The organism is Lentzea sp. NPDC020367 (assembly GCF_044387305.1).
GTDB lineage: Bacteria > Actinomycetota > Actinomycetes > Mycobacteriales > Pseudonocardiaceae > Lentzea.
Genome location: NZ_JBIRVV010000004.1, coordinates 171,291 through 283,706, shown reverse-complemented (window position 1 = coordinate 283,706; position 112,416 = coordinate 171,291). Strand labels below are relative to the sequence as shown.

The window sequence follows — 112,416 nt, the reverse complement described above, 5'->3', positions numbered from 1 at the left end:
GTCGCCATGGAGCAGCAGGTGTCCACCGCGCGGACGAAGTACCAGTCGTTGTCCGCGCCGCAGAAGCAGACACTGGCCAGCACCGGTCCCAAGGTCACCGTGAACGCGCCCGCGGGTGCGGCCGGCGTCGCGCTCACCTTCGCGCTGGGCGAGCAGGGCAAGCCGTACGTGTTCGGTTCGAACGGACCCAACTCGTGGGACTGCTCGTCGCTGATGCAGGCCGCCTACCGCGCAGCGGGGGTGTCCATTCCGCGCGTCACCTACGACCAGGCGAAGGTCGGCCGCGGCGTGGGTCGCGGCGAGGTCGCGCCCGGCGACCTCATCATCTACTACGCAGGTCAGTCGCATGTGGCCATGGCCGTGGACGGCACCCGCGCCGTGCACGCGTCCACCGAGGGCGTGCCGGTGAAGATCGCGAACATCGACTCGATCGGACCCATTTCGGTGATTCGCCGGGTTGTCGGGTGACGCTTCTCTCCCACCCCGCGATAAACCCACGTGGACCACTGTGAGAGCGTGCCTCCAGGTGAACTGCTGAGGACCTGGTGCTAGACGAAGGCAAGGTCATTCCGTAACCTGTCCGAGACCTTCGGCCCAGCAGTTAACCCACTCGGGGCACACGCCAAGGTTGTCGCCTTACGCGGAGTAGTTCTCGCGGGCGACTGCCAGGAAAAAGGAGGACCCGCGACGTGGTGTCGCAACCCTCACGCCGCATCGTGCGTGGAGCACTCGTGGCGACGGCAGCTGTCGTCGCAGCAGCACTCCCCACGGCTCCGGCCACCGCACAGCCCAACGCCGCGGACGCGCTCAAGAAGTACAACGAGCTGTCCGAGCAGGCGTCCAAGCTCAACCAGGACCACCTCAAGGCCCAGGACGACCTGAAGGCCAAGCAGGGTGAGCTGGACAAGGCCAAGGGCGACCTGGCCGAGGCTCAGAAGGCCGAGGAAGCACTCCGCGGTCAGGTGGACCTCCTCACCGAGGCCACCAACTCGGGCGCGAACTTCAGCCAGATCTCCGCGCTGCTGGTGAGCGACTCGCAGCAGGACTTCCTCAACCGCATGTCGGCCATCAACATCCTCGCGGCCGACAACGCGGACGCGCTGCAGAAGCTGACCGACGCCGTGAGCAAGGCGGACGCGGCGACGAAGTCGGCCAACGAGGCGACCGAGACGTCGAAGAAGCTCCTCGCCGAGATGGACCAGAAGAAGGCTGATCTCGACAAGCAGCTCGGCGAGGCGCAGACCCAGTACCGGTCGCTCAGCTCCTCGGTGAAGAACCAGCTGGCCGCGTCCGGCGACATGTCGAACATCAACGTGCCGGCGGGCACGGCGGGCCGAGCGCTGCAGTTCGCGCTCGACCAGCGCGGCGAGCCCTACGTCTACGGCTCCAACGGCCCGGACTCGTGGGACTGCTCGTCGCTGATCCAGAAGGCGTACGCCTCGGCGGGCGTGTCGATCGGTCGCACCAGCTACGCGCAGGCGGCCGCCGGTCGCTCGGTCAGCCGTAGCGAGGTCAAGGCCGGCGACATCATCGTCTACTACTCGAGCCAGTCCCACGTGGCGATGGCGGTGGACGGCATTCGCGCCGTGCACGCCTCGACCGAGGGTGTGCCGGTGAAGATCGCCGACATCGACTCGATCGGCCCGATCTCGGTCATCCGCCGCATCGAGGGCTGACGTTCCAGTTCTTGTCGAACGCCCCTTGCCCCTCCGGGCAGGGGGCGTTTTTCACTCCCTCGGGTGCACGTGCCGGACTGACCCGGCGGGAACGGCGCGCCCTGACTAGGTTCCGCTTCGGGCGCCGCCGAATCGGGCGGCCGTCGTCGTCCGAAGTGGAGTTTTGAGTGGACACCTTGCAAGCCGGGCAGGAAATCACCCGCGGCCAGCAGTTGACGAGCGTCAACGGGTACATGCTGACCCTGCAGTCCGACGGGAACCTCGTGCTCTCGGAGAACACCGGCACGGTGTGGGCCAGCGGCACCGACGGCAAGGGCGCGGTGCGGGCCACCCTGCAGGACGACGGCAACTTCGTGCTCTACACGAGCGACGAGAACGCCGTGTGGTCCACCGGCACCCAGGGCAACGAGGGCTCGCGCCTGGTCCTGCAGGACGACAGGAACCTGGTCGTGTTCGCCGCCGACGGCAGCGCGAAGTGGGCCAGCAACACCAACACCGACTCGCCGCAGCCCACCCCCGAGGCGGCCGCTCCGGCTCCAGCCCCGGTCGAGGAGGCCCCGGCCGCGCCCGCCGCTCCGGCCGTGCAGACCTACACCGTCGAGGGTGGCGACTCGCTGTGGGCGATCGCCGAGCGCTTCTACGGCGACGGCAACCGCTACGGCGAGATCGCGTCCGCCAACGGGATCTCGAACCCGGACCTCATCCACCCCGGTCAGGTGCTGACCATTCCCTGATCCCGGGGCTGTTCACGAAACGGGCCGGATCCCCTCATCCCCGAGGAGGTCCGGCCCGTTTCGCACGTCAGGCGTGATCCACGCTGATTCCACCTGACCGAGAATTCCGCTCAGCCGGTCTGCTCCTGGCGCGCGATGGCGAAGGCCGGGTTGCCCTCGTCGTCCTGGCGCACGTCGAGGACCTTGTCCTCCAGGTACTGGGCTGCGGCCGGCTCCAGGATGACCTTGGCCCCGGCGGGCGCGGCCACCACCTCGTCCCCGTCGACGGGCTGGCTCAGCGACAGCTCCAGGGCGGCCTGACTGTTCTGTTCGGCGGCCAGGGCAAAGCGCAGGCCGGTGTCGTCGGTGGTGCCTTCGGACTGCGAGGTCAGCTCGTTGATGACCTCGGCAGCCATCGGCGTCACTTCGAGCATGTCGGCCCCTAACATCGGAAACAAGAAACTCGTTCCGTGTTCCCGGCCTGGTCCGTTCTCAATCACCGATTGACGAAGTCCCAGGTCAGCGGGCCGCAGCGGGCGTTGCCGCCCGGCTGACGGGCGTGCCGGACCGACACCCACCTCGTTCGCGGCCCGGCCACGGGACCAACGCGCTCAGGCTCGCGCGAGGGCTCTCGCCCGGCCCACCAACCCCGTCACGCGACGCGGTGCGCCTGCCGTGACACCTCGTTGCGCACGTGCCCGCAGGCCGAGCACACCCGCGGCACCGGCACGAGCTCGGCGACCAGCTTCCACGAGTCGGCGAACGACGGCACCTCCTGCCCAGGCGTGAGCAGGCTGTCGAGCACCTCCTGGCGGCGCCGCCCCTTCTCGCGGCTGCGCTCCACCGGGTCGCGCCGATGGGCCAGGGCACGCGACTCCGCCCGTGCGCGCTCGCCGTCCGACGTGAGGCCGGTGGCGCGGCGTGGGGCGTGCAGGGCGGCGTTGCGGCGGTTCACCCGGTACCACTCGCCGAGCGAGACGCCGGACAGCGGCGGCTTGGCGAGGCCCGCGCCGTCCGCCGTCCAGGTGCGCAGGCGGGCGCGCAGGAACTCGTGGGCCACCTGGGCCCGCGAACGAGGGCGGCCCTGGCGGGTGCCGTCCGGCTTCTTGTCGATGGCCACGAGCAGGGCGTCGACGCACCAGCCCGCCGTGAACCACGGTTCGAGCAGGCGCCGGACCCAGCGGCGGTCGGCGTCCGGCCACGAGGCACGCACGCACAGGGACTCGACGGCGACGTCCACGTCCGCGTCGGTGGACGGAACCACGCGGCCTGGCCAGCGACGGGCTTCGATCTGCATCGGAAACTGACCTCCTCCAGCAAGCCTTGCGAACACCTGTTCGACAGGATGCCACGGGGGTCTGACAAAAAATGAACCTCCACCGCCTGACCAGGCAAAACTCACCCGTTCAGCAGAGCCCGACCGGGGTGGCGGCGTGGTCGCCGGGCACCGCCCGATCCCAGCGCTAACCTGCGCGAATGACCCACCATGAGCCCCACGACGAGGTCACCGGCGACCGGATGAACTGGCTGCGCGCGGGAGTCCTCGGCGCCAACGACGGCATCGTCTCGACCGCCAGCCTCGTGGTCGGCGTCGCCGGTGCCACCACGGACCGCGCCCAGATCCTCGTCGCGGGCCTCGCCGGCCTCTTCGCGGGCGCGATGTCCATGGCCAGCGGCGAGTACGTGTCCGTCAGCAGCCAGCGCGACGCCGAACGCGCCCTCCTCGCCCAGGAACGCGCGGAGCTGCGGGACATGCCGGAGCAGGAGCTCCAAGAGCTCACGGAGATCTACGAGGGCAAAGGCCTCGACGCGGAGACCGCCGAAGAGGTCGCCAAGCAGCTCACCAAGCACGACGCCCTGGCCGCCCACGCCGAGGCCGAGCTGCACATCGACCCGGACGAGCTGACGAACCCGTGGGGCGCCGCCATCGCGAGCTTCATCTCGTTCACCATCGGGGCGCTGCTCCCCCTCGCCGCGATCGCGTTCACGAGCACCACCCTGCGCGTGCCGGTCACGATCGTCGCCGCGATCCTCGCCCTGGCCCTCACCGGCTTCGTCAGCGCCAGGCTCAGCGGCGCGGACAAGCGGCGGGCGATCGTCCGCAACGTCGTGGGCGGCCTGATCGCCATGGGCGTCACCTATGCGATCGGTTCGCTGGTCGGCCAAAGCATTGGTTGACCCCGAACTGGGTATTGCGGTGGGCATGAGCGAAGAACGTGGCGCGTACATCCAGGAGAGCGGCGCCGAGGGCCTCGACGAGGACAACCTCGGCCACGACCCGTTGGAGACCGAGCCGGAGGAAGGCTGGGCCGAGTCCAACAGGTACGGGACGACCGAGTACGAGCAGGCGCACCCACGACCGCTTGATGAACGCCTCAAAGAAGAACGCAGCGATGTCGGCGAGACGGGTGCATGATCGAACCATGAGCCTCGGCCTCCCGGACAAGATCACAGCGCTGCTGTTCGACCTCGACGGCGTGCTCACGAGCACCGCCGTGCTGCACCGGCAGGCGTGGCGGCAGACGTTCGAAGCCATGGGTCAGCCGTTCAGCGAGCAGGACTACCTCGCGTACGTGGACGGAAAGCCGCGCTACGACGGTGTCCGCAGCTTTCTGACCTCGCGCGGCCTCACGCCGTCGGAGGACGAGATCCGCCGCATCGGCGACCAGAAGAACGACCTCGTCAACGAGATCATCGACAAGGAGGGCATCACGCCGTACCCCGCGTCGGTCAACTACCTCAAGGCCGCGCGCGAGGCCGGCCTGCCCATCGGCGTCGTCACCTCCTCGGCCAACGCCATGCGCGTGCTGAAGTCCGGCAACCTGCTCGACTACGTCGACGCGCTGGTGGACGGCAACGTGATCACCGCGTCGAACCTGCGCGGCAAACCGGCGCCGGACTCGTTCGTCGAGGGCGCCAGAAGACTGAAGACGGCACCGGAGAACGCCGCGGTGTTCGAGGACGCGCTCGCGGGCGTGCAGGCGGGACACGACGGCGGCTTCGGGTACGTCGTGGGCGTCGACCGCGGCCACCAGCGCGACGCGCTGAAGTCGCACGGCGCGGACGTGGTCGTCGACGAGCTCGACGAGCTGCTCTCATGAGCTACGCGGTCGAACCGTGGCAGCTGCGCTGGCAGGGCCTGTCGGTGGACGACCTGCACCAGACCGAGTCGACGTTCGCGCTGGCCAACGGCCACATCGGGCTGCGCGGCACGCTCGACGAGGGCGAGCCGCGCGGTCTGCCCGGCACGTACCTCAACGGCTTCTACGAAGAGCACCAGCTGCCGTACGGCGAGGGTGGCTACGGCTACCCGGAGGCGGGCCAGACCGTCGTCAACGTCACCGACGGCAAGATCATCCGGCTGCTGGTCGAGGACGAGCCGCTGGATATGCGCTACGGCAACGCGATCGAGCACGAACGCACGCTCGACTTCCGCACCGGCACGTTGCGCCGCCGCACGGTCTGGGAATCGCCGACGGGCAGGCGTGTGACCGTGCGCAGCGAACGGCTCGTGTCGTTCACACAGCGCGCGGTCGTCGCCATCCGCTACGAGGTCGAGCCGATGGACGCCCTGCAGCTCGTGGTGCAGTCCGACCTGCTCGCGAACGAACCGGTCGCGAGCCGCAGCAACGATCCCCGCGTCGCCGCCGCGCTGGACGCTCCGCTGGTCAACGACTTCAAGATGGCGGAGAAGACGCGGGCCGTGCTGTGCCACCGCACCAAGGTGTCCGGTCTGCGGATGGCCGCCGCGATGGACCACGAGGTCGAGGTCGACGGCGTGGACGTGCACACCGAGATCCGCGCGGAGGACGACCTGGCCCGGTTCACCGCAGCCGTCGACGTGCCTGCGGGCGGGTGCCTGAAGCTGACCAAGTACCTGGCCTACGGCTGGTCGGGGCAGCGGTCGACGCCGGCGTTGCGGGCGCAGGTCGAGGCGGCGTTGGCGGGCGCGTGCCAGACCGGCTGGGACGGGCTCGTCCAGGAGCAGAAGGCGTTCCTGGACGACTTCTGGGAGGTCGCCGACATCGAGATCGACGGCGACGACCAGTTGCAGCAGGCGATCAGGTTCGCGCTGTTCCACATCCTGCAGGCCGGGGCGCGCGGCGAGTCCCGTGCCATCCCGGGAAAAGGCCTCACCGGACCGGGCTACGACGGCCACGCGTTCTGGGACACCGAGATGTTCGTGCTCCCGGTGCTCACCTACACGCTGCCCGACGCCGCCCGCGACGCGCTGCGCTGGCGGCACGCCACTTTGGACAAAGCCCGCGACCGCGCGAAGGTGTTGGGGCTCAAGGGAGCCGCGTTCCCGTGGCGTTCGATCAACGGCGCCGAGTGCAGTGCGTACTGGCCGGCGGGCACGGCCGCGTTCCACGTCTCCGGCGACGTCGCCTACGCCACCCAGCAGTACCTGAACGCCACCGGTGACGAGGACTTCGACCGCGACCAAGCCACCGAGATCCTCGTGGAGACCGCACGGCTGTGGTCCTCGTTGGGCCATCACGACCGGCACGACGGGTTCCGCATCGACGGCGTGACGGGCCCGGACGAGTACTCGGCGATCGTCGACAACAACGTCTACACGAACCTGATCGCCCAGCAGAACCTGCGGGCGGCCGCCGATGCCGCCGAACGGAATCCCTGTGACGCGACGGAAGAAGAGATCGCGGCCTGGCGCAGGGCCGCGGACGCGATGGCGATCCCGTACGACGAGATGCTCGAAGTGCATCCGCAGGCGGACAACTTCACCAAGCACGCCGAGTGGGACTTCGAGAACACCCCGGAGGAGAAGTACCCGCTGCTGCTGCACTTCCCGTACTTCGACCTGTACCGCCGCCAGGTGGTGAAGCAGGCGGACCTGGTGCTCGCGATGCACGTCCGTGGCGACGTGTTCACCGACGAGGAGAAGGCCCGCAACTTCGCCTACTACGAGGCCCGCACGGTGCGCGACTCGTCGTTGTCGGCGGGCACGCAGGCGGTGCTGGCGGCCGAGGTCGGGCACCTCGGGCTGGCGTTCGACTACCTGGTCGAGGCGGCGTTCACCGATCTGCACGACCTGCACAGCAACGTCACCAACGGCCTGCACATGGCGTCGCTGGCGGGTGCGTGGACGGCGCTGGTGGCCGGGTTCGGCGGCATGCGCGACCACGGCGGCGAGCTCACGTTCGCGCCGCGGATGCCGGACCAGCTGACCCGCTTCTCGTTCCGGATGTCCTTCCAGGGCACGAGAATCTCCGTGGACGTGTGCGCGGGCGAGGCCACCTATCGGATCGTGGACGGCACATCGCTGACCACGAAGCACCACGGTGAGCCGATCACGATCACGGCGGACGCTCCGGTGACCATGCCGATCCCGAAGGCTCCCGACCTCGAGCGACCTCCGTCGCCGTTCGGCCGGGAGCCTCGTCGGCATCAGGGCTGATCGGCTCGGGCGACTGCCGGATCCGGCCAGCCTCGCGAGAGGGGGAGCCGACCGGATCGGAGCGCGTCGCGCTGCTGGGTCACCCAGTGCTCGATCTGATCCGCGGATTCCGCGACGGGCCGGTCCGTGGTGTCGACCACGTGGGTGGACCACCGCTGATCGTCGGCGGTCCACCCGCTCCACCGGTGCCAGGCCATCCGGGGCCAGCCGCCGTCGATGACGGCCTCGGGCAGGTGCCGGGGATTCCTGGCGTGCTCGCGGTGCCAGGCGGCCCAGCCGAGGAAGGCGTCGACCGCCGGAGCGTCCCACCGGCCCGCGTCGCGCGTGGTGAGTCTGCTCCGCCTGACCTCGTCGGACACGTCGACCAGGCACACCGCGATTCCCTCCAGCAGCGGGGCGCTGGGAGCGGCCAGCACCTCTCCCAGCGGGGATTGCCCGGTGAGCAGGAGGTCGACCCCGCGGTCCTGGTACTCCAGCGCGCGACGCACCCACATCTCGGTCTCGCGGTGGCGCCAGTGGCGATCGGCGCTGTCGGGTACGCCGACCTCGTCGAAGTCGTGCACGGCGAGCCGCTCCAGCCGGTCGCCCGCGGAGAAGGCGAGCGTGGTCTTGCCCGAACAGCTGGAGCCGGTCAGCTTGAGCAGCATCGCACCAGGGTGGCAGGCCGGGAGTGGTGTCCTCGAAAGGTTTTCCCGGCCTGCGAGACCGCGCCCCTAGCCCAGCCGGGAGACCTGGTAATGCGCGATCAGGTCTCCCTTCACCAGCACGCTCAGGTTGACGGTGATGGTCGGCCGGTCGACGAACGAGAAATCGACGGCCAAATAGCCGAGAACCAGATCGTCGGCCAGCCGGCGCGTTTCCAGAATCTTGTACTCGGCCTTCAGACCGATGGGCTGGGAATCGTAGTAGGCGGCCACTGCCCGCCGTCCGACTCCGTAGGGGTGCAGCCCCTGGAAAATGGCGTCCTCGGTGAAGTTCGACGCCACGCGCTCGGGATCGTGCGCGTCCACGGCGTCCTTCCACCGGTCCATGACGTCTTCGAGGACCATGTCAGTGCCCCGCACTCTGGCCGCCGTCGACGTGCAGGATCTCGCCCGTCACGAAGCCGGCCTGTTCGAGGAACGTGATCGCGTCGACGACGTCGGAGATCTCGCCGATCCGGCCGACGGGGTGCAGTCCGGCCAGGGCCTCGTGGGTCTCCGGGGCGTGCATCGGCGTCTTGATGATGCCGAGCGCGACGGTGTTGAACCGGATGTTCCTGGTCGCGTACTCGACGGCGAGGGACTTGGTGACGGCGTTCAGACCGCCCTTGGTCAGCGACGCGAGGGCGGACGGCACCGCCGACAGCGCGTGGTCGACCAGGGTCGTGGACACGTTCACGACGTGGCCGCCGTTGTCGTCCATGGCCGCGACCGCGCTGCGCGTGATGTCGAAGAACCCGACGAGGTTGGTGCCGGTGACGGCCGCGAAGTCCTCGTCGGTGTACTCGGTGAACGGCTTGGCGACGAAGATGCCGGCGTTGTTCACGAGCGAGTCGACCCGGCCGAACCGCGCCAGCGTCTCCTTGACGACCCGCGCGCCCTCACCGGGCTTGCTGAGGTCGGCGCGGATCGCGAGCACCTCGGGGTCGTTCGAGTCCTCGATGGAACGCGAGACCGCGACAACCGAATAGCCGAGCTTGCGATAGGCCGGAACGAGTGCCGCGCCAATTCCCTGCGACGCTCCCGTGACGATTGCCACCCTGCTGGTCATTTTCCTGCTCGCTTTCGAAGGAGGAGTAGCGGTTCTGACAGCCACAACCACGCGCTCCCGCTCCGAATTTCGCGGAATTGCGACCCGTTTCCTCCCTCGTGCGAGGCTCAGCCTCTCAACGCACGGTAGGGGTCGTCCGAGGGCAGCCAGGCGCGGTCCAGACCGAGGTCACCGACGTCCCGCACGATCGCGTCGGCGGCGGCGATGACGTCCGCGCGTTCCTCGTCCTCGCGGCGCACCAACGACCAGGTCCACACGACCTCGGGATCGACGACGGGCCGTTGCACGAGATCCGGCGGCAACGGCGTTGTCTGCCCCTTCGGCGAGTTGAGCACCGGCGTCGTGCACACCCGCACGTGGTCGAAGAACGCCGGCCCGGTGATGGCGCCGTTGTGGATGCGCCGGACGACGCAGCCGGTGTCCCGCGCGAACTCCTCGGCGTAGTCGTTCCAGGACTGCCACGACGTCACGTCGTCGTCCACCAGCACCGCGATGTCCTTGGCCTGCACCGGACTCGTGTCCGTGCCCACCGCCACCGCGTAGAGCCGATCCGCGCCGAGCAGGTGTGCTTTCAGCCCGAGCTGCGCCGCCTCGGACTTGCGGATCCAGCACACGGCGAGGTCGAGGCTGCCGTCCGCCACCCGTGCCGCCTGCTGGTGCGACGGCACAACCCAGGCGTCCACGTAGAGCTGCGCGACCCCGGCCGTGCGGGCGGTCAGGTCCGGCGGCAGCCAGTTCACGTACCCGATCCGCACCGGCCGCGACCCGGACAGCTGCCGTGCGTGCCGTTGCAGCTCATCGGCCCGTTCGAGCAACGCCCGCACCTCGGGAACCAGCGCGGCACCGGCGGACGTCAGCGCGACGGTACGGCGATCGCGGGCGAACAGCGGCACGCCGAGGTCCCGTTCGAGCGCCTTGATCTGCTGCGACAACGAGGGCCCGGCGATCAGCAGGCGCGCCGCCGCCCGACCGAAGTGCAGTTCGTCGGCGACCGCGAGGAAGTACCGGAGTTGACGCAGTTCCACCACGCCATCCTAGGAGGCTCAGGCTCTCACGCAGGAGAAAGCCGGTCGTGGCGCCCGCAGCCGCACGGTCGCACGATGAGGGCATGAGAGAGTTCATCGTCGAGATCACCACCACGATCCCGGACGGCACACCCCAGTCCGAAGTGGACTCACGCCGCGCGGCCGAAGCGGTGCGGGCCAAGGAGCTCACGACGAGCGGCAACCTCGTCCGGTTGTGGCGGCCTGTCGGCGAGATGCGCAGCATCGGCCTGTGGCGGGCAGTTGACGAGGCCGACCTCCACGCTCATGTGCTCGGCACGCTGCCGTTGAGCCCGTGGATGACGTTCAACGTCACGGCCGTGCAGCCTCACCCGAACGACCCCGGCCGTCTGTGAGCGCCCGGCAGGCCGCCGCGGCGCTGGCGGCGGCCATGGGCATCGGACGGTTCGTCTACACGCCGATCCTGCCGCTGATGACCGCGCAGGCAGGCCTGTCGGCTGCTTCGGCCGCGTCGCTGGCCACCGCCAACTACCTGGGCTACTTCGTCGGTGCGCTCGCCACGATCGTGCGGGCGCCGTCGCGGCTGGTGAACCGAGTCGCGCTCGTGCTGCTCGTGGCCACCCTCGCCGGGATGCCGCTGACGCACGGCATGGCCGCGTGGTTCGTGCTGCGGCTGCTGGCCGGGGTGGCTAGTGCGGTGGTGTTCGTGGCGGCGATGAACGCCCGGCCTGGGTGGGGCATGAGCGGGGTCGGGGCGGGGATCGCGCTGTCCGGGTTGCTGGTGCTGGTCTGGGGGCAGTGGCAGGCCGCGTGGTGGGCGGCGGCGGTGGCGGCGGGCCTGCTGGCCGTCGTGGGGTGGGGGCTGGAGCCTGCCGGGGATGTGGTTGTGCGGCGGGATGGCGGCCGGGGTGCGGCCGCGCTGCCGGGCAGCGATGTGGCCGGGCAACGGGCAAGTAGTCTGGGTGACGCCGACAGGTCAGGCTGCGATGTGGCCGGGCAACGGACGCGTGGCCGGGCCGGCGATGTGACCGGGCAGGAGCCGGGAACCTCGAGCTCCGCCGCGAAGCGGCTCACCCGTTCCTCCCGCCGCGCCTTCGCCACCCTCTTCGCCGCCTACACCCTCGAAGGCGTCGGCTACATCATCGCCGGCACGTTCCTGGTCGCCGCCATCAGCGGCCCGCTCGGCAGCACCTCGTGGATCCTGGTCGGCGTCTCCGCCGCCCTCTCCCCCGTCCTGATGGCCCGGCTCGGCAACGGCCGCCCGGCGCTGGTCGCCGCGCTCGCAGTCCAGGCCGTGGGCATCGCGCTCCCGGCCATGACCGGCACCACCGCCGCCGCCCTGGTCGCGGTCGTCCTGTTCGGCGGCACGTTCATCGGCATCGCCGCCACCGCCCTCAAGCTCGGCGCCGACCTCGGCTTCCCGAGAGCCGCCGCCACCCTCACGGCCGGCTACTCGGCGGGCCAGATCATCGGCCCGCTGATCGCCACCCCGTTGCTGCACAACGGCTACCACCAGGCGTTGCTGCTGGCGGCCGCGGTCGTCGCGCTGGCCGCGATCACAGCTCTAGCACCACCTTCACGTCACCGGGACGCGACTCGAACGCCTCGGCGAAAGACTCCAGCGGCACCCGCCGGGTGATCATCGACGACAGCCACGCGTCGTCCGCGCGGTCCAGCACGGCCGCGGCCTCGCGGTAGTGCCGCACGTTCGAGTTGACCGTCCCGAACACGATTCCGTTGCGCAGCACCAGATCCCGGTTGATCTGCCCGATGTCGGCCGGGATCACCTCGGTGGACGGCACGCCGGTCAGGCACACCAGGTCCCGCCCGAGCAGCCGCGCCACCAGCGACGGCGCCCCGGTCGCCTCGATCACCACCGGGCAGTCGGGCAACGTCCGGTGGTACGTGGCGCCGAGCGACTCGACCAGCGAGGGCTTCGGGCCGTCGACGGCCAGGTCGAACACGTGCACGTCGAGGCCGCGCTGCACCCCGATCAACGCCGCCAGCAGCCCGATCGGGCCCGCCCCCGTCACCAGGACGCTCTCGAACGGGAACGGCGCCAGCCGGTCCAGCCGCTCCCACGCCTTCACGACCACCGACGCGGGTTCGACCAGAACACCCGTCGAGGAACTGACACCAACGGCATAAGCGGCAGGCACTGTCCACAAAGTCGAGCCGTAGCCGTCGAGGCCCGTGATCCCGCGCTCCGTGTACTGCCCGTTCCGGCACATGTCGAACTCCCCGCGCGCACAAGCGACGCACGGCACCGGATCCGGACGACGCACCACCCCGGCGACCAGCGAGCCCGGCGCGAACCCGGGCCCGCTGACCACGCGGCCCAGCGACTCGTGCCCGATCACGAGAGTTCCGCCGACGCCGAACTCGCCGCGCACGATCTCGCGGTCCGTCCCGCAGATGCCGATGGCCACGCCCTCGACCAGCAGGTCCTCCGGTCCCGGCTCCGGGTCGGGCAGTTCGGTCAGGGACAGGGACCCGGCCCGTGCAAGATCAACCGTCAGTGCGCGCATGAAGACCATTCTTGACATATCAACAGCGACGCGCTGGTATGAGAGCGCTCTCACCGCCGCTGAAAAAGGTCACTGCCTGTCTCAGTGAGGAGATAGTCGATGCGCAAGCTCCTGCTGCTCGCGACATCGGCCCTACTAGGGCTGACAACGATGTCCGCACCTGCTGTCCAAGCCGCTCCACCGAACCTGCTCCCCCTCACCGTCACGAACAACTCGGGCCGCGGTGACGCGACCCACCTGTACGTGTTCGGCGAGATGGGCGGCCGGCTCGGGTACGTCAACGCGAACGGCCAGTTCACGGCCTGGTCCGGCGGCGGAATCCCGCCGACCCCGGCACCGGACGTCTCGATCCCCGGCCCCGGGAACGGCGCCAGCCGGACCCTGCAGATCCCGCTCAACCTCGCCGGCGGCCGGCTCTACATGTCCTTCCGGGACAAGCTGAAGTTCTCCCTCGTTCCCAACGGCCTGGTGCAGCCGGCGCCGTGGGCCGCGGGTGACCCGAACCGCGACATCCTGTTCGACTGGAGCGAGTTCACCTACAACGGCGGCGGGTTGTGGTTGAACAGCTCGCAGGTGGACATGTTCTCGGTCCCCCACGCGGTCGAGGCGACCTCGCAGAGCGGCGTCACCAAGAAGACCGGCCAGCTGGTCTCCAACGGGCGCAACCGCATCTTCGACCAGCACCAGCAGCTCGGCGGCGACTGGTCCCGGCTCGTCTACACCCGCTCGGACGGCACGCGGCTGCGCGTGCTGAACCCGAGCAAGGGCCTCGACGCGGGCGTGTTCTCCGGCTCGTACTTCGCGAACTACGTCAGCAGCGCCTGGTCGACGTACCAGAACACGCCGCTGACCGTCGTGCCGTACCAGAACGAGCCGAACCGCAAGTTCACCGGCCGCGTCAGCGGCGGGAACCTCAACTTCACCAACACGGCGGGCCAGCAGGTCGCGTCGTTCCAGCAGCCGTCCACCCGGGACGTCTTCAACTGCGACGGCCGGCTCGCGGCACCGAACAACGACATCGGTGCGATCTCGCGCTCGCTGTGCGCCGGGCTCAACCGCTCGACGTTCGGCTTCATCCACACCCAGCCGACCTACAACGCGGCCGACTTCTACACCCGCGCGACCACGAACCACTTCTCGAAGATCGTGCACCAGAACATGGTGGACGGGAAGGCCTACGGGTTCGCGTTCGATGACGTCGGCGCGTTCGAGTCACTTGTTCACGAACCGAACCCGCGTTCAGCGAAAATCACGCTGACCGGATTCTAGACCGAAGCAATCTTGCTTTTGATCGACTTTCACTCCACTGTGTGAGACGCCGTCGCCGCGGCTCTCACACAGTGGAGTCGTTGTGTGCGTACGGGTCCTGCTGGTCGAAGACGACGAGCGAATCCGGCAGGCTTTGAGCCTTGCCTTGTCCGACGAGGGATTCACCGTTGACGAGGCAGGTTCGGGCGAAGAGGCGTTACCGCGTTTGGAGACGGAATCGTTCGATGTGACGCTGGTCGACCTCACGTTGCCCGGCATGGACGGCCTGGAGGTCGTGCGGGCGCTGCGCTCGCGCGGTGACCTGCCGATAATCGTGGTGACCGCGCGAACGGACGCCCGTGACGTGATCGCCGGGCTGGAGGCGGGGGCGGACGACTACGTCACGAAACCGTTGATGGCCGGAGTTCTCGCCGCGCGCATCCGCGCGTTGTTGCGCAGGCGCGGGCCGGGCCGCGAAGCCGTTCGGATCGGGGAACTGGAAATCCGTCCGCAGGAAGGGCTCGTGCACCGAGCGGGGGAACGCGTTCATCTCACCAGGACGGAATTCCGGCTGTTGCTGGAACTCGCTGGTGCGAGCGGCCGAATCGTCACCAGGGAACAGCTGCTGCAAAAGGTTTGGGGATATGACTACTTCGGTGACACCCGGCTGCTCGACGTGCACATAAGGAGACTTCGCCGCAAGATCGAGGCCAACCCGGACGATCCGGAACTGGTGCTCACGGTGCGCGGCACCGGCTATCGGATCCGCTCGTGAGGCTCACGCTCCGCTGCCGGGTCACGCTCTCGTTCGGTTTCGGCCTGCTGGTCGTCACGAGCGTGCTGGCGTTCGGAACCTGGAACCTCGCCTCCGGCTACATGCTGCGGCAACGGGAGGCGAGCGCGACCAGGCAGGCCGAGGTCAACGTGCGGCTGGTCGAGCGGTCGCTGGCCTCGCCGGGCCTCGACGAACTGCTGACCGGCCTCACGACCGGGCCCGACTCGTCGATCCTGGTGATGAGCCCGGAGGGCCTGGTGACGGCGGGCCGCAAGGTCGAGCCGTCGCAGCTACCCGCCGGACTGGTGGAGCACCCGCCGGGCAAGGAGCGGATCACCGTGGACGGGCTGCCGATGCTCGCCGTCGCACGGCCGGTGGCGGGCAACGCCGTCTACGTCGAACTGTTCGGGTTGCAGCAGCTCAACCGGACGTTCGCGTTCCTGAGCGCGGTGCTGATCGCGGGCACGATCGGGTCGGCGCTGCTCGGGGCGGCGCTGGGCTCGTGGGCGTCGAAGCGGGCGCTGAAACCGTTGACGGAGCTGAACTCCGCCGCGGGCCGGATCGCGGGCGGTGACCTGCACGCCCGGCTGCCCGACCAGGATGACCCGGATCTCGCGGCGCTGGCGGCGAAGTTCAACTCGACGGCGCAGGCGCTGGAGCAGAGAGCCCTGCGGGACGCCCGGTTCGCGTCGGACGTCTCGCACGAGCTGCGGTCGCCGTTGACGACGATGGTGAACGCGGGCGCGGTGCTGCGCCGGCGTCGCGAGCACCTGCCCGGCACGGCGGGAACAGCACTCGAACTGCTGACCTCGGAGGTCGACAGGTTCGCGCGGATGGTCGTGGACCTGCTCGAGATCTCGCGGGCGGACCAGACCGACGACCCCGCGCCGGAGGAGATCGCACTGGACGCGTTGGTGCGCAACGTGATCGCGACCCGCGCGCCCGTGCCCCTGGACCTGGAACCCGCCATCGTGCTGGGTGACCGGCGCAGGCTTGACCGGGTGCTGACCAACCTGCTGGACAACGCCGAGCGGCACGCCGGGGGCGCGGTGCTGGTGTCCGTGCGGACCGGTGGTTCCTCCGCGCGGCTGGTGGTGGAGGACGCCGGGCCCGGTGTGCCGGAGGGGTTGCGGGAGGAGATCTTCGAACGGTTCGCGCGCGGGGTGATGGCGGGCAGCCGGGGCGACGACACGGGCAGCGGGCTGGGGCTGGCGCTGGTCCGCGACCACGTGCACCGGCTGGGCGGCCGGGTCTGGGTGGAGGACCGTGCGCCGTGCGGCTCCCGGTTCGTCGTCGAGATGGTCTTACGGAGTTCTGACGGCTAGTCGCTCGAGCACGCCGGGGCGTCACGGGAGTCCTACGGTCGGTGCATGCGAGTACTGATCACCGGCGGGGCCGGGTTCATCGGGTCGCACGTCGCGGACGAGCTGACCTCCCAGGGCCACGAATGCGTGGTGCTCGACGCGTTGCTGCCCGAGGCGCACAGCGCTGTTCCTCTGCTGGACCACGAACTTGTCATCGGCGACGTGACCTCCCCCGACGTGCTGCGGCCGTTGCTGTCCACTGTGGACGCGGTGTGCCACCAGGCGGCGATGGTCGGGCACGGCGTGGATCCGTTCGACGCGCCCTCTTACGCGCGCCACAACGACCTGGGCACGGCGGTGCTGCTGGCCGAGATGTACCGGGCCGGGGTGTCGCGGCTGGTGCTGGCGTCGTCGATGGTCGTCTACGGAGAGGGGCGCTATCGGTGCCTCTCGCACGGGATCGTGCGGGCCGAACGGACTGCCGCCGACGTCGAACGAGGTGTGTACGAGCCGCGGTGCTTCTGCGGCGACTTCGTGGTCTCCGAACTGGTGCCCGAGGACGCTCCGCTGGAGCCCCGCAGCACCTACGCGGCCACGAAGCTGGCGCAGGAGCACCTGGCGGTGGCGTGGGCCCGGCAGACCGGCGGGAGCGTGTGGGCGTTGCGGTACCACAACGTCTACGGCCCGCGGATGCCGCGCGACACCCCGTACGCCGGGGTCGCGTCGATCTTCCGGTCGGCGCTGCAGAACGGCGTCGCGCCTCGGGTGATGGAGGACGGGCGGCAACGGCGCGACTTCGTGCACGTCACGGACGTCGCGCGGGCCAACGTCCTGGCCCTGTCGTCGCCGCGTCCGGGCTTCGAGGCGGTGAACGTCTGCTCCGGCACCCCGCACACCATCGGCGACCTGGCGTTCGCGCTGGCCGACGCGTGCGACGGGCCGACGCCCGAGATCGTGGGCGGGGCGCGGCCGGGCGACGTCCGGCACGTGGTCGCGTCACCCGCGAAGGCGTTGGACGTGCTGGGTTTCGAGGCTCAGGTCGGGTTCGAGGAGGGCGTGCGGGAGTTCGCGTTCGCCTCGCAGCGGGAGTCCGTCACCAGTTCGTGAGGACGAGGTGGTTCACCGCCAGGGCCGTGACGGCCTGGGCGGTGAGCCACCTCTTCTGGTTGTCCAGCTTCGCGGTGCCGGCCATCAGCCACACCGCGAACGGCAGCCAGATCCGTTCGGTCTCGGCCTTGCTCAGCCCGGACAGATCGGCGGCCAGGATCGCCACGCCGGCCGCGAGGACCCATTTGTCCTTGCGCAGTCCCTTGACGCCTGCCGGGCCGATGACCAGCGCGAGTGCCGCGAGGTTCGCCCACACCCAGTACCAGTACGGCCTGACGTCGCCGATGCCCTGGTAGTAGCGGAGTTTCACGAGCTCGTAGCCGTCGAGCCACCAGAACCCGCTGAGCGCGAACGCCCCCACGACCGCGAGCACGCCCGCGGCAGCCCAGCCGATCCGGCGGAGGGGAAGTCCTTCGCCGCGCCGCCAGACGGCGGCGAGCGCGAGCGGTGCCAGCAACACCAGGCCGTAGGACAGGAACAGGCACCAGCCCAGCACGATGCCGCCCAGCACGGGCCACCGGGTGAGCAGGTAGAGGCCGACGGCCGCGACGCCCATGAACATGCCGTCCGCCGACGCGCCGATCCACACCGCGCCCGGGAACAGCACCAGGAACGGCAGCACGGCGTTGTTGTTGATGGCCTTGGGAATCGCGACCACGGCGAGCGACCCGACGAGGACGCAGAAGATCGAGGCCGCCGCCCCTCCCCCGAGCCCGACGCGGTCGAGCCCCACGAACGTGAGCAGCGCGCCCGGCGGGTGTCCGGAGACGTGCGTGGTCCACGAGTCGGGCTGGAAGTCGGGGATGCGCGCGGCGAACCCGCGCAGCATGGCCGGGACGTCGGTGATGCCGGGAACCTCGTGCAGGTACTCGTCCTCGGTCGTCAGCCTGGTGACGAACCGGCCCCAGCCGTCGATCATCGCCAGCGCGAACGTGAACGCCACCGAGGCGGCGTAGGCGATCGGCAGCGCGAACCTGTGCTCGGCGAGCTCAGGCCCCTTGGCGACGACGAGGAACGCGATCAGGACCGCGATCGGCGTGCCGAAGCCGATGTGCGGCTCCCAGTTCCCGAAGATCGGTGCCGCCGAGGCGTAGAGGAGGTTCGGGTCGAGGGCGTTGACGACGACCCCGGTGACGATGGCGGCAACGACGAGCAGTCCTGCGATGACTAGACGCACCGCGCCCAACCTAGGGGGTGCCAGCGGTTCTCGCGGGCCTCGCAAGACAATCGTAAGAACTCTTTCGTGCGTCACAATTCCGTAAGCACCACAACACTTTCCGATGGTCCAGGGTGGACACATGGATGTCGTGTTGCCCTGCCTGGACGAGGCCGCCGCACTGCCCGCGGTCCTCGCCTCCCTTCCTACCGGATACCGCGCGATCGTCGTGGACAACGGTTCTGTGGACGGCTCTCCCTCGGTGGCCGCCGCTCATGGCGCACTGGTCGTGCACGAACCCAAGCGCGGCTACGGCGCCGCCGTGCACACCGGTCTGCTCGCGGCCACCTCTGGCCTGGTGGCGTTCGCCGACGCGGACGGTTCCCTGGACCTGGCCGAACTGCCCGCGATGGCCGCTCTGCTGGCCGACGCCGACCTCGTCGTCGGCCGGCGAAGGCCCGTGCAGCCGGGCGTCTGGCCGTGGCACGCGCGAGCGGGCAACGCCGTGATCGCGTCCCTGTTGCGGCGCAGGGGTTTGGACGTCCACGACATCGCGCCCCTGCGGGTGTGCCGGCGCGAAGCCTTGCTGGCGCTGGACCTTCAGGACCGCGCCTTCGGCTACCCGCTGGAACTCCTGGTGCGCGCGGCCGAGGCGGGCTGGCGGGTGCTCGAGGTCGACGTCTCCTACGGCCCGCGAGCGGCCGGCACGCGCTCGAAGGTGTCGGGTTCGGTGCGCGGCACGATGCGCGCGGCGCGGGACATGGCGGGGGTGCTGCGATGAGGTTCTGCCTGCTGATCATGGCCAAGTCGCCGATCCCCGGCCAGGTGAAGACCCGGCTGTGCCCGCCGCTGACCCCCGAGGAGGCCGCCGACATCGCGGCCGCCGCGCTGCTCGACACGGTGGAGGCCGCGCTGAACACACCCGGCGCCGTGCCGGTGGTCGCGCTGGCCGGAGTGGTGCGGCGCGAGGACGTGCGGGACGCGCTGGCGGAGTGCGTGGTGATCCCGCAGCGCGGCCAGACCTTCGCCGACCGCCTGGTGCACGCGCACGCCGACGTGGCGCGGTTCGGGATGCCGGTGCTGCAGATCGGGATGGACACGCCGCAGGTGACGCCGTCGCTGCTGGAGTCGTGCGCGGAGTTCGACGAGGCCGCGCTCGGGTTCGCGCTGGACGGCGGCTGGTGGGCGCTCGGCCTGCGGGACCCGCTGCGGGCCGACGTGCTCCGCGACGTGCCGATGTCCCGCGCGGACACCGGGGCGCGGACGCTGGAGGCGTTGCACGGCCTGAAGGTGCGCAACCTGCCGGTCCTGTCCGATGTGGACACGATGGCCGACGCGCGTGCCGTGGCGGCGCTGGCACCGCACACCCGGTTCGCCGCGACGCTGACCGAACTGGCGGCGGTGGCGCGATGATGTTCGACCAGGCCCTCCAGGGACGCCCGAGCTGGCTCGATCTCACCGGCACCGCCCCGCGCGAGCTGAGCGTCGCCCGCTGGCAGGCGGACGCGGACGGTGGCGACTCCGTCCTCCTCGACGCCTGCACCGGCCCCACCCTCGACGTCGGCTGCGGCCCAGGCCGTCTCGTGGCGGCCCTGCTGGCCCGTCAAGTCCAGGCGCTCGGCGTCGACGTGTCACCGGAGGCGATCCGGCGCACCACCGAACGCGGCGGCATCGCGATCCGCCGCGACGTGTTCGACCTGATGCCCGGTGAGGGTCGCTGGCAGCACGTGTTGCTCGCCGACGGCAACATCGGCATCGGCGGCGACCCGGCCGCGTTGCTCCGCCGCGTCCACCAGCTGCTCAAGCCCAGCGGAACCGTGGTCGTGGAGGTCGAGCAGCCGGGCTCCGGGCTGACCATCGGCCAGGCTCGGGTGCGGACGGAAGGCACCAGGGGCGACTGGTTCCCGTGGGCCTGGAGTGACGCGGAGTCCCTGACCGCCGACGGGTTCTTCCTGCTGTGGCAGGTCGAACGCGCCGGGCGCTGGTTCGCGTGCTGGGAGCGGTTGTGAAGACCCCGGCCTTCAAATCCCCCGCACACCACACCGGGGTGACCAGCCGGGTCGGCACGTGGCTCGGCATCACGTTCGGGCTGTGCTTCGTCACCGGCCTGCTGAGTCACGGCGTGCAGCACGACTGGGTGTGGCCGACCCGGCCGGTCGACCTCTACCGCGTCACCCAGGGGGTGCACGTGATCTCCGGGGTGGCGTCGGTTCCGTTGCTGCTGGCCAAGTTGTGGAGCGTCTACCCGAAGCTGTTCGAACGGCCGCTGGTCAAGAACGTGCCGCACGCCCTGGAGCGCGGCTCGATCTTCGTGCTGATCGCGGCGTCGTTCTTCGAGCTGGTCACCGGGCTGTTCAACGCGGCGCAGAACTACCCGTGGTCGTTCTACTTCCCCACCGCCCACTACGCGGTGGCGTGGATCGTGATCGGCGCGCTGCTCGTGCACATCGCGGTGAAGATCCCGGTCATCCGGCGCACCCTCGAACCCAAGTCGGACGAGCGAACCATTTTGTCCCGCAGGGCTTTCCTGCGCACGACCGCGTTGACCACAGGTGTCGCGGTCGTCGCGACCGCGGGCGTCACGGTGCCCTGGCTGCGCAAGGTCTCGGTGCTGGCCTGGCGATCGGATGGCGACCTGCCGGTGAACCGGACCGCGCAGGCCGCGAAAATCGTTGTGCCGCAGGACTGGCGGCTCAAAGCCGGAACGAAGAGCTACTCGCTCGAGGAACTGCAAGCGCTGCCGCAGACCACCGTCGACCTGCCGATCGCGTGCGTCGAGGGCTGGAGCCAGAACGCGACCTGGACCGGCGTCCGCGTCTCCGAGCTCGTCAGCGGCGGCGACGTGCGGGTCGAGTCGCTGGAGAAGGACGGGCTGTACCGGGCGACGACGCTGCCCGAGGCGTTCGCCCAGGACCCGCTGACGTTGCTGGCGCTTCAGCTCAACGGCGAGGAACTCAGCCCGGACCACGGCTATCCGTGCCGGCTCATCGCCCCGAACCGGCCGGGAGTGCTGCAGACGAAGTGGGTCACGTCGCTGGAGGTCGAGAAGTGAGCGCCACGACCGGGATGAGGTTCGCGCTGGGCGCGGTAGGCGTGGGGCTGGGCGCGTGGGGCGCTTGGCTCCTGCTCCCCCAGATCACCGTCGAGCTGCTGTTCTGGCTGGGCGGAGGCGTTGTCCTGCACGACTTCCTGATCGCCCCGCTCGTCGGCGCCTCCGGGCTCGTGATCAAACGCCCGTCCATCGGCATCGGCCTGACGGTGTCCGGAGTCATCACGCTGATCGCGATCCCGTTGCTGTGGCGCGAGTACAGCGGTCCGGTCAACCCTGGCCTGCACGACCGCGACTACCCCACCGGAGTCGCGGTCGCGCTGGGCGTGACCTGGGCCGCCGTGGCCCTATACGAGGTCGCGGCGCACCTTCAGAAGCGTCGCCGCGCCCACGAAGAACACGACGTACCCGACGAGGAACAACGCCGCGGTGGTGCCGCTGAGATCGGTCAGCACACCGGGAGCGCCCGATCCGCCGACGGCACCGGCGAGGTTGCCGGCCGAACCACCGGGCAGCACCTCGGTCAGCGACTCGACCGGGCCGAGCAGGGAACCCACGCCCCGCAACAGGTTCTCCGTCACGATCGCCCACATCAGCCCGAGCCCGACAGCCAGCGCGGGTCCCTTGGTGACGACGCCGAGGAACACCCCGAACCCCGTCCACATGGCGGCGATCAGCAGTGACGCGCCCAAAGCCTTGAACACGCCGAGTCCCGGCAGGCTCCAGTCCCAGCCTTCCAGCGACGCGACCGTGATGGACGCGCCGAGGTTCACGACGAACGTCAGCGCCACCAGCAGCACCACGATGATCCCCAACGCCCCCAGCGTGCCGGCCATCGCCGAGACCCGGCGCGGGCCGGCGGTCAGCGTCGTCTTCCAGGTGCCCCAGCCATATCCGCTGCCGACCGCGAGCGCCGCCAGCACCAGGATGATCGCCCCGCCGAACATGGGCAGGCCGCGCACCACGGCCGCGCCCACGTTCTCCGGCTGCATCGCGCTGATCAGCTGCTGTTGCGAGAGGTCACGCGTGTTGGTGCCGCCGTTCAGAGCGAGGTAGTTGAACACGTAGCCGAACGTCAGCGTCATCACCAGCCAGACACCGATCAGCACCCAGGTCGCCGGCCACTTCCACAGTCGCAGCAGTTCCGCCTTCACGCTGCCCATCACGCCGCTCCCGTCATCTCGAAGAAGACCTCTTCCAGGGTCCGGCGCAGTGGCCGGACCTCCTGCACGTCCACGTCGGCGTGCACCAGCGTGCGCACCAGGGAACCCGCGTCCGTCTCGCGCACGTGCAACACGTCGCCGTGCAACGTGCTGCCCTCGATCAGCACGTGCGCCTTCTCGATCGGGTCGGCGCGGATCAGCAGCACGGTGTCGCCGCGCAACTGGTCGACCGTGCTCTCCGCGACCAGCCGTCCCTGGGAGATCACCCCGACCCGGTCGCAGATCTCCTCGACCTCGCCGAGCAGGTGGCTCGACAGCAGCACGGTCTGACCCTGCGCCGCCAACGCCCGCACCAGGTCGCGCATGTCGGCCATGCCCGCGGGGTCGAGGCCGTTGGTCGGCTCGTCGAGGATCAGCAGTTCCGGCTGACCGAGCAGGGCCGCGGCGACGCCGAGCCGTTGCTTCATGCCGAGCGAGTACCGGCGGAACTTCTCGTCGGCGGCACCGACGAGGTCGACCTGTTCGAGCGCCGCTTCCACGTGGGTCTTGCCGACGCCCCGGCGGGCCGCGTGCACGCGCAGGTTGTCGCGGCCGGACAGGTAGGGGTAGAAGCCGGGTCCCTCGATCAGCGACCCGACCTTGAGCAACGCCTTGGGGGTGCCGGGTGCCTCACCGAGCACCGTCGCGGTGCCGCTGGTGGGCTTCACCAGCCCCAGCAGCATGCGGATCGTGGTCGTCTTGCCCGCGCCGTTGGGACCGAGGAACCCGTAGACCTCGCCCCGCCGCACGGACAGACTGACCTCGTCCACCACGGCGCGGTCGCCGTAGCGCTTCGTCAGCTTCTCCGTCGTCACGATCATGCCGACAATCGTGTTCCCGCGAGAGCCTTGGGGCGTCCGCTCCGGAGCGTCATGAAGATACGCACATCTGCGTACGTCGCCGGTCGTATGGTCGGATCATGCGCATCAAATGGCAGGACATCGCGCTGACCGTGGCGCTGCTGTTCTTCGGACTCGGCGGGACGCGGTTCGCCGCACGTCTCCAAGGCGCGGAGTCACTCGACGTCCTCGCCTACGTGCTCATCACGCTGGCCGCCGCCGGCCTGCTGTTCCGCTCGGTCCGTCCGCTGTGGACGGTCGGCGTCACGACCGTCACCATCGCCGTCTACCTGGCGCAGGGCTACCCGTTCGGCCCGATCCTGATGAGCGGCGTCGCGGCGATGTACGCGGTGGCCGTGTACGCGCGCATCGAACTCGCCGCCGCGTCCGCGCTGGTCTACGCGCTGGCGATCCTGCCGTGGTGGAACGACTCGATCACCTCGTGGATCACCTGGTCGGCGGGCTGGATCCTGCTGCCGGTCGCGGCCGGCGTGTTGATGAGGCTGCGCAGGAAGTCCGCTGTGGACGTTCGCGAGCGTGCCGTCATCTCCGAACGGCTGCGGCTCGCCCAGGAGGTCCACGACGTCGTCGGCCACGGCCTGAGCGTGATCGCCATGCAGGCGGGCGTCGCGCTCTACGTGCTGGACAAGGACCCGGCGAAGGCACGCGCCTCGCTGGAGGCCATCCGCGACACGTCGAAGGAGGCGCTCGACGGCCTGCGGTCCGAACTGGACACTCTGCGCGGCTCGGCCCCGCTGACGCCGACGATCACCCTCGCCGACATCCCGGCACTGGCCGCACGGATGCGCGAGGCGGGGCTGGAGGTGTCGGTGGAGGTGGCCGACGTCGAACTGCCGGACACCTACCAACTGGCCGTCTACCGAATCGTGCAGGAGTCGCTGACCAACGTCCTGCGCCACTCCTCCCCCGGCGTCACCGCGTCCGTACGCGTCTACGTCGTGCGCGGCGAGCTCGTCGTGCACGTGACCGACACCGGCACGCCCAGCGCGTTCACCGAGGGCCACGGCATCACCGGCATGCGTTCACGGGCCGAAGCGCTGGGCGGCACGCTCGAGGTCAGCGGATCGCAGGGCTTCGCGGTGATCGCCCGGATACCGTTTCCCGCATGATTCGCGTGGTGGTGGCCGACGACCAGCCGCTGGTCCGGATGGGACTGCGGACGTTGATCGAGACCGAGGACGGCGTCCAGTTCGCCGGAGAGGCCGCCGACGGCCGCGAGGCGTTGTCGCTGATCCAGTCCACCAAACCGGACGTGGTGTTCCTCGACATCCGCATGCCGGTGATGGACGGCCTGGAGGTGCTGCGCCGCGTCTCAGCCAACCCCGAACTGGCTGACGTGCGGATCGTCATGCTCACGACGTTCGACCTCGACGAGTACGTGTTCGAGGCGCTGCGGACCGGCGCGTCCGGGTTTCTGGTGAAGGACTCCGACCCGACCGATCTGCTGCGCGCCGTGCACGTGGTGGCCGACGGCGGTTCGCTGCTCTCGCCGTCCGTCACGCGCCGCGTGATCGACCGGTTCGCGTCCGGCGCGTCGGCAAGGCCCGTGCCGCACCTGGACAAGCTGACCGAACGCGAGCGGGAGATCATGCGACACGTGGCGTCCGGCGCGTCCAACGACGAGATCGCCGCCGTGCTGGTGATCTCGCCCGCGACGGTGCGCACGCACGTGTCGCGGGCGATGGTGAAGCTGGGCGCACGCGATCGCGCCCAGCTCGTCGTGTTCGCCGTTCAGTCAGGCCTCACCTGACCTGCAGATCGACTCCCGAGGTCTCCTGACCCTCCTGGACGTGGACGAGGTCCGGGTGGGTCTGGATCTCGTCCTCGAAGTTGCCGTGGAACAGCATCCGCACGTCCTGCGTGGCGTAGCCCTTCATCGAGTACTCGTACGAGCTGTTGCGCGATGCCGACGGCCCGGCGTAGTCACCGGTCACGGAGTTCACCGCGAGCACCGTCGTGTACTCGAACGGCCTGGTGGCGTTCACCAGCTTCCCGCTGATCCTGCCGGGCTTCTTCAGCCGTGCGTCGGCGGTGGCGGTGCCACCCGGCGTGACCTGGACCGGCGTCGCGCTGAAGCGGTCCGCCGCCCCGCCCGACCACTGCCAGGCGTGGTCGCCGTACTCCGACGGGAACTGCACCTTCCACGCGTACGGGCCGAGACCGCTGATCTCGTACCGGCCCTCGGTGTAGGTGCACTTCACGTTGCGGCCCTGGGAAACGTAGTAGTGGGACGGCGTCACCGACGGGCACAGGCCCGACACCGCGGCACCGGACGCGTCGTCGACGACGGAGCCGCTGATGGTGCCCGCGCCGTCGAACTTCACCTGCACGGCCGTGGTCTGGCCGCTGACGAACTCGAACCACTTGGCCTGATCCACGTCGCCCGTGCCGCCGTTCTCCCCCACCCACTGGCTGCCGTGCGAGGCAGAGGCGCGCGGGTAGACGAAGAACCGCTCCCGGCCAGGCCAGTAGCCGTTCACCCGGAGCTTGCCGGTGCCGTCGTAGCCGCAGTGGCTCTGGTTCCAGTCGACGACGTTGCGCCGGTCGGGGTACACGGAGATGTAGCAGCCGTCGACCGGAGCACCCGTGGCAGCGTCGGTGAAGGTCAGCTCGAAAACGGCCTCGCGCTGCAACGTGCCGGTGGCGACCGCGGTCTCGTCCGTCTTGACCTCCACGTCCTCGATCGTCTCGTAGAGGTAGCCGGTCGGCTGCTGGATCAGGAAGCGCCACTTGCCGGTGAGCAGGTTCTCGTACCGCGCCTTCCCCTCGGCGTCGGTCCTCACGGTGTACCCGGCGCCGAGTTCCACCGGCAGCGACGCGTCGACGGCCACGTTCGGCATCGGCTCACCGGTTGCCCGGTCGCGGATGGTGACCTCGGCACTGCCCATCGGCCGGGCGAACTGCTCGACGACGAACTCCTGGTCGGCCTGGACGGTGAACGCGGTGCCGCCGTCGTACCAGTGGTCCGTCGAGTACGGGTAGTAGAAGCGGAGCTTGTGCTGACCTGAGCGCACGTGCGCGAAGCGGAACCCACCGTTCACGTCGGTGCTCGCGCGTTCCTGGTCGTTGCCCCAGTGATCGGTCAGCACGACACCGACGTTCGCGATCGGCTCACCGGGCTTGCGCAGGTACGTGCCGCGCACCGAGCCGTACGTGAACGGCTTCATCGCGATCGACACGGAACCCGGTGCGGTCACCGGTTCGCTCAGGTGCTCCTCGTGCTCACTGGCGTGAGCGAAGATCCGGTACTGCCGGCCTGCCGTGAGCGGGATGTCGAACTTGCCGGCGTCGTTGGTGAAGCCGTCGCGCACCCATCCCCCGTCGGGCGTTTTCGCGATGACCTGGATCCCCTTCATCGGCAGCCCGGTCGCGGCGGACGTGACCGTTCCGTCGATCCCGGTCGGACTCGCCGAGGCCGGCGTGCCTGAGACGAGCAGGCTGAAGACGGCCGCCAGCGCGGCCACAGTTCTGAACATCGTTCCCCCTAGAACGGACGGCTCCCCCTGAGCCGTCCGTTCGACCATAGGGTGTAGAGGTCAGGCCTGGGAAGCGTCGAAAGCCTGCTTCAGGCCCTGCGCGATCTCCGGCGGGATCGAGTCGTAGGCGCGCGGCGGCTGCGGGTCGTACTCGATGCCGACCTGCACGGCCTGCGCGACCATCTCGCCGAACTCGGCCTCGACCAGCCGCAACGCCATGTCGATGCCCGCCGACACGCCGGCGCCGCTGACGACCTTGCCGTCGAAGACGACACGGTCCGTCGACACCTCGACGCCGCGCACCTCCAGGTCCTCGCGCGCGGCCCAGTGCGTCGTGGCCTTCGAGACCAGCCCCGCCTCGGCGAGCAGCGTCGAGCCGGTGCACACCGACGTCGTCCACTTCGTCGTCGGGTGCACGGCCTGCAGCCACTCGACGACGCCGCCGGAGTCCTCCAGCAGTTCCCTCCGGTGCCCGGAACCCGGCACCACCACGATGTCCGTCGACTTCAGCGAGTCGAACGTGTCGGTCGGCACGACGGTCAGCCCGTTGTCGGACGTCACCGGGTCGAGCGTCGCGGCGACGAACCGGGTCGTGACGATCGGCACGCTGCCGAGCACCTCGAACGGGCCGACGAAGTCGAGCGCGGTCATGTTCGGGTAGAGCACGAACGTGGCTTCCATCAGGCAACCCCAGTGGTCCGGAAACGGGCGCGGTAGCTGCCCGGCGACACGCCGAGCACGCGCAGGAAGGCCCTTCGCAGGGTCTCGGCGGAGCCGAACCCCGACTGGCGGGCGACGAGGTCGAGCGAGTCCCCGGTGCTGGCCAGCCGGTCGGCGGCGGCCTCGACGCGGGCCCGTTCGACGTACTGCGCCGGTGAGACGCCCACGTTGCGGGAGAAGACGCGGGCGAAGTGCCGCACGCTCATCATGGCCTTGCGCGCCATGACCGGCACCGTCCACTCCCGCGTCGGATCGGCGTGGATGTCGTCGAGCAACGCGCGCAGCGAGCCGTCGCGCACCGGCTTCGCGCGGGTGTGCACGCTGAACTGCGACTGGCCGCCGGAGCGCTGCAGGAAGACGACCAGGTACTGCGCGATCCTGCGGGCGAGCTCAGGCCCGTGGTCCTGTTCGACCATGGCCAGCGCCAGGTCGATGCCCGCCGTGACGCCCGCGGACGTGGACACCTCGCCGTCGCACACGAAGATCGCGTCCGGCTCCACCTCGACGCCGCGGTTCTCCAGCTCGCCGGTGAACGCCCAGTGCGTCGTCGCCTTCTTGCCCTTCAGCAGCCCCGCGCTCGCGAGCACCACCGATCCGGTGCAGACACCGGCGACCCGGCGCGACTTCAGCGCGAGCCGCCGCAGGTTGGTCATGAGCGCCGCGTCGGACGCGGCCTCGTCGTAGCCCCAGCCGCCGACCACGATCAACGTGTCGATCGGACGGTCCAGCTCGCGCAGATCGGCGCCCGCCTCGATGCGCACGCCCGCGGTCGCGGTGAACGGTCCTCCCCCGAGCGTGGCGAGCGTGACCTCGTAGCGCGGCTCGCCGTAGTTCGCTGCCTGGAACACCTCGATCGGTCCCGCCAGGTCCAGCAGCGCCGTGCGGTCGTAGCCGACCACGACTATCTCCCTCAGATTCCCCACACCTCCACTTTCCTCATCCCGACCTGAGGCGGCAACGCCATATCCCCCTCGCATTCGGCCACCCCCGTAAACTGGTGCGCGATGCGCAAAGTGCTCTTCTTCGCGGCGATCGGCCTGCTCACGATCCTGCTGGTCGTGAGCGACCACGTGTTCCCGCCTCCCTCGGAGCCCGATCGCGAGACCAGGACCGCGGTCGTGGCGCTCGGCGACAGCACGATGTCCGGCGAGGGCGCCGGCGACTACGAGCCGGGAACCGACGGCGAGGACGGCGGCAACTGGTGCCACCGCTCACGCCAGTCGGAGATCGTGAAGACCGAGTTCCAGGCCGACCAGAAGATCAACCTGGCGTGCTCCGGCGCGAACTCGGACAAGCTGCGCAACGAGCAGTTGCCCCGGTTGCGCCAGATCGCCGGGCAGAACCAGGTCGTCGCGATCGTCGTGGCCATCGGCGCGAACGACGACCCGAGGTTCTCCGAGATCCTCAACAAGTGCTTCGAGGCGTGGGGCAAGCGCAGCGACTGCACGTCGTCGGTCGCGCCGGAGTGGACCAAGCGCGTGCGGCGGATGATCCCCAAGGTCGAGAACACGCTCAACGCCATCCGCCAGACCATGCGCGACTCCGGTTACCTCGACTCCTCCTACCAGCTGGTCGTGCAGTCGTACGCGGCGCCGGTGTCGCCGAAGATGCCGCAGTCGCTGCAGAACCTGTCCGGCTGCCCGCTGCGCACCGCCGACCTGGAGTGGGTCGTCGAGGAGGCCGTGCCGGAGCTGTCGAACGGCCTGCGCACCGCCGCGGCCAAGGTCAACGCCCGTTTCCTCGACCTGGCGCGCGCCGGTGAGGGGCACGAGGCGTGCGTGGGCGGCAGCAAGCCCGAGACGGAGTGGTTCACGCGGTTGACGGTCGACTTCGAGGGCTTGAAGGACCAGAAGCGCGCGTCGCACGCGTTGCAGGAGTCGTTCCACCCCAACGCCCGCGGGCACGAGCAGATCGGCCGGTGCCTGACCGAGTTCCTGGCCTCGGACAAGCGTGACGGCGCGTGCGTGCCGCGGCTGAACGGCACACTCGGCCTCACGACGGAGAGCTAGACCCAGCGCTTGAGTTCGTCGGCGGGCCAACCGGGATCGCCCGTGCGGGCGAACCTCGCCCACGCCAGCGCGATGTCGCCGCGGAACATGTCCGGGACGTCGGCGCCGTGATGTGCCGGGGTGCGGGCGTAGATCGAACGGAACGCGCCGCCGTGCTCGTCCGCCAGCCGCATGGTCGGACGCTGGAACAGTTCCGCGTCCTCGTCTGCGGTGTGGCACACCAGCAGGTCGACGTCGTACGGGCCTTCCAACGGGCTGCGCGGCAGCGTGTAGCCGTCGACGATCGGTTGGTACAGCACGACTTCCGGGTCGGCTTGCCGTTGTGTCCTGACCGCTTCCTCCGGCGTGAAGAACCGTCCGGCGAGGCTGTGCGCGATCGCCCGGTGGAACAGGCCCTTCGCGGCCGGCATGACCATCAGGCTCGCGACCGTCTGCGCGCCGGACGACTGCCCGGCGACGGTCACGGTGGCCGGATCTCCGCCGTAGCGGGCGATGTTGCGCTGGATCCAGCGCAACGCCGAGACGACGTCGAGCAGTCCGCGGTTGTGCGGAAACCCTTCCAGGGCACCGTATCCGTCGACCGTGAGCCGGTAGTCGCAGCTGACGAACACGATCCCGTTCGACGCGTGGAAGTCGCCCGCGTACTCCGGTTGTGCCGAGGTCCCAACGGTGTTCGCGCCGCCGTGGATCCAGAGGAGCACCGGGGCCGGACCGTCCGTTGTGGACCAGACGTTCAGCGTGTGCCGGTCACCGAAAGCGCCCGCCGGCTCGCCGTCGCAGTCCACCGGTGGGTGGAAGCGCAGCGGGCCGACGGGCGGTTCGGCGTAACGGATTCCGAGGTTCAGGCCGTCACCTGGTGCGAGACCGGCAGCACGCGCAGGTTCGCGGCCGCCCGTTCCAGCTGGGAGAGCACGCTCGGCCGCATCCCCGCGATCTCCTGCTCCGCCGCCGGCCCGGAGATCTCCTGCAACAGCACCTGCTGCGGGTGATCACCCTCGGCCTCGGCGACCGCGAGCACGCGGAACGGCGTGCCGGGAGCGAAGAGCACGCGTTCCTCGGTGGACACGGCGACGCGGTCGGTCACCTCGACCACGCGGCCGGTGACCGACCAGATCAGGTACTCGGTGACGCCCTCGATGCGCTGGGACGGGTTCGCGACGGCGTCCAGCAGGCCGTGCTCCACCAGGACCTCGCCGTGGCGGTAGCGCCGCGGACCCGTGGGACCGCTCATGCCCCACACCGCCGCGATGCCGTTGTGCACGGGCAGGCGGTTCAGGCCGGAGACGATGCATGCGACGTACGGGCGCAAGCGGCCCAGCCGTCCCATGCGGAGCGTTTCGACGACCATCTCCTCGTCCTGCGACACGCACGCCAGCAACGCCGTCAGGTCGGTGACCATGGCCTCGAACGCGGCCGGGTCCTCCTCCGCGTCCGGACGCTGGGAGAGCAGGCGGACGACCGTCGCCGCGTGCACGCCGTAGCGTTCGCCGAGCGCACGGCGGACCGTGTCGCGTTCGGCGTCCGAACTGTTGTGGTCCACGGAGACCGTCTCGCGCTCGCCGTTGTTCTCCGGCGGGATCTCCCACATGGCCAGCGGCTGCAACGGCAGCGGGCCGTCCACGCGGAACCTCACCGGAGCGGAGTCCGGGTCGTCCGACGGGAACGCGGCCTCGTCCGGGTCGGCCAGCGCGTGCGACGTCACGGTCGCCATCGCCGGTCCGGCGCCGATGCTTGCGTACGCGGACCGTTCCGTTTCGGGCTCGGCCGGCGTGACGGCGGTGAAGAAGCCGACGCCGTTGTCCGACGAGTCGCGCGTCGACAACGCGTGTGCCGCCACCGTTGCGGGCGGCTGAGAGGGCGGAGGAGGCGGTGGCGCGGTCACCTTGGAGTCGCAGAACACCAGCCGCAGGAGCTTGCGCACCTCGGGCTCCAGGCGTTCGACGAGAGCGGCGCCGTGCACCGCGACCGCGCCAGGCGTCGTGCGTCCAGGCGTGCCCACGGTCAGACGTGCCCACTCCGGGTCGAGGGGCTGAGTGCGCACCTCGGCCGCGTTGTAGGGCTCTTCCTGCTCACGCACCCACAGGCCGGAGGGCACGACTTCGAGCACAACGCCGTCGCCGAGGGAGAACACCCCTGGGGTGACCTCGGTCAGGCCCTGCACCGGCGTCCGGTAGCCCGACACGACGGGCACGGACTCGTTCGGCACGCACAGCACCTCGGTGACGAACGGCCGCCACGTCTGCTGCCCGCGCGGGTCGACCGCGATGACCGCGGGCCCTCCGGTGTGCAGCTTGCCCACCGGCAGGCCGGTGAACATGGCGATCGGCTCGCCGATCTGGTCCGCGACCAGGCTGCCGATGCTCGCGTCGATGCCGTACGGAACGAGCCGCACGCGCGACCGGGCGGCCTGGGGCAGCGCGGTGAGCAGGCGGCAGACCTCGTCGATCGGGATCGACGACTGGCCGGGACCGCCGACGACGACCGTCAGCACGTTGTCGCGGCACGGCAGCGCCACGATCGGCCGCGAGTCCTGGGCGGCCGGTTCGAACGGCGGCTGCTGCGCGCGCAGCCACAGTCCGCTCGGAATCGGCTCGGAGATGCCGATCTCGCCCGTCGGCCACGGCGAGTTCGGGTCCATCGCCTCCCACTGCGGCACCGGGAAGCGGCGGCCGAACGGCATCGGGGACGCGTTCGGCTGGAACTTCACCCAGCTGCCGTAGCCCTGCGTGCCGACGACGAACGCGGCACCGGGCACCGTGGTCAGCACGCCGTCCGGCGCCACGACCTCGGTCTGGAGCTGCTCGGAGAGCCACTGCGCGGGCGCGGTCGGGCGCATCGTCCCGGCGTGCGACACCGCGAGCCGCACAGGCCCACGGCCGTGCAGCGCCGTGACGACGTGCGGCCAGAAAGTGCTTTGGTCCCCGCCCGGGAAGTCGACCACGACCACGGTCCGGCCGGTGTCGGCGGGAAGGGCGCGTGCGAGACCCGTGGCGCCCTGACTCGGGCCCTCGGGTGCGGAAACAACGAGCGTCGACCCGACGAGGTTCGCCGCGAAGGGCGTCCTCTGGGGTACTGGCTCCGGCGGCGGCGCTGCTGCCGGGGGCTGCTCGACGGGATACAGATCCATGTCCGGCTCGGTGCTCGTGATCGTCTGAACCCCGAAAACGCTCTGAGCAGAACTCTGGGTCTGTGGTTGCTGGTCGCCATGGGCGGCGGCACGTCGGCCCATCAAGCGCCTGATCACCTCCGTGCCATCCCGGTCACTCGCCCTTTCGGCTTAATCGGGCAACGAGCGTGCACGCTATCAAGACGCACCGCACACTTGTCACCCAGTCGGGTTATTTGGCGTCATCCGATCGAGACCCACACGGCGCGTGCTCGTCCGCACACTCCGTCAGGACCGATGATCGCGGACGCGGAGTAGGCCTTGCGTCCGTCCCGGCCGAGTTCCCACGCCAGGAGTACGTGGTCCACGCCCAGTTTCACCGGCAGCTCCGTCCTGGCGACGAAGGTGCCGAGCACGAACGCCGGTCCCCCGTCCGGTGCGACGGGCTGCGCGGACGGACAGTCGAGCGCGGCCCAGACGATCTCCGGCAGCACGTTGGTTCCGTCGTTGGGCAGCGTCTCGGTCGGCGTCCAGACCCCGGCCCACTCGGTGCGGCCGTCGAGCGGACCGAGCAGCGCGGCGATGCCGTCTTCCCTGTTGGGACCGCATCCGAAGCACGTCGGGAACGGGTGCCGGTCACGCCACGGCACCTTCGCGGACGCCTTCAGGGCCTCGTCCAGCGTCGGCGTTTCAGGAATCTCCAGGTCGAGCGTGGCGGGCTCGGCCGAGGCGATCACCACGTCGCCGTCGAACAGCTGCCCGTCGCGGACCTCCATCGCGCGGTCCAGCGGCACCGGCTTGCGCAGCCGGACGCTCACCGTGTCCGCGTCGACCTGCGCGGCGAGCAGACCGGCCGAGTACCCGCCGTTGCCCATGCCGGGAGGCCCGTTGAACCTGCTCTCGACCGTCACAGTGCTCATTCGAGGCCCTCCGCGTACACCCACTGGCCGTTCTCCCTGATGAACTTGCTCCGCTCGTGCACCACGCCCCCGACGTAGTGCGCCCGGAACTCCACCACACCCTCGCTCTGCAGCAGACCGCCGTTCTCGGTCGCCAGAATTTCGAGCTTCAGCCACCGGTCCGTCGAGTCGATCCCGGCGCTCTTGGGGCGGTTCCGCGCGGCCCAGGTGCGCAGCAGGTAGTCCTCATCGGACACCGCGAAAGCGCTGTAACGCGAACGCATCAGCTGCTCGGCCGTGGCCGCTTTGCGGGCTCCGGAGTGCAGCGCACCGCAACAGTCCACATAGGACTGACCGGTACCGCAGGGGCACAGTTTGTTGTTCACGTCCACATTGTGCCTGGTAAACCCATTAGAACCGATGCCGCACCCCGTACGTACCCCTTGTCAAGACTGACTCGCGGGAGGCAGAGGAGACGGCAGTGAGTGTCGACAGCAGGACTGAGCTCGTACCGCTGCGAACGTGGTTCGGGCTCCGATGGCGCGGCTACGACCGCGACGAGGTGGACGACTACGTCGCCGAGCTGGAAGCCGAGCTTCGCCTGGTCACAGCCGACCGCGACGCCTCGGAGGCCCGCGCGGAGGCCCTGGCGAGCAGACTGGTCTCGGTCCAGGAGGAGAACGCCGCCCTGCAGGACGGCCTGCACCGCATCTGCCTGACCCCGATCGACCCGAAGGGCCTGCCAGAACGGCTCGCCCGCATGGTCGCCCTGGCCGAGGAAGAACGCCGTGACGTCGTCAGGGACGCGCAGCTCAAGGCGTTGATGATCGTGGGCGAGGCCGAGCAACGAGCCCGCCGCCTGGACGAGGAGGCGGCCGCGAAACGCGACGGGATCCGCGAGGACTTCCGGCTCGCGATGTCGGCCCGCCGCGCCGAGGCGATGCGCGCCCTGGCCGAACTGCGCAACGTGGCCCGCGACGAGGCCGAGCGCATCGTCGCGGAGGCGAAGGTGCAGAACCTGCACATCACGTAGGAGGATCAGGCAAGAAGCCGAGAGGTTCGATCTCCTGTTCATGCTGCTTCAGCTGGTCTGCTTGGTGTGTCCGACCAAGCAGACCAGAACAGGCGGTAGGAACATGTCAGTCGCAATCGTGACCGGTGGCAGCTCGGGCATCGGCTGGAGCACGGCCGTCGAACTCGCGCGGCGAGGCTCCGCCGTGATCCTCACCTACGGCTCCAACGAGACCGGCGCCAAGCAGGCCGTCTCCGCCATCGAGCAGAACGGCGGCAACGCCGTCGCCCTCCACCTGGACCTGGGCCGCAGCGACACCTTCGAGGCGTTCCGCGACCAGGTCGCGCAGGTGCTCGGCGACTGGGGCCGCGACACGTTCGACGTCCTCGTCAACAACGCGGGCTTCGCCCAGACCGCCCTGTTCCCGGACACGACCGAGGAACTCTTCGACAAGTTCTACCGCGTCCTGCTCAAGGGCCCGTTCTTCCTCACCCAGACCCTGCTCCCGCTGCTCGCGGACGGCGGCGCGGTGGTCAACACGACGAGCAGCTCCACCGAGCAGGCCGAGCCCGGCTACTCCGGCTACGCCACCATGAAGGGCGCCCTGGTCGTGCTGACGCGCTACCTGGCCAAGGAACTGAGTCCGCGCCGCATCCGCGTCAACTCCGTCTCCCCCGGCGCCACCCGGACCAGGCTGGGCGACGACGCCTTCGAGAAGTTCCCGGAGTTCATCCCGGCTCTGGCCGCGAAGACCGCACTGGGTCGCGTCGGCGAGCCCGACGACGTGGCGGTGGCGATCGCGGCGCTCGCCGGCGAGGACGGCCGGTGGATCACCGCGCAGAACGTCGAGGTGTCCGGCGGATTCGGGCTCTAGAGGGGTGTCACTGCATGTTCGTGACGTGCTGGTGCTCGGGGAACGCGACGCACGTGTAGAGCTGCAGGTTGTAGCCGCGACCGATCATCAGCATCGTCGGCTCGTGCGGAGCCGGGAACGGCGGGTGGTCCGCCCCGGCGTCCTCGACCGGCTGCCAGCTCGTGTTGCCGTCCCACTCCGAGCTGGCGATGGTGAGCAACGGTTCGACGTCCGCGCCGCAGTCCGGGCAGGACATCGGGAACGGGTCGGAGAAGCTCCACGGCGCGTGCCCGCCGGCCTTGCAGCCGGAGGCGACGGACAGCTCGTACTGGTACTTCTGCCCCTCCCGGTCCTCCCACTCGCGCACCTGCCCGGCCAGTTCCTCGGGCAGGCAGTGCGGAGCCGGGTACTCCGTGACCTCCTCCGGGTGCAGCACGCACGGCTGCGGCAGGTAGTTGTCCTCGACGGCGGCCGGCAGCGGCGGGTCCGTCAGCGGATCCGTGACATCGGCGGCGACGCGCCACCGCACCACGGTGCTCGGCACGTAGCCGTCGTCCTCGTGGTCGAACGGGCACCACAGGACCTGCACCAGGTCGGCACCACCTGGACGGGGAAGGCCGGGGACGTCCCGCGCGTACAGCTGGGCCACCGGCACCATCGGCACCGGCCCGTCGTGCGCGATCTCCGCACCGTCGTCCACGCGGTCGACGACGGCCTTCTCGTCCTCGGTCAACAGGTTCACACCAGGCTCCCGCGGTCTGGCCCACGCCTGCGTCAGGATCCGCCGTCGTGCCATCACGTCGGACACCCCGGCGCCTTCGAGAAACGGGCCGGCGTGCTCGGCGCACGTCGGCCACGGTTCCCGCGCAGGCCACAGCAGCGGGCCGCCGATCGAACTGTCCGCCGCGGTCGGCTCGCCTGGCCGGGGGTGCAGCCGGACCGCGGTGCGGGCCAGCGGAGCCATGGCAGGCAGGTGCGCCACGAGGTCGGCCGGGCGCGGCGGAGTGGTGCGGACCATGGCGGGATCGTAGTGGCGGCTCAGAGGTAGATCGCCAGGGCGACGGTCACCACCCAGGCGAGTCCCAGCGACTGCAGGACCCGGTCGGAGCGGGCCAGGTCGTCCGGGGCGCCCGCCTTGCCGCTGTCCACGTCGACGGCGTAGCGGAGCACGGCGATGACGAACGGGACCATGGAGAGCGCGGCCCACGGGCTGCCGGTGCGCTGACCGAGTTCGAACGCCCACAGGCCGTAGGTCATGTTCATGACCGCGGCCGACGTCGCCCAGACGAACCGGAGATAGGTCTCCGAGTACCTGGTCAGCGAGTGGCGGATCGCGGCGCCGGTCTCGTGGAAGAGCTTGATCTCCGCGTACCGCTTGCCCGCCACGATGAACAGCGACCCGAACGCCGTGACGAGCAGGAACCACTGGCTGGGCTCGATGTCCGCGCCCATGCCGCCCGCGATGGCGCGCAGCAGGAACCCGGAGGCGACCACGCACAGTTCGAGGACGGGCTGGTGCTTCAGGCCGAAGCAGTAGCCGAGCTGGACCGCCAGGTAGACGGCCATGAGCACGAGCAGCTTCCAGCCCGCCACCGCGCCGATCGACAACGACGCGGCCATCAGCACACCGGCGGTGCCGAACGCGAGAGGCACCGGCACGATGCCCGCCGCGATCGGGCGGAGGCGCTTCTTCGGGTGGGCGCGGTCGGCTTCCGCGTCCTTCGCGTCGTTGACCAGGTACACCGCCGAGGCCGCGCAGCAGAACGCCGCGAACGCCAGCGCCGCCGACCGCAGCACGACGGGTTCCGCGATCCTGCTCGACGCGAAGGGCGCGGCCAGCACCAGGACGTTCTTCACCCACTGGTGCGGCCGGGCGGTTCTGATCAGCCCACGAACGATCGATGGCCGGGTCTCGGTCGCCACGGTCATCGACGACCCCACACCACGCGCCGCACGCCGCGTGCCACCACGGCACCCAGCACGGCGCCGGCCAGCACGTCGGTCGGGTAGTGCACGCCCAGCACCAGCCTGCTGACCATCATCGGTGGCACCAGAAGCGGCACCAGCGGCTGGTTCGTCAGCGCGCCGTAGGCGACCGCGGCGGCCGTGGTGGAGGACGCGTGCGACGACGGGAAGCTCAGCTTGCTCGGGGTTCCCGCCAGCACCTGCACCTCCGCGTGATGCGGACGCCGCCGCCGCACCACGCGTTTCACCACGATCGACACGGCGTGCGCGGCGACGACAGAGCCGGCCGCGACCGTCCACTCAGGACGGCGCCGGCGGTCCACCGCGGCGCCGGCCACACCTAACAACAACCATCCCGCGCTGTGCTCGCCGAACCACGACAGCAGCCGGGCCGCGTGCACCACGGGTGGTCTCGCCAGCGCCGTCTGCACGGCCACCAGCGCCTCCGCTTCACGATCGCTCATCGAACGCCTTCCCAACCCATGCGGGTCTGGGTGTCGCGGGTGGTGGTGTACCGACCGGCCTCGTAGAGCGGGGTGGCCCGGTAGACCTGGATCGGGTACGGGCGGGAGGAGTCCCGCAGCCGTGCCGGAAGTGCGGTGACCTCGTGCGTGGTGAGGACGTCCCCGAACAGCGCGCCGCGCACGGGTTGCCAGGTCGCGTCGGACAGTCCGAGCGCCTGCGTGTCGCCCCACTGCACGGCGTACGAGACCGGTTCGATCACGCCGTCCTGGACGCGCGGCTGACGCTGGCAGGGGAACAGGAACGCGATCTGCCAGGCCACCGCGACCGCCGGTTCGCGGGGCAGGAACTCCCGCAGCCGTACGTACTTCTGCGCGGCCGGCGGGCTGAACTCGCCCTCGCCGGTGAGCCGCACCTGCGTGGCACCGGCGGGTGCCGGTGGCAGTAGGAGGGTGCGTCGCCACGTGCTGTCAACGTTGTCGGTGATCTTGCCCGTGCCGAGCACCTTCGCGTCCGAGGTCGCGTACTCGTACGTGACGGGGGCCGGTCTGCCGGTGACGACGGTCGCGATCGGGTCGGACTGGATCGCGAACCACCTGTCCGGCAACGGGACCAGCGGCTGCGGTGTCGCGACCTCGACCGCGTCCGCCGCGACGCACCGTTCCGCTAGCGGGTCCTGGACGTTCGCGGCCCACGGCGACCAGGTGTCGAGCGTGTTCACGGTCGCGACGGCGAAACCGCCCACCAGATAAGCGATGTTGGCGACGAAGAACATCACCACCACGACCGGTATCGCGATGACAGGCGCGAGAGAACCCTTGCCCCGCCGGTACAACACGACCGCCACGATCACGATCAGCACGAGCCACCAGTACGGCTTGTCGAACTTGAGGACCGACACGTGCGGCGGAACACCCGTGGCTGGCAGCCCGAGGTGCCACGAGTACGGCCACAGGTTGGCGCCGTGCCCCGCGAGGCCCAGCATCGCGACGACGCTGACGACGCCACCCAGCAGCACCGGAATCGGCATGCGCCGGTCGTTGGTCAGCTCACGCACCAATGGCACAGAACCCAGCAGCATCAACGCGAGGAACACCGAACCGATCCCCGCCAGGCTGCCGAAGTGGTGCGTCCACTTGCTGGGTGTCAGCCACAGCAGGAAGAACGCGAACAACGTCGACCAGCCCGCCAGTGCAAGCCGCGGTGGCACGTCGATCCGGCGCGCCCGTGCGGCCGTGACGAGCACGACGAACCAGACCAGCGCGACGACGCACACCAGCACCGGCGCGCGTTTGGCGTAGTTCGCCATGGCGTCGCCCTGGTTCAGCAGGAACATCCACCGCGCGAACTCCGTGTACCAGGACTCCGACCCGGCCATCTTCTTGAAGATCTCCTGTGCGTACAGGAAATCGCGCAGGGTTCCGTCGCTGAACGCCATGATCATCGCGATCGCGCCGGGCGAGAGCACGGCGAGCGTCCTCGCCACGACCGTGCGCCAGCCCGCGTCCTTCGTGAGCAGCTTCCACGCGAACGGCAGGCCCGCCAGCAGTGGCGCGAGAGTCGTGAAGCCCGTGGGGTGCGCGAAGAAACCGATGCCCGCGACGCCCACGGCCGTGCCCAGCAACGCCAGCCGCCCGCGTTCGACCGCAGCCGTCACCGCCAGCAGAGTGAGCATGCCGCACATGGTCACGACACCCTCCGGCCGCACTCCCATGTCGAGCGGCAGCCACCACGCCAGGAACGCCGCGCCGAGCACGACCCCGCTGAACCTGCCTGACACGTAACGACGTGCGGCGAACCACGTCACCAGACCGAACAACAGCGCGGGAATGCGCAGAACCACCGGAGCGAAGCCGAAAGCCTGCCACTTGGCGAGGAAGTAGTAGAACCAGGAGAACGGCGTGAAGCCCTGGTTGAGGATCTGGTAGTAGTTCCCGACATACCCCTCGAACGGCACGTTCCTGGCCATCGCGCTGTAGTAACCGTCGTCGTCGGACATCGGCGCCAGGAACAACCAGACGATCATGATCGCGGGGACGACCAGGTCCACGAGGCTCAGCCGCCACCGGAACCGGGCCGGTTCGCGGGACACCCGCCGATCCAGCAGCACGAGACAGGCGAAGGCGGTCGCCGCGCACAGCGCGAGAAGCACCATCAGCACGATCTTGAACGGCGACGGGCTGGTGCTGAACTGGTCGTCCACCCTGATCCGCACGGACAGGTCGGCGGTCGTGGTGATCGAGGTCGCCAGCACGTGCACGTCCGGCATGGTCGCGGAACGGCCGATCTCCTTGCCGTCACGCAGAATGCTCAGCCCGTCGCGGTCGCCGACGATCTGATACGAACAGTCGCCCGCGGGCACCGGTTCGTCCAGCGTGGCCACACCACTCACCAGCAGGCGGTCGTTCTCCGCCTTCACGACGAGACCGCGCGCCGGGGCCGACGGGGTGATGGTCGAGACCACCACACCACCGGCGGCCTGCGCGGCACGGACTGTTGCGCAGCCGAAGCGCGCGTCCATCTCAAATGGACGGTAGGCGCTCAGCGCGAGCATCGTGGATCTGGGCGCCGACGCGTTCTCCGGCCACGTGACGGCGGGATCGTTGATCGTCACAGGTGCGAGCGGCATCAACGCCGACAACAGCACCGTGAGCGCGCCCGACACCACGGCGACGGCCAGCAGCCGTCGTCTGCTGCCCGGTCCGGGGCGAGTGGTCGTGGCAGGCGTTTCGGGAGCGAGCGAAATCGTTTCTGTCGTCACGCGCCGATGTCCTAAGGGGGTTCGGAAGGGCGAGGCGTCAGAAGCTAGCGACCGCCCGTTACGCGAGAAGCCCGACCAACCCTCACATTGCTACGTCTGCGTTGCCATACCCCGGAATCGTGTTACGGAGGGGAAAATCGCCACACCGCGACGGATATGGTCCGCCCATGGTTCGTGCGCTCGGTTTCGTCGGGGTGTGCATCGTCCTGTCCGGACTGCTGGTGAACGCTTACCTAGCGATCGTCGCGCGCAACGTCTCACCCGCCGAGTACAGCGATTTCGGCGCGTTCTGGTCGATCGCGCTGTTGGTCGGGTTCGGCGCTTTCCTTCCCGTGGAACAGGAACTGGCCCGCCTCGGCCCTCGCGCGCTGCGTTCGGCCGCCGTCGTCGCGGCCAGCATGGCGGTCGTGGAGTGCGCGCTGGCCGTGTTCGTCTCCCCCGCCGTCGTCGTGCTGTGCTTCCTGTCCGCGGCGCAGTTCCTGGTGCGCGGCGCGTTGATCGGCAACGGGAAGCTGGCGTGGCACGGCGGCCTGCTGGTCGCCGACACCACTCTGCGCGTGGTGTTCGCGCTGCTCGCCGGCTGGCTCGGAGCCACGACGAGCGCGCAGTTCGAATGGACGCTCGTGGCGGCGGTCGCGGTCGCGCATTTGCCAGTGCTGGCCGCCATTTGGTGGCAGGGAGAGGGCGAAGTGCCCGTGCGCGAGTTCGCCCGCGCGGTCTCCCCGTTGCTCGTCGGCTCCCTGTGCGCACAGCTGTTGCTCAACGGCATCCCCGTGCTGGTGACCGCGATCGCGACGCCGGCCGAACGCGCTCAGGCCGGGGTGTTCCTCGCGGCCTTCCTGCTCGCCAGGGTCCCGCTCTTCGTCGCGGTTCCGTTGCAGACAGCGCTGTTGCCCGTGCTCGCGGGCAAGCAGAAGCGCACCGTCGTGACCCGTCTCGCGGCCGTGCTCGCGGTGGCAGCGGTCGCCGGCGCCGCCGTGGCGTTCACGATCGGACCGTGGCTGGTGCGGCTGGTGTTCGGCCCTCTCTACGTCGTGTCCGCCACGGATCTGGCGCTCGTCGCGCTCGGCGTCGTCGCCCACCTCGGGTTGATCGTCACCACCCAGGCCCTGGTCGCGGACGCCCAGCACAGCCGCGTCGCCTGGAGCTGGATCGCGGGCGTCCTGACCGCGGCGGCGACCTTCGCCCTCATCCCGGACCTGTTGCTGCGCGCCGAGATCGCGTTCCTCACCGGATCACTCGCCGGACTGCTCGTCGGGCTCCGGCTGCTCACTTCCCCACGACAGGAGAGCGAACTGTGCTCGACGACCTCGTCATCGCCCTGACCTACTACTCGCCGTACGTGTCAGGCCTGACCAACTTCGCGCGGGACGTCGCGGAGGGGCTCGCCGAGCGCGGCAAACGCGTCCGCGTGGTCACCACCCGCCACGACCCCTCACTGCCGCACGAGGAGACGATCAACGGCGTGCGCGTGAGCCGCGCGCCCGTGCTCGCCCGGTTCGGCAAGGGGGTGATCAGCCCGGCGTTCGCCACGATGGTGCGCGAGGCGTCGGCGAACGCCCGAGTGCTCAACCTCCACCTGCCGATGCTCGAGGCAGGCCCGGTGGCCGCGCTGGCGAAGTGCCCGGTCGTCGTGACCTACCACTGCGACGTCAGCCTGCCGCCCGGCCTGGTGAACGCGGTGCAGGGCAAGGTGATCGACGCGTCCAGCCGCCTCGCGATGCGCCGCGCGTCCGCCGTCGCGGTGACGAGCGAGGACTACGCGCGGGAAAGCAGGCTGTGGCCGTCCATCCAGCCGCACATGGCCGCCGTACCCCCGCCCTGCCGCCCGGTTCCCCCTGGCACACCGCGGTTCCGCGACGGCGACGGCCCGCACGTCGGGTTCCTCGGCCGCATCGTCGAGGAGAAGGGCGTCGAGCACCTCGTCGACGGATTCCGCGCGCTAGACGACCCCACGGCACGCCTGCTGATCGGCGGCGACTTCGGCAACGTCGCCGGCGGCAGCGTCATCTCCCGCGTCCGCGAACGCATCGCGGGCGACCCGCGGATCAAGCTGCTCGGGTTCGTGCCCGACGAGGACCTCGGCGACTTCTACGCCTCCCTGGACGTGTTCGCCCTGCCGTCGGTGAACGCGTTCGAGGCCTTCGGCATCGTCCAGGTCGTCGCGATGCTCGCGGGCGTACCGGTGCTGGCGAGCGACCTGCCCGGCGTGCGCATCCCGGTGCGGGAGACGGGCTTCGGGATCATCGTGCCGCCCGGCGACGCGGCGGCCATCACCACGGGACTGCGGTCCCTGCGTGACGAACCACCGGTCTCGGACGGCACGGCCGCGGCGAAGTTCAGCGTCCCTGCCGTGCTCGACGCCTTCGAGGCGCTGTTCGAGAAGCACGCCCGCTAGCCGGGGACCGGTACCGGCGCCGTTCTGCCAGGCTCTGCGGATGAGCAGACGGTTCGCCTCCGCGGTGCTGGTCCTGGGACTGCTCGGCGGGTGCACCGGCGCCAGAACGCCGGACTCGCCCACGACCGTCCCACCGTCGTCCTCCACCACCGCCGAGAAGGCCGCGCCGAACGTGATCGTGCTGGAGGCGACGGGAACGGCCACCATCTCGTCGCTGACGCTCGTCGTCGACGGAACGTCCAGCGAGGAGACGTCGGTCGCGCTCCCCTGGACCAGAACCCTCGAGTTCCCCGCGGAGAGCGGCAGCCACGAGTGGAAGCTCGTCCTGCGACACAGCGGCGGCAGCGTGCTGGCGACCTGCAAGGCGAACGGAGAGCTGTTGACGCAGACCGCCGGCAGCAGTTCGCCGGGCAGCGACAGCACCGCCCAACTGTCCGGCAGCATCTCGAAATGACCTGGTGAGGACGTGGCTCCCGCCTCGTCCTCACCAGCGCGGAACTAGTCCCGTTCGATCAGGTGCCCGATGACGTCCGGACCGGGATGCGCGTGACCGGAGCCGTCCCGGCGCGGATCCACCTCCGGCAACTCCACCGGCGTGCCCTTGTCGTCCGCACCCGCCGGACGCGCACCGATCCACGCGAGTACCAGGTGGTCCTCGCCCTTGAGGAAGCGCTGCGACCGCACGCCACCCGTCGCGCGCCCCTTGGCCGGGTACTCGCTGAACGGCGTGACCTTGACGCTCTGCCCGGACGAGGTGACGACCATCGGCTCGCCGTGCTCGTCGTCATCCGTGCGGATCGCACCGAAGAACACCACGTACGCGTCGCCACTCAGGTTGATGCCCGCCATGCCGCCGCCCTTGAGACCCTGCGGCCGCACGAGCTTCGCGTCGTAGCGCAGCAGTGACGAGTCGGAGCTGACGAACGCGATCGTCTCGCTGCCGTCGGTGAGCCAGGTGCAGCCGACGATCTCGTCGCCGTCCTTGAGCGAGATGACCTCGAACTCGTCCGAACGGACCGGCCACTCCGGCACGCACACCTTGACCGTGCCGAGCTTCGTGCCCAGCGCCATGCCGGGTGAGTCCTTCGGGTCGAGCGGCGCGATGCCGACGACCTTCTCGCCCTTCTCCAGCGGCACCAGCTCACTCGCCGCCATGCCACCCCGCAGACTGACTGTGCCACTTTGCTCCGGCAGCACGGGCAGTGGCAGCACGTCCGTCTTGAACGCACGACCCAGGTTCGTGATCAGGATGACCTGACCACGCGCCGTGGAGTGCACAACGGCCAGCACGGCGTCGTGCTTCACCCGCCCCGCCCGCCGCTTGCCCTCGGACGCCTCCTCCGACTCCGCCGCGGTGCGCGCGACGAGACCGGCCGCGCTCAGGATCACCTGACACGGGTCGTCCGCCACCTCCAGCGGCCCGGCGGGCTTGGACGCCGCCAGCACCTCCTTGAGGTCGCCGTCGATGAGGCTCGTCCTGCGCTCGCCGCCCAGTTCCTTCGCCACAGCCGCGAGCTCGGTCGACACGAGCTTGCGGAGGACGCTCTCGTCGTCCAGGATCGCGGACAGCTCGGCGATCTCCTGGCGGAGCTTGTCCTGCTCGTTCTCGAGCTCGAGCTTGTCGTACCGGGTCAGGCGGCGCAGCGGCGTGTCGAGGATGTAGGTGGCCTGGATCTCCGACAGCTTGAACTGCTTCATCAGGCCGTCCTTGGCGGCAGCCGCGTTCTCGCTGCCCCGGATCAGCTTGATGACCTTGTCGATGTCCAGCAGCGCGAGGAGAAGACCCTCGACCAGGTGCAGCCGTTCCTCGCGCTTGCGGCGACGGAACTTCGTGCGCCGCGTGACGACCTCGTAGCGGTGCTTGAGGAAGACCTCCAGCAACTGCTTGAGCCCCAGCGTCTGCGGCTGCCCGTCGACCAGCACCAGGTTGTTGATGCCGAACGACTGCTCCATCGGCGTCAGCCGGTACAGGTCCGCGAGCAGGGCCTGCGGGTTCACGCCGACCTTGCACTCGATGACGAGCCGGATGCCGTTCTCGCGGTCCGTGAGGTCCTTGACGTCCGCGATGCCCGTGAGCCGCTTGGACTTGTTGACCTCGTCGGTGATCTTCTCGACGATCCGCTCGGACCCCACGCCGTACGGCAGCTCGGTGACCGTGATGGCCTGCCTGCCCCTGGAACCCTCCAGCGGGCCGATCTCGACCTTGGCGCGCATCCTGACGACGCCGCGCCCGGTCTCGTAGGCCTTCCGGACCTCGTCGAGCCCGAGCAGGATGCCGCCGGTCGGCAGGTCGGGCCCCGGGATGAACTCCATGAGCTTGTCGAGGCTCGCGTCCGGATGCGTGATCAGCCACCGCGCCGCCCCCACGACCTCGCGCAGGTTGTGGGGGATCATGTTCGTGGCCATGCCGACCGCGATGCCGGACGTGCCGTTGACCAGCAGGTTCGGGAACGCCGCCGGCAGCACGACCGGCTCCTGCAGCGAGCCGTCGTAGTTGGGCCGGAAGTCGACCGTGTCCTCGTTCAGCTCGCCGACGAGCTGCATGGCGACCGGGGACATGCGGCACTCGGTGTACCGGGACGCGGCCGGTCCGTCGTCCGGGCTGCCGAAGTTGCCGTGGCCGTCGATGAGCGGCTCGTTGAGGCTGAAGTCCTGGGCGAGGCGGACGAGGGCGTCATAGATGGCCGTGTCGCCGTGAGGATGGAACTTGCCCATTGTGTCGCCTACGACGCGCGACGACTTCACGTACGCGTGGTTCGGCCGGTACCCCTGCTCGTGCATCGAGTAGAGGATGCGGCGGTGCACCGGCTTGAGGCCGTCCCGCGCGTCCGGCAGTGCCCGCGAGTGGATGACCGAGTACGCGTACTCCAGGTACGAGTCCTCGATCTCCGTCTTCAGCGAGTTGTCGAGCACCTTGGCGCCCGCCCGGTCGAACGCGGCTGGGTCGACCTTGGTCGTGGGTCCCTTGCGGCGTGCCATGACTTCGTGACTCCGTCTGTCTCTTGAGGCTTAGAGGTCGATGGCCGACTGGTCGACCCGTGCGGCGGACTCGACGAGCCAGTTGCGGCGCGGCTCGACCTTCTCGCCCATCAGCAGTTCGAGGGCTTCCTCGGCGGCTTCGACGTCGTCCATCGTGATGCGCCGGACGGAGCGGGTGGACGGGTTCATCGTGGTCTCCCACAACTCGTCCGCGTCCATCTCGCCCAGGCCCTTGAACCGCGGCACCGGTGTGACGACCTGCTTGCCGGCCTTCTCCAGCGAAGCGACCTTCTGCTCCATCTGGCGCTGCGTGAAGGTGAAGTGCGTTTCGGCGTTGCGGCCGCGCGTCATGACCTTGTGCAACGGGGGCATCGCCGCGTAGAGGCGGCCGTCCTCGATCACCGGGCGCATGTACTTGGCGAACAACGTGATCAGCAATGTCCGGATGTGGCTGCCGTCGACGTCCGCGTCGGCCATCAGGATCACGCGGCCGTACCGCATCTGCGGGAGGTCGAACGTGCGGCCGGTGCCGGCGCCCAGGACCTGGACGATGGAGGCGATCTCGGCGTTGCGCAGCGTGTCGGCGAGTGAGGCCTTCTGGACGTTGAGGATCTTGCCGCGCAAGGGAAGGAGCGCCTGGTACTCGGAGACGCGGGCCATGCGAGCCGAACCGAGGGCGGAGTCGCCCTCGACGAGGAACAGCTCGGAGCGAGCCACCCCGGTGGTGCGGCAGTCGACGAGCTTCGCGGGCATCGCCGCGCCCTCGAGCGCCGTCTTGCGGCGGGCCGCGTCCTTCTGCTGCTTCTGCGTGAGCCGGACGCGGGAGGCGTCGACGACCTTCTGCAGGACGGTCTTGGCCTCCATCTTGGTCTTGCGGTCTTCCGTCCACGCGCGGACCTGCTGGTCGACGATGCCCTGCAGCACCTTGGTGATGCCGGCGGTGGAGAGTTCGTCCTTGGTCTGCGAGGTGAACTGCGGTTCGGGGATGCGGACGTGGATGACGGCCGTCATGCCCTCGAGCACGTCGTCGAGGGTCGGCATCTCCTCCTTGGGCTTGAGGAGCCCGCGGGTCTTGGAGATGGCGTCCTGGACGGACTTCACGACGGCCCGGTCGAAGCCTCGCCGGTGGGTGCCGCCGTGCACGTTGCGGATGGTGTTGGTGAAGCACTCGACGGTGCGTTCGTAGCCGGTGCCCCACCGCAACGCCACTTCGATCTCGGCCTGACGCTCCACTTTGGACCGCATCACGCCGTTCTCGTCGGCGGCGTTCTCGAAGTAGGTGCCGGAGCCGGTGATCACCAGGGTGCCGGAGACGGCTCGGTCGCCGTTGGGGGCCAGGAAGTCGACCATGTCCGTGAGGCCGTGCGGGTAGTGGAAGACCTCTTCGGAGATGGTCTCTTCCAGCGCCGAACGGAGGACGTAGGTCACGCCGGGGACGAGGAACGCGGTGTTGCGCAGCTTGGTGCGGACGGTGTCGACGTCCAGCATCGCGCCGTTCTCGAAGTAGCGGGCGTCGTACCAGTAACGGGTCGAGGTGCCGGTCGACTCGTTGCGCTTCATCTTGCCGACGACGCTCAACCCGTTCTGGCGGGTGAACTTGGCCTTGGGGCCGGGGCCGTCGAAGACGCCGGGAACGCCGTGGGCGAACGACATCTCGTGGACCTTGCCGCCGCGCCGCACCGTGACGTCGTAGCGGTGGGAGAGGGCGTTGACGGCGGAGGCGCCGACGCCGTGCAGGCCGCCGGAGGTCTTGTAGCCGGAGCCGCCGAACTTGCCGCCGGCGTGCAGCTTCGTCAGCACGAGTTCCACACCGGACAGACCGGACTTCGCGTGCACGTCGGTGGGGATGCCCCGGCCGTCGTCGTCGACCTGGACGCTGCCGTCCGCGTGCAGGGTGACCACGATCTTCGTGGCGTGACCGGCGACGCCCTCGTCGGTGGAGTTGTCGACGATCTCGCTGAAGAGGTGGTTGATGCCCCGGCTGTCGGTCGACCCGATGTACATGCCTGGCCGTTTGCGGACGGCCTCCAGACCTTCCAGATGGGTGAGGTCGTCGGCCCCGTACAGGGTCTCTGCGGTCACGGGTACTGCTCCCTGATTGTGTGCGGACTGCCAGCAGGGTATCCGGCCCGACCGACAATTTTTCGCAGGACGCCCGTCACGGAAGTGGAAAGCGCCCTGAATGGTGCGTCACACCTGTGCCACTGACCCCTGCACAGCCCTGCTGACCTGCGAAATCCGGGGAGCCAGGCCCAAACGAGATCGGCAGACCGAACGGTTGGCTTGTTTCGCGCGCGCGAGCGGGGCTCGAGGCCGGGTACCCAGGCGCGTGCGCGGTCAATCCAGAGTCCGGATCAGGACGATCCCTCTGTCCTAAGTGGACCAAACCGCTCCGCCGGGGCAGGTCGGCGACGGCACGGGCCGAGGTTGCGCACGAGACCGTTCCGAGACCTTCCCGGAACCGACCCGTGAACCGGGATGAACATCGGCACGTATGCCCCGGTGTCGGAAACGGATCGAAGGACGGAGTGGTCGCGTGCGGCATGGTGTGGACTCGGGTCTCTTCCAGCAGACCGCGCACAGCCCGTCCTATTTCGAGCTGTCGCGGACGGGTGCGGGTGAGCTCGTCGACTTCTGCATCCCGTGCAATCCGTACTTCCCGACCCCGGAGATGTTCGAGGAGCTGTCGAAGAACCTGGAGTCGGTGCTCAAGTTCTACCCGAGCGATTCCAGCAAGATCGCGGACCAGCTCTCCAAGGTGCTGGGGCTGAACCCGGCGACGCTCGCGATGTCGAACGGCTCGACGGAGCTCATCACGTGGATGGACCACCTGTGGATCCACGAGAGCATCGCCATCCCGATCCCCACCTTCGGGCGCTGGACGGACCAGCCGATGGAGAGCAACAAGCGCGTCGACATGTTCCTGCTCCAGGAGAGCAACAACTTCGAGCTCGACATCGACGAGTACATCAAGTTCATCCGCACGCGGGGCAGCAGGGTCGCGGTCATCTGCAACCCGAACAATCCCGACGGTGGCTACCTGCCGCGCCGGGAGATCATCCGGTTCATGGACGAGCTGTCCGACCTCGACCTGATCGTGATCGACGAGTCGTTCATCGACTTCGTCGAGGTCGAGCGCAATCCGTCGGTCGCCGCCGAGGCGTCCATCCGGCCCAACGTGGTCGTGCTGAAGAGCCTCGGCAAGAACTTCGGCCTGCACGGCATCCGGTTCGGCTATCTGATCGCGAACCCGGGACTGGCCGGGAAGATGCGCAAGACGCTGCCGAAGTGGAACCTCAATTCCCTCGCGGAGACCGTCGTGTTCATGCTGGCCGAGCACGAGGCGGAGTACGCGGAGAGCCTGCGGCTGCTCAGCCGCGACCGGTACCGCATGGGCATGGAGCTCTCGCGCATTCCCGACCTGACCGTCTACTCGTCGCAGGCGAACTTCCTGTTCGTGAAGCTCGGCGGGGGCATGGACGGCCGCGAACTGCGCGACCACCTGCTGGCCAAGCACCAGGTCTTCATCCGCGAATGCGGCAACAAGCTCGGTATGACCAGCAAGTTCGCCCGGCTGGTCGTCCGTCCCGAACAGGACGTGGAACGGCTCGTCGAGGGCATCCGCGACTTCACCCAGGCGAGGTGGACAAGCCACGCCGTTCATTCCAGCCACTCCAGCGAACCGTCGCTGCTCATGCACAGCGCCTGAAAACAGCACCCTGCTAGCTCATTCTCCGAAAGGTTGCCCACAGATGTCATCACCGCACGCCCTCAGCGGTCGGCGCGGCCAGGTGGCTGCGGCCGCGCTGGTGGCCGCCACACTGCTGAACGCGGCCATGTTCGGCGGTACGAATGCCACGGCGTCGTCTCACCGTGAGGCTCCGCTCATCGCGGGCGACCCGGCAGTGGACAACACCGACCTGTACGCGTTCGTGAGTCCGGACCACAAGGACACCGTGACGCTGGTCGGCAACTGGTCCGGGTTCCAGGAACCCAACGGTGGCCCCAACTTCTTCCCGTGGGCCGAGGACGCGCAGTACGACTTCAACGTCGACAGCGACGGCGACGCCAAGCCCGACGTCACGCTGCGGTTCACGTTCAAGAACGACGACCGGCGCAAGAACGACACGTTCCTGTACTCCAACGGTGTCGTGGACTCGCTCGACGACGAGAACCTGCTGTTCCGGCAGCGCTACGACCTCGAGGCGATCTACCAGAACGGCCAGAAGGTCAAGCTCGCCGACAACGCCCCGGTGGCGCCGTCCCCGAACGGCCCGGCGTCGATGCCGGACTTCAAGAAGCTGCGCGACCAGGCGATCACGCAGATCGCCGGTGGCGGCAAGGTCTACGTGGGCCCGTCCGAGGACGCGTTCTTCGCCGACCTGCGGGTGTTCGACCTGCTCTACGGCGGCAACCTGAGCGAGGTCGGCCAGGACACGCTGCGCGGCTACAACGTCAACACCATCGCGATCCAGCTGCCCAAGCACGCGCTGGCGCTGCGCAACGACGTGCACCGCAACCCGAACATCGGCATCTGGAGCACCACGCAGAAGCGCAGCCTGAAGCTCTCGCCGGGCAAGGCGGAGGCGACCGGTGACTTCGTGCAGGTCTCCCGCCTGGGCAACCCGCTGGTGAACGAGGTCGTGGCCCCCGCGGGTCTCAAGGACGCGTTCAACGGCCTGCGCCCCGACCAGGACGCCGGCGTGAAGGAGCTCGTCGACCGGGTGGTGAACCCGGAGCTGCCGAAGCTCGTCGAGGCGATCTACAAGATCCCGGCACCGCAGGGGCAGCGCGACGACCTGGCCGAGATCTTCCTGACCGGCATCACGAAGAAGCTCGGCGCGCAGATCAACGCCGACCTGAACTCGCAGGTCAACAACGCGGACGTGGACGCGCGGAAGTTCCGCCCGTCCGAGATGCTGCGGCTGAACATGATGATCGACCCGAACGCCAACCCGAACCGCCTGGGCCTGCTCGCGGGTGACACGCAGGGCTTCCCGAACGGCCGGCGCCTCACCGACGACGTGGTGGACATCGCCGTGCAGGCGATGGAGGGTGCCGCGGCGTCCGGCAAGCTCGTCGACGCGCTCGCCACCGGTGACAAGGTCGACGCCAACGACCAGCCGTTCGAGGCGAACTTCCCGTACGTCGGCCTGCCGCGCAACGGCACCGCCGTCAACGCCTCCGGCACCACGGCCGAGGTCGCGGTCAACCCGGTCGGCAAGATCGGCAACATCGACCCGATGGCCATGACCACCGCGGTGGGCTCGGCGTTCGTGTTCGGCGCCGGTTTCTTCCTGTGGCGCAAGCGCCAGGCATCGATCCGCAAGTACGGGTCGCACTCGAAGTGAAGTACCAACAACGGCAGGCCGTCGCGGTGGTTCTCCTGGTCACCGCGGCGCTTGCCTACCTCGCCGCCTCCGGTCCTGCCGACAGCAGGGCCGGGGGCGCGCCCCCTGCGCCCCCGGTTCCGGCGGTGGCGCAGCAGAACCAGATGCACCGCGTGGTGCACCAGCTCCAGCAGCGGCTGCACGAGCTTCCGCAGGACAAGGACTCCTGGGCCAAGCTTGGTTCGTCCTATGTGGAACTGGCTCGGGTCACGGCCGATCCGGCGTACTACGCGAAGGCCGAAGGCGCTTTGAAGAACGCGGGTGACACGGGCCTGGCCGCGATCGGCATGGGCACGCTGGCCAACTCCCGCCACGACTTCCACACGGCCCGCGACTGGGCTCAGAAGGCCATCACCGCACTGCCGTCCTCTTCGGAGGCGTACGGCGTGCTGGCGGACGCGTTGACGCAACTGGGCGACGACGCGGGCGCGCAGGACGCGGTGCAGAAGATGCTGGATCTCAAGCCCAACACGGCGTCGTTCGCCCGCGCTTCCTTCCACTTCGAACTCCACGGTGACGTCGACGGTGCCCGCGACGCGATGCAGCGCGCGCTGAAGTCCTCCACGACGCCAGAGGAGATCGCGTTCTGCCGTTACCGGCTGGGCGAACTCGCGTTCGACCACAACCGGCTCGACGAAGCCGCTCAGCACTACGAGCAGGGACTGGCGGCGAGAGGAGACGACATGACTCTCACTCAGGGCATGGCCAAGATCGATGCGGCGCGGGGTGACGTCCCGGTGGCGCTTGACGCGTACCGCAGGCTCGTCGCACGCGCTCCCCTGCCCCAGTACCTGCAGGAGTACGCGGAACTGCTGGAGGCCAACGGCCGCACCGACGAGGCCGCGCGGCAGTACGACGTCCTGTCCGAGCAGCAACGGCTGATGGAGTCCCAGGGTGCTTCCGACGATCTGGCCGCGGCCCTCGTCGCCGCTGACCGAGGTGATGGCATGCAGGCACTGCGCCGTGCGGAAGCCGAGTGGAGTCGCCGGCAGAGCGTTTTCGTGGCCGACGCGATGGCCTGGGCGTTGCACGTGAACGGAAGGGACGCCGAGGCGTTGGGCTACTCCGACCGCGCGGTGGCGCTGGGCTGGCAGAACGCCACGTTCTCCTACCACCGCGGCATGATCCTGGCCGCGCTCGGCCGCGTCGCCGAGGCCCAGGAGTCGCTGGTGCAGGCGCTGCGGCTGAACGCGAACTTCTCCCCGTTGCAGGCGCTCAAGGCCGGCCGCAAGCTCGCGGAGCTTCGAGGCGGCCGGTGAGCCTGTCCAACTGGGTGGTGCGGCCCGTCCTGGTGGCGGCGTTGCTGCTCGCCGGCATCTTCTTCATCAACGGCGAGGCGTCCGCCCACCCGTTGGGCAACTTCAGCGTCAACCACTACCACGGGCTGCACCTGCACCCGGACCGGATCGATCTCAGATCCGTGGTCGACGTGGCGGAGATCCCGACGCTGCAGGAGAACCTGAAGACCCGCGACGCGAAGCAGTGGTGCGACGAGGTCTCCAGGACCGATCGCTCCACTGTGGACGGCCGGCAGATCTCCTGGACGCTCTCCAGCTCCACGAAGGAACACCCGGTCGGCCAGGCCGATCTCAGCACGACCCGGCTGGTCTGCGAGTTCACCGCCAAGGTGGACCTGGACCGGCCGGCCAGGCTCGAGTTCCGCGACGAGTCGAACGTCGACCGGGTCGGCTGGCGTGAGATCACCGCCGCCGGCACCGGCATCAGGATCGCGGACTCGCCGGTGCCGACCGAGAGCATCAGCGACGAACTGCGGACGTACCCGGAGGACCTGCTCAGCAGTCCGATGGACGTCCGCTCCGTCGCGTTCAGCGCCGAACCGGGCAGCGGGTCAGAGCCGAAGAAGGCCACCGGCTCCCCCATCCAGTCGTTCAGCGTCACGGCGGCCAAGCTCAACGACATCCTGGGCAGCGACGACCTCACGCCGTGGCTCGGGTTTTTGGCGTTGTTGCTGTCGTTGGTGCTCGGCGCGTCGCACGCGGCGTTGCCCGGTCACGGCAAGACGCTCATCGCGGCCTATCTGGCCGGCCGTCAGGGCACGCCGAAGGACGCGTTCATCGTCGGTGCGTCGGTCACGGCCACGCACACCGGTGGCGTGCTGATCCTCGGTTTGATCATCAGCGCTTCGAGCGCGCTCGCCGGTGAACAGGTGCTGCGCTGGCTCGGGCTGGTCAGCGGCCTGCTGATCGCGGTGATCGGCGTGATGCTGCTGCGCTCGGCCCTGTCGACGACCCGCGAACCCGCGCTCGCCGGAGCCCTGACGGGACACGGGCACGGCCACGGACATGGGCACGGTCATGGCCACGGGCACGGTCATGGGCACGGCCACGGGTACAGCCGCGCGAGCCTCATCGGCATGGGCGCGGCCAACGGCCTGGTCCCCTCGCCGTCCGCACTGGTGGTCCTGCTGGGCGCGATGGCCCTGGGCCGCACGTGGTTCGGCGTCCTGCTGGTCGTCGGCTACGGAGTCGGCATGGCCGGCACGCTCACCGCGGTCGGCCTGCTGCTCGTCAAGGCGCGCGACCGCGTCGAGAAAGTCCTGGACGGCCGTGCCACCCGCATGCTGTCGCATTACGCACCCGTCGGCACAGCCGCGATGGTCATCGTCGTCGGCACCTGGCTGACATTGCAGGCCGTCTAATTACACCAATGCAACTCGAAGGGCCCGGATTCGACTGAATCCGGGCCCTTCGAGTTGTTTCCGTCCTTACAGGTTCGCCACCACGAACTGCTTGCCCTCGGTGTTCTCGACCGCGATCGACTTCACCTGGTCCGGCGGGACGCTCACCATGCCTCGCACGGTCGCGCCCTCGACCTTCGCCTTCTCGGACGAGGTCCAGGCGAACGCCTCGGTCTTGGTGCCGTCCTTGCCGATCACGACCAGCTTGCACTTCTGCAGTGCCGGCAGGCCGTTGACCTCGGCCGTGACCAGGTACCGGTCCTGAGACGAAGGCTCGATGTTCGCCTTCAGCTCGATCCCGCCGGTCGCCTTGCCCTCGCCCGTGCGAGGTCCGGCGATCGTCGACTGCGGAGCCTGGTTCTGCATGAGCGCCGCCGCACCCCCGAACGCGACCACCGCGGCCACGGCCGCGGCGACGAGATAGCCCGGCCAGCGTCGTGGCCTGGCGTGCTGCGGTTCGGGGAGGTCCTCCACCGGTCGTGGAGGACTGGCTCTCGGGCGTGGGTCGGACTCCCGCTGCTGCGGAATGACCGATTCCTGCCTGATCTGCCGCAGCGTGCGCTGCAGGAGCAGGTCCGACGGCATGGGCAGGTCGTCCTCGAGCTCGTGCAGAAATGCCTCACGTGGCACGTCGTCAAGTGCTGTTCGGATCCGATGGAAGTCGGCGACCTGCGCACGGCAGGACGGACAGCCCCGAAGGTGCTGCTCCACGCCAAGACTCTCGTGCGCGTCCAGAACGCCGAGCGCGTAGCAGCCAAGGGTGACCGCGTCGTGCGCGCCAGCTGTCATACGACCTCCTCGTCGTCCCGATTTGCCCCCGCGGCGAAACGGTGTCACGAAGGAAAACGGGCAGATAGGAGTGGTCGGTTCAGCTTGCGAACGAGTTCATTCTGATTGCGCATAACAATGGCATTACGTAACCGCTCAACTACGGTTCCAGCCCTGTCTGAGCTGCGCTTTTCACTCGATCGGACGACTCAAGGTGTTGCGTACGACTACAGGCACGTCTCTGGACGAACCAGCGGTCGTTCCTCCGTCTCAATGAACACCGCGAGGCCGTCCAGGACCCTGGCGAGACCGAACTCGAACTGGTCGAGCATCCGCTCGAAGCCCCCCGAGTTCCAGATGTGGGTCATCATCGGCAACCGGTCCGGCGTGAAGTGCTCCCAGAGCGCCTCCCTGCCGTTCCACCAGTCCTCCTCGGACACGCCGCTCTCCCGCTCGGCCCGCACGCGGTCCGCCATCGTCCGGCCGACGCCCTCGACGAAGTGGGACACGGCCGTCACGACCGCCACGATCTCCTCGGAGGCCAGCCCCAGCTCGGACACGACCGCGTAGGCGGCGTCCTGGCGGGTCATGGCCTGCGGGCCGGGCATCCGCCGCGACGCCGTCAGCTGGAGCATCCACGGGTGCGCGCGGTACATCGCCCACACCTGCCGCGCGAAGAAGTCCAGTCCGGCCCGCCACGGGCCCTGCGGCGTGTGCTCGGTCTCGCCCCACACCGCGTCGACCATCAGGTCCAGCAGCTCGGACTTGCCCGGCACGTGCCGGTAGAGCGACATGGTGGTGAAGCCCAGCGTCTCGGCGACCCGGCGCATCGTCAGCGCCTCGACCCCCTCGGCGTCGGCCACCTTGATGGCCGCCTCGACCACCCGTGACTGGCTGAGCGCGGCCTTCGGTCCCCTCGTCGGCTCGGCCGGCGGCTCCCACAGCAGCCGCACGCTCCGGTCACGATCGCTCTTCACCCAACCCCCTCGTTCACAAACACCTTGCATGTGAATCCTAGAACCGTGTACAACGTACACCCGGTGTACAACGTAAGCAGTTAAGCCACGGGGGTGAAGGCGTGGGACACGCGGTGCTCGCGGAAGGCCTGCGGAAGGTGTTCGACAAGAAAGCGGCGCTCGACGGGTTCGACCTGGCCGTACCGGCGGGAACGGTCTGCGGGCTGCTCGGCCCGAACGGCGCCGGCAAGACCACGGCGGTGCGCATCCTGGCCACGTTGCTGCGACTGGACGGCGGCCGCGCCGAGGTCGCCGGCCACGACGTGGCGCGGGAGGCACCGGCGGTGCGCCGTCAGGTGGCGTTGAACGGCCAGCAGTCCACGGTCGACGACGTGCTGACCGGCAAGGAGAACCTGGTCATGTGGGGGCGGCTCTACCACCTGGGCAAGCGCCAGGCCGAAGTACGGGCCGACGAGCTGCTGGAGCAGTTCGGGCTCACCGACGCGGCAGGCAAGCGGGCCAAGCTGTACTCGGGCGGCATGCGGCGGCGCCTGGACCTGGCGTCGAGCTTCATCATGCGCCCGTCGGTGCTGTTCCTGGACGAACCGACGACCGGCCTCGACCCGCGCAACCGCGGCGAGGTGTGGCGGGAGGTGAAGCGGGTCGTCGCGGAGGGGACGACGGTGCTGCTGACCACGCAGTACCTGGACGAGGCCGACCAGCTGGCCGACCAGATCGTCGTGATGGACACCGGCCGGGTGGCGGCGCAGGGCACGCCGGACCAGCTCAAGTCCAAGCTCGGCGGCGACCGGATCGAGGTGGTGGTCCGCAACGCCGACGAGCTCCCGGTCGTGCGGGACGTGCTCGGCCCGGACGCCGAGGTGGACCTCGACACCTTCCGGGTCAGCGCGGCGGTGGCCGACCGGGTGGCGGCGCTGACCCGGGTGACGTCGGCACTGGCCGCGCACGGCGTCGAGGCCGAGGACATCGCGCTGCGGCGACCGACGCTCGACGACGTCTTCCTCGCCATCACCGGTCACAAGGCAGTCGCGGAGGTGCAGGCATGAGGTACGCGGCCATCGACTCGTGGATCGTCGCCAGGCGGGACCTGATCCACTGGGTGCGCGAACCCGTCAGGGTGTTCGCGAACCTCGCCTACCCGATCATCTCGGTGCTGATCTTCGGGCTGGTGTTCGGCAGCGCGATGAACGTCTTCGGCGGCGGCGACTACATCGAGTTCCTGCTGCCGGGCATGTTCGGCCAGACCATCGCGTTCGGCATCGCGAGCACGATCATGATGGTGTCGATGGACGCCGACCGGGGCGTCACGGACCGGTTCCGCGCCTCGCCGATGTCGCAGACCGGCGTCGTGGCCGGGCGCAGCATCGCGGACCTGGTGAACTCGTCGCTGGAACTGCTGGTGCTCGCGCTGTGCGGGCTGGTGATCGGCTGGTCGTTCCGCGACGGGCTGCTCAACGCGCTGCTGGCGTTCGCGCTGTTCCTGTGGCTGCGGTTCGCCCTGGTCTGGGTCGGCATCTACCTCGGCCTGCTGGTCAAGCCGGAAGCCGCGCAGGCGTCGTGGATGTTCCTGTTCCCGCTGACGATGTTCGCGAACACGTTCGTCTCGCCGGAACTGATGCCGGGCTGGCTGCGGGTCGTCGCGGAGTGGAACCCGCTGTCGTCGACCGTGGCGGCGGCGCGGGAGCTGTTCGGCAACCCCGGTGTCGGCGGCGACTCGTGGGCCGCGCAGAACTCGCTGCTACTCGCTGTGCTGTGGCCTGCGGTGTTCGTGGCGATCTTCTGGCCGCTGTCCGTGCTGAAGTACCGCAACCTCAGCCGCTAGAAGGTCGTTCCGGAGCTGGTCGGCGAGCCACCGCGCGAGCAGTCGCCGCCAGTTCCGGACCCTGGCCAGGTTCTCCGGTGTCAGCGTCCGGTCGTCCTCCCACTCCCGCCAGTCCTCGCTCGCGAGCCAGCCGATGCACCCGGCGATCCGGTGCACGCGCAGCAGGACCGGATCCGGCCGGGTGCCGTAACCGATCCAGAAGGCTTGGGGCAGCGCGGTTCCGTGCAGGTAGAGGTGCTCCTCGAACGCCGCGAGCTCGTCGAGCGGGTTGCCCTGGCCGGGGTTGTCCCAGTCGATCAGCGTCGCTTCGCCTTCTCCGACGATGATGTTGTGGAGGTTCACGTCGTTGTGCAGCAGACCGACGCGGTGGATCTTCCGGAACGCCAGGCCGATGGCGCGCCAGACCTCGTCGGAGACCGGCAGCGCGTCCGCGAGCGTGCGGCCCTCGACGTACTCGACCAGCACGTCGCCGCGGCCGTTGTGCGCGAGGACCTCCGGCGCGCCGGGCACGACGAACTTCGGCAGGTCGCGCGCGACTTTGGGTTGCCGCAGCACGGCTTTGCGCCCGTCGGCCAGCGTGACGAGGTGCAGGACGTTGGTGAGACCTTCTCCTTGCAGCGGTTCGACGCGCAGAGCGGTCTCCAGCAACCGGAACAAACACCCACCTCCCGTAGCAACGGTGTAACACAAGACACATCGGACAGATAAGGATCGTCGGGGGATGCATTCGGCGGCGAAGTACGCATGGAGGCCCACCGATGGTTCAACGTCCTCGGCGCGTAGCGCTGTTATCGGTCCTGACACTGGTTCTACCACTGGCTGTGACCGGACAGGCACTCGCTGATCCCAACAACAACTCCCCTGCGAAGCTCACCAAAGCCGTGACGCTGAACGGTGTCCTGCGACATCTCGACGCGTTCCAGTCCATCGCGGACACCCACGGCGACCGCGCGGCCGGACGTCCTGGATACCAGGCGTCGGTGAACTACGTGGTCTCGCAACTGACCGCGGCCGGCTACTCGCCGAGCGTGCAGTCGTTCGACTTCCCGTATGTGGAGGACAACTCACGGCTCGACCGCGTCGCACCGGTGCCGCGAACGTTCCAGCGGGACACCGACTTCAACCGCAACGGGTTCGTCCCGACGGCCGAGGGCGACGTCACGGGCGTCATCCAGCCCGTCGACGTGGTCGTCCCGCCGACCCCGGTGCCGAACGGCAACAGCAGCGGCTGCGAGGCCGCCGACTTCGCCGGGTTCGTTCCCGGCCGGATCGCGATGCTGCAGCGCGGCACCTGCGGGTTCAACGTCAAGGCGCTGAACGCACAAGCCGCGGGGGCGTCGGCGGCGATCCTGTTCAACGAGGGCCAGCCCGGCCGCACCGGCCTGGTCACGCCCATCGGGGACACGCCGGGTCTCACGATCCCCGTGGTGTTCGCGACCTACGCCGCCGCCTCGGAGCTCATCGTGCTCACGCCCGGCGCCACGGTCCGGGTGAAGGTCGACTTCACCGAGGAGACCCGGCAGGCGTGGAACGTCTTCGCCGAGACGCGGGACGGCAACCCGAACAACGTCGTGATGTCCGGCGCCCACCTCGACAGCGTCCAGGACGGGCCCGGGATCAACGACAACGGCAGCGGCTCGGCGGCGTTGCTGGAGACGGCGATCCAGATGAAGAAGGTCAAGCCCAACGCGAAGGTCCGCTTCGCCTGGTGGGGCGCCGAGGAGGAGGGCCTGCTGGGGTCCGAGCACTACGTCGCCACGCTGCCGCAGGCCCAGCGGGACAAGATCGCGCTGTACCTGAACTTCGACATGGTCGGCTCGCCGAACCACTTCTACGGCATCTACGACGGTGACGACTCCAGCGGCACCGCGCCCGTGGCGATCCCGCCGGGGTCGGCGCAGATCGAGGACGTCTTCGAGAAGTTCTACGCCGACCGCGGGCTGCCCTCGGAGGACACGGACTTCTCCGGGCGGTCGGACTACGGGCCGTTCATCGCGGTCAACATCCCGGCCGGCGGCCTGTTCACCGGAGCCGAGGACGTGAAGACGGCCGAACAGGCGGCACGGTACGGCGGCACCGCGGGCATCGCGTTCGACCCGTGCTACCACCAGCCGTGCGACACCAGGTCGAACCTGAACCTGACCGCCCTGGACGTCAACGCCGACGCGATCGCCACCGCGGTGATCACGTTCGCGTTCGACACCTCGACGGTGAACGGCGTGCGCGCGCCCGGCAAGTCGCACGGACGCGCGCCGCAGGGTTCCGCTAGCTAGCCCAGAGGTCGCACCGGTGATCTGCCGGTGCGACCTGCTCGGTCGCGAAGAGCCGGACGTCCTGGCGTGCCCAGCCGGGATGTCCGGTCCGCGCGAACCGGGTCCACACCCGCACCATCTCGTCGGAGAGCTTCTGCTGCTTCCCGGCGAGCTCGACGCCGGCGTACCGCAGCAGGAACGGCAGCTCCGAGCCGTGGTAGGCGCCGTACGGGAAGTCCGGCATGCCCGGGAAGATCATCGGCGGCTCCGGTTCGGCGAACTCGTAGCCGAACGCGTGCGTCTGCGCGCGCAGTTCGGCGGTCGGGCAGGCCGAGGTCATGTCCGAGAGCGCCGCGGAGAGCGGCACCCGTTCGTCGCCACCACGCGGTGGGTAGGCGGCCAGGATCCGCTGCGCCTTGGCCGTGCCGAAGCCGTCGGTCAGTGCCTGCTCGTACCCGGCGGCGTCCAGCGGTGGGTAGAACATCGCGGCGAACACGGAGAACTCGTCGCGTGCGGTGCCCGCGAGCACCGGGATCCGGTGGAAGCGGCCTTCGCGCACCGCCGTGATCGGGTTCTCCGGCAGGGCTTCCGTGCCGTACGCGGGCGACGAGAACTGCGGTGTCAGTGCTTTGACCTGCTCAACTGTGAGCTTGCGCAGGCACGCGATGTCGGCACAGCCCGACGCCTGGGCACCGGCTCGTTCGACGTCCTCGCGCTTGACCCAGTTGTGCTGGACGTTGTTCTCGCCCGCCGGGACACCGAACTGGCACGGTCCACTTTGGATGATCGCCCGGTGGAACAGGCCGCGCGTCCTGGGCGAGGTCAGCTGCGCGCACGTCGACAACCCGCCCGCCGACGCACCGAAGAGCGTGACGTTGTGCGGGTCGCCGCCGAACTGCCGGATGTTGCGCTGGACCCAGCCGAGCGCGGCCTGCTGGTCGCGCAGGCCGAACGCGCCGGAGCCGTCGAGTCCCGGGAAGCCGAAGTACCCGAACGCGCCGAGCCGGTAGTTGATGGTGACGACGACGGAACCGTTGCGCACCAACTGGTCCACGCCGTAGTCAGAGCCGGCGCCGCTGGTGAAGCTGCCGCCGTGGATCCAGACCAGAACAGGCCGGTTCGTGGCTTTCAGCGGCGTGGTGACGTTGAGGTACAGGCAGTCTTCGTCGGTCTCACAACGAGGACCGGGCTTGTCCGCCTTCAGAACGCCCTGCCAGGGCTTCGCGGGCTGCGGATCGCGCCAGCGGTTCTCCCCGACGGGCGGGGCGGCGAACGGGATGCCCTGGAACGAGCGCTGGGCATCGACGGTGGTTCCTGACACGAATCCGGTGTCAGTGCGGACGATTCCCGCGGCGTGGGCGGGAACAGCGGTTGCGGCAACGAGTACGGCCGCCATCAATACGGTTGAGGTTGAACGCATGTCACGATCAACCTAGCCACTACCGCAACCTCTTTAGACAGCAGCCTTGTCGCGGGACAACAACCGTGCCGCGACCGCCGCCGGCAGGTACATCAGCACCCCGTACACGGCGGGCGGAATCGCCATCGTCTCGTCGTTCAACACCGTCAACGCCAGCGTGATCGCGATCGTGGCGTTGTGGATGCCGATCTCCATCGCCGACGCGATCGCCTGCTTGCGCTCGACCTTGAACGCCTTGGGCACGTAGTAGCCGATCAGCAGGCTGAAGACGCTCAGCAGCAACGCCACCGGGCCGAGCGTGCCGATGTTGTCGATCAGCTGCTGGTAGGCCTGCGCGATCGCCGCGATGATGACGAGCACCAGCACCACGACCGACGCGATGCGCACCGGGTCGTTCATCTTCAGGGCCCACGCCTCGAACCTGCGGCGCACCAGCATGCCGATCGCCACCGGCACCAGCACGATCGCGAACACCTGCACGAACTTCGCCGGCTGCAACCCGACCTCGGCGCTGTCCGCCATGAAGTGCGCCATGCTCAGGCCGACGACCAGCGGCAGCGTGAACACCGCGAGCACCGAGTTGATCGCGGTGAGCGTGATGTTGAGCGCCACGTCCCCGCCCGCGAGGTGGCTGAAGAGGTTCGCCGACGTGCCGCCCGGCGACGCGACGAGCAGCATCATGCCGACCGCGAGCACACCCTTGAGCCCGAACGCGAGCACCAGCCCGAGACAGATCGCGGGCAGGACGACCACCTGGCAGACCAGTGCGATGACCGCGGCCTTGGGGTACTTCGCGACCCTGGCGAAGTCATCGGTGGTCAGGGTGAGACCGAGCCCGAACATCACCAGGCCCAGTGCCAGCGGCAGGAAGATCTGTACGACTAGCACGGCGGCCTCCGCGGATGTCCAGCTTGTGCAGTTTGATCTGTTCGGAAGATCCTGGCGTTACGCCCGGCCCGATGGAATCGGCCAGGTGGCGGCACCACACCCCGGATCCGTGATAGTCCTGTAGAAAACCTTCTGGGGGCAGAAATGATTGCGGTGGTGCTGGGAGCGACCGGCAAGCAGGGCGGTGCAGTGACGCGGCACCTCGTCGCGGCGGGCTGGGACGTCCGCGCGGCGACCCGGAACGCTTCGGCTCAGGTACCCGGCGCGTCGACGGTCGTCGCTGATCAGGACTCTCCGGAGTCGTTGACGCGCGCCTTCGCGGGCGCCGACGCGGTGTTCAGCGTGCAGCCCGCGCCGCACGACCCGCGTTCCCCGCAGGGCTACTCCCCCGCCGCCGAGACCCGGTGGGGCCGCAACGTCGCCGACGCCGCGCTGGCCGCCGGTGTCCCGCACCTCGTCTACGCGTCGCTGGTCGAGGCCGCCGGACGAACCGGCGTCGCGTCGTTCGACAGCAAGTGGGAGGTCGAGCGGCACATCGCGGACATCGGCCAGCCCGTGACGGTGCTGCGGCCGACGACGTTCATGGACGGCCTGTACGCGCCGGGCCTGCCGAAGCTGACGCACCTGCTGCACCCGTCGGTCCGCTACCACCTGATCGCCGTGGACGACATCGGCGCGATCGCCGCACGCGTCTTCGCCGACCCCGCGCGGTTCGTCGGCTCGTCGCTCACGCTGGCCGGGGATCTGCTGACGCCGGTGGAGATCGCCGGGCTGATGGGCCTCGAGTACGAACAGTTCCAGGTGGACGATCCGGAACTGCGGAAGGTGTTCAGCGGCAACGCCCAGCCGGACGTCGACATCGAGGCGTTGCGCGCCCTCCACCCGGGACTGCGTTCGTTCGCCGGCTTCTTGTCGGACGCCCGCGGCTAGCGCACCCTGATGCGATGGCGCGTCTGCTGACCCCGCGCTTCGCCCTTCTCACCGCGGCTGACCTGGGCTACTTCACCGCGATGGGCATCGCGGTCTACGCGCTGCCCCTCTACGTCACCGGCCCGTTGCAGGCCTCCAAGGCCGCGGCGGGGCTGGCGTTCGGCACGTTCGCGATCTCGGCCCTGGTGCTGCGCCCGATCGCCGGCCGCCTGACCGACCGCGTCGGCCGAAGACCGTTGCTGGTGGGCGGTGCCGTGCTCGCGGCCGTCAGCCTCGCCCTCACCTCCCTGGCCACCGATCTGCCGGCGATCCTCGCCCTGCGGCTGCTGCTCGGTGTCGCCGAGGCCGCGTTCTTCGTGGCCGGGTTCGCGGCCCTGGTCGACATCTCCCCGCCGGACCGGCTCGGCGAAGCCCTCAGCCTCAACTCGCTCGGCCTCTACCTCGGTCTCGCCGCCGGCCCGCCGCTGGGCGAGGTCCTCACGCAACGGTCGTTCCCCACGGCCTGGCTCGCCGCGGCCGCGCTCTGCTTGGCCGGCGGTGTCGCCGCGGCGTTCGTCGGCGAGACCGGCACGCCTTCAGACGGCCCACGCAGCCCGTTGATCCACCGCCCGGCCATCGCGCCGAGCATCGCGCTCTGCGCGGCGATCGCGGCCAGCGGCGGCTTCCTCGCGTTCGCCTCGATCCGGGCGCAGGAGATCGGCCTCGGCAACGCCAGCCTCCCGCTGTTCCTCTACGGCGCCACGGTCGTCGTCGCCAGAGCAGTCTTCGCCAAGGTCCCGGACCGCCTGCCGCCGTTGCAGCTCGGCGCGATCGCCCTGGCGGTCATCGCGGCGGGACTGTTCCTCATGCCGTTCAGCCTGATCGCGGGCAGCGTTGTGCTCGGCGCCGGCGTCACGTTCAGCACGCCCGCGTTCTTCGCCGCCGTCTTCGCCACCGCTCGGCCGGACCAGCGCGGCGCCGCGTCCGGGACGGCCAGCGCGTTCCTCGACATCGGGCTGGGCGGCGGGCCGATCCTGCTCGGCCTCGTCGCCGACGTCTCCACCTCCGCCGCGCTGGCCGCGGCGGGAGCGGTCGCGCTGGCCGGCTGTCTGTGGACGATCCGGCTGCGACACTGATCAGCGTGCAGATCGGCGTCTTCACCGCGGGCGACCTCCAGCCGTCGGAGATCGTCGCCGTGGCGATCGCGGCCGATCAGGCGGATCTCGACGTCTTCGCGGTCGGCGAGCACCACAACCCGCCCTACAACTCCTCCTGCCCCGCCACGCTCCTGGCCCACATCGCGGCTCGCACGACTCTGCGACTGTCCACCGCCACCACGCTGATCACCACGAACGACCCGGCCCGGCTCGCCGCCGAGTACGCGACGCTCGCCCTCCTCGCCCCCGGCAGGACCGATCTGGTGCTCGGGCGGGGCAACACGGCGAGGGTGTTCGGCTGGTTCGGCAAGGAGATCGAGTACAGCCTGCCGTTGACGGTCGAGCACTACCTGGCTTTCACAACACTGTGGCCCGAGCGGCCCTACCTCTGGCACGCCTGCACGCGGTCGCCCGAGATCGCCGATCTGGCGGCGGAGCACGACGACGGCCTGTTCGTGTTCGCCGACCAGACCGAACACCTCACCCGGTACCGCGACCAGGCCGCGCATCCTCGGGTCGGCGTGCTGGCTCGTGGGCTGGACGAGGGTCTGGAGTGGGAACCTGACCGCCTGCTCGTGAAAGTCGGCAGCCCCGCGGAGGTCGAAAAGCTAGGGTCGGCCGTGTGTTCAGCCTTGCCACACCGCCTCTCTTCGCCCGTCTCGACTCCGCGCAGAACGTCCTGATCGCCGGGGCGGGCGGCGGTTTCGACGTGTTCGCGGGCATCCCGCTCGGCGTCGCGTTGCGCGGCCAGGGCAAGCGCGTGCACTACGCCAGCCTCAGCTTCAGCGACCTCGAACGCCTCGACCTCGACGCGTGGCTGGAACGCGGACTCGCCGCCGTCGCACCGGAAACCTCCGGCGAGGACGCGTACTTCCCCGAACGCGAGCTTGCGCGGTTCCTCAACGACATCGTCTACGCGTTCCCGCGCACGGGCGTGCGGCCGTTGCGCAGCGCCTACCGCACGATCATCAAGAAGCACGCCGTCGACGCGGTCGTACTCGTCGACGGCGGCACGGACATCCTGCTGCGCGGCGACGAACAGCACCTCGGCACGCCCACCGAGGACATGACGAGCCTCGCCGCCGTCCACGGCATCGACGGCGTCACGAAGATCGTGACCAGCCTCGGGTTCGGCATCGACGCGCACCACGGCGTGTGCCACGCGCACGTGCTGGAGAACCTTGCCGCACTGGACAAGCAGGGCGCCTACCTCGGCGCGTTGTCGATCCCGTCGGACAGCCACGAGGCCCGCGCCTACACGACGGCGGTGCAGCAGGCGCAGGACGCGACGCCGTTGTCGCCGAGCATCGTGAACGGGCAGATCGCGGCCTCGTTGCGCGGCGAGTTCGGGAACGTGCAGTTCACCACCCGCACCGCGGGCAGCGAGCTGTTCGTGAACCCGTTGATGGGCGTGTACTTCAGCGTCGATCTGGACGCGCTGGCCCGCGGCGTGCACTACCTGCCGGCGCTGGAGAAGACGCGAACGGCGTTCGACGTGGCGCTCGCGATCGAGGAGTACCGCGAGGGCGTCGACGACCGACGCCCCCGCCGCGCACTGCCTCACTGACGTCGGATGATCAGCGCCACCCCCAGAACCAGCACGCCGATGGCGATGGCCGAGCCCAGCACCCACAGTCCGTAGACCGCGAAAGCCACGAACTCCGAGGCGATCGCGGCCACGGACGTCACGGTCGCACGGGCATCGGACTCGATCTGGTGCTGGAGCTCGGTTTCCACGTGCACCAGCACGAACCGGTACAGGCCGTAGAACAGTCCCAGCAGGACGATCGCCGGCGGAACCGCCAGCCACGCGGCCACGATCAGCAGCGCGCCCGAGGCGAACAGCACCCAGCCGCGGAACGGCAGTCGCCCGCCCAGCGAGGCACCGGCCGCACCCATCAGCGGTATGCCGATCGTCGCCAGCGGCACCCACACCGTCGGCACGTCCCAGTCCTGGGCCAGCAGCGTGAAGTACTCCTCGAACGCGTCGAGCGCGTACACCAGAGCCACTGCCAGCACGGCACGTTTGATCGGGATGGACGCTTTCAGGCCGGCCTTCAGCGTCGCGAAGTAGCCGGGTTCGTCGTCCTCTTCGGACTCGCGTTCGGGTTCCGGGAACCTCAACGCGATCACCGACGACGCGAGGCACATCGCGACGGACGCCCAGCCGGCCAGTTGGTAGCCACCGAACGAGAACAGCGCCGTGGCCACGACCGCGACCGGCACCTGAGCGATCAGCTCGATGGTGTCGACCCGAGCGTTGAGCCGTCCGTACTGGTCCTCGTCACCACTGGCCGCCAGCCCGTCGTAGAGCAGGGCTTCGAACGCACCGGAGGTGAGCGTGCCGCCGAGACCCCACAGCACGAAACCGGCCGCGAAGCCCCAGAACGACGGGAACAGCACCCAGGCCGCGTACCCGGCGGCCTGCAGCGCACCGGCGACCACCAGGGAACCGCGCCGCGAGAACCGGTCCGCGAGAGCGCCGGACGGCACCTCGAAGACCACCGCGGTCAGCGACCAGATGGCGAGCAGCACCGAGATCTGGGCGTCGGACAGCCCGCTGTCGGCGAAGAGCAACGCGTACAGGGCGTAAATGGGGATGAGGTGCGAACACCACGCGTACGCCGTCGCGGTTCGGGTCAGATCAGTTGAAGATCAATGTCGTCGTCGCATGGCACAAGACTAGGCCGCCAGCGCCACCGATTAAATGGCGCTGACGGCCCGTAGCCGGTCATCTACCTGACGTGGCTAGAAACCAGCGGTGATCTTCGTGAACGCCAGGTCGGCCTGCTGGATGCCCGAGCAGCCAGCGGACACCTGTCCGTCGCAGCCGCCGCGGTCGCGGTTGACCGACCAGAAGGCCAGTCGCCCGAGGCCGTTGGCCTTCGACCAGTCGCGGATCGCGGTCCAGTCGTCGACCGTGGTCAGCTCGCGCTGGTCCGACAGGCCGTTCATGCCCGAGATGCCGACGTGCTTGAACGCCTCGGCGTCGCTCCAGCCGAAGGTCGACTTGAGCTTGTTCTTCAGCCCCGTGGCCGCGCCGATGGTGTCGGTGCGGATGTTGGAACTGCCGAAGTCGAACGGCATGAGCGTGAACACGTCGATGTTCGCGCCCAGCGCCTTGGACTGGTCGATCAGCCGGTTGCCGTAGAAGTTCGGGCCGGTGGTCGACGTGCCGAAGGTGACGATCGTCTGGATGCCGGGGTTGTTCTGCTTGACGATCTTCAGGGCCGTGATGATCCGGTCCTGCACGACGGTGTTCTCGAACTCGTCGGAGTTCTCGATGTCGATGTCGATCGCCTTGAGCCCGTAGGCGTTGATGACCTGCTGGTAGGCACCAGCGAGCGCCTCGGGGGTCGAGCAGTTCGGGCCCAGCTTGTTGCCGCTCCAGCCACCGAACGACGGCACGATGTCACCGCCGGCCGCGCGGATGGCGTTGATCGTCTGCTGGTCGGCGCCACCGGTCAGCGGACGCTGGCCGTCCCACGCCGGGTTGCAGCCGCCGCTCGACAGCACGAACGCGAGCGTGAACCACTTGACGCCGGTGTCCTTCATGACCTGCGTGGCGTTCTGCGGGTCGCCCCAGCCCAGGTACAGGTAGGGCGCACCACGTCCGTTGCCGGGCAACGGCGGGTTCGACGTCGTCGTGGTGGTGGTCGTCGTGGTCGTCGTCGGCGGGTTGCCGGTGCCGTCGCACGAACCGCCGTTGACCTTGCAGTTGGACGGGTTCGCGCCGGAACCCTTCACGGTGAAGCCGAAACTGGTGCTGCCACCGACCGGAACGTTGCCGTTCCACGTGCTGCGGACGGTGATGTTCTGGCCGTTGGCGGCATAGCTGCCGTCCCAAAGCGACGCGATCGACTGCCCACTGGGCAGCGTGAACTCGACGGTCCACGACGAGAGCGCGGACCCGCCGCTGTTGGAGATCGTGTACTTGGCCTCGTAGCCGCTGCCCCAGTCCGACGTCTTGGTGAACGCCGCCGTCACGCCCGACGCGCCGCTCGCGGGCGCGGCGACAACGCCTCCGACCACGGTGGCTATCGCCAGGCCGATGGTCAGGATCTGCCAGCGAAACTTCTTCATGGTGCTCCATTCACGTGCAGGGGGTACGTGATGACAGGCACGTTAACTGGTCTAAACCACCTGTTCAAGGGGATGAACCGGACATCGTTCGCCCTCGTCAGCGCGGTTCGAGAGAACGCTCTCACGCTCAGTCCACTTGACATGGTTGTCAGTTGACCACTGACGAAAGTCCCTGACGTGGGTGAAACCGGTACCGAGACCGGGACCGTGTCAGGTGGCTCGTTCGAGGTGTTCGCGGGCGGCGGCCCAGAGGCGTTCGAACTCGCCGGCGGAGATCTCCTCGACGCCGGGCGCGGCTCTCAGTTCGTCGTGCACGGCACCCTCGGCCAGGACGCCGAACCTCTTCTCGTACGCGATCACCGCTTCAAGGCCACCGGTGTCCCGCGCGTGCAGCACCTCGGCGAGCGCCGCCGCCGTCGTCGGCCGCAGGTCCGCGCCGTGCAGGTCGACCTGCCGGCGGACCCAGCCCTCGTCGTCCACCTCGTAGTGGAACCAGACGTCCTCGTCGGCGAAGTAGTAGCTATACCACCCGATCACGCCGGAATCATCGCTCAGGCGGCTAGACCTGCTCCACCCGCTCCCGGTCCCGCTCCTCCAGCAACTGCAACAACGCGTAGGTCGTCTGCCGCTGCTCCTCCACGAGCTTCGTCAGCCACGACCCGAAGTAGAGGAACCCGCCCACCCCGATCAGTCCGACGCCCAGGATCCCGCCCGACACGACGTACGGGATCTGCTCGAACGTGTACCCGGTGTGCGCGACACCCCACCAGGCGAAGAGGATCGCCGCGATGCCCGCCGTCATCAGCATCGTGCCGACAAGCCCGAGCCCGCTGCGCATCCGTGCGCGGCGCCGGTCCTGGATCGTCATGGGTTCACCCGCAGGTCGGGGACACCGGTCGGGTGCCCGGAGGGACAGGGGGCGCCGCCCAGCAGGAACGTGCCGAACGACTTCATGCCGAACGCTCCCGCCGCCGCGACGCCGAGGCCGGTGAGCACCAGCAACGCCGGTACGCCCGGGAAGTCGAGCAGTGAACGCGGCCTGGTGCGGGCCGAGGCGACCGGAGTCACCGACTTCGACGGCGGGTTCACGCCCGCGGCAGGAGGCGTGCCTCCCAGAGCCGGTGGTGGCGTGTCGGCCGCGGGCGGTGGGGGTACGACGGGTGCCGGTGCGTCGGGTGGGGTCAGGGGTGAGGAGACGGAGGCGTTCGCCACGGCCTCGGTGTCGCCGACGATCACCACCATCTTGCGCAGCGGGTTGAGCAGCGGCACGAGTTCCTTGGGCAGCAACGGGGCCACGATGCCGTCCAGGATGCCGCCGAGGCCCAGTTTGGTGCGCAACGCGAGCACGTCGACGGTCAGGGTCAGGCCGCGGCTGGTCGACGTCGCGGACGTGGCTTCGAGCTTGGTGGACGACGTCGGCCAGGCGAGAGTGATTCCCAGTGGTTCCAACGCTTTCAGGAGCCCGTCCGGTGGTGCGTCCGGGGCCTTGACCGGGAACTTCTGGCCCAGCACGGTGAACTCGGCGACCGCGAACGTGCTGGTGCCGCTGCCCTTGCTGCCGTCGCTCACCGCCACCGACTCGAAGCGGACGCCGGAGATGACGACCAGGCCCGCCAGCAACGAGATCGTCTGCGCGGACGTGACGGCCGTGGACCTCGCTTCGGAGGCGCTGACCGTGCTGACGCTGCTCGACGACAGGCCGTCGACGGTCAGCAGGAACGGCACCTCCTGCTTCGCGCCCGCGTAGGACTCGGCCTTGGCGGCGCCGGCCGCGGCGCGCATGCCTGGTTGCGACTGGTCGGCCGGGCCGCCGGGGTGCGCCGCGTTGGCCTGGATCGGGTAGGCGAAGCCGAGCAGTTGCGGCAGACCGGTGCCCACGGCCGCGCCCGGCCACAGCGAACTGGCCACCGAGCGGCCGATCGGGCCCGCGCCCAGTTCGGTCTGGGTGTAGGAGAGGTGCACCTCGCCCTGCGGTTCGGCCGGCACCGGGATCAGGTCGGTGTGCAGCAGCACGGACACCGGCGCGGCGTGGGCGGACAGCGTGAAGCCGCCGATGTCGGACGCCCGCGCGGGCGCCGGGGACAGCAGGAGGAGCAGCAGGACGAGCGCGTACCTCATGACGTCCCTCCGAAGTAGACGGTGGTGAGGTCGGAATCGGCGGAGATCTCGCCGTGCGTCATCACGACGACCTGGTCGGCGACGGCGGAGGCGGTCTCGGCGAACTGCTCGACGATCAGCATCGTGACGCCGGAGCGCGCCAACTCCCCCACCACCTCGTACAGCTCGGCGACGATCACCGGTGCGAGGCCCATCGAGAGCTCGTCGATCACCAGCACCGCCGGGTCGGTGATCAACGCGCGGGAGAACGCGAGCATCTGCTGCTCACCACCGGACATCGAACCCGCGAGCTGCCGATGCCGCACGCGAAGTTTCGGGAACCGGTCGTAGACCACGTCGGCGTCCCCGCGCATCAGGCGGAGGTTCTCCGCGACGGTCAGGTTCGGGAAGATCGCGCGGCCCTCCGGGATCGTGCACAGGCCCGCCCGCGCCAGTTCGTCGGGCGCGGCGTCGTTGACGTGCACGCCGCCGAGGTGGACGTGGCCGGAGGTCGCCCGCAGCTGTCCACTGAGGACCTTGACCAGCGTCGACTTGCCGGCGCCGTTCGGGCCCAGCAACGCGGTGACGGTCCCCCGCGGCACGTTCAGCGACACCCCGCGCAGCACCTCGATCCGGCCGTAGCCGGCGTGGACGTCCTTCAGATCGATCATCCGAGATACGCCTCCCGGACACCCTCGTGCGCACGAACGACATCGGGCGTGCCGGACACCAGCAGCCGCCCCAGGTTCAGCACGTGCACGTGGTCGCAGTAGCCCATCACCAGGTCCATGTCGTGCTCCACCAGCACGACCGAACGGCCCTCGGCGCTCAGTTCCTGCAACAACGCGCCGAACGCGTCGGTCTCCGCGCGGTCGAGCCCGGACGACGGCTCGTCCAGCAGCAGCAACACCGGGTCGGTGGCCAGCGCGCGAGCCAGCTCCAGCAGGCGCGCGGCACCGGTCGGGACGGTGTCGGCCTGGTTGCCGGCGAACTCCGCGATCCCGACCCGTTCCAGCAGCTCCAGCGCGAGCTTCGCGGGCCGGCGCCGGCTTTCCAGCGCCACCAGCACGTTCTCCGACACGGTCAGCGAGCCGAAGACCTCCAGCCGCTGGAACGTCCGCGCGACGCCGAGCCTGGACCGCTGGTGCGGGCCGAGCGAGGTGATGTCCGCGTCGTCCAGCGTGACCCGGCCCGACGACGGTTTCCGGAGCCCGCTGATCACGTCGAACAACGTCGTCTTGCCCGCGCCGTTGGGCCCGATCAGCCCGGTGACGCCGGGTTCGACGACCAGCGACACGTCGTCGACCGCGGTCACCTCGCCGAAGCGGACCGTCACGCCCTCCACCCGCAACGTGCTCATGCGCGCCGCCAGGACCAGGCCCGGAAACCCCAGCTGACCAGCCCGTTCGGATCCCGCGCGAGCCCGGCCGCGGCCACGCCGAGCAGCACGACCGCCACCCCCGCGAACGCCGGAAACCCGCTCTGCAGCACGGGAAGCAGCATCAGCAGCGCCCCGCCGAGCAACGCGCCGGACACCGACGTCACGCCCGCGATCACCGCGAACAGCAGCAACGGCAGGTTGTTGAACAGCTGGAAGTCGCTCGCCGCAACGGTTTCCCGCAGCTGCGCGAACAACCCGCCCGCCAGTCCCGCGATCGCCGCCGACAACGAGAACACCCAGACCCGGATCCAGCGCACGTTGAGCCCCAAAGTCGCGCACGCCGCCGAACTGTCCTTGACCGCGATCATCCGCCGCCCGAGCCGGCCACGCCTGACCGCCAGCACACCGATCCCGACGAGCACGAAGACACCCGCCGCCAGCAACAGTTGTCCCGTCGCCGACTCGACCATCCGCGGCACCTGCAGACTGCCCCGCACCCCGAACGCGACCGGCGACTGCAGCACGAGCTTGTCCATCAGCTGCGCGAAACCGAGCGTCGCCAGCGCCAGGTACAACCCGCTGACCCGCAACGCCGTCAACGCGATCAGCGCGCCGACCGCCGCCGCGACCGCCGCGCCGATCAGCAAGGTCAACGGCGACGAACTCCCCAGCCGTGCCACCGTCACCGCGCCCACGCCGACGAACGTGAACTGCCCCAGCGACACCACCCCGCCGTACCCGGTGAGCAGCACCATCGACAGCAGCACGATCCCGAACACCAGCGCCAGCGCGAGCTGCCCGGCCACCACCGAGTCCACCAGCAACGCGAGCACGACGACCACACCCGCGAACAGCCCGGCGCCCACACCGGTCGTCAGCGCGTTCGGCACCGCCACCCCGCGAGATCCCCGCACACCACCGATCCGCAACGGCGACTGCGGCATCGCGAGCAGCACGACGAACAGCAACAACGCCGGAATCGCCGCCCGGAACGAGATCCAGAACGGCGACGACGGCAGGTAGGCGACGGCGTAGGACTGCACCAGCCCGAGCCCCAACGCGCCCGCGAACGTCCACGGCAGACTCCGCAACCGCCCGACCAGCGCGGCGGTGTACGCGGTGATCACGAGCAACGTCATCGTCACGTAGTCGAGCTGCACGACCGGCGTCAGCAGGATCCCGCCCAACGCGGCCAGCGCCGACCCGATCGCCCAGCTCAGCGCCGACAAACGATGCGGCCGCGTCCCGTAGAGCGCGGCCAGTTCCGGCGCGTCCACGCACGCCCGCATCGCCAGCCCGGTCCGCGTCCGGTTCAGCAGCACGTACAACCCGCCCGCGACGAGCACCGCGCAGGCCAGCGTCACCAGGTCGTGTCCGCTGACGAACGACTGTCCGATGTGGACGCCGAGCTGGTCGAGGAACGGCCGCACCGGACGTGCCTGCGGCGGCCAGATCACCTGCGCCACCCCGATGAGCCCGACCAGCACGCCGACCCCGGCCACCAGCGTGATCCCGACCGGCGCGCCCGCGAGCCGGCGCATGATGAACCGTTCGATCACCAGCCCGAACAGCGGCGCGCACACCCCCACCACGAGCAGCAGCGCGAGCCACTGCGGCAGGCCGCGGTTCTCGGCGAGCTCCCAGTAGAGGAACGCCATGACCATGCCGATCGCGCCGTGGCCGACGTTGAACACCTTGGAGGTGCTGTAGGTCAGCACGAGACCGCCGGCGACGACGGCGTACGCGCCACCCGTGACCAGGCCGAAGATGGTGTACGCGAGGAGTGCGGTCATCCGCCCACCCCCGTGTCGATCAACGTCCCGCACGAGTACCCGGACGCCGGCGCGAGCCGCGACCACGCCCCGCCCTTCAGCCGCACCAGCGTCATGCAGGCCGAAGTCCGTTTGCCCCCGACGTCCTGCGGCGCGACCATCCCCTCTGCGGTGAAGTCGTGCACCCCGCGCACCGCCTCCAGCATCGCCTTGCGGGTCAGTTGTGGCCCGACCTTCGCCGCGGTGGTGACGAACAACCGCGCCGCCGACCAGGCGAACATCCCGAAGTACGAGGGCGCCGCACCAGGCGCCACCCGGCCGAGCCACTGCTTGTACAGCGCCACCTGGGCGTTGGACTCCTCGAACAACGCGCCGTTCGTGTAGACGACGGTGCCGTCGACCGCCGCCCCGCCCTGCTTGATGTACTGCGGGTCGTAGGCGGACGGGTCGGTGATGAACGCTTCCGGCGTGTAGCCCTGCTGCCGCATGGCCTGCTGCAACCGCACGGCGTACTGCGCGGACCCGATCCAGTAGACGATCTTGGTGCCGGTCTCCTTCAGCTTCGCCACGTACGGCGCGTAGTTGACATCGGTGATGTCGATGGCCTGCGAGTAGACGAACTTGATCCCGCGCGCCTCGGCCGCCTTCTGCATGCTCTTGGCGTTCTGCGCGCTCGCGTCGGCGTTGAGGTAGAGGTACGCCGCGGCGTTGACGCCGCCGGGGAAGCTCGACTTGACCAGGTCAGGGCCCGCCGACGACACGAGGTTCACGACGTTCGACGCGACACCGAAGCTCACGGCCGTGCGCTGGCGTTGCGCGGTGACGGTCGAGGCCCGCAGGTCCGGGATGCCGCACCCGGCCGCCGCCGGTCCGCCGCCCTGGTCGAACGCCGACATCGAGCCGACCAGCGCGAAGGCCTGTTCACAGGCCTGGGAGGTGGCCTGCTGGTCGCCGCCGCTGTCGGTGCGCGAGTCGAACGAGACGAGCTTGAGCTTGCGGCCGCACACCGAGCCCTGGGTGGCGTTGAAGTACTCGACGAACGCCTTGGTCGCCTGCTGCGCCGACTGGAAGATGCCGGGCACCGGGCCGCTGATGTCGGAGATGTTGGCGATCGTGATCTCGCCGGCCGTGACGCCCTTGTCCGTGGCGCCGCCGGTCCCTTGGCAGCCGCCCGCGATGCTGCCGGGCGGGTTCGGCTGCTTGTTGGGCTCCTGGGGGTTCGCGGCACCCGGTTGCTCCGCGGTGCCCTCGGACGCCGCGCCGTCCTCGCCGGTCACCACGCCGTCCTGGGTGCCGGCCGACCCTCCTTGAGGCACGACGAGTGCGGCCCGTTGCTCGTCGGTGAGCCTGCTTCCGCAGCCGGCGATCAACGCGCAGATCATCAATGCGATCAGTGCGGTCCTGCGACGCATGCGCACTGACGTTAGGGATCTGCATCCATCCAGACCCAAGTAACTTCTAGAACGCGTTCTATCTGCAAAGAATCGTGCGAAAAGCCGTCACCAAAGCGCGGTCGCCTCGTTAGAAGCGACCGCGTCAAGGAACACGTTCTACTTACGACGGCGGCAGCAGCTCCGGGCGGCGCGGCCGGATCACGTCGCCGGAGGACTCCCCGCGCACGCGCCGCATCACCCACGGCACGACGTGCTCGCGGGCCCACTGCCAGTCCTCCGCCCGCTTGGCGCGACGGTCGACCAGCGGAGCCACGCCGAGCAGGGTCCGCTCCAGCGCGTGCTCGACCCCCAGGCCTTCGAGGACGGAGATCGCGACCTCGGTGTGCCCGAGCGAGTTGAGGTGCAGCCGGTCCGCGGACCACATGCGACGGTCGCGCAGCTGCCGCATGTTCCACATGTCACCCAGCACGCACGAGTGTTCGGCGGCGATCGCGCGCACGTGCTCGTTGTAGATGGCCACGCGACCACGCATCTTGCGGAACACCGGGTCCTCACCACCGTCGACACCCGTGAAGAGGATTACGCGCGCGCCCGCGGTGACCAACCGTGCGACGGCCGCGCGATAGCGGCGCATCAACGCGTCGATGTCCACCTTCGGGCGCATGAGGTCGTTGCCACCCGCGTAGAGGGAGACGAGGTCCGGCTTCATCGCGAGAGCGCGCTCAAGCTGCTCGCCCAGCACCTGCGGCATCAGCCGGCCGCGCACGGCGAGGTTGGCGTAGGTGAACTCGGGATCCGCCGCACCCAGCACGTCGGCGACGCGGTCCGCCCAGCCCCGCACACCGTTCGGTCGACTGGCGTCGTCATCGCCCACACCCTCGGTGAACGAGTCCCCCAACGCCACAAAACGCTTGCTCATGCTCACGACCCTATGTCGGGCATTCGGAGCAGATCCGGCCGGGGTTGCGGCCGCGACGATAACGTTTCGATAACGTAGACGTCTCGAACTGAGGCGCCATCGCATTGCTGGCCGTATCCCCGGTCGTGCGACTCTCCATGGACTTGGCGAAGCCGACGCGACTGATGGTCGCGGTGGCCGGCTGTGCGCTGGCGGTGCTCCTGAACACCGGGAGTGCGGTCGGCCAGCCGAGCACGACGCCGTCCACCCCCATCTCCACCCCGCCGCCAGACAGCGGCGGCAAGGGCGACGAGATCGTCCAGACGCAGTGGGGGCCACTCGGACCGGCCGACCGGGACTTCATGAACCGGGTCAAGCAGGCCGGCCTGTGGGAGAAGCCCGCGGGCGAGAAGGGCAAAGCCAAGCGGGCCGACCAGCCCAAGATCCAAGAGGCCTGCAAGCACCTCATCGAGGGGCACACGCTCCTGGACAACGTGGTGAACCGGGCGGGCGTTCTGCTCGGCCACACGTTGCCCACCGAGGCCTCGGACGAGCAGAAGGGCTGGCTCGCCGAGATGGACGCGGCGAACGGCGACGAGTTCGACGCCGTCTTCGCCAACCGCCTCCGCGCGGCGCACGGCAAGGTCTACGCCTATGCCGCGCAGATCCGGGCGGGCACCAAGAACGAGCTCATCCGCATCCTTTCCACGCAAGCGATGATCACCGTCTTCGACCACATGAAGGTGCTCGAGGAGACCGGCCGCGTCGACTTCGCCGGACTGGAGTCACCGCAACCACTCGCGCCTCCACCGCCCGCGGACAGCACCGGGGCACCGGACGCGTCGGGTGACCAGGCTGCCGACCAGTCAGCCAACCCGACCGACGGCGTGATCCCGACCGTGCCGGAGGGCACGAGGTTCACCCGCACCGCCGAGCAAGGCGTGTTCGGGGACAACAACGGTGTCTTCTTCGCCGCCATCGGGGTGCTCGCGCTCGCGCTGGTGGGGATGCGAATGATATCCCGATCGAAGAAATCACGGCGGAAATCTCGTTCGTTCTAAAAAACAGCACACCCAGGTTCAATCCCGAAGATAGCGGCCCCATACCGCCGTCAGCTTCACCATGCCGTTTTATCGGACTACCACGAGGTGGCAAATGGCTATTCACCGGAGGAAATCCACGATCTGGCTCACCGCCGCTGCGGCGGCGATGGCCGTGGTCGCGGGCGGTGCCGCGGTGGTGGCCATCAGTTCTTCTGATGGCTCCGCGCTCGCCGACGGTGCGGACAAGAGCTTGTTCGTCGACATCACCAAGGTGAAGCCGAACGTCAAAAAACCAAAGCCGGAGAACGACGCCACCACAGGCACGTTCACGGTGAACTGCGGCCGCAACGAGAACGGGCACTTCAACCCGGACAACTTCATCGCGCAGCCCGGAGTTCGCAACGGTGCCCAGCACCTGCACGACTACGTCGGCAACCTCTCCACCAACGCGGACTCCAACAACAAGTCACTGCAGGCGGCAGGCACGACCTGCAAGAACGGCGACAAGTCCGCGTACTTCTGGCCCGTCGTGCGCATCATCGACGAGGAAGCGGAAGAGGCCGCGCCGGCCGAGGAGCAGGCCCCGCCGAAGAAGGACGACAAGGCCCAGCAGGACAAGGACAAGGCCGACAAGGCCGCGGCCCAGCTCGAGTGCCCCGACGTCGCGTCGCTGCTCCCCGAGGACGTGCCGGACGCCGCCCAGGCGGAGATCGACAAGGAACTCGAGAACATCGAGAAGGTGACCGAAGAGGCCGAGAAGAAGGTCGCTTCCACCAAGGCCCAGGACCGCGACAACATCATCGTCGGCCCGACGCGCGAGAAGCGCGCCGCCATCCTGAACCGGATGATGCTGGCGTTCAGCCGCCAGGGCAAGCAGGCTCCCGACCTGAACCCGGCCGCCGCGTGTGCGGTCAAGGACAAGGCCGCGGGTGAGGAAGGCCTCGACAACGGCGGCGAGAACGCCGACGCCGCTCAGGCCGAGGGCACCGAGGCCAAGAAGCAGCAGAACAACCCCGAGGAGAACGCGGACAACGAGCTCGAGGGCAACGAGGGCGAGATCCAGCGCCCCGCCGTCGTCGACCTGCAGTTCCGCGGCAGCCCGACCGGCAAGGTCGTCGCGATGCCGAAGTTCCTCCGCATTCTCTACGGTGACGCGAAGGCCGGCCAGAACGGCCCGAAGAACGCCAAGGCGTCGTGGACCTGCACGGGCTTCGAGGACAAGGTCCTGATGGACAAGTACCCGATCTGCCCCCAGGGCTCGAACGTCAAGCGGATCCACGACTTCCCGAGCTGCTGGGACGGCAAGAACATCGACTCCGAGAAGCACCGCGAGCACATCGTGTTCCCGGACGCCAACGGCAAGTGCCAGAAGGGCTTCAAGGCCGTTCCCCAGCTGCGCATCTCGCTGACCTACAAGATCCCGCTGGACGTCCAGAAGGACGGTCGCTACCTGGTCGACTCCTTCCCGGAGGAGGAGCACAACCCGCTCACCGACCACGACGACTTCGCCAACGTGATGTCGCAGAAGATCATGAACCGCCTCGTCAACTGCGTGAACTCCGGCAAGAAGTGCCGCGAGTGACGCTCTGACCGCGTGACCCGAAGAGCCCCGGTGCACCTCCCGCGCACCGGGGCTCTTCGCTGTCCTGACCACTGTGGACGGTTCAGTCCGAGTTGGCCCACACCAGGAACCCGGGGCCGTCCGCCGTGATCACCGGGATCCACGCCTCGTCGACCTCCCGGATCCGGCTCTCGTCGAGCCGCAGGACGGTCAGCTCCTCCTCGGACCCGTTGCACGCCCAGTAGCCGATCATTCCCACACCCTCGCGGAGCCTGGACCGTTCGCTGTCCAGCCAGCCGTGGTCCCAGGTGCCGGCACCGCGGAAGTGCTTCTCGAACAGTTCGCGCAGGGCGGCCAGTCCATCGGGGCCGAACAGCGGCACCAGGAATCCCTCCGCCTGCGCCTGCCGGCAGGCGGTTCCTCCGCACTGCTGTTGGTAGACGACTCCGGTCCGCGCCTCGACCACCACGTGCAGCCAGCCGTCACCGGCACTGCCGTCGGGGTCCAGGAAGACGTACCGGCGTGTGCTCATGAACCGCAGCTTTCCGAGCCACCGCAGCAAATTCAACGCATTTCGCTGCCACGCGGACCTGTTCATCAGCATGAACCGTTTCACCACCGTGAATCTTGTTCCGGGATGGTTGACCGAAAAGGTATAGACCACTAACACTGGCCGCATGGTCACCCGCTCCTGCACGGTGCTGATCGCACTGCTGGCATCTCTTCTGGTCCCGGTCACCGGCTCAGCCCAGGCGGCACCGGCGACGTTCGTCCACCCGGGAGTCGTCGTCTCCCGGCCACAGCTCGACTTCGTGCGCACCAAGGTCCTGGCCGGCGCACAGCCGTGGAAGCTCGCCTACGACCGCATGCTGGCGTCGAAGTACGCCGACCTGAACCGCACGCCGAAGCCCCGCGCCGTCGTGGAATGCGGCCCCGTCAGCAATCCCAACAACGGCTGCACCGACGAACGCGAGGACGCGCTCGCCGCCTACACCCTCTCCCTGGCCTGGTACGTCACCCGCGACGCGAGGTACGCGACCAAGGCGATCCAGATCATGGACGCCTGGTCGAACACGATCCGCGACCACACCAACTCGAACGCCCCGCTGCAGACCGCGTGGTCGGCGTCGAGCTGGCCCAAGGCCGCCGAGATCATCAAGCACGTCTACGGAACCTGGCCCAACAGCGCGAGGTTCGGCACGATGCTGCGCAACGTCTACCTGCCCGAGATCCAGAACGGCCGCGCGAACACCAACGGCAACTGGGAACTCAGCATGATGGAGGCGTCGATCGGCATCGCGGTGTTCCTGGAGGACAAGGCCGCCTACGACAAGGCGATCGGCATCTTCCGGACGCGCATCCAGGCGTTCATCTACCTGACCACCGACGGCGCGCTGCCGAAGACGCCGCCGGGCAGCGGCATCGACACCAGGGCCGAGATCATCTCCTACTGGCACAACCAGTCCACGTTCGTCGACGGCCTCACCCAGGAGACCTGCCGCGACTTCGCCCACACCGCGTACGGGCTCTCAGCTGCCTCGCACCTCGCCGAGACCGCGCGCATCCAGGGCCAGGACATCTGGGGCGAGATCAAGGACCGCATGCGGCACGCGTGGGGCCTGCACAGCAAGTACCAGAACGGCGAGCCGATGCCGTCCTGGCTGTGCGGCGGCACGCTCAGCCGTGAGCTCGGACCGACGCCCGAGGTCAGCTACAACGCGTTGAACACCCGGCTGGGCATCGCGATGGCGAACACCAAGATCTACACGGAGTCGAATCGTCCACACGGGACCGACAACCTCTTCATCGCCTGGGAGACGCTGACTCACGCAGCAAACCCCTCCTAGAAGCGACTAGCGTGCGCTCATGACCGAGACACCGGACGTGAAGCCACGCAGCCGCGACGTGACCGACGGCCTGGAGCGCACCGCCGCGCGCGGCATGCTCCGGGCCGTCGGCATGGGTGACGAGGACTGGGAGAAGCCGCAGATCGGCGTCGCCTCGTCGTGGAACGAGATCACGCCCTGCAACCTGTCGCTCGACCGTCTCGCGAAGGCGTCCAAGGACGGCGTGCACGCGGCGGGCGGGTATCCGCTGGAGTTCGGCACCATCTCGGTGTCGGACGGCATCTCGATGGGCCACGAGGGCATGCACTTCTCGCTGGTCTCGCGCGAGGTGATCGCCGACAGCGTCGAGACCGTGATGATGGCCGAGCGGCTGGACGGGTCGGTGCTGCTCGCGGGCTGCGACAAGTCGTTGCCCGGCATGCTGATGGCGGCGGCGCGGCTCGACCTGGCCAGCGTGTTCCTCTACGCCGGGTCGATCCTGCCCGGCCGGGTCACGCTGACCGACGGCACCGAAAAAGAGGTCACGATCATCGACGCGTTCGAGGCCGTCGGGGCCTGTGCGCGCGGACTGATGAGCCGTGAGGACGTCGACCTGATCGAACGCGCGATCTGCCCCGGCGAGGGCGCCTGCGGTGGCATGTACACGGCGAACACCATGGCCAGCGCGGCCGAGGCCCTCGGCATGTCGTTGCCGGGCAGTGCCGCTCCCCCGGCCACCGACCGGCGCCGGGACGGGTTCGCGCGACGGTCCGGGCAGGCCGTGGTCGAGATGCTGCGCAAGGGCATCACCGCGCGGCAGATCATGACGCGTGAGGCGTTCGAGAACGCGATCTCCGTCGTGATGGCGTTCGGCGGTTCCACCAACGCGGTGCTGCACCTGCTCGCCATCGCGCACGAGGCCGGCGTCGAACTCAGCCTCGACGACTTCAGCCGCATCGGCGAACGCGTGCCGCACCTCGCGGACGTGAAGCCGTTCGGCCGGCACGTGATGACGGACGTCGACCGCATCGGTGGTGTGCCCGTGGTGATGAAGGCGCTGCTGGACGCCGGTCTGCTGCACGGCGACTGCCTCACCGTCACCGGCCGCACGGTCGCCGAGAACCTCGCCGACATCAACCCGCCCGACCCCGACGGACTGGTGCTGCGCGCGCTCGACAAGCCCATCCACCACACCGGCGGCATCACGATCCTCAAGGGCTCGCTCGCCCCGGACGGCGCCGTGGTCAAGTCGGCGGGCTTCGACTCGGACGTCTTCACCGGCACCGCGCGGGTGTTCGACCGCGAACGCGCCGCGATGGACGCGCTGGAGGACGGCACCATCACCGCGGGCGACGTCGTGGTCATCCGCTACGAGGGCCCCAAGGGCGGGCCGGGCATGCGCGAGATGCTCGCGATCACCGCGGCGATCAAGGGCGCGGGCCTCGGCAAGGACGTCCTGCTGCTCACCGACGGCCGGTTCTCCGGTGGCACGACAGGACTGTGCGTCGGGCACGTGGCACCGGAGGCGGTCGACGGAGGGCCCATCGCGTTCGTGCGCGACGGCGACCAGATCACGCTCAACGTCGCCAAGGGCACGCTCGACGTCGACGCCGACCTGGACAGCCGCAAGGAAGGCTGGGCGCCGCTGCCTCCGCGCTACGAACGCGGCGTGCTCGCCAAGTACGCCAAGCTGGTCGGTTCGGCCTCACGTGGCGCGGTCTGCGACTAGAAACTGAGCCCGGCCGCCGAGCGCACCAGTGACTGCACTGGCGAGCCCGGCGGCCAGGCCAGCACCGTCGTCACGTCCGGCGCGTCCACCACGGGCACCGCGACGTGTTCCGGCCACTGCCAGGCGCGGCTGGAGGCGGGGATGACGAGCAGGGTCCTGCCGAGCGCCACGAGCTGGGCGAGCTGCGACTGGGTGCGCACCTCGGGGCCAGGGCCGTCCGGATAGGTCCCGTCGAGCCGGGGCCAGCGGGCGATCGGCAGGTCCGGCACGGCGCTGACCTCCGCCAGCGTGACGCTGTCGCGTGCGGCGAGCGGGTGCGTCGCTGGGACGATCGTCACCTGGCTCTCGGTGTGCAGGTCGGCGGTGTCGAACCCGGCGAGGTCGTCGAACGGGCGGTGCATCAACGCGATGTCGGCCTGCCCGTCGCGCAGCCGGTGCGCCTGCTCCCCCACCTCGCACAGCAGCACCTCGACCGGCTCGGCCAGCGCGTCGAGCAGCGCTCGCAACAGCTCGTGCGACGCTCCGGCCTTCGTCACCAGCACCAGCGGGCGCTCCGGATCTCCCGCACGACGGGTCCGGCGGACGGCGGCCGCGACCGCGTCGAGCGCCGTTCTGGCCTCGCGCAACAACACCCGGCCCGCGTCCGTGAGGGCCGCACCGCGCCGATCGCGGTCGAGCAGCCGGACGCCGAGCCGGCGTTCCAGCTGGGTGATCGCCCGCGAGAGAGGCGGCTGGGCGATCCCGAGCCGGGCAGCGGCACGTCCGAAGTGGAGCTCCTCCGCGACGGCCACGAAATAACGAAGCTCGCGGGTCTCCAGATCGTCCACGGACCAAGCCTAATACCCGGTAGGTATCAGAGCTTACTGAATCGATCTTGGACAGCACGCACACAGCGAGCCGAGCATGAAGAGGTGAACAAGAAGACCGCGCTGGTCACCGGCGCGAACAAGGGAATCGGCTTCGCCATCGCCCAAGGGCTCGGAGCGCTCGACTTCAGGGTCGCGGTGGGCGCACGCGACGACGTCCGCCGCAAGGAGGCCGTCGAACGCCTGCGCGCCAACGGAATCGACGCGTTCGGGGTCGCGCTGGACGTCACCTCGGACGAGAGCGTCGCGGAGGCCGCGGCGGCGATCGAACGGCTCGACGTGCTCGTCAACAACGCCGGCATCGGCGGGCCCGGGCCGCAGGATCCGACGACGCTGGACCTCGACGTCGTCCGCACCGTCCTCGACACCAACGTGTTCGGCGTCGTCCGGGTGACGAACGCGCTTCTCCCGCTGCTGCGCCAGGCTGCCTCGCCCCGGATCGTGAACGTGTCGAGCAACATGGGCTCGCTGGCGTTGCGCACCGGCCCGATCATGGCCGCGTACGCGCCGTCGAAGTCGATGCTCAACAGCATCACCGTCCAGTACGCGCGGGCGTTCGACGGCACGAACGTCATCGTGAACGCCTGCTGCCCCGGCTACGTCGCGACCGACTTCACCGGCTTCGCCTCCCCGCGCACGCCTGAGGAGGGCGCCGCGATCGCGCTGCGGCTCGCCACCCTGCCGGACGACGGTCCGCGCGGTGGCTTCTTCGACGACGAGGGCGTCATCGCCTGGTGAAGGGTCGCCCGGTCGACTGAATCCGCTATGAGGGCGCGGTCACCCGGTCGGTGGGCACCCGCGATTGAGCTCACAGCGGCGGGTACCTCGCGTTCACAGTCAACGGCCAACGCGGAGGGACGACACGATGATCGATCAGACGCACGTTGAGGCTCTGTACGACTGCGACGTGATCGACAACCGGGGCGAGAAGATCGGTTCGGTCAAGCGGGTGTGGCTCGAGGACGGCACCGGGAAGCCGATGTGGGCCGAGGTCCACACCGGACTGTTCGGCATGAAGGAGAGCTTCGTCCCGATCCAGCAGGGACAGGTGGCGGGCGGCGCGATCACCGTTCCGGTCACCAAGGAGCAGGTGAAGGAGTCGCCGAGCATGCACACCTCCGGCGACCACATGTCGGACCAGGAGCAGGAGGCGCTCTACCGGCACTACGGGATGATCCCGCAGGCCAAGACCGGCGAGCACGACCGGCTGGACAGCAAGGGCGGCAACGGCAGGCAGGCCGCCGGGCGACAGATGGCCGGGCAGCGCGGCACCGCACGGGGTGACGCGGCCGAGGTCACGCTCTCGGAGGAGAAGCTCGACGTCGGCACGCGCAGTGTCGAGACGGGCCGGGTGCGGCTGGTCAAGCACACGGTCACCGAGCAGCGCAACATCACCGTGCCGGTCACGCACGAGGAGGTCCGGGTCGTCCGCGAGCCCGCGGAAGGCAGCACCGGCAAGGCGTTCGCCGACGAACAGGCGGAGATCACCTTGCACCGCGAGGAACCGGTGGTGCAGAAGCGCACCGAGGCCGTGGAACGCGTCCGGCTGGAGAAGGACGCCATCACCGAGCAGAAGGACATCAAGGGCGAGGTCCGCAAGGAACGCGTCGAGGTAGAGCGCGACGACGAACCGCGCGGCCGCCGGTAACGAACGTCCCAGCGAACCGCCCACCACTTCCGTCGGTGGGCGGTTCGCTGATGCCGTTAGTAAAGGCTGTCGAGAACGTCGGAGTAGCGCTTCTCGATCTCCCGGCGACGCGGCTTGAGCGACGCGGTCAGCAACCCGTCCTCGACGCTGAAGTCGTGCTCCAGCACGGCGAACCGCTTGATCGTCTCGTGCCGCGCGAGCTGAGCGTTGACAGACTTGATCGCGTTGTCCACTTCGGACTCGGCGTCCGTGAGCCCAGACGCGGTGTCCGGGTCGAGCGTCACGAGCGCCACGCAGTACTTGCGCCGGTCGCCGTGCACGATCACGTTGCTGATGTACGGCGACGCCGCGTTGATCATGCTCTCGATCCTGGTCGGCGCCACGTACTTGCCGCCGGAGGTCTTGATCAGTTCCTTCTTGCGGTCGGTGATCTTCAACCGGCCCGCGTCGTCGAGTTCGCCGATGTCGCCGGTGTGCAGCCAGCCGTCGACCAGCGACTCGGCGGTCGCGTCCGGCCGGTTGTGGTAGCCGCGCATGACGCCGGGGCCGCGCAGCAGCACCTCGCCGTCCTCGGCGATCTTGACCTCCATGCCGGGGATCGGCGGCCCGACCGTGCCGATCGCGATCATGCCCGGCCGGTTGAAGAACGTCGCCGCGGACGACTCGGTGAGCCCGTAGCCCTCCAGGATCGTGATGCCGGCGCGTTCGAAGAACTCCGCGATCTCCGGCGCGAGCGGCGCCGAGCCCGACACGAAGTAGCGGATCCGGCCGCCCACGCGGTCGCGCAGCTTGCGGTACACCAGGCGATCCGCGAGCCAGCGCGTCGCCGGACCGTGCTCGCGGTCGGCCCACCGGAAGATCTTCTCGGTGACGCCGCCCTTCTCCCGCGCACCCGCGACGATCCGGCCGTGGATCTTCTCGAAGATGCGCGGCGCGGCGGCCACGATGGACGGCCGCAGCTCGCCGAGGTTGTCCACGATCCGCTCGACGCTGCCGTCGACGGCGGTCGGCACGCCCGCGGCGATCATCGCCATCGTCAGCACCTTGCCGAACGCGTGCGAGAGCGGCAGCCACAGGAAGTGCAGGTCCGTCGGCTGCAGAATGCCCAGGGACGCAACGGCTTCCGCGGTCGTCAGCCAGTTCTCGTGGGTGAGCTCGACGCCCTTGGGCGTGCCGGTCGTGCCCGAGGTGTAGATCAACGTCGCCAGGTCGTCCTGCGCGAGCCCGTCGATCAACGCGTCGTAGTCACCGGAGCCCTGCGGAACCGCGCCGAACCGCAGCACCTCGACACCGTCCGGCATCGACGCGGCGTGCTCGTCGGTCTCCACGACCACGATCCGGCTGCCGGAGTCGCCGATGATGTGCGCGACCTCGGCGGCCGTGCTGTTCGGGTAGATCGTGGTGGTTGCGCCGCCAGCGGCGAGCACGGCGAGGTCGGTGACGATCCACTCGATGCTCGTGCGGCCCATCAACGCCACGCGGTCGCCCTTGCGCAGCCCCTTCTCCGCCAGCCCGAACGCCTCCGCGGCGACCCGTTCCTGCAGCTCGGACCACGTCAGCGAGACCCAGCCACCGTGGTCGCGGTACCGCATCGCCTCGGCGTCGGGCGTGCGGGCGACCCGGTCGCGCAGCAGGCCGGGAATCGACAGCGCCATTGCTCTCCCCTTCTCTGGAGCGTCGCTCCAGAGCGGTACTCTAACCCTCATGTCCGACCGACGACAGTCTCTCCTCGACGCGGCACTGCGGCTCGTCGAGGAAGGCGGCCTCGACGCCGTCACGATCGCGGCGCTGACCGAGCGCTCGGGCATGTCCAACGGCAGCATCTACCACCACTTCGGCAGCCGCGGGGGCGTGTTCGCGCAGCTCTACGCCGACAGCTACGCCCGGTGCGTCGCCGCGATGCTGCCCGCGCTGCAGACCGGGTCAGCCGAGGAAGGCGTGCGCGCACTGACCCTGAGCTACCTCGACTGGGTCATGGCGAACCCGAGCCGGGCGCGCTTCCTCTACGCCGCACCGGACCACGCCGACCCGGCGGCCAAGATGGCGGAGTTCGCGCCGGTGCTGGCCTGGTTCAGCGACCGGATGGCGTCCGGCGACCTGCGCACGGTCCCGCCGTGGGCGCTGGAGCCCGTGGCGATGGGACCGGCGCACGAGTCGGTCCGCCGGTTCCTGCTCGGGGTGTTCGACCTGGCCGAGGCCCGCGAGATCGTCGCGGACGCCGTGTGGGCCGTGCTGAAGCCCTAGTCGGCGGAGGCCTTCGGTTCCGGGAAGACGACGTTGCCGTTGACGCTTCCCAGCTGCACGACGGTGCCGAACACTGTCCCGCTGATGATGTTGGTGGTTCGCTCCACCTGCACTGCCTCGTCGTCATCCCCAGTCATGCCGCCATTATCAGCTACGAACGACCTTCGTTGGCCATAGAACACCTGTTCGATTATGCTGCGGTCCATGCGCCAGGGATCACTCTTCGACCTGGAGGCGGAGCCGGAACTGGCCCCGCTCGCCCCGCGCCGCACCGAACTCGGCCACGGTGCGTGGATCGACGTGCAGCCGGGCTGGCTGGCGGGCGCCGACGCGTTGTTCGACCAGCTCGTCGACGAGGTGCCGTGGCGTGCCGAACGCCGTCAGATGTACGACGCCGTGGTCGACGTGCCGCGCCTGCTCTGCTTCTACAGCGGCACCTTGCCGTTCGACGTTCTCACCACGGCCCGCGAGGCGCTCTCGAAGCACTACCTGCCCGAACTGAACGAGCCGTTCACGACCGCGGGGCTCTGCTACTACCGCGACGGCCGGGACAGCGTGGCCTGGCACGGCGACACGATCGGCCGCGGCCAGACCGAGGACACGATGGTCGCGATCCTCTCCGTGGGCACCCCGCGGGCCCTGCTGCTGCGGCCGCGCGGAGGCGGTGAGACGCACAAGTACGCGCTGGGGCACGGCGATCTGCTCGTGATGGGCGGCTCGTGCCAGCGCACCTGGGAGCACGCCATCCCGAAGACCTCGAAGGTCGTCGGGCCGCGGATCAGCGTCCAGTTCCGCCCGCACGGAGTCCGCTAGCGACCAGCTCCTCGGACACCCGCCACACCCGCTGGGCCTCGTTCGTGCCGCGCAGACGGCTGTAGAGCGCCTGCTCGGCGGGCGGCCCGCTGAGGTGACCGAAGCGGCTCGGGCCGTAGAACACCCCGGCATCGGGTGCCGTCGCGGCGAGCAGGGCCGGGAGCTGGGCGGATTCGACGGTGCCGAGGACACCCACCGAGGACAGGACTCGGATCACGCGCACGCCCGCCGTGTCGCTGGAGCGGCCGACCTCGGGCCTGGCCGCGAGCAGGTTCGTCGGAGCCACGCCGGGATGGGCGAGGTTGCTCGTGATGCCCCAGTCGCCCGCCTCACTGCGCCTCGCCAGCTCCAGCCCGAACAGGCCGAAGGCGATCTTCGACTGGCTGTAGGCCTTGCCGCCGCTGTACGAACGCTCCCAGTTCAGGTCGTCCCAGTTGATGGCGTTCTGGTTGGCGGCGATGCTGATCTGCGAGGTCACCCGCGCCCGACCGGCCTTGAGCAACGGCAGCAGATGCGCGACCAGGGCGAAGTGGCCCAGGTGGTTGGTGCCGAACTGCAGCTCGAACCCGTCCGCGGTCGTCTGCCGCTCCGGCGGGGTCATGACGCCCGCGTTGTTGACGAGGATGTGGACGGGCTTGTCCTCCTCCAGCAACGTGTCCCCCAACGCGGTGACCGAACGCAGCGACGACAGGTCGAGCGAGCGCAACGACACGTTCGCCTGAGGCGTCTGCCGCCGGATCGTGGCGATCGCCGCCTCGCCCTTGCGCTGGTTGCGGACGGGCAGGACGACCTCGGCCCCGGCGGCCGCGAGCCGTCCCGCGATGCCGAGCCCGACCCCGTCACTGGCGCCGGTGACGACGGCCCGCTTGCCGGTCAGGTCCGGGATCTCGACGTCGAACTTCCTGCTCATCGCGCACTCCCCTGCTCGTGGTGGTGTTGTCCTCCACAGTGGCCGGACCAGGATGCCCGCATCCAGGACCTCTCGCTCCGTGGCTACGGCAGCGCGCGCACGTTAGAAATCAGGGAGACGAGAGGAGCCGACGTGGCGATCGACCGAGCCGGCCTGGCGGCGTTCCTGCGGCGCCGCAGGGAGGCGTTGCAGCCGGAGGACATCGGACTCCCGCGCGGACCGCGGCGCAGGACCAGCGGGCTGCGCCGCGAGGAGGTCGCCGCCCGGTGCAACATGTCGACCGACTACTACGCGCGCCTCGAACAGGAACGCGGGACGCATCCGTCCGAGCAGATGATCGCGGCGATCGCCCAGGGCCTGCACCTGTCACTGGACGAGCGCGACCACCTGTTCCGGCTCGCCGGCCACAGCCCGCCGAACCGCGGCTCGCTCAGCGAGCACGTCAGCCCCGGCCTCGCGCGCATCTTCGACCGCCTGCAGGACACCCCGGCCGAGATCGTCACCGAGCTCGGCGAGACGCTGCGCCAGACCCCGCTCGGCATCGCGCTCACCGGCGACTCGACCCGGCACACCGGTCCGGCCAGGAGCCTCGGCTACCGCTGGTTCACCGATCCGGCGGCCCGCGCGCTGTACGACCCCGCCGACCACGAGTTCCTCGGCCGGATGTTCGCCTCGGGCCTGCGCGAGGCCCTCACCCGGCACGGCCCCGGCTCCCGCGCCGCGCACTACACCGATCTCCTGCTCGCCCGCAGCGAGGAGTTCCGGACCGTCTGGGACGCCCAGGAGATCGGCCTGCGCCCCAAGGAGTTCAAGCGGTACGTCCACCCGAGCGTCGGCGCGCTGGAACTGCAGTGCCAGACGTTGCTCGATCCCGACCAGAACCACTTCCTGCTGGTCTACACCGCCACGCCCGGCACCGAGAGCTACGAGAAGCTGCAGCTGCTGTCGGTCATCGGATCCGCTGCACCACAGGGCTGACCAGCAACAGCAGCAGACCCCAGTAGCTGATGAACGGCGACAGCACGAGGGCGATCACCAGCACGACGGTCGGGGCGACGGCCCGCAGCACCACCGGCCACGAGAGCCCGCGCGCCTCCACGGCCAGCTCCGGGTTGGCGTGCACCAGCAGCGTGATCGCCGTCAGCAACACGCTGCTGACGGTGATCGTGCCGATGTAGAAGAACTGCGTGAAGTGGTCCTCGCCCGGCCGGCCGGCGAGCTCGGTCGGGAACGGCAGGATCACGATCGTCAGCAGCCAGGCCATGTTCAGCGTCACCAGCGTGCCGTTGTACTGCTTCACGTTCTCGAACAGCCGGTGGTGGGTGAACCACAGGTGCGCGATCACCGCGAAGCTCAGCAGGAAGCTGAAGATCTGCGGCCAGTGGTGGGCGACCAGCTCGCTCGCGGGCTCGGAGCCCGGTTCCGAGGTGATCTCCACCAACGGCAGCACCAGCAGCGTGATCGCGATGGCGACCACCGCGTCGGTGAAGAGGACCAGGCGGTCGGGCTCGCGCTTCATGGACACCCGACCAACCTAGTCCTCACAGGACTCAGATCACGTCCACGAACACCGGGTTGGCGTAGAACCAGAGGTCCGCCCACGGGTCCGAGTTCGCGAGCTCGTCGACCACAGGGTCACCGGACGAGGTGAGCCGCTTGCCGTCACTTCCCCGCAGCCGCAGGTAGAACGACCGCTCGACGTTCTTGAACGTGTGCGTGAACCGGATCTTGCCCGTGCGCGGCACCTCGAACGTCTTCGCGACCGTCGTCTCCGGCGCGAGGAACAGGTCGCGGTCCACCGACGGACCGGTCACCGGCCCCGAGATCAGGTCGACCTTGGCCAGCACGGGCTTGGAGCCGGAGAAGTTCGGGCCGTCGGCGCGGTCGATCTCGATGGTGATCTCGACGTCACCGCCGCGGCGCACGAACGTCCGCCCGCCCAGCGTCACGCCGCGCAGGTCGTCGCGCGACCGCACGCGCAGCTCCAGGCCGTCGACCAGGCGGCCGTGCACGGTCAGCACCTTGCCCGACTGCAGGCCGCGCATGATGTCCACATAGGACTTCGACCGCGCGCCGACGACGTTCGCGCCGTATTGGCCGGGGAAGAAGTCGCCGTAGCCGGTCTGCTTGACGCCCAAGTCGACCGGCTCGCCCTTCGAGCCGGTCGTGGCGTAGTCCTGCTTGCCCGGCGTCAGGGTGTCGTTGAAGACCTGGTGCACGTCGGAGTTCGCGGTGATCCACCACGGGCGTCCCTCGGCGAGCAGGGAGTCCCACAGGCCGCCGACCTTGGCGGTCATCCAGTCGAAACCGCCGTGCGTGCGGTAGGACTCCGGCGGATAGCCGGGGAACGACTCCGGCAGCGGGGCGGCCGTGTCGTAGTAGCCGCGCGCACGGCCGGGGCCGCCGGCGGACTTCGGCAGGCCCGCGGCCTGGTGACCGGGCGCGCCCTCCATGCCCACCGCGACACCGGGTGCCGCGTCACGCCAGCCGCGGATCTCGTGCGGGCTGTCCACGCCACGACGGGACGGGTGGTTCGCGAACATCAGCGCGATCTCGGTCCGTCCGGAGAGGACCTGCGCCTCCAGGTACCGCAGCGCGGCCAGGGCGAGCGACTCGGTGTTGTTCGCGATGCGGCCGTCGTAGGACAGCTCGAACGCCTTCAGGATGTCGACGGTGTTCTTGCCGGGCGGCATGAACACGGTGGCGTGCTCCGCGCCGGGGATGTTCCACTCGAGGCCCTGGTAGACCAGCACGTCGCGCTGGGAACGGCGAACGCGCTCGATGTCCGGCGTGATCTGGTCGATCGAGAACTTCTGGTGCGCGACGCCACCGTGGTCGGTGATCACGACCCAGTCGAGGCCGAACTCGTGCGCCTTCCCGACCTGCTGCGCGATCGTGTACTGGCCGTCGTCGGAGTACTGGGTGTGGATGTGGTGATCACCCGAGTACCAGCGCTCACCCCCGCCCCACGGGTTGACCGGGACGTGCGCTTCGGCCTTGCCCGTGCCGGCGGCCACGGCTCCCACGGCGCCGGCCGCGATGCCCAGGCCCGCCAGGAACTTGCGGCGTTCGACCGACGACGGCCGGTCGTCCGCCGGGTCGAGCCAGCTGCCCTCAACGGGCTCGACCTCGTGGTGCGTGTGATCACCGTGCGAGTGATCGTGAGAGTGGGACATGCGCAGATCTCAACCGGTCAAGCTTGCGTGGCAAACGAACGGATGATGAACGCTTGTACCGGGAATTTCACTCACACGGCCTGGACAGCCAGCAACGCCAGGTCGTCGTGGTCGTCCCGGTCGAGCCACTTGAGCACGACCTGCTCGCAGTGGCGCGCGATCTCCTCCGCCGACAGTCCCTTGCACTCCTTCAGCACCGCCCGCAGTCGCTGCTCGCCGAACAACTCCGTGCGATCGGTGTGCGCACGGGCCTCGGTGAACCCGTCGGAATACAGCACCAGCGTGTCCCCCGGCGCCAGCGTGACCTGCTCGCCGGAGAACCGGACGTCCGACAGGATGCCGACGATCGCACCGGTCGCGCTCACCTCGTGCACGCTGCCGTCCGCCCGCAGGATCATCGGCGCGGGATGGCCGCCGGACGCGAGCGACAGCCGCGCTCCCCCGCTCGCCAGCGGCACCAGTTCGCCGACGACGATCGTGGTGAAGAGCTTCGAACCGGTGGCGCGCAACGAGGTGTTCAGCAGGTGCAGCAGCCGCACCGGGTTCGTCTCGACCAGGGACAGCGCCTGCAGGGACTGCCGGACACGTCCACTGTGGACCGCGGCTTCCAGGCCGTGGCCGCAGACGTCGCCCAGCGCGAACGTCGCCGAGCCGTCCGTGCGCGGGTGCACGTCGTAGAAGTCGCCGCCGACCATCGCCCGCTGGTGGGCGGGGATGAACACCGAGGCCATCGTCACACCGCGCACCTCGGGCAGCGGCAACGGCAGCAACGCCGAGCGCAGCACGTCGATCGTCCGCTGCTGCTCGGTGAGCTTCGACGACGACTCCAGCGCCGTGGCGGCGTGCTTGCCGAACAGCCGGACTCGTTCGACGTCGTTCGGCGCGAAGTCGCCCTTGCGCGCCACGACCAGCGCGCCGCCGACGCCCAGCGGCACGGCCAGCGCGCAGCCGAAGTCCTCCGGCACGCCCCAGCTGCCTTCACCCAAAGTGGTGATCCTGGTCAGCGCCGCCGTACCGGTCAGCACCTCGGAGATCTCCGAGGCCCTGCGCGGCGTGCGCACGACCGTCGGTTCGCCGCCTCCGCACCGCCACCACTCGAGCCGATCACGGGTGGCGGGCACCACGGCGACGCAGTGCTCGCCCAGCAACTCCGCCGCGAGCTGCACGATCGTCCTCAGGGTCAGTTCCCGCGACGTGCCGCCGGCGAGCCGCAGATGGGCGTGGTCGAGCGTGGAGTCCGTGAAGTACCAGGCACTCCAGCCCTCGCCGAGGTCGTGCTGGCGGCCCGCGACGTGCACGTCGAAGTGCCCGCCGAGACCGAGCCTCGGGAACCGGTCGGCGGCCGCGGCGTTGCGCACCCGCACGACTCCGGCCGGGTCCACGACGAAGACGGCCTCGCGCAGCCCGTCCACGAGCCGCTGCCAGCCTTCGAGATCGATCCCCACGGCGCTGCTCATCGGCAGTCGCCCAGCGCAGCCGGCCGAATCATCACGGCCTCCTGCGGGTAGTTGGCGTGCATCGCGGCATCAAGTTACCTCGCTCCCAACTTAACGTGGCAGGCTTGGCTGCGACCACCGAGGCACGGAGGCTTGGAGTGACCACGGCCAACGAAGAGACGGACGCGACCCTCGATCGGGTTCTCTCCGCCATGAGAGATCTGCGGGACGGCAACTTCCGCCGCAGGCTCGTCGTGCCGGGGAACGGGCCCGTGTCGGCCCTCGCGGACGTGTTCAACGAGATCGCGGAGCGCAACCAGTGGCTCGCCGGTGAGCTGGGCCGGGTCCGCCAGGCGGTGGGCCAGGAGGGCAGGCTCACCGAACGGGTGGCGCCCGCGGGCACCGCCGGTGGCTGGTCGCTGATCGCGGACTCGGTGAACGGCCTGGTCGAGGACCTGATGCGGCCGACGAGCGAGCTGAGCCGCGTGCTCGCCGCCGTCGCCGAGGGCGACCTGACCAAGCGCATGTCGGACCAGACGCTGCGCGGTGAGTTCGCCACGCTCGGGTCGACGGTGAACGGCCTGGTCGACCAGCTGTCGTCGTTCGCCGACGAGGTCACCCGTGTCGCCCGTGAGGTCGGCACGGACGGACGGCTGGGCGGTCAGGCGAAGGTGCCCGGCGTGGCCGGCACCTGGCGCGACCTGACCGACAACGTGAACTCGATGGCGAACAACCTGACCAACCAGGTCCGCAACATCGCCCAGGTCGCGACGGCGGTGGCGAACGGCGACCTGACGCAGAAGATCACCGTGGACGTCTCCGGCGAGATGCTGGAGCTGAAGAACACGCTGAACACGATGGTCGACCAGCTCTCGTCGTTCGCCGACGAGGTCACCCGTGTGGCCCGTGAGGTCGGCACGGACGGCAAGCTCGGTGGTCAGGCGAAGGTGCCCGGTGTCGCCGGCACGTGGCGCGACCTCACCGACAACGTGAACTTCATGGCGGACAACCTGACCACTCAGGTCCGCAACATCGCCCAGGTCACGACCGCCGTGGCGCTCGGCGACCTGACCCAGAAGATCACCGTCGACGCGCGCGGCGAGATCCTGGAGCTCAAGACCACGATCAACACGATGGTCGACCAGTTGTCGAGCTTCGGCGACGAGGTCACGCGTGTCGCGCGGGAGGTCGGTTCGGACGGCCGCCTCGGTGGTCAGGCGCAGGTGCCGGGGGTGGCGGGCACGTGGCGCGACCTCACCGAGTCGGTGAACGTCATGGCGAACAACCTGACGACCCAGGTCCGCAACATCGCCTCGGTCACCACCGCCATCGCGCGCGGCGACCTGACGCAGAAGATCACGATCGACGCCCGCGGCGAGATCCTCGAGCTCAAGACCACCATCAACACGATGGTCGACCAGCTCAGCTCGTTCGCCGACGAGGCCACGCGCGTGGCCCGCGAGGTCGGCACCGAGGGCCGGCTGGGCGGTCAGGCGACGGTGCCGGGCGTCGCGGGCACGTGGCGCGACCTGACCGACAACGTCAACTTCATGGCGAACAACCTGACCAACCAGGTCCGCAACATCGCGCACGTCGCCACCGCCGTCGCGAACGGCGACCTGTCGCAGAAGATCACCGTCGACGCGCGGGGCGAGATCCTCGAGCTGAAGTCGACGCTGAACGTGATGGTCGACCAGCTCTCGTCGTTCGCCGAGGAGGTCACGCGTGTCGCGCGTGAGGTCGGCACCGACGGACGGCTGGGCGGTCAGGCCCGCGTGCAGGGCGTCGCCGGCACGTGGAAGGACCTGACCGACAACGTCAACCTGATGGCGGACAACCTCACCAACCAGGTCCGCAACATCGCCGCCGTCGCCACCGCCGTCGCGACCGGCGACCTCTCGAAGAAGATCACCGTCGAGGCGAAGGGCGAGGTCGCGGCCCTGGCCGAGACCCTGAACGGCATGGTCGACACGCTGCGCGCGTTCGGTGACGAGGTCACCCGTGTCGCCCGTGAGGTCGGCACGGAGGGCATCCTGGGCGGCCAGGCGCGCGTGTCCGGTGTCGCCGGCACGTGGAAGGACCTCACCGACTCGGTGAACTTCATGGCGGACAACCTGACCAACCAGGTCCGCAACATCGCCCAGGTCACCACCGCCGTCGCGCAGGGCGACCTGACGAAGAAGATCGACGTCTCGGCGCGCGGCGAGATCCTGGAGCTCAAGACCACCATCAACACGATGGTCGACCAGCTCAGCTCGTTCGCCGACGAGGTCACCCGTGTCGCCCGTGAGGTCGGCACGGAGGGCAAGCTCGGTGGTCAGGCCGAGGTCGACGGAGTCGCCGGCACGTGGTCGAAGCTGACCGACAACGTGAACCAGCTCGCCTCGAACCTCACGACCCAGGTCCGCGCGATCGCGGCCGTCGCCACCGCCGTGACCGCGGGCGACCTGACCAGGCAGATCACCGTCGACGCGTCCGGAGAGCTCGCGGAGCTCAAGGACAACGTCAACCAGATGATCGCGAACCTGAAGGAGACCACCCGCGCCAACCGCGAGCAGTACTGGCTCAAGACCAACCTCGCCCGCCTGTCCGGCCTCATGCAGGGCCACCGCGACCTGCGCGCACTGGCGTCGTTGATCATGAGCGAGCTGACGCCGCTGGTCAGCGCCCACCACGGCGCGTTCTTCCAGATCGAGGAGGACGACTCCAAGCAGATGCTGGAGCTCACCGCCTCCTACGGCTTCCGGCTGGACTCCGCCCGCACGACCCACGTGGCCATGGGCGAGTCACTCGTCGGCCAGTCGGCGCTGGAGAAGAAGACGATCCTGGTCACCCAGGTCCCCGGCGGCTACCTGACCGTCTCCTCGGCGCTGGGCGAGTCGGCCCCGGTCAACCTGGTGATCCTGCCGATCCTGTTCCAGGGCGAGACCCTCGGCGTGATCGAGCTGGCGTCCCTGAACGAGTTCTCCGACGTCCACCTCGACCTCCTGGACCAGCTCAAGGAGGCGATCGGCGTCAACGTGAACACGCTGCTCGCCAACTCCCGCACCGACGCCCTGCTGGTCGAGTCCCAGCGCCTCACCACCGAACTGCGCGCCGGTTCCGAGGAACTCGAGGACAGGGCCCGCCAGCTCCAGACCGCCTCGAAGTACAAGTCCGAGTTCATGGCGAACATGTCCCACGAGCTCCGGACGCCTCTCAACTCCCTGCTGATCCTGGCGAAGCTGCTCGCCGACAACCTCGACGGCAACCTCAACGCCAAGCAGGTCGAGTTCGCCCGCACGATCCACTCGTCCGGCTCCGACCTGCTGCAGCTCATCAACGACATCCTCGACCTCACCAAGGTCGAGGCGGGCCACATGCAACTGCACGAGGACCCGGTCCGCCTGGACGAACTCGTCCGCTACGTCGAGACCCTCTGCCTCCCCCTGACGGCCGAGAAGAACCTCGAGTTCTCCGTCCGCGTGGACCCGAACGTGCCGGAAACCCTGCACACCGACGAACACAGGCTCCAGCAGATCCTGCGCAACCTGCTGTCCAACGCCGTGAAGTTCACCCACGACGGCGGCATCCGCCTGCACGTGCGCATGGACGACCCGTCCACCGTGGCGTTCGACGTGCACGACACCGGCATCGGCATCCCGGCGGAAAAACTCGCCGTCATCTTCGAGGCCTTCCAGCAGGCGGACGGCACCACGTCCCGCAAGTACGGCGGCACGGGCCTGGGCCTATCAATCAGCCGCGAACTGGCTCAACTCCTGAACGGCGCCCTGCGCGTCCGCTCCGAACCGGGCATCGGCTCGACGTTCACGCTCTGCCTCCCCCTGGGCAAGGTCATCTCGGACAGCTTCGTCCTGCCCGAACCGACCCCGATCGTCATGCCCGCCCCGGTGCTGGCCGCCTCGGGCGCAATGCGCTTCCACGGCGAGAAGGTCCTCGTGGTGGACGACGACCTGCGCAACGTCTTCGCCCTCACGAGCGTGCTGGAACTACACGGCCTAGAGGCCATCTACGCCGACAACGGCATCACGGGCGTACGAGCCCTCGAACAGTACGACGACGTGGCCATCGTCCTGATGGACATCATGATGCCCGAGCTCGACGGCAACGCGACGATATCGGCCATCCGCGCAATGGAACGCTACGCCGACCTCCCGGTAATCGCAGTCACCGCGAAGGCGATGAAGGGCGACCGAGAAAAGTCCCTGGCATCAGGCGCCACCGACTACGTGACGAAGCCAGTGGACACAGAACACCTAATCCGGCTCATCGCCTATTACCTGGGCGTATCCGGAGAGGCCTGACCAACGCAATGGCGAAGCCGAGGCGTGTGAACCATGCCAGCCTGATCAGCGGTGATGACGCAACCACCCCGGCGATTGGGGCTTGACATTGAGTGCGAGATGCTACCGTTGAAGACATCGGCCGGGCACTTATGCCCGGCCTTTTAAGGCCGATAATGCATCTCGCTAGAGGCTCAATGTCAAGCCCCAATCGCTATCGTCGCGAAGCGGCGATGAATGGCACCGGCTCGGTAAAGCCCACGCAACCACCCTCGCAAGATGACTGATCGCACGGCAGGCGACCACCCCGCTGGAACGCGACCATGCCAACGCAAGCCGACCCGCGGACAGCCCCTATCGAGCCGAGTCGACAGCTTCCTGCACAGCCACATCCACCGACTCGTGCAAACTCAGCACCTCAGCCACATCGGCCAACTCGAACAACCGCCGAACCGGCCCCTGAGCAGCAGCGACCCGCAACTGCCCCCCACCCTCGGCCAACCGCCGATGCCAGTCCAGCACCAACGCCAGCCCGGTCGAGTCCATGAACGCCAGTTCGGACAGATCCAGCACCGCATGAACCCCGGTGACATCCGAATCAAGCCGTGCGGACAGCAAAGGCACGGTGTCGATGTCCAGCTCCCCGGCGACGGCGAGCACACGCCATCCCCGCTGGACCTCGCTGCCGACGTTGAGCTCCATCGTCGCCGTTTCCTTCCGCCACGCCCGACTCGTGCGACCCAAATCGTGCAGCACGGGGCTCGACCATGCGACCACCGGGGGGCTGAAAGATCCGAACGGCGCGCCGGATGTGCGACGATGCGCCTTGTGTTGAACGACCCACTGGCAGAGGTGCGGGTGATCCTGACCGCCGAGGGCGGTTCGTGCGCTCGCGCACGTCAGGTGGTGCGCGAGGCCGCTGCCTCGTGGGAGTTGTCCGAGGACCTCACCGACGACGCGCAGCTCGTCGTGACGGAGCTCGTGTCCAACGGCATCGACCACGGTGAGGGACCGATCACACTGACGGTCAGCCGGAAGGCAGGCGGCATGCTCGTCGAGGTGCACGACGAGTCGTCGAAGCTGCCTCAGCTCAGACCCGTGGACCCCAGCAGCGCACGCGGGCGGGGCATGCAGCTCGTGCAGGCGCTGAGTGTCCGGTGGGGCACGACGCCGCAGCGTGGCGGCAAGGTGGTCTGGGCTCAGCTGGAGGCCTGAAGACCTGGTGAAAGCCCGTTCAGGTTGTGACAGTCCGGCGATGACGCGTACGGTCGGTGCGGACGGGAGTCCTTATGAACCAGCTTCGACAGAGAACTACCTACGTCCAATCCATCCCGATCGTCTCGCTCACGGGTGAGATCGACATGATGTCGTCGGCACCGGTGACCAGCAGGCTCGCCGAGTTGCTCGACCGCAAGCCGCCCGCACTGGTCGTGGACCTGCGGGAAGTGCGCTTCTTCGGATCCGAGGGGATTCGCGCGCTCGTGGAGACCCAGCACCAGGCCGACGAGCTCGGCATCAGGTTCGGCGTCGTCAGCGACACCAGGATCGTGTTGCGTCCGTTGGAGATGACGGCCGTCGACCAGTTGTTGTTGCTGTTCAACGATGTCAACGACGCCGTCACCGCGCTGAAGAGCTTCTAGGCGGCGGACGAGTTCCGCGCGCGAGAGCGCTCCACCAGCGAGAGCAACAGACCTTCCTTGGTGGACCACGGCGAGATGTCCACGACGTCGTGGCCGGACACCTTCATCAACCCCTCCGCGACCACCGCGCCCGCCAGCGACTGCTGGGCCCGGTGGCGGGAAATCCCCGGCAGAGCCGCGCGTTCGCGCACCGAGAGCTTCGCCAGGCGCGGAATCCACTTCTCCAGGTCCTTGAGCCGCAACTGACGCGGCGCGTAGGTGCCGTTGCGCGCGCCGGCGAGGCGGGCCAGCTGTTCGAACACCTTCGAGCACCCGACCGCGCGAGCGCTCTCACCCCAGGGGAACGCGGACGCGAGCCGCTCGGCCACCTCGGCGCGCATGTCCGTGACGGTCAGGCCGGTGCGGGTCAAAGTCCTTGCCCCCAAAGGCAAGGACACCGCGCGCTCGGGTTCCGTCCCGGAGCCGGCGGCCAGTTCGACGGTGCCGCCGCCGACGTCCAGCACGACCATGGGGCCCGCGCCCCAGCCGAACCAGTGCCGGGCCGCGGCGTACGAGAGACGTGCTTCTTCCTTGCCGGACAACACTTTCAGATCCACGCCGGTGCGTCTGGCGACCTTGCGGATGACCTCGGCGGAGTTCGAGCTGTCGCGCACGGACGAGGTGGCGAAGGGCAGGAACGGAACGTCGCCCGCCTTCTTGCGGGCGGCCAGGACGGCGGCGCAGAGCGAGTCGACGCCCTCGCGGCTGATGGCCCCGGCGGAGTCCAGTTCCCGGTCCAGCCGCAGCCGGACCTTGTGGGACACCAGCGGACGCATCAGGTCTCGTTCCACGACCACCAGGTGTGCGCTGAAGCACCCGACGTCCAGAACTCCGACCGACATCCGCCACCTTCCTTCCACCAAGTGTTCTTTACCTCATCGGCAGCCATTGTGCGGAACTCAGCACCCGAACGCGCAATCTTGCCCTGATGAGATGCGTTACAGTCACGGAATGTCACTGGCGGAGATACCTTCCCGGCTCGAACACGCCCTCGGCAAGGCTCGTTCCGGCGTAATCGTGCTGGCGGTGCACGGTCTCTCCTCGGACGTGGCCAAACAGTCGTGGCTGTCCGCCTCCGTCTCCACGCTGTCCTCGACGGTGCCGTCGACGTCCGCGACGGCGTTGCTGACCGCGTTGACGGGCGTCCCCGCCGACGTCCACCGGGTGCCGGGAACGGTGTACCGCAACGGTTCCGGCCTCGTGCACGCCATCAACGGCATGCCGGCGATCCCGACCCTGACGACGGTGCTGGAACGGCACGGCGCGACCGTGCTGGCCCGCGAGCTCGACCTGCTCGAAGGAACCTGGGCGCAGGCGCTGTTGCGCGGGTCCACCCGGATACCCGCGCCCGCCCTGCACAAACTCACCGCGCAGGCCGAGGACCCGCCGCTGCTGGTCGCGAACGTCGTCGCCGATCTCGACAAGGCGCTCAAGGACGCCAGGTTCCTCTGGACCTACGTCAACATCGGCGATCACGTGCGCCGCCACGGTTACGACGAGTCGGTGCACGAGGCGATGCTGCGTCTGGACGCACACGCTTCCCGTTGGGCCGCACAGGGTTGGACCGTCGTCGCGCATTCGGACCACGGCATGGTCGCCGTCGACCCCGACCCGGAACTCGTCGAGGCCTGGGACGCGATCGTGCGCGAGGAGTGCGTGATCCCCTCCGGCGGCGCGGGACGCACGCGGTGGCTCTACCCGAAGGCGGACCGCCTGGAGGCCGTTTTCGACCGGGTGGCAACGACTCTGGGCGACACGGCGACCGTGCACCACGCCACCGATCTCGGTCTGCCCCAGCCGGAGGCGGGCCCGGTCGTCGCGGTGGCCGCCTCACCGAGGTTCCCGCTCCCGGATCCGTCCGTCCGCTACGAGAACGGCGGCCTGAGCCGCGACGAGATCGACGTCCCCTTCGCGGTCTGGCAAGCCGTACAGTGACCGTGTGCGCGTCGAATTCTCCAACACCATAAGGGAAATCGATTCTGCCGATTGGGACGCGGTGGTCCGCGAAGCGGGCGCGCCGGTCTTCTACCGACATGCTTACGTCAGCGCCTACGAGCAGTCGCCGCTGACGACGGTCGACGCCTTCGCGTACTTCGTGGTGCGCGAGGGCGACAAGCCGGTCGCGGTCATGCCCGCCTACCTCCAGACGGCCGCGAATCCGTTGCGCCGCCTGCACGAGGCCTATCCGGACGCGGTCGGCCAGCCGGCGCTGCTCAGTCACACCTGGCACTGCTACGACGCGCACGTGCCCGCCACCGCGCAGGTGCTGCCGAGACTGCTGGACGCCATGGTCCGGACGGCGTCGATCTTCGGCGCGCGCTGGTGCGGGTTCCTGAACGTCCAGCGCGGCAACGCCTTGTCGCAGGCGCTGCGTGCGGCCGGCCTGCCCGCGCGTCACCTCACCGACAGGTGGGCCACCGGCCTCACCACCTACGAGCACTACCTCGCGAGCCTGAGCCCGCGCGCCAGAGCGAACGTGCGCCGCAACGACCGAAGATCGGCAGAGGCCGGCGTGACGATCGAGGCCCTGCCCGTCGACCAGGCCTCGCTCGACGAGATCACCCTGCTGTGCGTCAAGACCGCCAGCCGCTTCGAGAACAACGGCTACTACCTGGGCGAGGCCTTCGCCAGGTTCGTGACGGCGCTCGGCGACCTCGCGCACGTGATCGAGGTGCGGCAGCACGGCAAGCTCGTCGCGGCCGGTGTCTGCCTCACCGACGCCACCCGCTTCCACACCTGGACGTGCGGCGTCGACTACGCCGTGGACGGCAACTACAGCCCGTACGGCGTGCTGTTCGCGGAGTCGGTCCGGCTCGCCATCCGCCTCGGCAAGTCCACGCTCGAGGGCGGTCGCGGCAACGCCGCCTTCAAGCGGCGGCACGGCCTGAGCCCGTGCCATCTGGACGCCGTTCTCCACCGCATCTGAACGGCGAATTGTTCATCAGTGTGAACAATTGGTTTTACAACGCCGGAGTGCAGGAAGTTCATATATCTGACCAACTCAGGCGCGCACCTTTACGCTGTTCAGCGCCCCAGGACAAGGCAAGGGAATCAATTTTTAACGCACCTTTACACGCGTTGATCGGATCTGGCATTGTGGCGCCGGGCGCAAGACAATGAAAGGGACTGGACGGTCTCGTGAATCTGTCTCGACGCACCCTTCTGGCGTCCGCAGCGGCCACTCCCCTGCTCACTGGAGCAGGAGTCGCCATCGGCGCGGGAGAAGCCGCGGCTTCGCCCGCCAAGCTCCGTGGGGCCCTCGACTACGGCAACAGCAAGCTGAAGGCGGTCGCACCGGGCATCACCTCGTTCCCGGAGATCACCAGGGCCGAGAAGTGGACCTACGTCGCCGACGGCGGCTGGATCGGCGGCTTCTGGCCGGGCACCCTGTGGCTCGCGCACCTCGACAGCGGCGACGCGCAGTTCCGCGCTCTCGCCGAGGCCGCCAACGACCGGCTGGCACCGCGCCGGCTCCAGCCGCGCGACCACGACCTGGGGTTCCTCTTCTACCCGTCCTGGGTCACCGCGTACCGGCTCACCGGCGACACGAAGTGGCGGGACGGCGCGATCGACGCGGCGAACACGCTGATCCAGCGCTGGAACCCGGTCGGCAAGTACATCCGCGCGTGGGGCGCGCTGGGCACGCCCGGCAACGCGGGCCGCGTCATCATCGACACGATGATGAACCTGGACCTGCTCGCGTTCGCCACCGAGCAGACCGGCGACCGCAAGTTCCTCGACATCGCGATCGCCCACGCCAGGACCACCCAGACGCACTTCGTCCGCCCGGACGGCTCGACCCCGCACGTGTTCGACTTCAACCCGGACACCGGCGCGGCGATCGGCCCGAACACGGTGCAGGGCTACAGCCCGACGTCGTGCTGGGCGCGCGGCCAGGCGTGGGGCATCTACGGCTTCACGACGATGTACCGGCGCACAGGCCTGCGTGAGTTTCGCGACACCGCGCGCAAGCTGTCCGACTACGCGTTGTCGGTGCTCACGCCGGACAGCGTGCCGGTGTGGGACTACCGCACGCCGTTGGGCGTCAACGACATCAAGGACTCGTCGGCGGGCGCGATCATGGCGTGCGGCCTGCTCGACCTGGCCAAGGCCACCGGCACCGACCGCTACCGCGACCGGGCGCTGAAGATCCTCGACGGCCTGGTCGGCACGTGTCTCACGACCAGGTCGACGCGTGCTGAGGCGATCCTGGCGCGTGGCACCCGCAACCGCCCGTCCGAGGACGGCGTGGAGATCTCACTGCCGTACGGCGACTACTACCTGTACGAGGCGATCCTGCGGGTGCTCAAGCCCACGCAGATCGCCAAGGCCATCGGTCTCTAGGTCCTACTGCTCGATCACCTTCGCCGTCGGCCCGTTGCTCCAGGTGGCTTCCAGCCTGGACAACCGGCCGGCGGCGTTGCGGAAGTTCACCACCAGCGGCCCGCCCGGCTGTTCCACCGACACCGAGTAGCCGTCCGCGGGGGTGGCCGACAGCGCCTGCACCCCCTGCGGCCGGTAGCGCACGACCACGTCCCCGCCCTGCAGGTGGAACGCGTGGACGTAGGAGCCGTCCGACTGCCATTCCCCCTGCGGAAGTTGAGCCGAGGAGGGACGCGCATCCGTACTACTGGGAGGAGCCGGAACAGACGTAGTGATCTCAGGAGGCCTGGTGGACGACGGCGTGGCAGGCGGCGTACCGACGGAGGGGCCCGGTTCGGGCGCAGGGACGCTGATCGAGGTGACGGTCGGCATCGGCAGGACGGCCGACCCGGTCGTGACCTCGACGGCGGCGACCGGGGCGGGTTCCATCGCCCACCGGATGCCGAACCAGGACAGGCCGATGGCGACCGTGGTCACCAACGCCCAGGCGACCAGGTATCCGACCGACCGTCTCACTGCGACAATCCTCCTGTAGCGGCTCATGGCATCAGTACTGCTCGTCGAGGACGACCCGGTGGTGCGGGCGGCGATCACGCGCGCCCTCACCGGCCAGGGCCACATCGTGCACGGTGTCGCGCTCGCGATCGAGGCCCTGCGCGAAGTCACCGCCAACTCCTACGACGTCGTGGTGCTCGATCTCGGGCTCCCCGACCTCGACGGCGGTGACGCGCTGCGGATGATCCGAGGCGTCACGAACACCCCGGTGGTCATCGCGACCGCCCGCGACGACGAGGCCGAGATCATCCGGCTGCTCAACGCGGGCGCGGACGACTACCTCGTCAAACCCTTCTCCAGCGAGCACCTCGAAGCCCGCCTGCAGGCGGTGCTCCGACGTGCCCGCGACAGCAAGCAGCTCGTCATCGGCGGCCTGGAGATCGACGTGAACCTCCGCAGGGCCACTGTGGACGGCCAGGAACTCTCCTTGACCCACAAGGAGTTCGAGCTGCTCTCCTACCTCGCGGCACGGCAGGGGGAGGTGGTGCCGCGGGCGGAGATCCTGGCGAGCCTGTGGCCGTCCAACCGCGACGACCAGACGCTCGACGTCCATCTGTCCTGGTTGCGCCGCAAGCTCGGTGAGCGGGCCGCGCAGCCCCGTTATCTGCACACGGTGCGAGGAGTCGGCGTGCGCATGGTCGCTCCGCAGTGAGGCGGTCACTGGTGCTGGTCGCTCTCGCGGCGACCAGCATGGTGGCGCTGGCGTTCCTCATCCCGCTCGCGATCGTCGTGAAGAACGCCGCGTACACCCGTGCGCTGAGCGAGGCCGAGAGGCAGGCCAACGCGCTGACGCCGGCGTTGCTGATCACCCGCAAGCCGCAGGAGATCCGCCAGGCGATCAGGAGCACCCGGTACGGCGGTCAGCAGCGCCTGGCCGTGCACCTGAGCTCCCCGGCCGGCACCTACGGGTACTCGCACATCACGGCGGCGGACCTGCAGGAGGCCCAGAAGCTCGCGACGGCCTCCACGGTCGAACGGCCTGATGGCGTGGCATATCTGCAACCGCTGGCCACCAGCGAGAGCGGGCTCGCGATCGTCGAGGCGTTCGTGCCGCACGAGCAGCTCACCCACGGCGTCATCGGCACGTGGTGGGTGCTGGCGGGGGTCGCGGTCGGCCTGGTCGCCGGGTCGGTGCTCGTCGCCGATCGGCTGGGCGCACGGGCCGTCAAAGCGACACGGGCGTTGGCCGAGGCCGCGCGCGGGATGGGCCAAGGCGACCTCACGGTCCGGGTCCCGGTGAAGGGACCGCCCGAGATCAAGGAGGTCGGCAAGGCCTTCAACGCCATGGCCGAACGCGTCCGGCACCTGCTCGCCGCCGAACGCGAGGTGGTCGCCGACCTCTCGCACCGCCTCAGAACGCCTCTCACGGCCCTTCTCCTGGACGCGGACACCCTCGGGGGTGGTCAAGGGGCGGACCGGGTCCGCGAAGCCGTCCAGGGCCTCGAGAGGGAGGTCGACGAGATCATCAAGGCGGCCCGCTCCGGCCTGCAGCCCGACAACTCCGGCACCGACGCGGCCGGCGTGGTGCGCGACCGGCTGGTGTTCTGGTCCGCGCTCGCCGACGACCAGGAACGCCCCTGGACGGTCCGCGGCGCCGACAAGCCCGCGCCCGTGCCGCTCACCCGCGCCGATCTCGCGGCCGCGCTGGACGCGCTGCTGGGCAACGTCTTCCGCTACACGCCGGAGGGCACGCGGTTCGCCGTGACGCTGGTGCACCAGGCCGACCTGGTGGCGCTGGTGGTCGAGGACGCCGGCCCCGGCATCGCGGACACCGAACGGGCGGTGCGGCGCGGTGCCAGCGGCGGCGGTTCCACGGGGCTGGGGCTCGACATCGCCCGCCGCGCCGCGGAAAGCACGGGTGGCTCTCTCCACGTCGACCGCGGGCCGCTGGGTGGGGCTCGCGTGCAATTGAGGCTCCGGAGGCTCTAGGGCCCTTGTCGGGGCCGAAAGACGAACACCGCCGGCGGCGCGGACCGTGGGACGGATCCGACGCCGCCGGCGGGCACCGGCCGGCCGCGCGGCACCGCTGCCGCACCACCGAGTCCCGAGCAGGAGGGAGGAACCCGATGAGCAGTGCGCGCTTGCCTTCCCACACCGGTGAAACGAGGTGGATCAGCCGGGGCTCTCGGCGCCAGGTGTGGGGTCCGGTGCATTCAGTGGGGCTGGGGTGATCTCTTTTGCGATCTGACATGAAGTTAGCCGACCGCTGATCGTCGCCAATCCACCGTTCAGACGATTAATCCGTTTTAAATATATTTAAGTTCGCCCGGTCGGTCGTCCACGACTTAAGTCAATTTAAGATAACGTGATCCGCACGCCGCCATCCCCGTTCGAAATTGAAAGGCCACTCATGCTCAGTGCGATGGCTGCTACGGGTTTGGCACTCTCCCTCCTCGCCGCCCCCGAGGCGCAGGCTGACGTTCCACCCGGCAAAATCACGGTCGACGTCGTCACGGTGAACGGTTCCGGCTGCCCCGCCGGAACGGCCGCGGTAGCGGTTTCGGACGACAACACGTCATTCACGGTGACGTACAGCGACTACACCGCCCAGGCCGGTTCCGGATCGACACCGACGCAGTTCCGCAAGAACTGCCAGCTGAACCTTCGCGTGCACTACCCGCAGGGCTTCACCTTCGGGATCGCGAAGGCCGACTACCGCGGGTTCGCGCACTTACCCAGAGGGGCGCGCGGCCTGCAACGCGCCAGCTACTACTTCGCCGGCCAGTCGGCCACGGTCACGAGCACGCACAACATCGCGGCGCCGACGAGCGACAACTGGCAGTTCACCGACTCCACCGACGTCGCGGAGATCGTCTTCGCGCCGTGCGGGGCGGTGCGGCACCTGAACGTGAACACCGAGGTGCGAGCATTCACGAACGCGTCGAACCAACCGTCGTTCGTGTCGATGGACTCGACGGACGGCAGCGTCAACACCCGGTATCAGTTCGCCTGGAAGCGATGCTGACCCGAAATGATCACGGAGAGGGCCTGACGCTATACTCACAGTGAGCATCAGGCCCTCTCTTCGTGACCCACACGTGACTTTTGACGGGTGAGTCAACCGGACCATTGCTTCCCGCGTATACCCATGTAGATTCCCGCTCACCGTGACGGCCATTCGGGTGACTGTCGCGGACTCGCGCGCCGCACGCGAAACGGAGGCAGCATGCAGGCGAACGCCCAGACCGCCCAGGTCGACGACCTGACACTCATCGCGCTGCCCACCGCGGTGAACTGCGCGGATCTGTTCGTGCGCTTCACCCTGGGTGAATGGCGCCTTCGGAACATGACCGCGGAGTGCTCGGCCGTCGCTTGCGCGCTGGTCGAGGCAGCCGTCGAATCAGCAGATCCCAAGACCTCGCGGCTCATCACGCTGCGCCTGCGACTGAGTGGCGACTACCTCGTCGTCGAGCTGGAGGCAGCCAGGTTCATCATGCCGCCCACCTCGCCTGACCTGCGCACCGGCGAACTGCAGCTCGGTGGCGGCATCAAGCTGATCTGGTGCGAGATGCAGCTGCCGACCGGCGTGAACGCCAACGCGGTGCCGCTGCCCCGGCGCGAGAAGCGCCGCTCCCCCGCGGCCGAGGCGCTGGGCGACGAGCCGGACGTCGATCCCGAGCTCATCCAGCGCATCCTGTTCGGCCTCGGCGGCTCGATGGGCAACGGCCAGCAGCGCTGACCCCAGACTTCACCCGCAAGGGCGCGTCCGACAGTGGACGCGCCCTTGTTGCGTTTTCGTCAGGTTCGCCCCGTAAACGCTTCACGAATTGATTTACGGGTTCCTGAACAGCGTTCCCGCAACCTGGGTGGCAATTAACCGACGGCCCCGAGAAGTATTCATGGGCACGCTCCCACGACAATGTTGCTCTGGTTGGCGGACGGTTCGTCAACAACCTTTCCGATACGGTCTCGTACCACGCCGCCCGAACTGTCCTGCACATTCGGAAAGGTGTCCCATGATTAGCATGCTGGCCGCAGCCGGCCTGGCTCTGTCCACCATCGTCATTCCCCCGGCCGCGGACCCGCCCCCGACGGGCCAGATCACCATCGACGTCGTCACGGTCAACGGCTCCGGCTGTCGTGCCGGCACGGCCGCCGTGGCGGTCTCCCCGGACAACAAGGCGTTTACGGTCACCTACAGCGACTACATGGCGCAGGTAGGGCCGGAGTCTCGGCCGACCGATTTCCGGAAGAACTGCCAGCTGAACCTCAAGGTCAACGTTCCCGGCGGATTCACGTTCGGCATCGCCCAGGCCGACTACCGCGGTTTCGCCCACCTGGAAAGGGGCGCGAAGGGCACGCAGAAAGCGAGCTACTACTTCCAGGGAATGTCGGACACCGACCAGCGCACGAAGACCTGGAACGGCGCGCTGAGCGACGACTGGCAGGTCACGCACAAGACCGACGTCGCCTCGATCATCTACCACCCGTGCGGTGCCAAGCGGAACTTCAACATCAACACCGAGCTGCGGGTGGACAAGGGCACGTCGGACCCGAAGAAGACCAGCTTCATGGCGATGGACTCGACGGACGGCTCGATCGAGACCATCTACCACTTCGCCTGGAAGACCTGCCCCAGATAGTCCTCTAGAGCAGGTACACGGCGCCCTCGCACAGCAAGGCCGGAGCCCAGGAGGCATGGGCTCCGGCCTTGCTGCTCGCACTGATCAGATGTTCTGGTTCGCGAAACCCTTGGTCGCGATCTTCGAGAGCATTCCCTGCCACACCGACGTGCTGGTGTGCGGGTCGCCGGTCACGCCGAGGGCGGACTTGAGGCCGTTGAACGCGCTCTGCGTGTTCGGGCCCCAGATGCCGTCGATCGCGAGGCCGGAGGCGCGGAAGTTGTTGCAGGTGCCCTGGACGAACTTGGTGTCGGCCTCGGAGTCCTTGAGCACGCGGACCGGCATGCCACCGAAGTCGGAGTGGATGTGGTCGCGGTGGTCGGCGTTGTACCAGCCGTCGAGCACGTAGCGGAACCGGCGGCGGCACACGGCCTCCGTTGCGAGGTAACGCTTGCGCAATGCCGCGGTGCCCGAGGCGTGGTGCTGGTCGAGCGGCGAGGTGACGTTGCCGTTGGACCACCGCACGTGGTCGAGGTCCATGGCGGTGCCGGCGCCGTGCTGGCCGGGCTTGTCGACGTAGAAGCCCGCCGAGACGATGTAGCTGATCGAGCCGTAGCTCGACGAGAGCGAGCGCAGGTCCCGGACCCAGGCGACGAGCGCGTTGTAGAACGCGTCGGTGGCCTGCCAGTTGCGCGCGGTCGTGTTGCCGCGGTTGGAACGCCAGTAGTAGACGGGAGTGCCGTCGATCTTCTGGAACGTCATCATCGCCAGGGCGCCGACCTCGGCGGCCTTGATCTCGGCGTCGGTGTGCTGGTCCTTGGTCTCGGGGGCGGCGCTGGCCAGGCCCGGTGCGATGGTGGACAGGCCGGCGAGACCGGCGACCGCCGCCGCGCCCGTGACGAAGCCGCGCCTGGTGACGTTGTTCTCGAACACCCCAGTACTCCCTCTGCGTCCAAGCCGGGGGCGGCAGGAGGAAGAGCCTGTCTCACCCACCGGCCCGACGGAGTCTAGGGATCACGTCCGAATGGCGGAATCGCGCCTGACCTGCGTTTTTCCGATGTCTTTACCGCACGGGACCGAGCACCCGGACCAGGTTCTTCTCGGTGTCGTTGCCCAGCTTCTCCAGCGCGAGCTTCGCGACCGGCGCCCCGAACCGCGCGAGCCCGTTGAACTCGACGTGCGCGCGGTAGGCGATCCTGGCCGTGCCGGGCGCGTCCCCCGCGGAGATCGAGATGTCGTCGGTGGAGGTGGCGGTGTCGTTGCGCCCCACGAACTGCAGGCCGTGCGCGTCGTCCCTGGTCAGCTCGTAGACGAGCTCGGTCTTGCGGCCGAGGAACTGCGACACGTTGCGCCAGCGCGAACCGACCTCGACCGGGCCGTCGTCCAGGCGCGTGCAGGACACGGTGCCCGGATCCCACTGCTCGGCGCGGGAGAAGTCGCGCAGGTACTCGACGACGCCCTCGGGCGTGGACGCGACGGTGAAGGTGCGTTCGACGTCCACACCGGACACGTGCGGTGAGTTGAACGCCTGCGGCGCGAGGTGGAGCCGGTACTGGTCGACGAGCGCCGCCTGGCTCACGGCGCGCGATTCCAGCCGCTCCAGCCTGGTGTCGTCGAAGCTCCCCAGCTGCCGCAGCGTCCGCCACAGCGAGGTCTTGCCCTCGATGCCGACGCGCAGGGTCTCCAGTTCGAGGACGTCGCTCAGCGGCGAACGGCCGAGCACCCTCCCGTTGAACTTGAGCCTGCCCGCCTTCTCGGTCAGCCAGCCGAGCGCCTCCTTGTGCGGACGCGACTCGACGCCGGTCTCGCGCATGAGGTCGAGCAGTTCCTTGCGGTCGGCCTCGATGTCATCTGCGAGAACCCGCAGCTCGGGGTGGGTGCGGCCGATGCGGCGGGCGAGCTCGGTGCCCGCCATCGCCCCGGCCAGGTGGTCGTTGAGGTAGATGCCCAGCAGCTCGATGTTCACGTCCGACGGTTACCCGTGGCCAAACCTAGGGACCGGCCGGGCCCAGCTGGTAGCCCTGGTTCCACAGGGTCTTGATGACCAGGCCGAGCGGGGAGATCCGCCGTCGCAACCGCATGATGTGCAGGTGCAGGGCGTTGCTGGTGTCGCCGTCCTTGGTGGGCAGGCAGAGCAGCAGGTCCTCCCGCGTGGTCAACGACCGGAAGCGGCGCAGGAGCTCGCCGACCAGCGCCCGTTCCGTCGGCGAGAGCACGACGGACCGCGTGCGGAACCGCAGGATGCCGGACATGTCCAGCTCCGGCACGGCGTAGCGGGCCGCGCGGGCTCTGAGCATGGCGATGCGCACGGCCAGGTCCTGATGCGGCACCGGCGCGCGGACCCAGTCCTCCCGCATGTCCGTGAGCACGGGCGCGGGGACGTTCTTCTCCAGCACGAGCAGGCACAACGTCCCACTGCGCTGGCACGCCTCCCGTGCCGCCGCGTCCACCGGCCAGCGCACGACCTCGACGGGCAGTTGGTTCACCAGGTTCGACATACGTCCACTTCCGCTTGTCCACCACGGAGAGCACCGAACCAGCCTTCGGCTTCTGGTGGACGCTAGCGGCGGCCGCTATTTCCGCTCTATCGCCCGCACCGGTTCCAGGATGATCGGCTGCGCGCGGCGGCCGGTGACGAGATTCCATCCCCACTGGGTGAGCACCGCGATCCGGTTGCGGAAGCCCACCAGGAACGCGATGTGCACGACCGCCCACGCCGCCTTGCCGATCAGGCCCTTCAGCCGCAGCCTCTTGATGTCCGCGACGGCGTCACCAGGCGAGATGGTGGCCATCGTGCCGAGATCGAGGTACCGGAACGGCTTGGCCCTGCGTCCGTTCAGGCGTGCCTTGATCACGCGCGCGACGTGGTGGCCCTCCTGGAGCGCGGGCTCCGCGATGCCCGGCAGGTCGTTCAGGTTCACCATGTCACCGATGGCGAAGACGTCGTCGGTGACCGAGCAGTCCACGGGATTCACGACGATGCGGCCCTTGCGGTCGGTCTCGGCGTTCGTCGCCTCGGCGAGCTTGCGCGCCAGCGGGGAGGCCTGCACGCCCGCCGCCCAGATGATCGTCCGCGCCTCGACCCGGTCGCCGTCCTTGGTGGTGAGGCCGGCGGCGTCGATCGACTCGACCATGGCGCTCGTCATCACCGTGACGCCGAGCGATTCCAGTTTCACCCGCGTGTGCTCGCGCAGTGCGGCCGAGAACGGCGGCAGCACGTGCGGCGCGGCGTCGACCAGCGTGATCCGGACGTCACGCGGATCGATCTCGCGGAACTGCCCCTTCAACGCCCGGCGCGCCAGGTCGGCGATCTGCCCGGCCAGTTCGACCCCGGTCGGTCCCGCCCCCACCACGGCGAACGAC

The 112,416-nt window shown here is 69.1% G+C and carries 110 protein-coding genes (2 of these 110 running past the window's edge); 57 read left to right on the top strand and 53 right to left on the bottom strand.

The annotated features are described in order from the left end of the window. The 3 genes from ACH413_RS19010 to ACH413_RS19000 all read left to right on the top strand — a co-directional run. On the top strand, positions 1-468 hold the final stretch of the coding sequence (locus ACH413_RS19010) for a C40 family peptidase (RefSeq protein WP_360034390.1). 501 nt of this gene lie to the left of the window's left edge; only the last 468 of its 969 coding nucleotides appear in the window; its start codon lies beyond the left edge, outside the window; the stop codon is at positions 466-468. Between the two features lie 263 nt (positions 469-731). After that, positions 732-1,676 (top strand): NlpC/P60 family protein, encoded by a 945-nt coding sequence (locus ACH413_RS19005; protein ID WP_360034393.1) that lies wholly within the window; start codon positions 732-734, stop codon positions 1,674-1,676. A gap of 167 nt (positions 1,677-1,843) precedes the next feature. After that, complete coding sequence (locus ACH413_RS19000; protein ID WP_360034396.1) at positions 1,844-2,410, top strand: LysM peptidoglycan-binding domain-containing protein; 567 nt, start codon at positions 1,844-1,846, stop codon at positions 2,408-2,410. 110 nt (positions 2,411-2,520) lie between these two features. Here ACH413_RS19000 and ACH413_RS18995 read toward each other — a convergent pair whose 3' ends face one another. Together ACH413_RS18995 and ACH413_RS18990 are read right to left on the bottom strand one after the other, a co-directional pair. Next, positions 2,521-2,823, bottom strand: coding sequence for an iron-sulfur cluster biosynthesis protein (locus tag ACH413_RS18995; protein WP_360034399.1), 303 nt, complete (start codon positions 2,821-2,823; stop codon positions 2,521-2,523). Between the two features lie 218 nt (positions 2,824-3,041). Continuing rightward, positions 3,042-3,686, bottom strand: coding sequence for a hypothetical protein (locus ACH413_RS18990; RefSeq protein ID WP_360034402.1), 645 nt, complete (start codon positions 3,684-3,686; stop codon positions 3,042-3,044). Positions 3,687-3,865: 179 nt separating this feature from the next. On the opposite strand from ACH413_RS18990, the gene ACH413_RS18985 reads away from it, so the two are divergent. The 4 genes from ACH413_RS18985 to ACH413_RS18970 are packed head-to-tail and all read left to right on the top strand — an operon-like array spanning position 3,866 to position 7,808. Further along, positions 3,866-4,567 (top strand): VIT family protein, encoded by a 702-nt coding sequence (locus tag ACH413_RS18985; RefSeq protein ID WP_360034405.1) that lies wholly within the window; start codon positions 3,866-3,868, stop codon positions 4,565-4,567. 25 nt (positions 4,568-4,592) lie between these two features. Continuing rightward, on the top strand, positions 4,593-4,805 hold the full coding sequence (locus ACH413_RS18980) for a hypothetical protein (protein WP_360034408.1): 213 nt from the start codon (positions 4,593-4,595) through the stop codon (positions 4,803-4,805). 7 nt (positions 4,806-4,812) lie between these two features. After that, positions 4,813-5,490: a beta-phosphoglucomutase family hydrolase gene (locus ACH413_RS18975; RefSeq protein ID WP_360034411.1), complete on the top strand. Its 678-nt coding sequence runs from the start codon at positions 4,813-4,815 to the stop codon at positions 5,488-5,490. Continuing rightward, positions 5,487-7,808 carry a glycosyl hydrolase family 65 protein gene (locus tag ACH413_RS18970; RefSeq protein WP_360034414.1) on the top strand — a complete coding sequence of 774 codons (2,322 nt, stop codon included), beginning with the start codon at positions 5,487-5,489 and terminating at the stop codon, positions 7,806-7,808. The genes ACH413_RS18975 and ACH413_RS18970 overlap by 4 nt, the downstream gene beginning before the upstream one ends. On the opposite strand, the gene ACH413_RS18965 is transcribed toward ACH413_RS18970, so the two are convergent. The 4 genes from ACH413_RS18965 to ACH413_RS18950 form a co-directional block, all read right to left on the bottom strand. Then, complete coding sequence (locus ACH413_RS18965) at positions 7,799-8,455, bottom strand: hypothetical protein (protein ID WP_360034417.1); 657 nt, start codon at positions 8,453-8,455, stop codon at positions 7,799-7,801. The two genes, ACH413_RS18970 and ACH413_RS18965, sit on opposite strands and share 10 nt — an antisense overlap. 66 nt (positions 8,456-8,521) lie before the next feature. Next, positions 8,522-8,857, bottom strand: a complete 336-nt coding sequence (locus tag ACH413_RS18960) for a hypothetical protein (protein WP_360034420.1) — start codon at positions 8,855-8,857, stop codon at positions 8,522-8,524. Between the two features lies 1 nt (position 8,858). Next, complete coding sequence (locus ACH413_RS18955) at positions 8,859-9,560, bottom strand: SDR family oxidoreductase (RefSeq protein ID WP_360034423.1); 702 nt, start codon at positions 9,558-9,560, stop codon at positions 8,859-8,861. A gap of 107 nt (positions 9,561-9,667) precedes the next feature. Then, positions 9,668-10,585 carry a LysR family transcriptional regulator gene (locus ACH413_RS18950; protein ID WP_360034426.1) on the bottom strand — a complete coding sequence of 306 codons (918 nt, stop codon included), beginning with the start codon at positions 10,583-10,585 and terminating at the stop codon, positions 9,668-9,670. 83 nt (positions 10,586-10,668) lie between these two features. Here ACH413_RS18950 and ACH413_RS18945 point away from each other — a divergent pair, with 83 nt between their 5' ends. Next, positions 10,669-10,959, top strand: coding sequence for a muconolactone Delta-isomerase family protein (locus tag ACH413_RS18945; protein ID WP_360034429.1), 291 nt, complete (start codon positions 10,669-10,671; stop codon positions 10,957-10,959). After that, a complete protein-coding gene (locus tag ACH413_RS18940; protein WP_360034431.1) occupies positions 10,956-12,203 on the top strand; it encodes a YbfB/YjiJ family MFS transporter in 1,248 nt (415 codons plus the stop codon). Before ACH413_RS18945 ends, ACH413_RS18940 begins: the two co-directional genes overlap by 4 nt. On the opposite strand, the gene ACH413_RS18935 is transcribed toward ACH413_RS18940, so the two are convergent. Continuing rightward, complete coding sequence (locus ACH413_RS18935; protein ID WP_360034434.1) at positions 12,121-13,092, bottom strand: alcohol dehydrogenase catalytic domain-containing protein; 972 nt, start codon at positions 13,090-13,092, stop codon at positions 12,121-12,123. The genes ACH413_RS18940 and ACH413_RS18935 overlap by 83 nt on opposite strands. Before the next feature lie 99 nt (positions 13,093-13,191). Here ACH413_RS18935 and ACH413_RS18930 point away from each other — a divergent pair, with 99 nt between their 5' ends. From ACH413_RS18930 to ACH413_RS18915, 4 genes are all read left to right on the top strand, one after another. Then, complete coding sequence (locus tag ACH413_RS18930) at positions 13,192-14,361, top strand: beta-1,3-glucanase family protein (protein WP_360034437.1); 1,170 nt, start codon at positions 13,192-13,194, stop codon at positions 14,359-14,361. 82 nt (positions 14,362-14,443) lie between these two features. Continuing rightward, complete coding sequence (locus ACH413_RS18925; protein ID WP_360034440.1) at positions 14,444-15,115, top strand: response regulator transcription factor; 672 nt, start codon at positions 14,444-14,446, stop codon at positions 15,113-15,115. Next, positions 15,112-16,440, top strand: a complete 1,329-nt coding sequence (locus tag ACH413_RS18920) for a HAMP domain-containing sensor histidine kinase (protein WP_360034443.1) — start codon at positions 15,112-15,114, stop codon at positions 16,438-16,440. The genes ACH413_RS18925 and ACH413_RS18920 overlap by 4 nt, the downstream gene beginning before the upstream one ends. A 45-nt stretch (positions 16,441-16,485) precedes the next feature. Then, positions 16,486-17,526, top strand: a complete 1,041-nt coding sequence (locus ACH413_RS18915; protein ID WP_360034446.1) for an NAD-dependent epimerase/dehydratase family protein — start codon at positions 16,486-16,488, stop codon at positions 17,524-17,526. On the opposite strand, the gene ACH413_RS18910 is transcribed toward ACH413_RS18915, so the two are convergent. Then, positions 17,513-18,703, bottom strand: a complete 1,191-nt coding sequence (locus tag ACH413_RS18910; RefSeq protein ID WP_360034449.1) for a hypothetical protein — start codon at positions 18,701-18,703, stop codon at positions 17,513-17,515. The two genes, ACH413_RS18915 and ACH413_RS18910, sit on opposite strands and share 14 nt — an antisense overlap. A 121-nt stretch (positions 18,704-18,824) precedes the next feature. Here ACH413_RS18910 and ACH413_RS18905 point away from each other — a divergent pair, with 121 nt between their 5' ends. From ACH413_RS18905 to ACH413_RS18890, 4 genes are read left to right on the top strand one after another with little or no spacing between them, the layout of a single operon-like run. Then, positions 18,825-19,463, top strand: a complete 639-nt coding sequence (locus tag ACH413_RS18905) for a glycosyltransferase family 2 protein (protein WP_360034452.1) — start codon at positions 18,825-18,827, stop codon at positions 19,461-19,463. Beyond that, positions 19,460-20,095 carry a DUF2064 domain-containing protein gene (locus tag ACH413_RS18900; protein WP_360034455.1) on the top strand — a complete coding sequence of 212 codons (636 nt, stop codon included), beginning with the start codon at positions 19,460-19,462 and terminating at the stop codon, positions 20,093-20,095. Before ACH413_RS18905 ends, ACH413_RS18900 begins: the two co-directional genes overlap by 4 nt. Beyond that, a complete protein-coding gene (locus tag ACH413_RS18895) occupies positions 20,092-20,691 on the top strand; it encodes a class I SAM-dependent methyltransferase (protein ID WP_360034458.1) in 600 nt (199 codons plus the stop codon). The genes ACH413_RS18900 and ACH413_RS18895 overlap by 4 nt, the downstream gene beginning before the upstream one ends. Beyond that, positions 20,688-21,734 carry a molybdopterin-dependent oxidoreductase gene (locus ACH413_RS18890; protein WP_360034460.1) on the top strand — a complete coding sequence of 349 codons (1,047 nt, stop codon included), beginning with the start codon at positions 20,688-20,690 and terminating at the stop codon, positions 21,732-21,734. The genes ACH413_RS18895 and ACH413_RS18890 overlap by 4 nt, the downstream gene beginning before the upstream one ends. Positions 21,735-22,078: 344 nt before the next feature. Here ACH413_RS18890 and ACH413_RS18885 read toward each other — a convergent pair whose 3' ends face one another. After that, complete coding sequence (locus ACH413_RS18885) at positions 22,079-22,894, bottom strand: hypothetical protein (protein ID WP_360034463.1); 816 nt, start codon at positions 22,892-22,894, stop codon at positions 22,079-22,081. After that, entirely contained in the window at positions 22,894-23,754 is an 861-nt protein-coding gene (locus tag ACH413_RS18880) for an ABC transporter ATP-binding protein (RefSeq protein ID WP_360034466.1), read from the bottom strand. Before ACH413_RS18880 ends, ACH413_RS18885 begins: the two co-directional genes overlap by 1 nt. Before the next feature lie 98 nt (positions 23,755-23,852). Between ACH413_RS18880 and ACH413_RS18875 the strand changes: the two genes are divergently transcribed. After that, positions 23,853-24,902, top strand: coding sequence for a histidine kinase (locus ACH413_RS18875; RefSeq protein WP_360034469.1), 1,050 nt, complete (start codon positions 23,853-23,855; stop codon positions 24,900-24,902). Then, positions 24,899-25,543, top strand: coding sequence for a response regulator transcription factor (locus ACH413_RS18870; protein ID WP_360034472.1), 645 nt, complete (start codon positions 24,899-24,901; stop codon positions 25,541-25,543). The genes ACH413_RS18875 and ACH413_RS18870 overlap by 4 nt, the downstream gene beginning before the upstream one ends. On the opposite strand, the gene ACH413_RS18865 is transcribed toward ACH413_RS18870, so the two are convergent. From ACH413_RS18865 to ACH413_RS18855, 3 genes are read right to left on the bottom strand one after another with little or no spacing between them, the layout of a single operon-like run. Continuing rightward, positions 25,536-27,269 (bottom strand): carboxypeptidase-like regulatory domain-containing protein, encoded by a 1,734-nt coding sequence (locus ACH413_RS18865; RefSeq protein WP_360034475.1) that lies wholly within the window; start codon positions 27,267-27,269, stop codon positions 25,536-25,538. The two genes, ACH413_RS18870 and ACH413_RS18865, sit on opposite strands and share 8 nt — an antisense overlap. A 60-nt stretch (positions 27,270-27,329) precedes the next feature. After that, complete coding sequence (locus ACH413_RS18860) at positions 27,330-27,950, bottom strand: DJ-1/PfpI family protein (RefSeq protein ID WP_360034478.1); 621 nt, start codon at positions 27,948-27,950, stop codon at positions 27,330-27,332. After that, complete coding sequence (locus ACH413_RS18855; RefSeq protein ID WP_360034481.1) at positions 27,950-28,912, bottom strand: DJ-1/PfpI family protein; 963 nt, start codon at positions 28,910-28,912, stop codon at positions 27,950-27,952. Before ACH413_RS18855 ends, ACH413_RS18860 begins: the two co-directional genes overlap by 1 nt. 81 nt (positions 28,913-28,993) lie before the next feature. Here ACH413_RS18855 and ACH413_RS18850 point away from each other — a divergent pair, with 81 nt between their 5' ends. Further along, positions 28,994-29,998 (top strand): GDSL-type esterase/lipase family protein, encoded by a 1,005-nt coding sequence (locus tag ACH413_RS18850; protein WP_360034483.1) that lies wholly within the window; start codon positions 28,994-28,996, stop codon positions 29,996-29,998. On the opposite strand, the gene ACH413_RS18845 is transcribed toward ACH413_RS18850, so the two are convergent. The 4 genes from ACH413_RS18845 to ACH413_RS18830 form a co-directional block, all read right to left on the bottom strand. Beyond that, on the bottom strand, positions 29,995-30,783 hold the full coding sequence (locus ACH413_RS18845; RefSeq protein ID WP_360034486.1) for a carboxylesterase family protein: 789 nt from the start codon (positions 30,781-30,783) through the stop codon (positions 29,995-29,997). The genes ACH413_RS18850 and ACH413_RS18845 overlap by 4 nt on opposite strands. A 56-nt stretch (positions 30,784-30,839) precedes the next feature. Further along, a complete protein-coding gene (locus ACH413_RS18840) occupies positions 30,840-33,125 on the bottom strand; it encodes a hypothetical protein (RefSeq protein ID WP_360034489.1) in 2,286 nt (761 codons plus the stop codon). A gap of 221 nt (positions 33,126-33,346) precedes the next feature. Then, positions 33,347-34,024, bottom strand: coding sequence for a hypothetical protein (locus ACH413_RS18835; RefSeq protein WP_360034492.1), 678 nt, complete (start codon positions 34,022-34,024; stop codon positions 33,347-33,349). Beyond that, a complete protein-coding gene (locus ACH413_RS18830; RefSeq protein WP_319981150.1) occupies positions 34,021-34,389 on the bottom strand; it encodes a YchJ family metal-binding protein in 369 nt (122 codons plus the stop codon). Before ACH413_RS18830 ends, ACH413_RS18835 begins: the two co-directional genes overlap by 4 nt. A 95-nt stretch (positions 34,390-34,484) precedes the next feature. Between ACH413_RS18830 and ACH413_RS18825 the strand changes: the two genes are divergently transcribed. Together ACH413_RS18825 and ACH413_RS18820 are read left to right on the top strand one after the other, a co-directional pair. Beyond that, a complete protein-coding gene (locus ACH413_RS18825) occupies positions 34,485-35,036 on the top strand; it encodes a DivIVA domain-containing protein (RefSeq protein ID WP_319981151.1) in 552 nt (183 codons plus the stop codon). 103 nt (positions 35,037-35,139) lie between these two features. Continuing rightward, entirely contained in the window at positions 35,140-35,889 is a 750-nt protein-coding gene (locus ACH413_RS18820; protein ID WP_360034495.1) for an SDR family oxidoreductase, read from the top strand. A gap of 7 nt (positions 35,890-35,896) precedes the next feature. On the opposite strand, the gene ACH413_RS18815 is transcribed toward ACH413_RS18820, so the two are convergent. From ACH413_RS18815 to ACH413_RS18800, 4 genes are read right to left on the bottom strand one after another with little or no spacing between them, the layout of a single operon-like run. Beyond that, positions 35,897-36,886 (bottom strand): hypothetical protein, encoded by a 990-nt coding sequence (locus ACH413_RS18815; protein WP_360034498.1) that lies wholly within the window; start codon positions 36,884-36,886, stop codon positions 35,897-35,899. Positions 36,887-36,906: 20 nt separating this feature from the next. Then, a complete protein-coding gene (locus ACH413_RS18810; RefSeq protein WP_360034501.1) occupies positions 36,907-37,797 on the bottom strand; it encodes a decaprenyl-phosphate phosphoribosyltransferase in 891 nt (296 codons plus the stop codon). Then, the gene (locus tag ACH413_RS18805) at positions 37,794-38,297 is read right to left on the bottom strand and encodes a phosphatase PAP2 family protein (protein WP_360034504.1); all 504 of its coding nucleotides are present in this window, start codon (positions 38,295-38,297) and stop codon (positions 37,794-37,796) included. The genes ACH413_RS18810 and ACH413_RS18805 overlap by 4 nt, the downstream gene beginning before the upstream one ends. Further along, positions 38,294-41,056: an arabinosyltransferase domain-containing protein gene (locus ACH413_RS18800; protein WP_360034507.1), complete on the bottom strand. Its 2,763-nt coding sequence runs from the start codon at positions 41,054-41,056 to the stop codon at positions 38,294-38,296. Before ACH413_RS18800 ends, ACH413_RS18805 begins: the two co-directional genes overlap by 4 nt. Positions 41,057-41,223: 167 nt before the next feature. Here ACH413_RS18800 and ACH413_RS18795 point away from each other — a divergent pair, with 167 nt between their 5' ends. The 3 genes from ACH413_RS18795 to ACH413_RS18785 are packed head-to-tail and all read left to right on the top strand — an operon-like array spanning position 41,224 to position 43,908. Beyond that, entirely contained in the window at positions 41,224-42,381 is a 1,158-nt protein-coding gene (locus ACH413_RS18795) for a hypothetical protein (protein WP_360034510.1), read from the top strand. Continuing rightward, positions 42,354-43,454, top strand: coding sequence for a glycosyltransferase family 4 protein (locus ACH413_RS18790; protein WP_360034513.1), 1,101 nt, complete (start codon positions 42,354-42,356; stop codon positions 43,452-43,454). Before ACH413_RS18795 ends, ACH413_RS18790 begins: the two co-directional genes overlap by 28 nt. A gap of 40 nt (positions 43,455-43,494) precedes the next feature. Further along, positions 43,495-43,908: a hypothetical protein gene (locus ACH413_RS18785; RefSeq protein WP_360034516.1), complete on the top strand. Its 414-nt coding sequence runs from the start codon at positions 43,495-43,497 to the stop codon at positions 43,906-43,908. A 44-nt stretch (positions 43,909-43,952) separates the two neighbouring features. Here the strand turns inward: ACH413_RS18785 and ACH413_RS18780 are convergent, their stop codons facing one another. Then, positions 43,953-46,433 (bottom strand): DNA topoisomerase (ATP-hydrolyzing), encoded by a 2,481-nt coding sequence (locus ACH413_RS18780; protein ID WP_360034518.1) that lies wholly within the window; start codon positions 46,431-46,433, stop codon positions 43,953-43,955. A gap of 30 nt (positions 46,434-46,463) precedes the next feature. Then, positions 46,464-48,515 carry a DNA topoisomerase IV subunit B gene (locus ACH413_RS18775; protein WP_360034521.1) on the bottom strand — a complete coding sequence of 684 codons (2,052 nt, stop codon included), beginning with the start codon at positions 48,513-48,515 and terminating at the stop codon, positions 46,464-46,466. Positions 48,516-48,969: 454 nt separating this feature from the next. On the opposite strand from ACH413_RS18775, the gene ACH413_RS18770 reads away from it, so the two are divergent. The 4 genes from ACH413_RS18770 to ACH413_RS18755 are packed head-to-tail and all read left to right on the top strand — an operon-like array spanning position 48,970 to position 54,482. Then, on the top strand, positions 48,970-50,142 hold the full coding sequence (locus ACH413_RS18770) for a histidinol-phosphate transaminase (protein WP_360034524.1): 1,173 nt from the start codon (positions 48,970-48,972) through the stop codon (positions 50,140-50,142). 43 nt (positions 50,143-50,185) lie between these two features. After that, positions 50,186-51,784, top strand: coding sequence for a DUF4331 domain-containing protein (locus ACH413_RS18765; protein WP_360034527.1), 1,599 nt, complete (start codon positions 50,186-50,188; stop codon positions 51,782-51,784). Then, a complete protein-coding gene (locus ACH413_RS18760; RefSeq protein ID WP_360034530.1) occupies positions 51,781-53,082 on the top strand; it encodes a tetratricopeptide repeat protein in 1,302 nt (433 codons plus the stop codon). Before ACH413_RS18765 ends, ACH413_RS18760 begins: the two co-directional genes overlap by 4 nt. Then, on the top strand, positions 53,079-54,482 hold the full coding sequence (locus ACH413_RS18755; protein ID WP_360034532.1) for a High-affinity nickel-transporter: 1,404 nt from the start codon (positions 53,079-53,081) through the stop codon (positions 54,480-54,482). Before ACH413_RS18760 ends, ACH413_RS18755 begins: the two co-directional genes overlap by 4 nt. A 66-nt stretch (positions 54,483-54,548) precedes the next feature. Here the strand turns inward: ACH413_RS18755 and ACH413_RS18750 are convergent, their stop codons facing one another. Beyond that, the gene (locus ACH413_RS18750) at positions 54,549-55,310 is read right to left on the bottom strand and encodes a zf-HC2 domain-containing protein (RefSeq protein ID WP_360034535.1); all 762 of its coding nucleotides are present in this window, start codon (positions 55,308-55,310) and stop codon (positions 54,549-54,551) included. A gap of 206 nt (positions 55,311-55,516) precedes the next feature. After that, on the bottom strand, positions 55,517-56,266 hold the full coding sequence (locus tag ACH413_RS18745; protein ID WP_360034538.1) for a TetR/AcrR family transcriptional regulator: 750 nt from the start codon (positions 56,264-56,266) through the stop codon (positions 55,517-55,519). 101 nt (positions 56,267-56,367) lie between these two features. On the opposite strand from ACH413_RS18745, the gene ACH413_RS18740 reads away from it, so the two are divergent. After that, a complete protein-coding gene (locus ACH413_RS18740; RefSeq protein ID WP_360034541.1) occupies positions 56,368-57,312 on the top strand; it encodes an ATP-binding cassette domain-containing protein in 945 nt (314 codons plus the stop codon). Beyond that, entirely contained in the window at positions 57,309-58,088 is a 780-nt protein-coding gene (locus ACH413_RS18735) for an ABC transporter permease (RefSeq protein WP_360034544.1), read from the top strand. The genes ACH413_RS18740 and ACH413_RS18735 overlap by 4 nt, the downstream gene beginning before the upstream one ends. Here ACH413_RS18735 and ACH413_RS18730 read toward each other — a convergent pair. Further along, complete coding sequence (locus ACH413_RS18730; protein ID WP_360034547.1) at positions 58,005-58,745, bottom strand: lipopolysaccharide core heptose(II) kinase RfaY; 741 nt, start codon at positions 58,743-58,745, stop codon at positions 58,005-58,007. The two genes, ACH413_RS18735 and ACH413_RS18730, sit on opposite strands and share 84 nt — an antisense overlap. A gap of 164 nt (positions 58,746-58,909) precedes the next feature. On the opposite strand from ACH413_RS18730, the gene ACH413_RS18725 reads away from it, so the two are divergent. Then, positions 58,910-60,361 carry a M20/M25/M40 family metallo-hydrolase gene (locus ACH413_RS18725; RefSeq protein WP_360034550.1) on the top strand — a complete coding sequence of 484 codons (1,452 nt, stop codon included), beginning with the start codon at positions 58,910-58,912 and terminating at the stop codon, positions 60,359-60,361. Here the strand turns inward: ACH413_RS18725 and ACH413_RS18720 are convergent. Both ACH413_RS18720 and ACH413_RS18715 read right to left on the bottom strand, forming a co-directional pair. Next, entirely contained in the window at positions 60,354-61,736 is a 1,383-nt protein-coding gene (locus ACH413_RS18720; protein WP_396425118.1) for a carboxylesterase/lipase family protein, read from the bottom strand. The two genes, ACH413_RS18725 and ACH413_RS18720, sit on opposite strands and share 8 nt — an antisense overlap. A 57-nt stretch (positions 61,737-61,793) precedes the next feature. Then, positions 61,794-62,648, bottom strand: coding sequence for a bile acid:sodium symporter family protein (locus ACH413_RS18715; RefSeq protein ID WP_360034556.1), 855 nt, complete (start codon positions 62,646-62,648; stop codon positions 61,794-61,796). A gap of 144 nt (positions 62,649-62,792) precedes the next feature. Between ACH413_RS18715 and ACH413_RS18710 the strand changes: the two genes are divergently transcribed. Genes ACH413_RS18710 through ACH413_RS18695 form a run of 4 tightly spaced genes read left to right on the top strand, consistent with a single transcriptional unit; the run spans position 62,793 to position 66,281 of the window. Next, positions 62,793-63,578, top strand: a complete 786-nt coding sequence (locus ACH413_RS18710; protein ID WP_360034559.1) for an NmrA family NAD(P)-binding protein — start codon at positions 62,793-62,795, stop codon at positions 63,576-63,578. 14 nt (positions 63,579-63,592) lie between these two features. Further along, positions 63,593-64,693, top strand: a complete 1,101-nt coding sequence (locus tag ACH413_RS18705; protein ID WP_360034562.1) for an MFS transporter — start codon at positions 63,593-63,595, stop codon at positions 64,691-64,693. A 5-nt stretch (positions 64,694-64,698) separates the two neighbouring features. Continuing rightward, complete coding sequence (locus ACH413_RS18700) at positions 64,699-65,397, top strand: LLM class flavin-dependent oxidoreductase (protein WP_360034565.1); 699 nt, start codon at positions 64,699-64,701, stop codon at positions 65,395-65,397. Next, on the top strand, positions 65,337-66,281 hold the full coding sequence (locus tag ACH413_RS18695) for a DUF1152 domain-containing protein (protein WP_360034568.1): 945 nt from the start codon (positions 65,337-65,339) through the stop codon (positions 66,279-66,281). The genes ACH413_RS18700 and ACH413_RS18695 overlap by 61 nt, the downstream gene beginning before the upstream one ends. Here the strand turns inward: ACH413_RS18695 and ACH413_RS18690 are convergent. The 10 genes from ACH413_RS18690 to ACH413_RS18645 all read right to left on the bottom strand — a co-directional run bounded on the left by ACH413_RS18690 (position 66,275) and on the right by ACH413_RS18645 (position 76,360). Further along, a complete protein-coding gene (locus ACH413_RS18690) occupies positions 66,275-67,309 on the bottom strand; it encodes an MFS transporter (protein ID WP_396425116.1) in 1,035 nt (344 codons plus the stop codon). The two genes, ACH413_RS18695 and ACH413_RS18690, sit on opposite strands and share 7 nt — an antisense overlap. A gap of 153 nt (positions 67,310-67,462) precedes the next feature. Next, a complete protein-coding gene (locus ACH413_RS18685) occupies positions 67,463-68,797 on the bottom strand; it encodes a cellulose binding domain-containing protein (RefSeq protein WP_360034571.1) in 1,335 nt (444 codons plus the stop codon). Between the two features lie 210 nt (positions 68,798-69,007). Then, the gene (locus ACH413_RS18680; RefSeq protein WP_360034574.1) at positions 69,008-69,334 is read right to left on the bottom strand and encodes a hypothetical protein; all 327 of its coding nucleotides are present in this window, start codon (positions 69,332-69,334) and stop codon (positions 69,008-69,010) included. Between the two features lie 22 nt (positions 69,335-69,356). Continuing rightward, positions 69,357-69,665, bottom strand: coding sequence for a hypothetical protein (locus ACH413_RS18675; RefSeq protein WP_360034577.1), 309 nt, complete (start codon positions 69,663-69,665; stop codon positions 69,357-69,359). Next, on the bottom strand, positions 69,662-70,915 hold the full coding sequence (locus ACH413_RS18670; protein ID WP_360034580.1) for a choice-of-anchor P family protein: 1,254 nt from the start codon (positions 70,913-70,915) through the stop codon (positions 69,662-69,664). Before ACH413_RS18670 ends, ACH413_RS18675 begins: the two co-directional genes overlap by 4 nt. Next, positions 70,912-71,565, bottom strand: coding sequence for an ABC transporter ATP-binding protein (locus ACH413_RS18665; RefSeq protein ID WP_360034583.1), 654 nt, complete (start codon positions 71,563-71,565; stop codon positions 70,912-70,914). Before ACH413_RS18665 ends, ACH413_RS18670 begins: the two co-directional genes overlap by 4 nt. After that, complete coding sequence (locus ACH413_RS18660; protein ID WP_360034586.1) at positions 71,562-72,254, bottom strand: ABC transporter ATP-binding protein; 693 nt, start codon at positions 72,252-72,254, stop codon at positions 71,562-71,564. Before ACH413_RS18660 ends, ACH413_RS18665 begins: the two co-directional genes overlap by 4 nt. Then, positions 72,251-74,068, bottom strand: coding sequence for an ABC transporter permease (locus ACH413_RS18655; protein ID WP_360034589.1), 1,818 nt, complete (start codon positions 74,066-74,068; stop codon positions 72,251-72,253). Before ACH413_RS18655 ends, ACH413_RS18660 begins: the two co-directional genes overlap by 4 nt. Continuing rightward, complete coding sequence (locus ACH413_RS18650; protein ID WP_360034592.1) at positions 74,065-75,459, bottom strand: ABC transporter substrate-binding protein; 1,395 nt, start codon at positions 75,457-75,459, stop codon at positions 74,065-74,067. The genes ACH413_RS18655 and ACH413_RS18650 overlap by 4 nt, the downstream gene beginning before the upstream one ends. Positions 75,460-75,601: 142 nt before the next feature. Beyond that, positions 75,602-76,360, bottom strand: a complete 759-nt coding sequence (locus tag ACH413_RS18645) for an SGNH/GDSL hydrolase family protein (RefSeq protein ID WP_360034595.1) — start codon at positions 76,358-76,360, stop codon at positions 75,602-75,604. Positions 76,361-76,497: 137 nt separating this feature from the next. Here ACH413_RS18645 and ACH413_RS18640 point away from each other — a divergent pair, with 137 nt between their 5' ends. Beyond that, positions 76,498-77,400, top strand: coding sequence for a DUF4142 domain-containing protein (locus tag ACH413_RS18640; protein WP_360034598.1), 903 nt, complete (start codon positions 76,498-76,500; stop codon positions 77,398-77,400). Between the two features lie 94 nt (positions 77,401-77,494). Then, on the top strand, positions 77,495-78,964 hold the full coding sequence (locus tag ACH413_RS18635) for a DUF1996 domain-containing protein (protein WP_360034601.1): 1,470 nt from the start codon (positions 77,495-77,497) through the stop codon (positions 78,962-78,964). Positions 78,965-79,046: 82 nt separating this feature from the next. Here ACH413_RS18635 and ACH413_RS18630 read toward each other — a convergent pair whose 3' ends face one another. Continuing rightward, on the bottom strand, positions 79,047-79,475 hold the full coding sequence (locus ACH413_RS18630; RefSeq protein ID WP_360034604.1) for a DUF6210 family protein: 429 nt from the start codon (positions 79,473-79,475) through the stop codon (positions 79,047-79,049). A 145-nt stretch (positions 79,476-79,620) separates the two neighbouring features. Here ACH413_RS18630 and ACH413_RS18625 point away from each other — a divergent pair, with 145 nt between their 5' ends. Both ACH413_RS18625 and ilvD read left to right on the top strand, forming a co-directional pair. Then, entirely contained in the window at positions 79,621-80,790 is a 1,170-nt protein-coding gene (locus tag ACH413_RS18625; protein WP_360034607.1) for an alginate lyase family protein, read from the top strand. 19 nt (positions 80,791-80,809) lie between these two features. Then, positions 80,810-82,498, top strand: a complete 1,689-nt coding sequence (ilvD, locus tag ACH413_RS18620) for a dihydroxy-acid dehydratase (protein ID WP_360034609.1) — start codon at positions 80,810-80,812, stop codon at positions 82,496-82,498. On the opposite strand, the gene ACH413_RS18615 is transcribed toward ilvD, so the two are convergent. Beyond that, positions 82,495-83,325: a LysR family transcriptional regulator gene (locus tag ACH413_RS18615; RefSeq protein ID WP_360034612.1), complete on the bottom strand. Its 831-nt coding sequence runs from the start codon at positions 83,323-83,325 to the stop codon at positions 82,495-82,497. The two genes, ilvD and ACH413_RS18615, sit on opposite strands and share 4 nt — an antisense overlap. 84 nt (positions 83,326-83,409) lie before the next feature. Here ACH413_RS18615 and ACH413_RS18610 point away from each other — a divergent pair, with 84 nt between their 5' ends. Then, the gene (locus ACH413_RS18610; RefSeq protein WP_360034615.1) at positions 83,410-84,102 is read left to right on the top strand and encodes an SDR family oxidoreductase; all 693 of its coding nucleotides are present in this window, start codon (positions 83,410-83,412) and stop codon (positions 84,100-84,102) included. Between the two features lie 127 nt (positions 84,103-84,229). Continuing rightward, positions 84,230-85,012 carry a PRC and DUF2382 domain-containing protein gene (locus tag ACH413_RS18605; RefSeq protein WP_360034618.1) on the top strand — a complete coding sequence of 261 codons (783 nt, stop codon included), beginning with the start codon at positions 84,230-84,232 and terminating at the stop codon, positions 85,010-85,012. Positions 85,013-85,068: 56 nt separating this feature from the next. Here ACH413_RS18605 and ACH413_RS18600 read toward each other — a convergent pair whose 3' ends face one another. Continuing rightward, positions 85,069-86,667, bottom strand: a complete 1,599-nt coding sequence (locus ACH413_RS18600; RefSeq protein ID WP_360034621.1) for a long-chain fatty acid--CoA ligase — start codon at positions 86,665-86,667, stop codon at positions 85,069-85,071. Positions 86,668-86,716: 49 nt separating this feature from the next. Between ACH413_RS18600 and ACH413_RS18595 the strand changes: the two genes are divergently transcribed. Continuing rightward, on the top strand, positions 86,717-87,256 hold the full coding sequence (locus tag ACH413_RS18595; protein WP_360034624.1) for a TetR/AcrR family transcriptional regulator: 540 nt from the start codon (positions 86,717-86,719) through the stop codon (positions 87,254-87,256). Here the strand turns inward: ACH413_RS18595 and ACH413_RS18590 are convergent. Next, a complete protein-coding gene (locus ACH413_RS18590; RefSeq protein WP_360034627.1) occupies positions 87,253-87,393 on the bottom strand; it encodes a hypothetical protein in 141 nt (46 codons plus the stop codon). The two genes, ACH413_RS18595 and ACH413_RS18590, sit on opposite strands and share 4 nt — an antisense overlap. Before the next feature lie 67 nt (positions 87,394-87,460). Here ACH413_RS18590 and ACH413_RS18585 point away from each other — a divergent pair, with 67 nt between their 5' ends. Next, entirely contained in the window at positions 87,461-88,069 is a 609-nt protein-coding gene (locus tag ACH413_RS18585) for an alpha-ketoglutarate-dependent dioxygenase AlkB (RefSeq protein WP_360034630.1), read from the top strand. On the opposite strand, the gene ACH413_RS18580 is transcribed toward ACH413_RS18585, so the two are convergent. Next, positions 88,035-88,979 carry an SDR family oxidoreductase gene (locus ACH413_RS18580; RefSeq protein WP_360034633.1) on the bottom strand — a complete coding sequence of 315 codons (945 nt, stop codon included), beginning with the start codon at positions 88,977-88,979 and terminating at the stop codon, positions 88,035-88,037. The genes ACH413_RS18585 and ACH413_RS18580 overlap by 35 nt on opposite strands. Before the next feature lie 138 nt (positions 88,980-89,117). Between ACH413_RS18580 and ACH413_RS18575 the strand changes: the two genes are divergently transcribed. Next, the gene (locus ACH413_RS18575; RefSeq protein WP_360035129.1) at positions 89,118-89,957 is read left to right on the top strand and encodes a helix-turn-helix transcriptional regulator; all 840 of its coding nucleotides are present in this window, start codon (positions 89,118-89,120) and stop codon (positions 89,955-89,957) included. On the opposite strand, the gene ACH413_RS18570 is transcribed toward ACH413_RS18575, so the two are convergent. From ACH413_RS18570 to ACH413_RS18560, 3 genes are all read right to left on the bottom strand, one after another. Beyond that, positions 89,929-90,498 (bottom strand): TMEM175 family protein, encoded by a 570-nt coding sequence (locus ACH413_RS18570; protein WP_360035132.1) that lies wholly within the window; start codon positions 90,496-90,498, stop codon positions 89,929-89,931. The two genes, ACH413_RS18575 and ACH413_RS18570, sit on opposite strands and share 29 nt — an antisense overlap. Before the next feature lie 31 nt (positions 90,499-90,529). After that, a complete protein-coding gene (locus tag ACH413_RS18565) occupies positions 90,530-92,155 on the bottom strand; it encodes a PHP domain-containing protein (protein WP_360034635.1) in 1,626 nt (541 codons plus the stop codon). Between the two features lie 71 nt (positions 92,156-92,226). Then, complete coding sequence (locus tag ACH413_RS18560; RefSeq protein ID WP_360034638.1) at positions 92,227-93,612, bottom strand: PP2C family protein-serine/threonine phosphatase; 1,386 nt, start codon at positions 93,610-93,612, stop codon at positions 92,227-92,229. 137 nt (positions 93,613-93,749) lie between these two features. Here ACH413_RS18560 and ACH413_RS18555 point away from each other — a divergent pair, with 137 nt between their 5' ends. After that, on the top strand, positions 93,750-97,895 hold the full coding sequence (locus tag ACH413_RS18555; RefSeq protein WP_360034641.1) for a HAMP domain-containing protein: 4,146 nt from the start codon (positions 93,750-93,752) through the stop codon (positions 97,893-97,895). Between the two features lie 333 nt (positions 97,896-98,228). On the opposite strand, the gene ACH413_RS18550 is transcribed toward ACH413_RS18555, so the two are convergent. Then, positions 98,229-98,576, bottom strand: coding sequence for an STAS domain-containing protein (locus ACH413_RS18550; RefSeq protein ID WP_093604022.1), 348 nt, complete (start codon positions 98,574-98,576; stop codon positions 98,229-98,231). A gap of 117 nt (positions 98,577-98,693) precedes the next feature. Between ACH413_RS18550 and ACH413_RS18545 the strand changes: the two genes are divergently transcribed. Both ACH413_RS18545 and ACH413_RS18540 read left to right on the top strand, forming a co-directional pair. Beyond that, positions 98,694-99,089, top strand: a complete 396-nt coding sequence (locus tag ACH413_RS18545) for an ATP-binding protein (RefSeq protein ID WP_360034644.1) — start codon at positions 98,694-98,696, stop codon at positions 99,087-99,089. Positions 99,090-99,163: 74 nt separating this feature from the next. Next, entirely contained in the window at positions 99,164-99,514 is a 351-nt protein-coding gene (locus tag ACH413_RS18540; RefSeq protein ID WP_360034647.1) for an STAS domain-containing protein, read from the top strand. Here the strand turns inward: ACH413_RS18540 and ACH413_RS18535 are convergent. Beyond that, a complete protein-coding gene (locus ACH413_RS18535) occupies positions 99,511-100,395 on the bottom strand; it encodes an exopolyphosphatase (protein WP_360034650.1) in 885 nt (294 codons plus the stop codon). The two genes, ACH413_RS18540 and ACH413_RS18535, sit on opposite strands and share 4 nt — an antisense overlap. Positions 100,396-100,504: 109 nt before the next feature. Between ACH413_RS18535 and ACH413_RS18530 the strand changes: the two genes are divergently transcribed. The 3 genes from ACH413_RS18530 (at position 100,505) to ACH413_RS18520 (ending at position 103,897) form a co-directional block, all read left to right on the top strand. Beyond that, entirely contained in the window at positions 100,505-101,488 is a 984-nt protein-coding gene (locus ACH413_RS18530) for a hypothetical protein (protein ID WP_360034653.1), read from the top strand. A gap of 4 nt (positions 101,489-101,492) precedes the next feature. Next, positions 101,493-102,479, top strand: coding sequence for a GNAT family N-acetyltransferase (locus tag ACH413_RS18525; protein ID WP_360034656.1), 987 nt, complete (start codon positions 101,493-101,495; stop codon positions 102,477-102,479). 212 nt (positions 102,480-102,691) lie between these two features. Beyond that, on the top strand, positions 102,692-103,897 hold the full coding sequence (locus tag ACH413_RS18520) for a glycoside hydrolase family 88 protein (RefSeq protein ID WP_360034659.1): 1,206 nt from the start codon (positions 102,692-102,694) through the stop codon (positions 103,895-103,897). 3 nt (positions 103,898-103,900) lie between these two features. Here ACH413_RS18520 and ACH413_RS18515 read toward each other — a convergent pair whose 3' ends face one another. Continuing rightward, positions 103,901-104,080: a hypothetical protein gene (locus ACH413_RS18515; protein ID WP_360034662.1), complete on the bottom strand. Its 180-nt coding sequence runs from the start codon at positions 104,078-104,080 to the stop codon at positions 103,901-103,903. Between the two features lie 145 nt (positions 104,081-104,225). On the opposite strand from ACH413_RS18515, the gene ACH413_RS18510 reads away from it, so the two are divergent. From ACH413_RS18510 to ACH413_RS18485, 6 genes are all read left to right on the top strand, one after another. Beyond that, positions 104,226-104,471, top strand: a complete 246-nt coding sequence (locus ACH413_RS18510; protein ID WP_360034665.1) for a hypothetical protein — start codon at positions 104,226-104,228, stop codon at positions 104,469-104,471. A gap of 6 nt (positions 104,472-104,477) precedes the next feature. Next, entirely contained in the window at positions 104,478-105,143 is a 666-nt protein-coding gene (locus ACH413_RS18505) for a response regulator transcription factor (RefSeq protein WP_319981210.1), read from the top strand. Then, on the top strand, positions 105,140-106,420 hold the full coding sequence (locus ACH413_RS18500) for a HAMP domain-containing sensor histidine kinase (RefSeq protein ID WP_360034668.1): 1,281 nt from the start codon (positions 105,140-105,142) through the stop codon (positions 106,418-106,420). The genes ACH413_RS18505 and ACH413_RS18500 overlap by 4 nt, the downstream gene beginning before the upstream one ends. A gap of 421 nt (positions 106,421-106,841) precedes the next feature. After that, entirely contained in the window at positions 106,842-107,456 is a 615-nt protein-coding gene (locus ACH413_RS18495; protein ID WP_396425020.1) for a DUF4360 domain-containing protein, read from the top strand. A 201-nt stretch (positions 107,457-107,657) separates the two neighbouring features. Then, on the top strand, positions 107,658-108,170 hold the full coding sequence (locus ACH413_RS18490) for a histidine kinase (protein WP_093604046.1): 513 nt from the start codon (positions 107,658-107,660) through the stop codon (positions 108,168-108,170). Positions 108,171-108,447: 277 nt separating this feature from the next. Next, positions 108,448-109,074: a DUF4360 domain-containing protein gene (locus ACH413_RS18485; RefSeq protein WP_360034674.1), complete on the top strand. Its 627-nt coding sequence runs from the start codon at positions 108,448-108,450 to the stop codon at positions 109,072-109,074. 84 nt (positions 109,075-109,158) lie between these two features. On the opposite strand, the gene ACH413_RS18480 is transcribed toward ACH413_RS18485, so the two are convergent. The 4 genes from ACH413_RS18480 to ACH413_RS18465 form a co-directional block, all read right to left on the bottom strand. After that, the gene (locus ACH413_RS18480; protein ID WP_360034677.1) at positions 109,159-109,986 is read right to left on the bottom strand and encodes an extensin family protein; all 828 of its coding nucleotides are present in this window, start codon (positions 109,984-109,986) and stop codon (positions 109,159-109,161) included. A gap of 130 nt (positions 109,987-110,116) precedes the next feature. Continuing rightward, complete coding sequence (locus tag ACH413_RS18475; RefSeq protein WP_360034680.1) at positions 110,117-111,019, bottom strand: SRPBCC family protein; 903 nt, start codon at positions 111,017-111,019, stop codon at positions 110,117-110,119. A 25-nt stretch (positions 111,020-111,044) separates the two neighbouring features. Beyond that, positions 111,045-111,551 (bottom strand): helix-turn-helix domain-containing protein, encoded by a 507-nt coding sequence (locus ACH413_RS18470; protein WP_093604052.1) that lies wholly within the window; start codon positions 111,549-111,551, stop codon positions 111,045-111,047. Between the two features lie 75 nt (positions 111,552-111,626). Then, a protein-coding gene (locus ACH413_RS18465; RefSeq protein WP_360034683.1) for an NAD(P)/FAD-dependent oxidoreductase crosses the window boundary here: on the bottom strand, positions 111,627-112,416 show its 3' portion. 473 nt of this gene lie beyond the right edge of the window; the window shows 790 of its 1,263 coding nt (coding positions 474-1,263); the start codon falls outside the window, past its right edge — the gene reads right to left on this strand; the stop codon is at positions 111,627-111,629.

Coding starts and splice junctions, on each gene's coding strand:
- ACH413_RS18995 (WP_360034399.1), bottom strand. CDS start 2,823: ATGCTCGAAGTGACGCCGATGGCTGCCGAGGTCATCAACGAGCTGACC.
- ACH413_RS18990 (WP_360034402.1), bottom strand. CDS start 3,686: ATGCAGATCGAAGCCCGTCGCTGGCCAGGCCGCGTGGTTCCGTCCACC.
- ACH413_RS18985 (WP_360034405.1), top strand. CDS start 3,866: ATGACCCACCATGAGCCCCACGACGAGGTCACCGGCGACCGGATGAAC.
- ACH413_RS18980 (WP_360034408.1), top strand. CDS start 4,593: ATGAGCGAAGAACGTGGCGCGTACATCCAGGAGAGCGGCGCCGAGGGC.
- ACH413_RS18975 (WP_360034411.1), top strand. CDS start 4,813: ATGAGCCTCGGCCTCCCGGACAAGATCACAGCGCTGCTGTTCGACCTC.
- ACH413_RS18970 (WP_360034414.1), top strand. CDS start 5,487: ATGAGCTACGCGGTCGAACCGTGGCAGCTGCGCTGGCAGGGCCTGTCG.
- ACH413_RS18965 (WP_360034417.1), bottom strand. CDS start 8,455: ATGCTGCTCAAGCTGACCGGCTCCAGCTGTTCGGGCAAGACCACGCTC.
- ACH413_RS18960 (WP_360034420.1), bottom strand. CDS start 8,857: ATGGTCCTCGAAGACGTCATGGACCGGTGGAAGGACGCCGTGGACGCG.
- ACH413_RS18955 (WP_360034423.1), bottom strand. CDS start 9,560: ATGACCAGCAGGGTGGCAATCGTCACGGGAGCGTCGCAGGGAATTGGC.
- ACH413_RS18945 (WP_360034429.1), top strand. CDS start 10,669: ATGAGAGAGTTCATCGTCGAGATCACCACCACGATCCCGGACGGCACA.
- ACH413_RS18935 (WP_360034434.1), bottom strand. CDS start 13,092: ATGCGCGCACTGACGGTTGATCTTGCACGGGCCGGGTCCCTGTCCCTG.
- ACH413_RS18930 (WP_360034437.1), top strand. CDS start 13,192: ATGCGCAAGCTCCTGCTGCTCGCGACATCGGCCCTACTAGGGCTGACA.
- ACH413_RS18915 (WP_360034446.1), top strand. CDS start 16,486: ATGCGAGTACTGATCACCGGCGGGGCCGGGTTCATCGGGTCGCACGTC.
- ACH413_RS18905 (WP_360034452.1), top strand. CDS start 18,825: ATGGATGTCGTGTTGCCCTGCCTGGACGAGGCCGCCGCACTGCCCGCG.
- ACH413_RS18900 (WP_360034455.1), top strand. CDS start 19,460: ATGAGGTTCTGCCTGCTGATCATGGCCAAGTCGCCGATCCCCGGCCAG.
- ACH413_RS18895 (WP_360034458.1), top strand. CDS start 20,092: ATGATGTTCGACCAGGCCCTCCAGGGACGCCCGAGCTGGCTCGATCTC.
- ACH413_RS18885 (WP_360034463.1), bottom strand. CDS start 22,894: ATGGGCAGCGTGAAGGCGGAACTGCTGCGACTGTGGAAGTGGCCGGCG.
- ACH413_RS18880 (WP_360034466.1), bottom strand. CDS start 23,754: ATGATCGTGACGACGGAGAAGCTGACGAAGCGCTACGGCGACCGCGCC.
- ACH413_RS18875 (WP_360034469.1), top strand. CDS start 23,853: ATGCGCATCAAATGGCAGGACATCGCGCTGACCGTGGCGCTGCTGTTC.
- ACH413_RS18870 (WP_360034472.1), top strand. CDS start 24,899: ATGATTCGCGTGGTGGTGGCCGACGACCAGCCGCTGGTCCGGATGGGA.
- ACH413_RS18865 (WP_360034475.1), bottom strand. CDS start 27,269: ATGTTCAGAACTGTGGCCGCGCTGGCGGCCGTCTTCAGCCTGCTCGTC.
- ACH413_RS18860 (WP_360034478.1), bottom strand. CDS start 27,950: ATGGAAGCCACGTTCGTGCTCTACCCGAACATGACCGCGCTCGACTTC.
- ACH413_RS18850 (WP_360034483.1), top strand. CDS start 28,994: ATGCGCAAAGTGCTCTTCTTCGCGGCGATCGGCCTGCTCACGATCCTG.
- ACH413_RS18840 (WP_360034489.1), bottom strand. CDS start 33,125: ATGGATCTGTATCCCGTCGAGCAGCCCCCGGCAGCAGCGCCGCCGCCG.
- ACH413_RS18835 (WP_360034492.1), bottom strand. CDS start 34,024: ATGAGCACTGTGACGGTCGAGAGCAGGTTCAACGGGCCTCCCGGCATG.
- ACH413_RS18820 (WP_360034495.1), top strand. CDS start 35,140: ATGTCAGTCGCAATCGTGACCGGTGGCAGCTCGGGCATCGGCTGGAGC.
- ACH413_RS18815 (WP_360034498.1), bottom strand. CDS start 36,886: ATGGTCCGCACCACTCCGCCGCGCCCGGCCGACCTCGTGGCGCACCTG.
- ACH413_RS18810 (WP_360034501.1), bottom strand. CDS start 37,797: ATGACCGTGGCGACCGAGACCCGGCCATCGATCGTTCGTGGGCTGATC.
- ACH413_RS18805 (WP_360034504.1), bottom strand. CDS start 38,297: ATGAGCGATCGTGAAGCGGAGGCGCTGGTGGCCGTGCAGACGGCGCTG.
- ACH413_RS18795 (WP_360034510.1), top strand. CDS start 41,224: ATGGTTCGTGCGCTCGGTTTCGTCGGGGTGTGCATCGTCCTGTCCGGA.
- ACH413_RS18785 (WP_360034516.1), top strand. CDS start 43,495: ATGAGCAGACGGTTCGCCTCCGCGGTGCTGGTCCTGGGACTGCTCGGC.
- ACH413_RS18780 (WP_360034518.1), bottom strand. CDS start 46,433: ATGGCACGCCGCAAGGGACCCACGACCAAGGTCGACCCAGCCGCGTTC.
- ACH413_RS18765 (WP_360034527.1), top strand. CDS start 50,186: ATGTCATCACCGCACGCCCTCAGCGGTCGGCGCGGCCAGGTGGCTGCG.
- ACH413_RS18750 (WP_360034535.1), bottom strand. CDS start 55,310: ATGACAGCTGGCGCGCACGACGCGGTCACCCTTGGCTGCTACGCGCTC.
- ACH413_RS18735 (WP_360034544.1), top strand. CDS start 57,309: ATGAGGTACGCGGCCATCGACTCGTGGATCGTCGCCAGGCGGGACCTG.
- ACH413_RS18720 (WP_396425118.1), bottom strand. CDS start 61,736: ATGGCGGCCGTACTCGTTGCCGCAACCGCTGTTCCCGCCCACGCCGCG.
- ACH413_RS18710 (WP_360034559.1), top strand. CDS start 62,793: ATGATTGCGGTGGTGCTGGGAGCGACCGGCAAGCAGGGCGGTGCAGTG.
- ACH413_RS18705 (WP_360034562.1), top strand. CDS start 63,593: ATGGCGCGTCTGCTGACCCCGCGCTTCGCCCTTCTCACCGCGGCTGAC.
- ACH413_RS18685 (WP_360034571.1), bottom strand. CDS start 68,797: ATGAAGAAGTTTCGCTGGCAGATCCTGACCATCGGCCTGGCGATAGCC.
- ACH413_RS18675 (WP_360034577.1), bottom strand. CDS start 69,665: ATGACGATCCAGGACCGGCGCCGCGCACGGATGCGCAGCGGGCTCGGG.
- ACH413_RS18670 (WP_360034580.1), bottom strand. CDS start 70,915: ATGAGGTACGCGCTCGTCCTGCTGCTCCTCCTGCTGTCCCCGGCGCCC.
- ACH413_RS18665 (WP_360034583.1), bottom strand. CDS start 71,565: ATGATCGATCTGAAGGACGTCCACGCCGGCTACGGCCGGATCGAGGTG.
- ACH413_RS18660 (WP_360034586.1), bottom strand. CDS start 72,254: ATGAGCACGTTGCGGGTGGAGGGCGTGACGGTCCGCTTCGGCGAGGTG.
- ACH413_RS18655 (WP_360034589.1), bottom strand. CDS start 74,068: ATGACCGCACTCCTCGCGTACACCATCTTCGGCCTGGTCACGGGTGGC.
- ACH413_RS18650 (WP_360034592.1), bottom strand. CDS start 75,459: ATGCGTCGCAGGACCGCACTGATCGCATTGATGATCTGCGCGTTGATC.
- ACH413_RS18645 (WP_360034595.1), bottom strand. CDS start 76,360: ATGAGCAAGCGTTTTGTGGCGTTGGGGGACTCGTTCACCGAGGGTGTG.
- ACH413_RS18640 (WP_360034598.1), top strand. CDS start 76,498: ATGGACTTGGCGAAGCCGACGCGACTGATGGTCGCGGTGGCCGGCTGT.
- ACH413_RS18635 (WP_360034601.1), top strand. CDS start 77,495: ATGGCTATTCACCGGAGGAAATCCACGATCTGGCTCACCGCCGCTGCG.
- ACH413_RS18630 (WP_360034604.1), bottom strand. CDS start 79,475: ATGAGCACACGCCGGTACGTCTTCCTGGACCCCGACGGCAGTGCCGGT.
- ACH413_RS18625 (WP_360034607.1), top strand. CDS start 79,621: ATGGTCACCCGCTCCTGCACGGTGCTGATCGCACTGCTGGCATCTCTT.
- ilvD (WP_360034609.1), top strand. CDS start 80,810: ATGACCGAGACACCGGACGTGAAGCCACGCAGCCGCGACGTGACCGAC.
- ACH413_RS18605 (WP_360034618.1), top strand. CDS start 84,230: ATGATCGATCAGACGCACGTTGAGGCTCTGTACGACTGCGACGTGATC.
- ACH413_RS18600 (WP_360034621.1), bottom strand. CDS start 86,667: ATGGCGCTGTCGATTCCCGGCCTGCTGCGCGACCGGGTCGCCCGCACG.
- ACH413_RS18595 (WP_360034624.1), top strand. CDS start 86,717: ATGTCCGACCGACGACAGTCTCTCCTCGACGCGGCACTGCGGCTCGTC.
- ACH413_RS18590 (WP_360034627.1), bottom strand. CDS start 87,393: ATGACTGGGGATGACGACGAGGCAGTGCAGGTGGAGCGAACCACCAAC.
- ACH413_RS18585 (WP_360034630.1), top strand. CDS start 87,461: ATGCGCCAGGGATCACTCTTCGACCTGGAGGCGGAGCCGGAACTGGCC.
- ACH413_RS18580 (WP_360034633.1), bottom strand. CDS start 88,979: ATGAGCAGGAAGTTCGACGTCGAGATCCCGGACCTGACCGGCAAGCGG.
- ACH413_RS18570 (WP_360035132.1), bottom strand. CDS start 90,498: ATGAAGCGCGAGCCCGACCGCCTGGTCCTCTTCACCGACGCGGTGGTC.
- ACH413_RS18565 (WP_360034635.1), bottom strand. CDS start 92,155: ATGTCCCACTCTCACGATCACTCGCACGGTGATCACACGCACCACGAG.
- ACH413_RS18560 (WP_360034638.1), bottom strand. CDS start 93,612: ATGAGCAGCGCCGTGGGGATCGATCTCGAAGGCTGGCAGCGGCTCGTG.
- ACH413_RS18550 (WP_093604022.1), bottom strand. CDS start 98,576: ATGGAGCTCAACGTCGGCAGCGAGGTCCAGCGGGGATGGCGTGTGCTC.
- ACH413_RS18545 (WP_360034644.1), top strand. CDS start 98,694: ATGCGCCTTGTGTTGAACGACCCACTGGCAGAGGTGCGGGTGATCCTG.
- ACH413_RS18540 (WP_360034647.1), top strand. CDS start 99,164: ATGAACCAGCTTCGACAGAGAACTACCTACGTCCAATCCATCCCGATC.
- ACH413_RS18535 (WP_360034650.1), bottom strand. CDS start 100,395: ATGTCGGTCGGAGTTCTGGACGTCGGGTGCTTCAGCGCACACCTGGTG.
- ACH413_RS18530 (WP_360034653.1), top strand. CDS start 100,505: ATGTCACTGGCGGAGATACCTTCCCGGCTCGAACACGCCCTCGGCAAG.
- ACH413_RS18505 (WP_319981210.1), top strand. CDS start 104,478: ATGGCATCAGTACTGCTCGTCGAGGACGACCCGGTGGTGCGGGCGGCG.
- ACH413_RS18495 (WP_396425020.1), top strand. CDS start 106,842: ATGCTCAGTGCGATGGCTGCTACGGGTTTGGCACTCTCCCTCCTCGCC.
- ACH413_RS18490 (WP_093604046.1), top strand. CDS start 107,658: ATGCAGGCGAACGCCCAGACCGCCCAGGTCGACGACCTGACACTCATC.
- ACH413_RS18485 (WP_360034674.1), top strand. CDS start 108,448: ATGATTAGCATGCTGGCCGCAGCCGGCCTGGCTCTGTCCACCATCGTC.
- ACH413_RS18470 (WP_093604052.1), bottom strand. CDS start 111,551: ATGTCGAACCTGGTGAACCAACTGCCCGTCGAGGTCGTGCGCTGGCCG.